Raw genomic sequence first — 112,415 nt, forward strand, 5'->3', positions numbered from 1 at the left:
GTCGTCTTGCCCGAGCCATTGGGACCGAGAAAGCCGTAGATCTTGCCCGGTGGCACCTGCATGTCGAACCCGTCGACAACCCGGGTGCCGCCAAACGACTTGCTCAGCCCGGTCACATCAATGGCGAGCGCTTCGCTCATGGCAGGGGCTCGAGGAAGAGCGGCGTGCCGGGCGGGGGCGGGGTGCTGTCAAAGCGCGCTTCGGCCCGGTAGACGAGGCGGGCCCGCTCGGTATCGGAATAGAGAATGGGCGGCGTGAATTCGGCCTCGGCATCAATCGTCGTGATGGTCGCGACCAATCCCGAGGCGCAGGCGTCACAGCTGACCGCGAGACGCGTACCGACGGGCCGGGCTGCCAGCTCAGGCTCGGGGATGAAGAGGGTGGCGTGCACCGCCCCGTCCGGCAGGAGTTCGTAAACGGGAGCGGTCGGTCCGGCCTGCTCGCCGGCGAAGCGCAGCTGTCGGTGAATGCGGGCCTCAACCGGCGCGGTCACCGTGCGCAGGCCCAGCCGGTAGAGGGCGCCGTCATGCTCGGCCTCGGCTGCCGCGATCTCGGCCTGCAGGGCCCGCAACTGGTCCGAGCGGGCGGGCAGCTGGACGATATTGAGCCGCTGGCGCATCTCATCGACCCGGGCGTCGGCGCTGTTGGCCGCCGCTTGGGCGGTATCGAGCCGGGCCTGGCTGATATGGCCGTCCTCGAACAGGGCCTGGCTTCGATTGCGGGCCTGGTCGGCTTCGCGCTGCGCCGCGAGCGCCTGGCGCAGCAGGTCGCGGGCGGCGGCAATTTCCGGATCGCGGGCTCCGGCGAGGGCATCATCATAGCGTGCCGTCGCGGCCTGGATGCGCGCTTCGATGGCGGCAAGGCTGGCCTGTTCCGCCCGATCATCCTGACGCAGCAGCACGGCACCGAGGCTCACGTGCTCGCCTTCGCGCGCCGATGCTTCCAGGACCAGGCCCGGCTGTTCCGGCCCGACGCGGATGAAGTCTCCCTCGGCATAGCCATGAAGGGTCTGCGTTTCTGGCGCAGAGCAGGCCGCGAGTGCAGCGGCGACGACAAGCACGAGCGCAGGCAGTTTGGCGAAGCGGGTCATGAGGTGAGGGCTCTCGGGGCGGGGGCTCTTTGGGCGGGGGTCTGGGCTTGAGGCCGTTGAGAAGGATGTCGGCGATCGCATCGGCCATCGCCACCGGATCGGTCAGCCGGTCGGCTTCGAAGGCGAAGATCGTGGTCAGCGCCATGTGCGCGATGCCCGGACCGGCCGTCGTCCGCATGAAGGCGTCGGCATCGACATCGCGGAAAACGCCGGCCTCGACACCGCTGGCCAGCAGCGCCCGAAGTGCACGCCGCGCTATGTCGAGCACATGGCTTCGATAGAAGGCGGCCAGGTCGGGAAAGCGTCCGGCCTCCGAGAAGACCAGGCGCGGCGCGGCGTTGATGTCCGGGTCGCCCATGGCGGTGAACAACATGCGCAGCAGGCTGCGAAAGGCGGCCTCCGGGTCCTGCGGCGCGCCGAGTGCGACGAGCTGTTCCGCAGCCCTGGCCAGCTGGCCGGCTGATTGCTCGACCAGCCCGTTCAGCATCGCTTCCTTGGACGGGAAATAGAGATAAACCGCGCCTTTCGACAGCCCGGCTTCGCGGGCAATATCCTCAACACGCGCGGCGGCAAAGCCTTTCGCCGAGAACACGGACAGGGCGGCATCAAGGATTTCATCCGGGCGGGCGTCCGGGCGGCGACGACGTTTCGCGAGCTTTGTCATGCCTTGTTTATAACTGACCGGTCAGTCATTAACAAGGCGTGTTGCAGATCGCCAACCCGGATGATGTAGGTTGGTGCGGCCTGATCCATCGCGGAAGGAGCTCATGATGAGCTATGATATGTTCTACACCGTCCTCAACCTGTCAGTCGTGCCGGCCTGGGCCCTCCTGATCCTGGCGCCTGGCTGGGCGTGGACGCAGCGCCTCGTGCACGGCGCGTTGATCCCGCTGGTCCTGGCGGCAATCTATCTGGGCTTCCTGACGCTGGGGATCGGCTTCGGCCAGTCCGACCCTGAGGCCGGGATGTCCAGTCTTGGCGCGGTGCACGCCCTGTTCTCGCACCCGGTCGGCCTGCTCACCGGCTGGGTCCATTTCCTGGTCTTCGACCTCTTTGTCGGCGCCTGGATCGTACGCGATGCCCGCCGCATCGGCCTGAGCCGCTGGATCGTGACGCCGGCGCTGCTCCTTACCTTCATGTTCGGCCCGGCCGGATTGTTCATCCATCTGCTCGCCCGCAAGGTCAGTGGCAAGGCCGGCTGGTCGCTGGACGAGGCCGCGCCCTGACGGGAGGGAGCGCGTCGGGGAGATGAGGGGGGGGCTTGTTGCCGTCGGCACGTCCGGTTGAACCTGTCCCTCTCCCGCGGAGGGCGAGAATGGGGAGGGGCACCAAGCCCCGCCCGCTTGACCATCCCGCGCATCCCCTCTACCTCGCGAGCCTTCTGTTCACCTGCATGAGAAAGTTGCCCGGGATGTCTGTCTCCGATCTTGCCCAAAACGCGAAAGCCTGGCCGTTCGAACAAGCGCGCCTGCTCAAGAAGCGTCTGGACAAGCTGGGGCGAAAATCCGGGCCGGTCGTGTTCGAGACCGGCTATGGCCCGTCGGGGCTTCCGCACATGGGCACGTTCGGCGAGGTGGTGCGCACCACAATGGTGCTGCGCGCCTTTGATGCGCTGACCGGCGGCGCCTACGAGCCCGAGCTGATCTGTGTCTCCGACGACATGGACGGCATGCGCAAGGTGCCTGACAACCTGCCGCAGCAGGACATGCTGAACCAGCACCTGCAGGAGCCGCTGACCGTGGTGCCCGATCCGTTCGGCACGCATGAAAGTTTCGGCGCCCACATGAATGCCCGCCTGCGCGGTTTTCTTGACGGGTTCGGCTTTACCTACACCTTCCAGTCGGCGACCGAGCTCTACAAGTCCGGCGCCTATGACGCCATGCTCAAGCGGGCCGCCGAGCGCTATGATGACATCATGGCGGTGATGCTGCCGACGCTGGGGGCGGAACGCCAGGCGACCTATTCGCCCTTCCTGCCGATCTCGCCGAAGACGGGCCGGGTCCTCTATGTACCGATGAAGTCGGTCGACGCCCAAGCTGGCACCATCACCTTTGACGATGAAGATGGAAGCGAGACGACGCTGCCGGTCACCGGTGGTCATGTGAAGCTGCAGTGGAAGCCCGATTTCGGCATGCGTTGGGCCGCGCTCGGCGTCGATTTCGAGATGTTCGGCAAGGACCACCAGACCAATGCGCCGATCTATTCGCGTATCTGCAAGATCCTCGGGGCCGAGCCGCCGACGCAATTTGTCTACGAGCTCTTCCTCGACCAGAAGGGCGAGAAAATTTCCAAGTCCAAGGGTAATGGTCTGTCGGTCGAGGACTGGCTGAAATACGCCCCGCCGACGAGCCTCGCCTACTATAATTTCGTCAAGCCGAAGACGGCCAAGCGCCTGTATTTCGACGTCATTCCCAAGGCGGTGGACGAGTATCTCCAGCATCTGGCAGCCTATCACGGCCAGGAGCCCGCCCAGCAGCTGGAGAACCCGGCCTGGCATATCCATGACGGCAACCCTCCGACCGACACCTCGCCGATCTCCTTTGCCTTGATGCTCAACCTCGCCTCGGCCGCCTCGGCCCACAATGCCGAGGTGATGTGGGGCTTTATCGGCCGTTATGTTGACGGCGCCACGCCGCAGAGCCACCCGCTGATCGACCAGCTGGCCGGTTTCGCTGTCCAGTATTTCCAGGACTTCGTGAAGCCGACCAAGTCCTTCCGCGCGCCGACCGACATGGAGCGCGCCGCCATGGAGGACCTGCTGGTTCGCCTCAAGGCGATGGGGCCGGATGAGCGCGACGCCGCGAAAATCCAGGATGAGGTCTTCTCGGCCGGCAAGACCCAGGACTTCGAGAACTTGCGCGACTGGTTCCAGGCCCTCTATGAGGTCCTCCTCGGCCAGTCCCAAGGGCCGCGGTTTGGGTCTTTCGTGGCGATCTATGGAGTGACCGAGACCATAGCCCTGATCGAACAGGGACTCGCCGGCGAACTCGCAAACACCTGATTTCCTGAGATGACCCGCTGGCCGGGTCATCTTTTTACGACCTGATGTCAGAAAAATTTGACATCAGGTCTGTTCGCTCTTACATGTCGGGTTGTCAAAAATACCTAACACGAAGAATGGAGTGCTTAACATGGGTTTTCAGGAGAAAAGCAATATCGCCATGCTGGTCCTGACCGGCGGCGTCTACGCCTGGTATTTCATCAGCTCCGCTGGCGTCCTGTTTGGCGGGAGCGTCAGTCCGGAGGAGGCGCTGGCCCTGACCAATCTCAAAATGCTGGTCACTGTCGGGGCTATCATCATCGCGTCCATCATCGCCCATATCGCCATCGCGATCGCGGCGCCGTCTGACGCCAATGAGGACGCCGACGAGCGCGACAAGCTGGTCGAGATGCGCGGCGACCAGCGCGGCGGTCTGGTGCTGGCCTTGTTTGCCCTTGCGGCGATGGCATCGGCCATGATGGCGCAGCCCTATCATCTGATTGCAAACCTGGTCCTGGCAGGTCTGGTCGCCGGTGAGCTGGTAAAGGGTGTCTCTAAGCTGATCGACTACCGACAGGGCGTATGATCATGGCCAAGCCGACCCCGATTACCAATGAGATCCGCACGCTGCGCTTCCATGCCGGCGAGATGACCCAGGCCGAGCTGGCCCGCCAGGTCGGTGTGACGCGACAGACCATCATCGCGATCGAGCAGGGCAAGTACTCGCCCTCGCTCGAAGTGGCCTTCAAGATCGCCCGGGCCTTCAAGGTCGGCCTGGATGCGGTCTTCCACTATCCCGAGGACTGATCCGTCATTCGGTTGCGAGACGCAGAATTTCGCTGCAATTGTTTGCGTGAAAGCCTGGGTTTAGACGTTGTTTATCCCATATCTCTAACCAAACCTGTGACAACCTGCGCGGAAATGTTGGGGAAGGGCACGAATTGACCAGCTCGTACTGGCACATAGTGACGTTTGCCGGCGGCCTCCTGGTCGCCGGGCTGACTCCGGCGCTCGGCCAGGGCCGGGAGTCGGAGGCCGGTGTGGCGGTGTATGAGCCCGCGGCCTTCCGCGAATTCCTGCCCCGTACCGCGCTCGATATCGTCAATCGCCTGCCGGGGTTCGGGATCAATGGCGGCGACAATGTGCGTGGCCTCTCCGGTGCCCAGGGCAATGTCCTGATCAATGGTCGCCGACCGCCGCGTGGCAGTGGCTCGCTGAGCGCTCGCATTGCCGCGATCCGGGTCGAGGACCTGGTCCGACTGGAGTTGATCGAGGCCGGCGCCCGTGATGTCGACATGCAGGGCTACCCGCTTCTGCTCAACATCGTCACCCGCCAGACTGCCGCGACCCGCGTTGATGGCCGAATTGAGATCGAGCCGCGCGAGGATGGCGGCGAGGAGCAGCAGGGTGAACTGACGGCTTCGCTGACCGGCGGCCGCCTCGAGCTGGAAGCCCGGATCGATCTTTATGACGAGACGCTGACGGACTATGGTGAAATCCGGACTTCCACAGCGGACGATCCCGAGGCGCGCGCCTCGGTGGACGAGATCGACAGCTATACCCGACGGGACTGGCAGGTCCTTGCGACCTATCACGTGGATGAACGCAATGATTTCGAGGTCTCGCTGTCGACCGAGCGGCGTGACAATACCAGCCGCCCGACACCGGACGTTGTGGCCGGGTCGAGCCTCATCGAGACCGGAAGCTCCGAGTCCGTCCAGCGTTTCGGAACGGCGCGCTGGCGCCACGACCTGACCGATGCCGTTCAGTTGATCGGCCTGGCCACGCGTCGGCAGGGCGAGGCGGTTGCCAGCGATACGCTCCGCTCGAACGGCACGTTGAGCGAGTCCGCCTCGATCCGCGAGACGTCCGAGACAGCGGTCCGGGCCGATCTGCGCTGGCGGCCGCGTGACACGCTGACCCTCGAAACCGGCCTGACCTGGGCCAGCAACATGCTGGAAGGCGCCTCCTCGGCCTATATCGATGGCGTCGAGCAGGCTGTCGACGGCGATGATGCGCAGGTTGAGGAGACCCGTTCGGCCGTGCTCGCCTCGGCGACCTGGATCCCGACCTCGCGGATATCGGCCACCCTGGGGGGGCGGATCGAGCACTTCTCCCTGGAGAGCTCCAATCAGGGCGGCGCGTCCCTCAGTCTGACCGACGTGGCGCCCCGCGCCGATCTGAACTGGACGCTGGAGAATGACTGGACGCTGCGCCTGAGCACGGAGCGGGAGGTCGGTCAGCTCAATCTCGACCAGTTCCTCGCCTCCACCGACCTCGACAATTCACTCAGCACAGCCGGGGCAGCCACGCTCGAGCCGCCGCGTGACTGGGTGCACGAAATCACGCTGGAGCGGCGCCTGGGTGAGCGCGATCTTCTGCGCCTGCGCGCCGCGGCACGCCGGGCCGACAATCCGGTCTCCAGCATTCTTGATGAGGACGGCAATGTCCGTCCCGCCAATATCGGACCGGAGCGGATTGAGCGCGCCACCGCAGAATTCGAGCTCGACCTGACCCGCTATGGCATGACCGGTCTCAGAATCGAGGGCTATGCGAGCCGCCGTTGGTCAGGTCGCCTTGATCCGTTGCAGGGTTTCGCCCGCAATACGTCGGGCCACCGTGATTTTGATCTCAGCTTTGGCATCCGCCAGGAATGGGCCGAAGGGCGCTATGTGATCTCGGCCGAGGTCGAGGATCGGGCCCCGGCGACGCACTACGGCCTGACCGCGATCCGCAAGGAAGCCAATGGTGTCAGTCTTTCCCTGGATGGCGAGCTGCGGCACGCGGCCGACTGGCGCTCGGGTGTCGATACGCGCTGGGAAGGCGACCGCAAGGATACGGTCTATGTGTTCGACGGGGTGCGCCGTCCGGGCGAGGGGCCGGTCCTGGTCAATACGCAGGATCGGTCCGAGGGGGTCTATGTGGCGCTCTGGTCAGAGTGGGAAGTGCGTGAGGCAGCCTTCTTTCGGGTCTCCCTTCGCTCGGGACGCGAGCGCACGGGGATCAGCCGAGTCGATACCCCCGAAGGCGTATTTCGCGACGAGCTGAGGCGCCAGGCCGATAATGTCCCCTCCCTCAACCTGCGCCTCCGTTTCCAGCGCTAGCGGCGCCGGATCGTCATCGGCATGTCGGTGTCCGGCTGCAGGGTGATACGCATCACCGGCACCGGGTCGCGCTCGCCGGCGAAATCGAGGCGCAGGCGGCTGGCGAGGCAGGCCATCACGATCACCATCTCCATCATCGCAAAGCGCGCGCCGATGCACACCCGTGGCCCCAGCCCAAAGGGCAGGTAGGCATCTTTCGGAATGCGCCCAGCCGCCTCGCCGAGGAAGCGGTCCGGGCGGAACTCGTCGGGGTGTTCCCAGATGTCGCGCTGGCGATGCAGCAACCAGGTCGAGACCAGGACGTCGGTCCCGCCGGGCACGGGCAGGCCGGTGACCAGATCCCATTCCTTCGAGGTCCGGGCCAGCATCGGGGCGGACGGGTAGAGCCGCAGGCTTTCCTTCAGCACCGCTTCGGTGAAAGGCAGCAGACGCGACCAGTCCGACGGCTCGGCGCCTGCGAGGTCCGCGCCGTCGATCTCGGCCTCGAGACGCGCCAGCGATGCCGGGTCGCGCGACAGGAGGTAAAGCGTCCAGGCCAGTGAGCGTGCCGTGGTCTCATGGCCTGCCGCGAGGAAGGTGAGGAGGTTGTCGATGACCGCGGTGTCGTCCAGCCCGGCACCCAGCAGGAGGTCGAGGAAGTCCGGCGTCCGTCCGGCGGCCTCGGGTGAGGGGGCGGCGCGACGGGCGGCGGCGACATCGCCGACCTGCTGCCGCAAATCCTTGATCACCTTGCGTGACTTGCCCTGACCGATGCGGGGGATCCAACCGGGAAAATGGGCCAGATCGAACAGGTGCGGAACGCCGGATATCTCCAGAAGGTCACAGATGCCTTGGGTGAAGCGGGCCTTGTCGAGTGCGTCATCGCCGGAGAACAGCGTCTCCATCAGCACGTCCAGCGTCAGCTCGACCATCAGGTCGGAGACGCTGATGGTTTCCCCGTCGCGCGCCGCGAGCCGATCGACCGTGGTCTCGCAGACCGACCGGATCTGTGGCGCAAAGCCATTGACCTTGCGCGGCGTGAAGACCGGTGAGACGGCCTTGCGGGCCGTCCTCCAGATATCACCTTCCGCCGTCAGCAGGCCGTCGCGCAGGAAGGGCCGCAGCACGGCCTGGCGGAGCGGGTTCATGCCATAATTGGCGGCGTTGGAGACGAAGCAGTGATGGATCGCGTCCGGATCGTTCAGGATCAGGCTGGACCGACCCAGAAAGCGGAAGGGTGCGAGCCGGATCGAGAAATGATGCTCGCCCCAGATTTCCAGCGGGTTGCGCTGCATGGCCTTGAAATAGGTCCAGTAATCGGACGGCATGAGCTTGCCGACGCCGCTATAGCTGGCATAGGGCGGTTTGGGTGGCGTGAAGGCGGGGGTCATGGAACGATCCTCTGATACCGGCAACCTAGCCTGATTGCGCAAACGGACCAGCGCGCGAAAAGTCGCGGATGACAGCTTGCGCGGCGTGCAGGCTGGTCTAGGTTCGGATCATGCTCAAAACTGCGCGCCTCGCCTTGCTGCTTTCGCTCTCACTGCTCCTGCCGGTGCTCCTGCCGGTCCCGGCCTCTGCCGATCAGGCGGCTGCCGAGGCGGCGTATCGCGAGGGCGCCTGGGAGCTGGCGGCCTATGAAGCGCAAAACCTCGAGACCGCGGACGGCTATGCGTTCGCGGCCGGTGCGCTGCTGGCCAAGCTCATGGTGGATCTGGATACCGAGGACCGTGAAGCGCTGGCCGAGCGGGCGATCGACCTCGCCGAATACGCGCTGCGCCTCGATGAAGACAATCTCGAAGCCCGATTGCGGCTGGCCGGGGCGCTGGGGTTTCGCGGCCGCTACATGAGCGGGTGGCGGGCCTATCTGACGCGTCTCCCGCAACGCGGGCGGACCTTGCTGGAAGAAGTCGTGGCCCGCCAGCCGGACAATGCCTGGGCGCTTGGCATGCTGGGGGCCTGGCATCTTGAGGTGGCCCGCCGCGGCGGTTCCCGTGGTCTCAACGCGCTCGATGCCTCGGTTGAGGCGGGCATGGGCTATTACTCGCAGGCCATTGCCATTGATCCCGACAGCCCGGCACCGCGCTATTTCGAGGCGCTTGGCCTCGCGGCCCTGGACGAGCCGGCTTACCAGTCGCGTATTCGCGAGTTGGTCGAAAGCGCCCGCGCGCTGGAGCCGCGCGACGCGTTTGATGCCGCCATCCTCGCCGAACTGGACGAGTTTGCTACCTATCTCGGCGATCGCCGGGCCGCCTCAAACTGGGCGGATGCCCGTCTCGAGCGTTAGGGCGCTCGTTTGCCTGCAGGCTGGCTTACTGGCTGACCCAGACAATTCGCGCCAGCCAGCCGATCTGGGTCAGGGGCAGGTTGAAATCCGGTTTCGACGGATCAAGCGGCGACAGCCGGACCGACTGAATGGTTTTCTCGGCCAGGGTCCAGGCGCCGCGTGTCCCGTCGCGGCGCTGTACCACGATACGGTCGCCAACCCGTGTTGGCGCCTCATGGGACACAACAAGCCGGTCACCGGGGCGATAAACCGGCAACATGCTGCTGTCCTGGACTGTCAGGGCGAAGGCTTCGCCGGGGGCCAGGCCGGGAAAGGGGATGGCGTCCCAATCCGCGCCGGTCGGATAGCCGGTCGGGTCAAACGGGTCGGCCGCGGCTGTGTCGGCAAGCCCGCGCGAGGGCAGGGCGCCGGTCCGCGGTGTGCCGGAGATCAGGCTGGCAAAGTCATCAAAGTCGAGATGGGCTGCGGCGAGGGCCTTGGCGATGCTCTCCGTCGACGGCCAGCGCGGTTTCTTGCCGTCGGCGGAAACCCGTTTGGAGGGGTTGAAGGTCGTCGAGTCGAGCCCGGCGCGACGGGCCAGTCCGGACGGGCTGGTCTGCGCATGCCGGGCAAGGCGGTCGATCCCGCGCCAGATGTCTTCATGGGTCAGCATGGAGGCGGGACGCTATAGGAAAATTGTCCCATGCGCGAGTCGCGCTTGCCCGAATCCGCCTGTGGGGCTAGGCCCTCCTGATGATCATCAAGACTGCATATCGCCTCGCCACCCCTGAACGCTGGTCGGAGGTCATGGCGGATGGCCGTTTCGCCGGCGATCCCCATGACATCACCGACGGCTTCATCCATCTGTCTGCCATCGATCAGGTCGAGGGCACGCTCATCAAGCACTATAATGATCACCCGCGCCTGCTTCTGGTCGAGATCGATCTGGAGGCGCTGGGGGATACGGTGAAGTGGGAAAAGTCTCGCGGTGGTGCGCTTTTCCCGCATGTCTATGGCGAGATCCCGGCCAGTGCCGTGCGTGGCATGCGCCATGTTCGCCGCAATGAGGACGGCGACTGGGTCCTGCCGGCCGATCTGAGGAGCGGATCATGATCCACGACCTGGCCACGCGACTGCTGCACGGGCTCGATCCCGAGACGGCTCACCGGATGGGGATGAAGGGTCTTAAGGCGGGTCTCGGACCGCGCCAGTTCGGACGCGATCCGGACATCCTGCGAACCCGCCTCGCGGGTCTCGATCTGCCAAACCCGGTCGGGCTTGCCGCCGGCTTCGACAAGAATGCCGAAGCGCCGGACGCCTTGCTCGCCGCCGGTTTCGGCTTTGTCGAGTGCGGCGCGGTGACCCCGCGCGCCCAGGATGGCAAGCCGCGGCCCCGGGTTTTCCGCCTCGACGAGGATCGCGCCATCATCAACCGGATGGGCTTCCCCAACCAGGGGCTGGACCGCTTTCGGGCGCGGCTCGAAAGACGGGCCGGTCGCTCCGGCATTGTCGGGGTCAATCTCGGCGCCAATCTGGATAGCGAAGACCGGGTGGCGGATTATGTCACCTGCCTCGCGTCGCTGCAGGACCTTGCGCAATTCTTCACGGTCAACGTCTCCTCGCCGAACACGCCGGGCCTCCGCACGCTGCAATCCTCAGGAGCACTGGATGAGCTGCTGGCCGCCGTCGCTGCGGTTGGGGCCAAGGCTCCGGTCTTCCTCAAGATCGCGCCCGATATCAGCGATGCCGATGCCGATGTCATGGTCAGTGCCATTACCCGCCATGCCCTGAACGGGATCATCATCGCCAACACCACGATCACCCGCCCCGAAAGCCTGAAGAGCGACAGGATGGGCGAGGCCGGTGGCTTGTCCGGCCCGCCGGTCTTTGCGCGTTCGACCGAGCTGGTCCGGATGGTGCGCAAGGTGGCTGGTCCCGAGCTGGCCATCATCGGGGTCGGCGGCGTCGCCTGCGCCGATACGGCCTATGCCAAGATCCGGGCCGGGGCCAATGCTGTCCAGCTCTACACGGCGATGGTCTATGAGGGGCCGGGCCTGGTGCAGCGGATCAAGGCCGGGCTGGTCGAGCGGCTTCAGGTCGACGGGTTCGCGTCCGTGGCCGAGGCCGTCGGGGTCGAGTGAAGCCGGCGCTCGAGCGCCGGATAGGCACTCATCAGGGCGCCCGCTCTGGCCAGATAGAAGATCACGAAGGCCGCCCAGACGCCGTGATTGGCATAGAGCGGCGACAGGACGGCATCCGCAACCAGATAGACCGCAACCGCCGCGAGGCCGGCATTGCGCAGGATCTTGCCGCTGGTCGTGCCGATGAACACGCCGTCCAGCAGCCAGGCCGGTGCGCCCAGAAGCGGGACCATGGCGCACCAGGGCAAATAGCGGATTGCCGCCGCGCGCGCTTCGGGATCGTCGATCAGGGCGGTCAGGGCCGCCGCGCCGAACCACCAGGTCGCAATCGCGAACAGGCCGCCCGCGAGCAGCATGGGCTCTCCGGTCAGACGGACGCAGCGCCGCAGATCGCGGACCGAACGGCGCCCGAAGGCCCGCCCAGCCTCGGTTTCGGCAATGAAGGCGAAGGCGTCAAGAACGAAGGCCCAGACCGAGATCACCTGCAGGAGGACGTGGTTGCCGGCCAGCGCCGCCGTGCCCTGACGGGCTCCGGCATTGGCGAACCAGGTAAAGCCGACAACCAGGGACCAGGTCCGGATCATCAGGTTCACATTGACCTGGAAGAGCTCGCGGATGGCGGCCGCGTCGAGCAGGCGGGCCCGGTCGAGTACATTGGCGGCCCAGCCGCCCTGGCCGCGCAGGGTATGCGCCATGAAAGCCAGACCAACCAGTAGCGCCAGCCATTCGGCGATGGCGGTGGCAGCGCCGACCCCACCCGGCCCATAACCCAGTCCGAGCACAAACCAGAGGTCGAGACCGATATTGACCAGGCTGAAGGCGACATAGATCGCCAGTGTCGCGGCATTGCGTCCCAATCCGATCAGCCAGCCCGACAGTGCGAAGCTGGCCAGCGCGGCCGGCGCACCCCAGGCGCGGGCCAGGAGATAGTCCGCACCCTTGTCCTCGACCCGGACCTCGCCCTGCAGGACGGCAAAGCCGGCCAGGGCAATCAGGTCGCGGAGCAGGAAGACCAGCAGGCCGAGCGCGGCAGCGATGGCCAGCGCGCGCAGCAGGATGCGCTGGGTTTCGGCGCGGTTGCCGGCGCCATCAGCCTGCGCCGTCAGTCCCGTCGTGCCCATGCGCAGGAAGTAGAAGCTCCAGTAGAAGATGGAGAACAGCGCGCCGCCGAGGGCTACACCGCCCAGGTCGGCCTTGTCTCCGGACAGGCCGAGCACGAAAGTGTCGGCGACGCCGGCCAGCGGTACCGCAGCATTGGCGAAGACGAGGGGCCAGGCGCGCTGGATGACATCGAGCCGGGTCAGGGACGGAGCAGACATGCTCCGCACCTAGCCCGGCCCGGAAAGGCAGGCAACAGCCGCCGTGTCAGCGCGGCTCTACCGGTTCGGCCGCGGCGAGTGTGACAACCGCCGAGCGATGCGCGTCGAGTTGTTCCATCGCGCGTGCTGTGGCGTCCGAGATGCAGGCTTTCAGCATCACCGGGCGCAGGAGGTCGCCCAGCAACTGCTCGCGGCAGACTTCGGTCGCGGCCATCTCGATCCGGGCTCGCAGGTCGTCCAGACGGGCCGGCTCAATGAGGTCGGCGGGCTCGAACCGGATCTCTGCCTGTGTCGCGGCGGCGGTCTGTGCAAAGGCGGTGACCGGTGTGGCAAGCGCCAGAATACCGGCCAGTATGAGGCTTGCCAGGAGGGCGGGGTAAAAGCGTTTCATGGGTAGGCTCCAACATCGTTTTCTTGATTATGCGTTTTCGCATAATCTGAGGAGCCATATTGGGTATGAGTTTTCAGAATCCTAGGTGCGATTATTCCCGGGCCGCCTCTGGCAGCCATTCAAAAATGAATGACCGTCAGGCCTATCGCTCGCAGACGCCGTCCTGGCAGGTCCGTCGGGGGCGCAGCGGGGCAAGCCAGAGGTAGAGCTGGTTGAGCGGGATGCGGATCAGGGCCGGACGGGTCAGGCGGGCCAGCCAGCGCCAGCGCCGCAGCGGCATGCGCTCCCAGATCGCGATGAACGCCGCAACGCCGTCGACGAGACGACCATCGGGAAGCCGTACATGCAGGCTGGCCAGAGCCTTGTCGCGGTCGACATCGGCCGGCAGCTCGCCCGTGCAATCCTGCAGCTGGATCAGGTCCGGCGCCTGGCGGACATAGTGGGCCATCTCCCGCTCGCAGATCGGGCACTGACCGTCATAATAGGCCATAATGGCGTTGGACTGTGTCATAGCCCGTATATGGACCGCTCTACCGGGTCCGACGATGGGGCAGGGCGTCGCAGGCGACCGCATCAGCCCCGCTGCGGCCGCGCTGCTCCTTCCCCTGGAGCGGTTCTTCTCTGGCTGGTGCTCTCGGGTCTGCCATCGAGGTGTATCGCGGCAAGCACCCACGGTGTCAGTGCGGGGCGATGACCACCGCGACGGACCGGCTGTTGGCCTGCGCGTATTGGCGGTTCAACTGGCCCATTGCATCGGCGAAGGTGGCATTGAAGCATTCTTGGCGGACCCGTTGGGCGACCAGGCCGCGCAGACCGTGGGGACGGCAAACACGGTCCGTCACAGTGCGGATGCGATCCTCAACCGCGTCCCAGCCGGCCTGGCTGTCGAGATCATCCATGTGGAAGTGGATGGTCTGGGTCTGCGGGGCCGTGTCGACCGCGACGGCCAGCGGCGTCAGGGCGAGGCTCGTGGCGAGCGCGGCGAGCGTTGATGTCAGCATGGGGCTGTCTCCTTTGGCGTGGCCGGTCACCCCTCTGCGACCCGTCACCACGCCATCGAGACTGCCCGGCACAAGCTGTCCGCGCACTGACGGACGGGCTAAACCTTTGAGAGAAAGCGTTCAGAAACTGTCGCCGATGTAAGCCTCGCGTAAGCGCGGCTCAGCCTTGTGCGACGAACGGGAGCGGAAACGTCACGGACGACACCGTCAGCGTCAGTCCTCGTCTCGCTCGCGTCGCTCCGGTGTAATCAGGAAATGCCCGTGCAGCGTGGCGACCGGCGCATCAATCCGGTTCTGCCAGGCCTCGACCCGGACATTGGCGACGCGTCGGCCGGAGCGTGCGACCACAGCCCGGGCATAAACATCCTGGGCCCGGGCGGGACGCAGATAGTCGATCGCGACATCGATCGGCTTGGGCAGACGCTCGAGCGGCTGGCTGGCGAGCAGGGAGGCCGAGGCGACGATTTCGAGGAAGGCGCCCACGGCCCCGCCGTGCAGGGCGGGGATCAGCGGATTGCCGACCAGATGTTCGTCGAAGGGCAGGACGCCTGTCAGCTCATTGCCCTTGCGCTGCAGCTGGACCCCGAAGCGCGCGACATAGGGCGCCGACATCAGGGTTTCGATCAGGGCCTGGCTCATGAGATCCGCCCCTCGGTGAAAGCGCGGCGGGCACGGTCCTGGGCCGCTTTGGACGCCTTGGTGATCATGAAGGCCGCTTGGGCGATGGCGACCGGGTCATCCGGGTCACCGTCATGGGCTGTCGCGCGGACGAAGGCGACCAGGCCGTGGGATTTCAGGCAGCTGGCCTCTGCGGTGACATCCAGGCCGGGCTTGGCCGGGCGCATATAGTCGATCCGCAGATCCAGCGTGGCCGGTGTGTCCTTGGCGCCGAAACCGGCAAAGGCGGCCATTCCGCAGGCATGGTCGAGAAGGGCCGTGATGACCCCGCCATGCAGCGTCCCGGCTTCCGGGTCGCCGATCAGGCTGTCGTCATAACGCGCACGCATGACGGCATGGCCGGGTGTCAGCGATTGAAGCGACAGGCCCAGTGCGGCGGCATGGGGTGAGCCGGTCACAATCAGCGGGGCAATGGAATCAAGGCGGGACTGGATATCGTCGGTCATGGTGATCCTGGTCAGGGTGGCTGCCTTGATAGGACAGGCCGACGCTGCCCGGAAGGGGGCTTAGCGGCGACCCATGCGCTTGGCGACGACCTGTTCAAGGCCGGTCACCACCGGTTTGCGCAGCGGATTGCCGTCTTCAGCCATCCGCATCAGCTGGGCCAGCGCGGCGCGATGCATCTCCACGACCTCGGCCTCGACCGGTGTGTAGTCGGTGATTGCGGTGATGAAGCGTTGCAGCGAGCGCCCGACCCGGATGGCAAGCGGGTCGCCGGTCAGCTGGGTCTCGTGGCACAAAGCGATAGCGGCGGCCCGGGCGGCCTCCATGGGTGTGGTCAGCCCGGCCTCAACATCGGCCATGCGCTTATAGGCCGGCCCGTACACCCTGCGCTCCCGGCGCCGCCGGTCCGGGCCGTTGAAGCGGGAGGCGCAGATGAAGTCGCGTGGTTGCCGCTCGAGCGAGTTAAGCCGGTCGTAGAGGGTGACCGGCGCGATCGGCGTGACGAGGAATTCGGAGACGCCGGCATCGCGCGCGTTTTCGATCTCGCGGCGCGAGCGGGGTTGTGAGATCAGCACGACCGGGGTGTCGCGGAAGGGTGCGTTCGCGCTTTCCCGGATCTTCCGCACCAGTTTCAGCCGGTCCTCTTCGGGATCGGCATGGGCGTGCCAGTCGGCGATGATGACGCTCGGCTTGCGTTCCGCGATATGGGACAGGGCTGTGACGCCATGCTTCGCGACCATCACGTCACGGGCACCCGCATCGCGCAGCAGGCCAACCAGCAGATTGCGCAGGAAGCCATTCGACTCGAGCAGCAAGGGAATCTCGCCGCGACCGTCAGAGCCCGGTTTGGAAAATGCTTGGGTCATGACCGGGAGATTGCGGGCGCGAGCTTTCATGCTGCAGCACTAGCAAGCCTTCCTTGCGATACGGCAAAGGAAGATGGTTAACAAAATCCGATTGTCAGCAGGTGCGGCGTGTCGGATTGAACCCGCTCAGCGTCCGCGCAGGGCACCTAGCACACGGAAGACGATCCAGATCGGGACCACGAGGATGGCCCCGAGGAGGAAATACTCGACCGCCCAGCCCGCAGAATGGGTGATGAAGTCGATGAACCGGCCCCAGGATTCCGCGATCGTGCCGAAGAAATCGACCCAGAGCCGACGCGGATTGACGTGGAAGGCCGCCAGGATGAAGCCGGCCAGGACGCAGAGCACGGCGACCCGGATCAGGTCGCTCGAGCCGACCCGGACGAGGCGCTGGACGAATGTGCTGCGGTCGGGTGTCCGACCGGCCGATGGTTCACGATCTGTCATTCGTCCAGCTTAGCCCCAATTGCGGCGCAATCGGGGCCGTCAGCCCCGATGCCCGTCGAACTCAGCCCTTGCGGGCAATATTGACGCGGTGCGGGTAGGGAATGGAGATGTCGTTCTGGTCGAACGCCTCTTTCACATTCTTCATCGCGTCGAAGTGGACGCCCCAGTAATCGCCCGTATCGCACCAGGCCCGTGTCACGATGTCGACCGAGGACTCGCCATGGGCGGCAACGGCGGTGAAGACAGCCGGATCGGCATGGACGCGGGCATCAGCGCTGATCGTGTCCTGGATGATCTGCATCGCCTTGCCGATATCGTCGCCATAATCGATCGAAAAGGTGAGATCGACGCGGCGGGTCGGATTGGCGGAGTAATTGGTGATCGTATCGCCCCAGGACTTGCCGTTCGGGATGATGATCTTCTTGTTGTCACCGGTTGCCAGAACGGTGGTGAAGAGCGTGATCTCCTTGACCGCGCCGGAGGTTCCCGCGAGCTCCACCCAGTCGCCGAGTCGGTAGGGGCGGAACAGGATCAGCATGACACCGGCGGCAAGGTTGGACAGCGTTCCCTGCAGCGCCAGGCCGATCGCCAGCGAGGCGGCACCGAGCGTGGCGACAAAGCTGGTCGTCGGAATGCCGAACGTGCCCATCATCGCAATCACGACCATGGCCATGATGCCGTAATAGGCCAGCGATCCGAAGAAGGCGCCGAGCGTGTCGTCCATGCGTTCACTGCTGTGAACGGCTTTCTTGATGCCCTTGCGGACCGAGCCGGCAATGGTCAGACCGATAATGAGAATGATGACGGCCAGGATCACATTCGTGCTGGCGGCGATTCCGGTCTCAACCAGGGTGGCGAGCGTTTCCGGATTCATGAGGTCTTCGGGATTCATGCAGGCCCCCCTTGGGCGTTTTGTCGTGAAAAATCTCCCTAGCACCCTTCTCCGCAAAAGGGGAAGGGGCATTTGGTCGGGGGCCGGACTGGCGGGCAGCACCGGGCCCGGCCCTGCACGGCATCCGTTTCGTCGAGGGTAGCGATCAGCTTGCGGCGGCGACAGCTGCTGCGGAGCCGGCAGCGGCGGCAATAACCGCCGCCTGTGCGGCCAGGATGGCGGCCAGGTCTCGCGCCGCGGCGTGAGGCTGACCGGTGCCGGTCTGGGCCTGGGCGAGGCGCATGGCGAGGCGGGCGGCAACCTGTCCGGAGGGCCGGGGACGAAGGGCCCGCACCGCTTCGAAGCTGGCGACCAGCATGTCAGCGGTCTCGATGCCGCGGCCGCGCGAGGCCAGAACGGCAAGACCGGTCTTGCCGACACCATGGCGCAGCGTGGAACGACCGCGGACGGCTGTGTTCAGGCTGATCCAGGCTGCGGCGAGATCGCGGCTATCGACCGGTTCCAGGCAGATCTCCTGGGCCGCGCCCTCGACATGGTGTCCGGGCACGCCGGCGACCCGCAGGGCCTGCCGAGCGGCATCGAGCTTGCGCCGGGCATCCTCCGGGGTTTCTCCCATGGCGGCAAAGGTGGCCGCGAGGACCTCCTCGCGCGCGGGCACACGGCGCCACCAGGGCAGGGCGATTTCATCCAGAATGTCGAAGAAGTCGTCGACCTGGGCGCTGTCGCCACCGGCGACAACGAGGGCCAGCGCCGCACAGGAGCCGCCATGGCTGAGGCTGCGCGACCCGCGTTCCTGACGGCGCGCGTTGAGGGCGGTCCGCATGGTCAGGAAATGCTCCGAGGTCCGGTTCGACGCGGCGAGGGCCGCGGCGAAGACGAGGCGCATGGCCCGGCCGGGCGAGCGCCAGGCTCCGAGGCCTTCATTCAGGCGGTCGCGAATCTCGAGGCTGCGGGCCGCGAGAATGTCCGGAGTTTCGTCGGCAGAGATGCAGGCCAGGGCCGAAAAGCGGCCGTAGAGGCGCTCACCTTTTCGGGCGCGTTCGCTGAACGCGGCATCAAGCCGTTGAAACCGCTCAATGACGGCGTTGACCATGACCCTGTTTCCCTCGCTAATGGCAACTTCGACCCCTACCTTGGCGAAATCGTGGCCTGACCGGCAGGGGGACACTCAGGGCAGTCATCCCCCCATCGGCTCGCCGTCCTCTCAGCTTGCGTACGGAACCGCGTCATGTCGCCAATCCAGGCTCCGGATCTTCTTCCAGTCCGCTTCGTCGACTGGTTTTCCGGGCGCGGCTGGCAGGCTCGCGACCATCAGCTGGAGATGATTGCGGCGGCGCAGGCCGGCGAGGACGCTCTGCTGATCGCGCCGACCGGGGGTGGCAAGACGCTTGGCGGCTTTCTGCCCAGCCTGATCGATCTGGCAACCTCGACCGAGGGGCAGGGCGCGTCACGCCCGCATGCCCTTCACACGATCTATATCTCGCCGTTGAAAGCGCTCTCGGTCGATGTCGCGCGCAATCTCATGATCCCGGTCGAGCAGATGGGGCTGGACCTGCGCATCGAGACGCGGACCGGTGACACCTCGACCGCCAAGCGCCAGCGTCAGCGGGCCCATCCGCCGGACATCCTGCTGACTACACCGGAACAACTGGCGCTGTTTTGCGCCACGGCCAATGCGGACGCCTTCTTTCGGGATGTCCGGCGCATCATCATCGACGAGGTCCATGCCATCGCACCGCAAAAGCGCGGCAACCTGCTGTCTCTGGACCTCGCGACCATCCGTCAATGGGCGCCGCAGGCGACCCGTGCCGGCCTGTCGGCGACGGTCTCCGATGAAGGCGGGTTGGCACGCTGGCTGGTCGCCCAGCCGACCGGCGGCGATGCTTTCGCCCGGATCATTCGCGGTGAGGCGGGCGCCCGCCCGGACGTGGAAATCCTCGAGCCAAGCGATCGCATCCCCTGGGCCGGGCATTCCGGCCGCCATGCGCTGGGCGATGTCTATGACCGGATCAAGACCGCGAAAATGACGCTGGTCTTCGTCAACACGCGCTCCCAGGCTGAACTGACCTTCCAGGAGTTGTGGGCCCGCAATGCCGACAATCTGCCGATTGCCCTGCACCATGGCTCGCTCTCACCGGAACAACGGCGCAAGGTCGAAAAGGCGATGGCTGAGGGGCGGCTCAAGGCGGTTGTGTGCACCTCGACCCTCGATCTGGGCATTGACTGGGGCGACGTCGATCTGGTCATCCAGATGGGCGCGCCGAAAGGCTCTTCGCGCCTGATCCAGCGGCTGGGTCGTTCCAACCACCGCCTCGATGCGCCCTCGCGGGCCCTGCTCGCGCCGACCAACCGCTTCGAGCACCTGGAATGCCAGGCGGCGCGCGAGGCGGTAGCGGGACATGTGCTGGATGGCGAACCGCTGGCGGCCGGGGCGTTCGACGTGCTGGCCCAGCACATCATGGGGCGGGGCTGTGGCGACGGCTTCCACGCCGACGCCCTGTTCGACGAAATCCGCTCAGCCGCCCCCTATGCCGAGCTCGACCGCGAGACGTTCGACCGCATCCTCGATTTCACCGCGACCGGCGGCTATGCGCTGAACACCTATGGGCGTTTCCGGCGACTGGTGAAGCGCAAGGACGGGCGCTGGTCGGCCCGAACGCCGCAGATCGCCCAGCGCTACAGGATGAATGTCGGCACGATTGTCGAGGCGCCCATGCTCGACGTGGTGGTGTCCTCCCGCGGCCGCGGCGGGCACAGGCTCGGCCAGATCGAGGAATGGTTCGTCGAGCAGCTGGTCCTGGGCGACACCTTCATCTTCGCCGGACAGGTGCTGCGCTTTGTCGGCATCGAGGAGATGGCGGCGCGGGTCACCCGGGCGGCCGACGCCGATCCGAAAGTGCCGTCCTACCAGGGCGGGAAATTCCCGCTCTCCACCTATCTCGCCGAGCGCGTCCGCGACCTCGTGCAGGACCCCGGGCAATGGGATCGGCTGCCCAGCCAGGTCCGCGACTGGTTGAGCCTGCAGCAGCAGCGCTCGCGCCTGCCCGATGCGAACGGGCTCCTGGTCGAGACCTTCCCGCGCTCGGGCCGCTATCATCTCGTTTGCTATCCGTTCGAGGGCCGCCTCGCGCATCAGACGCTCGGCATGTTGCTGACCCGGCGTCTCGAGCGGCTGGGCCTGCGACCGATGGGCTTTGTCGCCAATGAGTACGCGGTCTCGGTCTGGGGCTTGCGCGATCTCTCGGGGGTCGATTTTGACGGCCTCTTCGATGAGGACATGATGGGCGATGACCTCGATGCCTGGCTGGCCGAGAGCCAGCTCATGAAACGCACCTTCCGCAATTGCGCGGTGATCGCCGGGCTGATCGAGCGGCGTTTTCCGGGCATGGAGAAAACCGGTCGCCAGGTCACTTTCTCCACCGACCTCATCTATGACGTGCTGCGCGAGCACGAGCCCGACCATGTCCTGCTGCGGGCGGCCTGGCAGGACGCCGCTGCCGGGCTGCTCGATATCCGCCGTCTCGGCGAGGCACTGGCCCGCGTTCGCGGGCGCGTCACCCATATTGCCCTCGACCGCATCTCGCCGCTGGCCGTGCCGGTGATGCTGGAGATCGGCAAGGAACCGGTCTATGGCGAGGGCCATGACAGCATCCTCGAGGACGCTGCCGAGGACCTGATCGCGGAGGCCGTCCGGCTTGACTGACACGCTCACCGACCATGCGTTCCAGCTCGCGGGTGAGACCGCCATCGCCGATGCGGACGGGGTGCTTGTCCTGCCCGACCAGCGCGCCTTGATCGTCTCGGACCTTCATTTCGAGAAGGGCTCGTCCTTTGGCATCGGGGGGCAGATGCTGCCGCCCTATGACACCCGGACCACGCTGCGCCGTCTGGCGACCGCGCTGTCCCGTCACCGGCCGCGGACGGTGATTGCGCTCGGCGACAGCTTCCACGACCGACACGCCGACAGCCGGATGGACGGAGCCGATGTTGAACGCCTGACCGACCTGGTCGACAGCGTCAACTGCTGGGTCTGGATCGAGGGCAATCACGATCCGGCGCCGCCGCCTCATTTTGGCGGCGAGGTTCGTCAGACGCTGGCGCTCGGGACATTGCTGTTGCGCCACGAGCCGACCGAAGGTCCCGCTCCCGGCGAAATCGCGGGACATCTGCATCCGTGCGCGAAGGTGCGCGGAAAGGGACGCTCGGTTCGCGCTCGCTGCTTTGCAACGGACGGTACGCGCCTGATCATGCCCGCCTTCGGCGCCTATACCGGCGGGCTCAATGTCTGTGATCCGGCATTTGCGCGTTGTTTCGGACAAATCCCCGACGCGCTGGTGATGGGACGGTCGCGGATCTATCCCGTCGCGGCAAGGTCCTGCGTCCCGGACGGCCGTTAGCCGGCGGCGACCGGGTATATTCCCAGCATGGCGAGGGCCGACAGGCCGGCCCCCAGGGTCAGGATGGAGCGGAGGCGGCCATACCAGGCCGGCAGGATCTCGCGGCGGACCGCCAGACTGTCCCAGCGCCAGTGCAGGATCAGTCCGGCAAACACGGTTGCGAAGGCGATCTCCGGCTGTCCGGCCCAGTACAGGAAAGCCGCGCCAAGCCCGACAAGGCTGGGCAGGATCGACAGGACATAGAGTCCGCCACTGCCGGTCCCGTCCGGCGCCAGGCCGCGGCCCCATCGCACGCCGCCAAGAAAGCCCAGAATGATCGCGGCATAGACAGTATAAAGCCCGCCTTCTGCCGCCGGGCTACGACCGGTCAGAGCGGCCTGTACGGTCAGGGCGACCGGAATCCAAAACGGGATCCAGCCGGCAAGACCGAGCCAGAGAGGGGATCGGGGGATGGTGTCGTGCGTGCTCATTCGCCATATCTAGGCGGCAAAGCGTCCTCGAAAAGGGATCAGCGGCGGTTGAAGGCGAGATTGGCGAGATAGCCTGCAATCATGGCGATCAGGACACAGAAGAGTCCGTAGAGCGCGGGCATATTGTTGGCAAATTCGTATACGAAGCGCTCGAGTCCCGCCTTCTCTACCCGCAGGCTGGTTGAGCGGCTGGCGATCGGTCGGCCGTCGCGAAAGAGATAGACTTCTGCCACATAATTGCCGATCGGGGTCAGTGGCGGCAGGGCGATCGTCGCCCGGAACAGGCCGCCATCGAGGATTTCGACACCGCGCTGGGCTTCGGCGAAGACATTGTCTCGCCGCCCGGCGCGCGCGATTGCGTTGAGATAGGCGCTCACTTCGTCCTCACGGATCATCTCGGGGATCGGGTCTTCGGCATCGCCAGCGTCGGATGCCCGGGCATCGGTATCATCGGACGCCAAGGCCCCGCTCAGGACCCAGCTCGGCACCATCGCTGCCGCATTGGCCTGCAGCATGGCATCGAGCCCGACCCCGCTGCGCGCCAGCTCTTCCGGCCCGGAGATCGTATCGAGCGGCAGCGAGGTCGCGATGGCGTAATAGCTTGGCACATCGTCGAATTCCAGCGGGGCGGAATTGACCCAGATGCCGAAATTGCGGGCCTTGCGCATGACCCGGAGATCGCGGCCCGGTCCGCGCAGGACGACCACAATCTCGTCGCGGATGGTCAGGCCGCGGGTGGCGCCGTAAAGCACCAGCTCGGCACCGGCAAAATCCTCGCGGATCTCAACCGTCTCCTGGGTCAGCGCGGCGACAATTCCCGGGGCCTCGGTCGCGATCTGCGGCTGGGTTTGGAGGCTCAGCGCCAGAAGAAGGGCGGTGATCATCTCAGAACCCCTCCCCGGATCCGTGCGGCAGGATGACGAACAGGTCCGCCGGGGTCACGACCAGGTCCCAGGCCATTTTCAGACACACGGCCACGACAAGGGTCGCCAGCAGGGCCCGCAATTCCTCCGCCTTCACATTGCGCCCGACACGGGTCCCGAACTGGGCCCCGATCACCCCACCCACGGTCAGAAGAAGGGCGAGCATGATATCGACGGTATGGTTCTGGGCCGCTTGCAGGAAAGTGGTCAGCGCGGTCACGAAGAGGATCTGGAAGAGCGAGGTCCCGACCACGACATTGGTGGGCATGCGCAGCATGTAGATCATGGCGGGAACCATGATGAAGCCGCCGGCCACACCCATGATGGCGACCAGTGTGCCGACGAAGAAGCCGATGAAGATCGGCGGCAGGACCGAGATATAAAGCCCGGAGGCGGGGAAGCGCATTTTCAGAGGCAGGCGGGAAATCCAGCCGCGGCGGCGGATCGGTCGCTTGGCTGCAGACTTGTCCGGGTTGGCGCTGCGCAGGATGGAGCGCACGCTTTCGATCATCATCAGCCCGCCGACAATGCCGAGAAACCCGACGTAACTCAGGGAGATGATGAGATCGATCTGGCCCAGTCCACGCAGCAGCGCGAACAGCTGGACGCCGGCGATCGACCCGGTCGAGCCACCGATCAGCAGCAGGACCCCCATTTTTAGATCAAGTGTCTTTCGTCGCCAGTGCGGAAAGACGGCAGAGGCCGAGGAGGCGACAATCTGGTTGGCGCCGGTCGACACGGCGACCGCCGGCGGGACGCCGATGAAGATCAGGAGCGGGGTCATCAGGAAGCCACCGCCGACCCCGAACATGCCGGACAGGAAGCCGACACCGAGGCCCAATCCGAGCAAAAGGAAGATGTTGACTGAAATTTCCGCGATCGGGAGGTAGATCTGCACCGCCGATCAACCCGCAGCCGCGCGTTCGAGCCGTTCGACGAGAACAGCATCAACGCGACCGGTGCGGGGGAGGCCCTGGTCGGCTTCAAATTGCATGATCGCGTCGCGGGTACGTCCGCCAATTTCGCCATCAATCGGACCCGGGCCATAGCCGAGGACGGACAGGAAGCCCTGGGCCCGCCTCACCATGGCCGGATCGGTGGTCGCAACTCGCTCCCACGGCAGGTCCGCATAGAGGCCATTGGCTTCGCCATCGAGCGGGCGCGGGGTGAAGCTCGCAGCGGTCGACTGCGCCGCTTCCAGGGCGGCCGGCTCGATCATTTCTGCCAGGGTCGCTGCGCGCTCGGTCGCCGTCGGATCACTGTCGCTGGCGGCGATGGTGAACCAGGCATAGGCGTCGGGCAGGCTCAGCGGAACGCCGTCGCCGGTCTCGTAGAGCAGGGCCAGATTGAACTGGGAATCGCGCAGGCCAAGCAGGGATGCCTCCTGGAACCAGCGTGCCGCGGTTTCCATGTCCTGTGCGACACCGGTTCCATAGTAGTACATCACACCCAGATTGTGCATGGCGCGTCGATGGCCGGCATTGGCGGCCCTCTCGGTCCAGCGGCGGGCATCCTCCAGATTGATCTCGACGCCTTCGCCGGTCTCGAGGAGTTTGCCATAGCGGTACTGGGCGGCCGGGACACCCTGTTCAGCGGCCCGGCGGAGCAGAATGGCGGCGGTCGCGGCGTCGCCGTTTTCCAGGGCGCGCAGGCCGAGCTGATAGCGGGCGACCGGATTGCCGTCAGCGGCGGCGCTTTCGAGCGTCACGGCACGGCTTGCCCCGGACCGCTCGGAGGCGCGCTCTGACGCACGGTCGGACGCTCGCTCACGCGGCGAAGCGCTGGACGGGGCTGCGCCGGTCTCGGCAGGCAGGCTGGTGCCGGTCGAGTCGGCAACCTGGTTGGCCGGTGCGCGGGTCGCGTCTGCCGGCGCCCGGGTCTGGGCCAGCTGCGCGGTGTCGGGCGAGGCCGGTGTTTGCGAAGCTGCGCCACGCGCCACCTCGGCCATGGCTGGCGTCTGCGGCCGCGCGGTCGTCCCGGCACCCGCGGGTGCCGTGGTGGTGCCCGACAGGTCGGCTTCAACCTGGGCAATGAAATTACGCTCGGCCTGGGCGTCGGCAGCGACGCGCTCGCCATCACCCTGCCAGGCTTCCCAGATCAGCAGGGCACCGGCGCCGGACAGCATGACCAGCGCGATCACCGGGAGGGTGTAGAGCAGGCCGCGGCCAAGCTTCGATTGCGGGGCCGGTCGCTGCGCCGCCTCGCTTGTCTGACCGGGCAGGCCGGCCCGGGTCCGCTCGCGCGCGGCGGCCAGGAAGTCGGCATCGGCGGTCGCGCCCATGCGCTGGGGGCGAGCGGGTTGTGCCGGCTGCGGCACCGGACCGCGGGCCTGGGGCTGAGCAGCCGGACGGGGCTGGACTGCGGCGTGCGCCGCCTGGTCACGCAGGATTGGCGAGGCGACCGGTGCAGGCTGTGCGGCGGCAACCGGTTTTGCGGCTGCGGTTTCCGTCAGAAACGGGTCATCGCCATCAATGGCAAAACCGCCGCTCGGAGTCTCGGCTTGGGGCGGCGGCGAGAGCGGCGTGTCGAAATCGATGGCGTCGGCCGCATCCGCCTGAGTGGCAGGTTTGGCGTCGGTCTTCGTCTCAGTCTCGTCCTCAGTCTCGGGCGTGTCGCTGGCCGGTTTGCCGCGCCCTTCAATCGCCTCGAGGCGATCGGCGAGGGCGGACATGGCGCGCTGGACCGGAGACAGGGCCTGCTCGGTCTCGGCGCGCACGGCGCTCATGCGATCCTTGACGCCGGCGAGGGCATCCTCGATGCGCTGGGCGGTGCGTTCCTCGGACTGGCGCAGGCGTTCTTCCAGAGAGTCGTCCCGTCCCGACTGCTCCAGCCGGTCCATCATCTGGGCCATGCGGTCGGTGGCGGTTTCGACCAGGGTGGAGGCGCGCTCCTCCGACTTCACGATGCGATCGCCGAGGGCACGGCCAAGACGGCTGACCTCCTCGCCCATCCGCTTCATCGAGTCTTTCTGTTCCTGCCGCACTTCGTCGAGGCGCCGGTCGAGCTTTTGCTCGGACTGGTTCTCGCGCAGGGCATCGGCAGCGCGACGCTCGCTCTCGGTCAGGCGGCGATCAATCGCGCCGGCGAGCTTGGTGATCTCTTCGCCGAGGCGGGCCATGTTGTCGCCCTGGCGACGTTCGGCGGTATCGATCCGGTCGAGGGCCTTGGCGAGGGCGTCTTCGAGGCGGTCCACGCGGGGCTCGGCCGCGGCCTTGCTGAGGGCCTGGCTGACCTGGTTGCGGGTTTCCGCGATGGTGCGGGCGACGTCATCGGTCAGACGTTCAAAGCGGCGTTCCAGCTCGACCGTATCGGAGGAGTTGCGTGTTTCGAGCTGGCGCAGGCGGTCATCGAGACGGGTGAAGGAGGTTTCCAGCAATCGGGCCGCATCATTGGTGACGCGCTCGCTGCCCTCGATGCGGGCCTTGAGCATTTCTGTCGAGGTCTGAAGACCGGACAGGGTTTCCGCGGTGCGGTCCTCACGCGTCTTGTTGAGCGTGCTGAACTGATCAGCCCGGTTCTCCAGGCGCGCAAGCCGGTCCTCGAGGGTCTCGGCGAGGCGCTTGGTGTCGGTATCGACCTCATGGACGCGAGCAGCGGTGTCATTTTCGTGCTCATAAAGCCGGCGTGCGAGCTTCATGATCGTGGTTTCGACGGCCTTGACGGTCTCGGGCGAGGCGCCGCCGGCACTGCCATTCGTCTCCAGCGACTGGACCCGCTGGCCCAGCGCATCCTGTGACTTCTGAACCCGCTCGAGGCTGGTCCGCGCGCTGTCCAGCTGTGCGTTCGTGCGCTCGGCCGTCTTGGTGATTTTCTCGGCGAGCTGCGTGATCGCCTTGTCGATGCCGCCGAGCGTGCGCGAGGACATCGCCTCGCTGCTGTCGATGCGCTCGGACAGGCGATTGACCATCGCCCGCAGCAGCTTGTCCTCGTCCTCGTTCAGGGAGGGCTGTCCGCCAAAGCCCGGGAAGGCTTCCAGGGCGTCGTCCCAGTGCGGTGAGGCGGGGTCATTGTCTTCGAGAATGACCCGGTTGAGCCAGTCGCCGAGGGTCAGGCCCTCGCGACGCGCAGCCGTCTTGGCTCTCGCCCGGGCGCGGGGATCAATCCCCTTAACGCTCCATGGACCACCCAAAGACGACATGTTGATTCGCTCACTTATTCTAACCTGCGGAACCGTATTCCGTGGTTAATATGGTGTAAACCAAGGGTGGAGACCCAATATGTAGTGTTTCCACATCAATTCTCAGATCAGCACGCAGGAGCGCGAAATCCTGAGTCTGAACAAGGCTCTGACTCGGTTAATGGCGGGTAAAATATGTGGATAAGTCCGCGTGGTGACTCAGTTTTGGCCCGGGGTGTCGGCCGGGTCTTCTTCGGGGTCTTCTTCGTGATCTTCTTCGTGATCTTCATCGGGGACGAAGAAGCAGGGTGCCAGCGATTGCAGTTGCGCGCTCATCGCCATCGCCTCGCGGGAAGGCGGCAGGCTGGCGGCAGCCGGCAGGCTGCGGGCAATGTCGAACAGCAGCCAGGCGGTCTCGACATCGCCCTGGCTCGCGACGAAGCGGCCGCCATGCCAGAAGGCCATGGGGGCATAGGGGTCATCGATGGCGCTGGCGGCGAACAGGGCCGGCAGGTTCATGTCCGCAAAGGCGTCGGGCTGGTTGCTGCGAACCGCGGCCAGGGCCTGGGCGGCGAGCAGGTTCGCAGCCGCCCCTTCCAGGCCTTGGCGATGCAGGTGCTCGCGCAGCGTGGTGATGGCGGCGGGACGATCTGTCTGCATCGCACTGATGGCGGCCATCAGGGCCTCGAAGCCCGGATTGCCGATCCCGGCGGCGGTGATCTGGCTGATCCGCGAGCAGACCGGCGCGCGGGAGTCGCCGCGGCACGGGCCCTGATGGTGCGAGATCTGGTACAGGGCAAGATAGGCGCCGGACGGGTCGGCTCGCCGCTGGGCGGCATTGGCGGCGGCAAGGAAATCGGCCTCCGTCGGGGCGGCTGACGGGCGCGTGGCGGCGTCGAGTCCGGCCTGTAGGAGGCGGCGGATCGCCGGATCGTCGATCTGGTAGCTGTCGGCGCGGGCCGGAGCGAGCCCTTCCGGCCAGGGGAAGGCGGCCTCGTCCTCAAAGCTGCTCAGCCGGGTCCAGGTCTCGCGGCGACCCTCGGGGCTGGACGGGCTGAACACCAGAAAGCTGAAAGCGGCGGGTATGCCCGCCTCATTGTTCAGGGTTGCCAGCGCGTCGGGATGGACGGGAACGGTGTGCTGTAGCCAGCCGCGAAACAGCGCGGCCGGCCGACCGGCGCCGAGGCCGTCATCGGCATGGGTGAAGACCGGGGAGCCGTCCGGCTCGCGGCGCACTTCATTGACGCCGTCTTCGCTCAGCGTCGAGACCAGTCCGGCCTCGGCCAGGCGCACGCCCATGGCGGCCTCGATCCAGAACCGGTCAAAGGCGGTGCCGCCGGGGCCGGTGACCTGATCCAGTGTTCCGTCCCGGGTGTAGAAGGCGAAGGTATTCATCTGCCGGTGGACATGGGAGACGAAGGGTTCGTTGCGCATCACCGGTCCGTCGAGGGCCGGTGTCCGGGTCAGGGTCCGCGACGTGATGAAATCCTGAATGACGGTCTCGGCCTCGCCGGTCTCGGTGACATAGCCGTCGCCGATCACGATCTCGCGTTGTTCGCGAGCCAGCTCGGTGCCGTCGAGGGCCGTGCGCACGATCTGCCAGCGCGTGCGCAGGACCGCCTCGCTCCTATCGCCGCGCAGGGCCAGATAGCTGTCCCGATCCAGATGCGGCCCGACCACGGTATAGGCCTCGGCCGAGGTGTCCGGCGGGCTCTGGTCGGGTGTGGTCTCCGGAATGCCGGGCTGTTCGGCCAGGATGGAGAAGCCCGGATCGGGTTGCCCGGCCTGGGCAAGCGCCAGGGCGGGTGTCGCGGGCAGGAGAAGGGCGAGGGCGGGCAGGGCAAGGTAACGCAACATGGCCGCGACTGTGCCGTGCCTGCGGGGACAATGAAAGGGGGTAAGGCCGGCGAGGCGGTGCTGTCGGGAGAATCCGGATTGTCATATATTTGACGTTGACGTTCGCGTCACTTCGTGAGCACCATTCACCCCATGATCAAGCCTGTCGCTCCCGATGCGGAATTCACCATTCGCGAACTTGCGCACGAGTTCGATATAACGCCGCGCACGCTGCGTTTTTACGAACAGAAGGGGATGATCAACCCGCTACGCCGCGGTGCTTCCCGGGTCTACACGGCCGAGGATCGTGCCCGTGTCGAACTGATTCTGCGCGGCAAGCGGGTCGGTTTCGCGCTCGACGAGATCAAGGAAATCCTCGATCTGCAGGCCATTGACCGGGGCGGCCGCGAGCGGCTGGGTCCGGCCATCAAGCGCTTCGAGCATCGCATTACCGTGCTGCAGCAGCAGCGTGAGGATGTCGAGCGGGCCCTCGCCGAACTGACCGCCGGTCTCGACTGGATGCGCGAGCGTCTGGAGGATCGCACCCCGCCGGACGATGTGCGTCGCCGGGCTCGCGCCTTCGAGGCCCTGGCCGCCGCCCATCTGGAAGACTGGAGCGGCCTGTCGCCGGGTTGATCCCGCGCCGCCGCCCCGACCAAGCCTCAAGACAACAACACGACCAATTCACACCCCGCTCCCCGGAGACCCATCATGACAACCCCGTATCGCGCCCCGGTTCGTGACCAGCGTTTTGTCCTCCACGACGTGCTCAACATCACCCAGTATGCCGATCTGCCCGGCTTTGCCGATGCGGACGCCGACACGATCGACGCCATCCTCGAAGAGGGCGGCAAGTTCTGTGAAGGCGTGCTCGCTCCGCTCTCGAAAGTGGGCGACGAGGAAGGCTGTACACGGGATGCGGACGGCAATGTGAAGACGCCGACCGGCTTCAAGGAAGCCTTCAAGCAGATGTCGGAAGGCGGCTGGACGGCGCTGTCCTCGGACCCGACCTATGGCGGTCAGGGCCTGCCGCACGTGCTCAATCTCGCCTTCAACGAGATGGTCTCGTCCTCGAACATGGCTTTCGGCATGTATCCGGGCCTGACGCTGGGCGCCGCCGCGGCGCTGGCGACCGGGGGCTCGGACGAGCAGAAGGCGCTCTACCTGCCGAAGATGATCTCCTGCCAGTGGGGCGGGACGATGAACCTGACCGAGCCGCATTGCGGCACCGATCTGGGTCTCCTGCGCACCAAGGCCGTGCCGCAGGCCGACGGCTCCTACAAGATCACCGGTCAGAAGATCTGGATCTCCTCCGGCGAACACGACATGGCGGAAAACATCGTCCACCTCGTGCTGGCCCGCATCGAGGGCGCGCCGGAAGGCGTCAAGGGCATCTCGCTCTTCGTGGTCCCCAAGCACATCCCCGACGAGAATGGCGATCCCGGGACGCGCAACTCGCTGAAGTGCGGCGGTCTCGAGCACAAGATGGGCATCCACGGCAATGCTACCTGCGTCATGGACTATGATGAGGCGACCGGCTGGCTCGTCGGTGACGAAAACAAGGGCCTCAAGATCATGTTTATCATGATGAATGAGGCGCGACTGGGTGTCGGCCTGCAGGGCTATGCCCTGGCCGAGGCGGCCTATCAGCAATCGCTCGGCTTTGCCCGCGATCGCCTGCAGGGCCGCTCGCTGACCGGACCGAAGAACCCGGATGGCCCGGCCGATCCGATCATCGTCCATCCGGACGTGCGCCGCATGCTGATGGACCAGAAGTCCTTCGTCGAAGCGTCGCGCTGCTTTGCCCTGTGGACCGCCTTGCAAGGCGATCTCGAGGAAAAGGCGACTGATCCGGCGATGCGCGAAAAGGCCGGCGATTACATGGCGCTGCTGACCCCGGTGGTGAAGGGTTACCTGACCGGCAAGGGCTATGACATGGTCTCGTCGGGCCTGCAGATCCATGGCGGTTCCGGCTTCACCGAGGAGTGGGGCGCATCCCAGCTCCTGCGTGATGCCCGCATCACCCTGATCTATGAAGGCACCAACGGGATCCAGGCGCTCGACCTGGTCGGCCGCAAGCTGGCGATGAACGGCATGCGCCCGATCACCTCCTTCTTCGCCGAGCTCGACGCCTTTGTCGCCGAGGGCGGCAATGACGAGACCCAGCCCTTCATCAATGCGGTCGCCGAGACCAAGGGCAAGCTCAAGACGGCCACCGACTGGCTGATGAACAACGCCCTGAAGAATTTCGATCACGCCGGCGCCGGCAGCCATGACTATCTCAGCCTGATGGGCCTGACCTGCCTGACCTATATGTGGGCCAAGATGGCCAAGGTCGCCTCGGCCAAGATTGCTGCCGGTGACAGTGACCCGATCTACGCCAACAAGCTGGCGACCGGCCGCTACTTCCTGGACCGCTGGGTCCCGGAAGCCGCCATGCACCTGGCCAAGGTCGAGGCCGGTGCGGACTCGATGATGGCGCTGGAAGCGGAGGCCTTCTAGGCGCATGCTGTCTGGCGCAATCGCGCTTGCAATCTGGCGGGACCGCTCCGGCAAAAGAGAGCGGCCCGCCCTCTGATTTGGTTGATAAAGGGCATCCGCACCACTGCGGTCAGGCCCGTCACAAAGAACCGTCTGGGGAGGACGTTTCATGTTCCAGGATCCACTCAACATACCCCGTCCCGATTTCCTCCAGCGTGAGGATGTCCGGATGTTCGAGGACACGGTGCGCGCCTTCATGGCGAAGGAATGCGTGCCCAACGCCGCGAAATGGGAAAAGCAGGGCATGGTCGATCGCGAGATCTGGACCAAGGCCGGCGAGGCCGGAATTCTCTGCCCCTCGGTGCCCGAGGAATATGGCGGGGCCGGCGGCGACTGGGGCCATGAATACGTCTTCCACACCGCCGGGGCCGAGATTGGCGCCGCCGGCTGGGGCGTCGGTCTGCACAACTCCATCATCGCGCCCTACGTCACCCATTACGGCTCGGAAGAGCAGAAAAAATCCATCCTGCCGCGGATGATCTCCGGCGAGCTGATCGGCGCCATCGCCATGTCCGAACCGGGCACCGGCTCGGACCTGCAGAGCGTCAAGACGACGGCGGTCAAGGACGGCAATGGCTATCGCATCAACGGCCAGAAGACCTTCATCACCAATGGCGGCTCGGCCAATTTCATCATCGTGGTCGCCAAGACCGACCCGTCCAAGGGCTTTGATGGCGTCTCATTGCTGATGGTCGAGACCGACAAGGTCGAGGGCTTCCGCCGCGGCCGCCTTCTGGAAAAGGTCGGCATGAAGGCGCAGGATACCGCCGAGCTCTTCTTCGAGGATGTCTGGGTGCCCGCCGATGCGCTGCTCGGCCCGGAAGAAGGCCAGGGCTTCATCCAGCTGATGCAGCAATTGCCCCAGGAACGCCTGCAGATTGCCGTCCAGGGTGTCGGCGCCATGAAGCGCGCCCTGCACGAGACGATCGCCTACACCAAGGACCGCGAGGCTTTCGGTCGCCCGATCCTGAAATTCCAGAACACCCAGTTCAAGCTGGCCGAGTGCAAGACCAAAGCGACCCTGGCGGAAGTCTTCGTCCACCACTGCTCGGAACGCCTGATGAAGGGCGAACTCGACGCCGCCACCGCCTCGATGGCCAAATACTGGGTCTCTGAAGCCCAGAACGAGGTCATGGACGAATGCGTCCAGCTGCATGGCGGCTATGGCTATATGAGCGAATACCCGATCGCGAAGATGTGGACCGACAGCCGCGTCCAGCGGATTTATGGCGGGACGAATGAGATCATGAAGCTGCTGATTGCGCGGACGCTGTAGGGATGGGTGAGGATCCGGCTCGATTGACCCGAGGCGCGCCTGCGAGCCGTTTCGGCACTGCGCTCATGGGTGCCGGTGTGTGGTCGGTTGTCTCAGCCGTCGATGCTCTCGCTCTAGCGGTCGGTGGTCGCATCCATGTGATGCAATTTGAGGCGCAGCAGGAGCAGCGATATCGTGAGTCCCTCACGGTTGATCTGGATAATATGGGCAGCCCGTTGGATGTCATTCCGATGTCGAGGCCGATGTCGGATATAGGCCATACCCAGACGTGGCTCATGGACGGCGTTCAGAGATGGCAGCACGCCAATCCGATTGACTTGCAGACTGCGAGCGTCAGCTTCCTGATTTCAGCATCGCTCCTGCTGACCTTGACCTGGTTTGCGGTTCGGCTGTCTGGCGCCATGCAAACCGCCGGAGCTTTTGTGGCCGGCTTCGCCCTCGTGTCTTTTGTGCCCTGGTTCTTGAACTCCCTCCTCTATCTCAGCTTCACGAGATTCAGCGTCGCATGGGGCTTTCAGTTGGCGCTGCACCTTGCCATGCTCATTGGCGTTTACGCGGCGGCGCGGATGGCGGCGCGCTCGTTGCAGCCACATATTGGGGATGCGTCATGATCGCGCCGTTAGCCAAATTCTTCTGGTCCAACAAGCTGAAGCCGCACGACTGCCGCTGTGAGGTGGCACATGACTGACACCCGCGACAACTCCTTCCGCTCCCTCCTCATCGCCGCTCTCGCGGGCGGTGCGGGCACCGTGCTGGCGGCCCGTCTGGGCTCCGGTGTCTGGTTCGGTGCGAGTTTTGCGCTGGAGAGTTATCCGGCCTGGCTGGGTCTGGCCCTGCCACCGGTGATCGCGACCCTGTTTGCGCTGGGAGTGTCGTTTCTGCTTGGCTCGCGGCTACGCGTATTGGCGGCGTTGGTTGGATATTGGGTGATCGCCACCGCGCCGATCCTGATTTCCATCCCCGCCCATCTCCTGCTCGGCGGGGACAATCCGGACGAGTTCGCGCAATTGCGCCTGGTCTCGCTGGTGCCGATGGCGGCGACACTGGTACCGCCGAGCCTCGGGTTTCTGGTCGCCCTCATTTTCGTTTCCGGGAAACGCACCTGATGTACACGCCGTCGCACTTCAGGATGGAAGACGAGAGCGAGATGCGGGCGCTTATGCGCTCCTATGATTTCGCGCTGCTCTTGATCCCGGGTGAACCGGACCTGGCGGCGACGCACATTCCGATGAAGCTGGCCGATGAGCGACTGGTTTTGATCGGCCATGTCGCCATGGCCAATCCGGCGGCCAAGGCCATCCAGGCCGGCAAGGAGGCCATCGTCGTCTTCACCGGTCCGCACGCCTATATCTCGCCGACCTGGTACGCCAAGCCGAACGAGAATGTGCCGACCTGGAATTACGCCGCCGTGCACGCCTTCGGGACGCTGGTCCCACTCGAGGGTGTCGAGGCCGAACGGGCGCTGTCCTCGCAGATCGCGGATTTCGAGAGCGAGTGGCGGATCACCAATCTGGAAGAGAAGCGCCGCGCCATGCTCGAGCGTGCCATCCAGCCCTTCGAGTTCGAGATCGAACGCCTCGAGGGCAAGGCCAAGCTCTCCCAGAACAAGCCATTGGAGGAGCGTCTGCGCATCGCTCACGCCCTCAATGAACGCGGCGAACACGCCGTCGCCTACCACATGATCGAGGATGAGGGGGAAGAGGATGATTAGTCCCGCCGCCTGTCCTCATCAGAGTATCGAGTCGATAAAGGGAACCAACCCGCCAAGGGAAAGGAACTGACCATGACAGAAGCTTATATCTTCGACGCCACGCGCACGCCGCGCGGCAAGAAAAAGAACGGGGCGCTCAACGAGATCACCGCGCTGCAGCTGGCCACCCAGCAGCTTCAGGCGATCCGTGACCGCAATAATCTCGACACAGCATTGATTGATGACGTGATCATGGGTGTCGTTTCGCCGGTCGGCGAGCAGGGCGCGAACATCTCGCGCTCGGCCGTGATCAATGCCGGCTATGCCGAGACCGTGGCCGGCTACCAGATCAACCGCTTCTGCGCCTCCGGCCTGGAAGCGGTCAATGTCGCGGCCGCCAAGGTGATGTCCGGCGAGGCCGATTTCGCAATCGGCGGCGGCGTGGAAGCCATGTCGCGCGTGCCGATGGGCTCGGACGGTGGCGCCATGGGCGTCGACCCGGAGATCTCCTTCGACCATTACATCGTGCCGCAGGGCGTCTCCGCCGACCTGATCGCCACCAAGTACGGCTTCTCGCGCGATGATGTCGACGCCTACGCCATGGAAAGCCAGAAGCGCGCCGCGCGGGCCTGGGAAGAGGGGCGTTTTGCCAAGTCCGTGGTCGCCGTGAAGGACCAGCTCGGCACCACCATTCTCGACCATGACGAGCACATGCGCCCGGGCACCGACATGCAGGGCCTCGGCTCGCTGAAGTCGGCCTTCAAGGACATGTCGGACTTCGTCGGCTTCGAAGCCGTCGCCACCCAGCGCTATCCGGACGTGGAATACCTCAACTGGGTCCACACCGGCGGCAACTCCTCCGGCATTGTTGACGGCTCCGGCATGGTGCTTGTCGGCTCCAAGGAAGCCGGCGAGCGCGCCGGTCTCAAGCCGCGGGCCCGCATCCGCTCGATGGCCTCGATCGGCTCCGAGCCGACCATCATGCTGACCGGCCCGGTTCCGGTCACCGCCAAGGCCCTCAAGAAGGCCGGCATGGAAGCCTCCGACATCGACCTGTGGGAGCTCAACGAAGCTTTCGCCGCGGTCGTGCTGCGCCTGATGCAGGCCTATAACATCGACCACGACATCATGAATGTGAATGGCGGCTCGATCGCCATGGGTCACCCGCTGGGCGCGACCGGCGCGATGATCCTGGGCACCGTCCTCGACGAGCTGGAGCGCACGGGCAAGCAAACCGCCCTGGCCACCCTCTGCGTCGGCGGCGGCATGGGCACCGCGACGATCATCGAGCGGGTTTAGCCATGAGCGACGACCCGAACGAGAAGCCGCAAGGCGAAGCCAACCTGCTCGCGCTGGGCCTGCCCCTGGGACTGCCGGTCGGCATCGCCCTCGGGTCGAGCCTCGGCGTGGCGATGGATAACTTCGCTTTGGGCCTGTCGATGGGCGTCGCCTTTGCGGTCTCAATGTCGCTCGCCTTCGGCTCTGCCAAGGCGAATGAACTCAAGAAAAAGCAGGGCGCTGCCAACAGTGGCGACGCGTCCGATGAGGAGAAATCCTGATGTCACTTAAAAACTTCACACTCGAAATCGATCAAGACGGCATTGCCCTGGTCACCTTTGACAGCCCGGGCAAGTCGATGAATGTCATCTCGGCCGAGGTCATGGATGACTTCGACGCGCTGACCGACAAGATCATCTCCGACGACGCCATCAAGGGTGTGGTCATCACCTCGGGCAAGGCGGCCTTCTGTGCCGGCGCCGACCTGTCCGAACTGGGCAGCTCCTCGAGCGAACTGGCCAAGCTGCCGGAAGAGGAGATGAAGACGAAGCTGTTCGAGCAATGCTTCCGTCTCAACAAGACCTTCCGCGCGATGGAAACCTGCGGCAAGCCGATTGCGGCCGCGGTCAACGGCCTCGCCCTCGGCGGTGGCTTCGAGATTGCCCTGGCCTGCCATTACCGCGTCATGCCGTCGGACAATCCCTCCGCCAAGCTCGGCCTGCCGGAAGCCATGGTCGGCGTTCTGCCCGGCGGTGGCGGCACTCAGCGCCTGCCGCGCCTTGTCGGTCTGATGAATGCGGCGCCGATCCTGCTGCAGGGCCAGCAGCTTGATGCGGCCACGGCCCAGGCCCAGGGCATTGCCGACGCGGTCGTGCCGATGGCCGAGCTGGTCGCCAAGGCCAAGGAACTGGTCAAGACCGACCCCAAGGGGGCCAAGCAGCCCTGGGATGGCGACAAGTTCAAATTCCCGGGCGGTGGTCCCTACCATCCCGCCGGGGCCCAGATGTTCGGAGCGGCCTCGCCGATGCTGCGCAAGAACACCTATGGCAACTACCCGGCCCAGCGTTACATCCTGTCCTGTGTCTATGAAGGCTCGCAGGTCACGATGGACCAAGCGCTGCGCATTGAAAGCCGGTATTTCACCAAGCTTTTGCTGCGCCCGGAAAGCCGCAACATGATCCGCTCGATCTTCCTGTCCAAGCAGGACCTGGACAAGGGCGGACGTCGTCCGGCCGGCCAGGAAAAGGGCGAGGTCAAGAAGATTGCGGTCATCGGAGCCGGCTTCATGGGGGCCGGTATTGCCACGGTGTCGGCGGTGGCCGGTATCGAGGTCGTGCTGATCGACGCCAACCAGGAAGGCGCCGAGAAGGGCAAGAAGCACGCGACGGACCAGTGGGCCAAACGCGTCGAGCGTGGCCGCATGACCGCCGAGAAGGCCGAGAAGCTGGCCGCCCTGATCACCCCGACCACCGATTACACCCTGATCAAGGATGTCGATCTCGTCGTCGAGGCCGTGTTCGAGAATTCCGAGCTCAAGGCCAAGATCACCAAGCTGGCGGAAGAGCAGATCGGCGAGAGTGCCGTGTTCGGGTCGAACACGTCCTCGATCCCGATCACCGATCTGGCCAAGGCTTCCGCGCGTCCGGACAATTTCATCGGCATCCACTTCTTCTCGCCGGTCGAGAAGATGAATCTGGTCGAGATCATCATGGGCGGTGAGACGGGCGATTATGCCCTGTCGCGCGCGATCGACTTCGTGACCAAGATCAAGAAGACGCCGATCGTCGTCTCCGACACGCGCGGCTTCTACGCCAATCGCTGCGTCATGCGCTATATCGGTGAGGGCATGAACCTCCTCGCCGAAGGCGTGAAGCCAGCCCTGATCGAGAATGCGGCCAAGATGGCCGGCATGCCGGTGGGACCACTCTCCCTGCAGGACGAGGTCGCGCTGGATCTCGGCGTGAAGCTGCTCAAGCAGACCCGCGCCGATCTGGGCGATGCCTACCAGCCGTCCAAGACCGAGCCGATCCTGTTCAAGATGGTCGAGGAATACGAGCGCTTCGGGCGCAAGAATTCCAAGGGCTTCTATGACTATCCGGCCGAGCGTGGCCAGCCCAAGCGCCTGTGGCCGGAGCTGGAGCAGTTCGCTCCGGACGGCAAGTTCGCCGACGAGCAGCCGACGGCGGCCGAGATCAAGGACCGCATCCTCTACGCCCAGGCGCTGGAAGCGGCGCGCTGCATGGAAGAGAAAATCGTCCACGACCCGCGCGAGGCCGATGTCGGCTCCATCCTCGGCTGGGGCTTTGCGCCCTATACCGGCGGCACGCTGTCCTACATCGACACCATCGGCGCCAAGGCCTTCGTGACCCGCGCCAAGGAACTGGAAGCCGCCTATGGCGACCAGTTCAAGGTGCCGGCGCTTCTCGAGGAGATGGCCGAGAAGGGCGAGACCTTCTACGGCCGCTTCGGCGCTCCGGCGGCGGTGGCGGCGGAATAGTCCGCCTCACGCCACACTGAGCGTGCAAGAAACCGGCGCGGCATTGTTCGCGCCGGTTTTTTTGTTGTGTGGAGTGACGCGAGCACACACAATTAATTGGTGGCGCTACGGTGAGATGCAGTGAACCGGTCATGCTGGGAACGGTGCTTGAGCCGGATGTTCAGGGTGCCCACCGGAGAATGGTCGTTGAGACTGGGAGTTCAATTGTGCAACGGCGAGCTACTTCCTTTGGAATCGCTACCGTGCTTGGATTGTTGGTCCTGTGCTCGCCATTTGTTGTGAGCGGGTGGTATTTATTTCCAGCGATATTAAGTGAAGAGCCTTTAAGGTCGACATGCCCGAAATGGGTAGTTGTTATGTGTTTCTCAGTTTTTTATGGTCTGTTTATATATTTAGCATTTTTTTTATTTGCTCTATTTTCTCCAGTTGAAGTGAATTCACGTTTTGTGAAGGTGCCATTTCGGTTGCTGGGGAGGCGAGTGAGTCTAAAGAGTATTTCAAGAATAGAGATGTCTGAACGTGGAGTTCGGTTCGAGGCTAGAAATGCACGAGGTGCCGTGCGGAAATACTTCTTTTCGAAAATTTTATTCGGCGATGCAGTAGCCTCAATCGCGACTGAAATTTCGTCCGTTTCAGGCATAGCGATTTCAAAGTCCGGTTCGCGGTCGCGCAATCGCTGACTGGCAATTTGAATAGAGGTGTGGCCGGGAACAACCAGGAACTCCCACCAATTTTGGCGCACGGCGCAAACCCAATAGGAAAAGCGGGACAGACACTAGAGCATTTTCATCGATCTTAGAGTCGCGAAGGGATTCACTTGGGCCGCGAAGTGTGATTCTTAGGGTGTCATCATTGAGCCGGGAGGTCATGGATGACACGAGCGATGAGCGAGGATTTGCGCTGGCGGGTGGTTCGTCTTGTCGTCGACGAGGGTTTGTCGACGAGCGAGGCGGGGCAGCGCATGTGGGTCGGCAAGTCGACGGTTGGTAGCTGGGTTCGGCTTTTCCGACGAACCGGAGGCGTGTCGCCGCGCAAGAAGGGCAATCCGGGCCGCTCCTGCCTGGATGCGCACGAAGCCTTCATTCTCGGCCTGATCGACGAACGGGCGGACATCACGCTGGCGGAGATGGCGCAGCGTCTCGAGGCGGATCACGGTCTGCGCGTTCAACAAAGCACGCTCTGGTATTTCCTCGATAAACGCGGGCAGACATTTAAAAAAAGACGGGCCACGCGGCCGAACAGGATCGGCCGGACGTCTACGAGCGTCGCGTAGAATGGTTCGAACGCCAGCCGGATCTCGATCCGGAACGCCTCGTCTTCATCGACGAGAGCGGCGTGTCGACCAAGATGGCGCGTCTGTACGGGCGCTCCCCCAAGGGCGAGCGCTGCCGCGCCCCGATCCCGCACGGGCACTGGAAGACGATCACCTTCACCGCCGGGCTGCGTCTGAACGGTGTCGCCGCGCCTGCGTTGGTCGACGGCGCCATGAACGGCGAGACCTTCCTGACCTGGGTTGAAGGCATGCTGGTACGCGAACTTGAGCCCGGCGACATCGTGATCATGGACAATCTGCCTGCCCACAAGGTCGCCGGCGTGCGCGACGCCATCGAGGCCGCCGGCGCCAGCCTGCTCTACCTGCCGCCCTACAGCCCGGACTTCAATCCCATCGAAAAGGCGTTCTCAAAGCTCAAGGCCCTGCTTCGCAAGGCTGCAGCCCGCACCGTCGATGATCTCCACCAGGCCGTCGCCAACGCCATCGACGCCATCACACCGGCTGAGTGCGTCAACTACTTCAAAGCCTGCGGATATGACCCCGATTAAAATGAAAACGCTCTAGGAAAAGCGGGACAGACACAATTTGTAGGAAAAGCGGGACAGACACAATTTGTGCCCTCTATCTCCGCGCCACCTGCGCAAACCCCACCATAAACCGCTTGCGGAGACGGTTTGCTGGCTGACAAGCGATCCATGGACCGCTCCGCGCGCCGCGCCTGAGGGAAAGCTGATCTGCGAGTGACGCGGCCGCACAACATCCACCGTCATCCCCCGGTGACCGCGAAGCGGGCATCCGGGGGACCTCGTCACGGACGTCGATCGGTTGGGTGAGGTCCCCCGGACAATCCGGGGGATGACGGAGGAGGTGGGGGGAGGGCGCTCCATCCTTTTCGTGGAGGTTCATGCGACGCGCCGGACCCCTGTCCCGACACTGCAAGAAACCGCCGCCACACTGTCCACGCCGGTTTTTTCTGACGCCCGCCTGGGCTAATCAGGACGTGAAATCAGGCTGTTGAAAGTTTTCACCAGCTTATCCACGGAAAGTGGAAAGTTTTCCACCAAGTCCGGCGACTTGTCCACGAAATTGCATTTTCCGTGCGTTGCCGGTCCGGGTCTGGCCTGCTTTACTTCAATCGTCGACAGCGACCGAAGTGGTCCGCAAGGACCAGGGATCGCCGGAGAGGATGGCTCGGAGGGGCAGGTTCGCAAGAACCGGTTTCCAACGGGCAGGCAGGAAGATCAGGCTCGCAAGGGTCGGGGCTTCAAGCCAGGTTCCAAGGCAAGGGTCCGCAAGGGCCGGCGCGGAGGGCTCACCGAACCGGAGAGACTGACCCATTCGCAAGGATGGCGACCAGGACGCCAAGATGCCAGCAACGCCTCACGGCGAAGCTGACCCCCGGTCGGAAGACAGGGGACGCTGAAGCGACGGGCTTCACCGCCCGGAACCGACGCAACACGGCCGCCCGCCTCCTCACCCCTTGCCGGGTAAGGGACGGGCGGTTGGTGCGTTTGGGGGTAGCGGTGCTGGCGGGCGCCCTGTTCGACAGGTTTGCGCTTCGTGTCGCGACGATAGTCCATGTCTCAATATCGCTGTCTTGCTGCACGCTTCCATGCAATGCGCGCCGGGGGCCGGTCCCGTCCCGGTCCTGTTTTGCCGCGACTCAACCCAAGCTCCACACTTCAGGGAAAATCGCGCGCCGCGCGAAGGTAAACAATAAATTAATCAAATATGACCTGCGCAAAACCGGCTCGTGGTTGAAAATGCTGGTGACCCGAAGCTGACGGTCAACGCAACAAGGCGAAACGAGATTGATGACCCGAGTCCCTGATCATTGGCGTCTTTCTGACTGGACTGGTCTTGCACGGACTCTGGCCCTGACCTGCTGGTCGGTGGCCGTTCTCATCACCTTGGCCATGGGATGGTCCGCCTGGCGGGCCGTCGACAATGCATCTGACAGTGTTGACCGTGTGGTTGCCCGCCATGAGGCCGGAGTGGTGGCAAAGGCGCGAGATATTTTTGTCTCTCGTCGCTGATATTCGACATCTCGTCGGCTTTGGCTCTCCCCTCGCGTTGACGGTCATAGAGGCTGGAAGCCCGAACGAAGCAGGCTAGGCTCAGGCGGCTAATCCGCGCTTGGAGCCCCGCATGACCTACACCCTGATCGGAACGCCTGTCTCGCTCTACACCGGCAAGGTGCGGGGCTATCTGCGCTGGAAGAATGTGCCGTTCAGCGAGCGCCTGTCGACACGCGAAGTCTTCAAGGCGGACATCCTGCCGCGCGTTGGCTGGTCGGTTATCCCTGTGGTGATCCATCAGGACGGCTCCGGGCCGGGCATCACGCTGCAGGACACGACCGAGATCATCGAGTATGTGGAGGCCAATGAGCCCGGCCCGTCAGTCTATCCGGACACGCCGCGCCAGCGTCTCGCCGCCATGATCCTCGAGCTGTTCGGCGATGAGTGGCTGGTGATCCCGGCCATGCATTATCGCTGGGCCTATAACCGCGACTTCGCGCAGCAGGAATTTGGCGCGACCAGTCATCCGCACCTGCCGCCCGAGGAGCAGTTCGCGGCGGCGGAAAAGGCGGTCGGCTTCTTTTCCGGATCGATCGTCGGTCTCGGGGTCAATCCCGACAGCGTCCCCGCCATCGAAGCGGCTTATGAGGATTTCCTCGCCGTGTTCGAGGCGCATCTGGCCGGGCACACCCACCTGTTCGGATCCCGGCCCTCGATTGCCGACTATGGCCTGCTCGGTCCGCTCTATGCGCATTTGCTGCGCGACCCCAGGTCGGGCGAACTGATGCGCCGCCTCGCGCCGCGTGTTGCGCGCTGGGCCGAGACCTGCCATGCGCCGCAGCATTCGCTGACCGGCGACTTCCTGCCCGACGACCGGATTCCCGAGGGCGTCGCGAAATTGTTGCAGCGTTTTGCTGCGCAGCAATTGCCGGTTCTGCTGGAGACGGCGCAGGCGCTGGGAAGCTGGGCCAAGGACCAGCCCCCCGGGACCGAAGTGCCTCGTATACTGGGGTTCCACAAGGCAGTGATCGGACATGCCGAGACCCGCGTCGAGACCGACCGTGCCGTCATTCCCTTCCCGCTCTGGATGCTGCAGCGGATCATCGACTACCGTAACGGATTGGCTGACGGGGACCGGCGCGCGGTTGATGAAATGCTGCGCAGCATCGGAGCCGGGGCGCTGGTTGATTTCGAGTTGCCGGTGCGGCTCGAGCGGCGGCATTTCAAGATCGCCCTGGCCGGGTAATCCCGCGCCCTGCGTGGTTCTTCAGGACTGAGGTTTCCATAGGAAAGCGTGGTGTTTTGGTATAAATGGCTCGAGGATAAGCTTTCTGTTTCTGGTGGGGAATAAATGGACCGGATCGACGCGCTTCGCCTCTTCTGCTCGGTCGCCGAGCTCGGCAGTTTCACCAAGGCCGCCGACCGCGAGGGCATGACCCCGGGAGCGGCCTCGAAACAGATCACCGCGCTGGAAGAACGCCTGCAGGCGCGCCTGTTTGAACGCACCACGCGCTCGGTCCGTCTGACCGATGCCGGTGAGGCCCTGCTGGACCGGGTCCGGCCCTGGCTGGCGGAATATGACGGGCTGGAGCAGGGCGTCGCTGACGCCCGCTCGGCGCCGGCGGGTGTGCTGCGGGTTGCGGCCCCGGTCGATTTCGGCGCCCGGCGGCTGATGCCCCTGATCACGCAATTCATGACGGACTGGCCCGGCGTCGAGGTTCGCCTGTCGCTGGCCGATCGCATGGTCGATCTGGTCAATGAGGGTTTCGACGTCGGGATCCGCATCGGCAATCTTCCCGATAGCGCGCTGATCGCCAAGCGGCTGGCCCCGGCCAGCATGGCGGTGCTGGCCTCCCCGGACTATCTCGCCCGCGCCGGCACGCCTCGTCATCCGGCTGAACTGGCGCAGCATGAGATCGTGATCGACCGCAACAAGCCGGCGCCACAACTGCTCAAATTCCTCCAGGGTGAGGACGAGGTCGAGGTCCGGGTGAACGGGCGATTGTCGCTGAATGGCGCCATTGCTGCGGTCAGTGCGGCTTCGGCCGGGGTCGGCATTGCCTGCTCGCCGCGCTGGGCCGCCGAGGACGCGCTGGCCGAGGGCCGGGTCGTCGAAATCCTGGCCGACTGGGATACCGAGCACCGCTTCCTGTGGGCGGTCTTTCCCTCTAGTCGCTACCTCGCTCACCGGGTCCGCCTGTTCGTCGACTTCCTCGCCGAGCAATTCCCCGAGCGCATCTGAGGCGATGCCACCGGAGGGCGTGTCCCGTCACAACGGGTGTGCTAGCCTCCGTGTCAGGGAGATTTGGGGGGCCTTGAAACGAATGATCTTGCGCACACTTTTTCTGGGTTTGGCGGCCATGAGCCTGGCGGCCTGTGCCTCGACGACGACGGTGACCGACAGCGCCAATGGCCTCGGCCTCGCAGCCGGCGCCTTCAACTATCCACCATCCGACGGCGCCCGGGTCAGTGCGGCCGGGTATGATTTGACCGGGCACTCCAACTGGGACGGGCAGCTGGTCTATATCGATGTGGACGGCGATGCGCGGGCGCGCCTCGACATGCGCTTCGACGATGGCTTGCAGGTCCAGGCCGAGCTGAACATCGTGATGCCCTATCTTGATGGCGGTCTGCGCCAGTTCCGTGGTTATGACACCGAGGGGCGGCTGGTTGCAGTCGAGCTGCAGGCCGGGCCCTGTGTGGCGCGGGACGGTGACACCCTGATCTATTTTGCCGATCTCGCCATCGGTGACCGGACTGCCAGCGGCTGTGGTCGCGAGACGGGCGGCGAAGTCGACCGCTGGACGAATTACCTGATGGACTATCTGCCGGTCATCGATCTCTGCCTCGCCGAATTCCGTGACCGCACCCAGCACGTCTCCTTTGCCTACACGATGGCCAGTGGCGAGACCGGTGTCCGCATTGTCGACCTCGACACGCGGACCTGGGAGTGTGCGACGCGGGAGAACGGCCGCGTGATCAATTCGATCCGACCGCTCGACGCGGCCGACGGCCTGTATGGCGAGGGCGACCCGATCTTTGTCCGCGGCGAGATGCCGGCCTTCGGCGAGGGCTGTTATGTCTATGAAGCCGTGCGCGAAGCGGACCGGACCCTGATCGGTGCCTTCGGTTTCGATGCATGTGATGCCGGGCCGGTGGCGGCCCGCGATCCGGAGGTCGGCTGACTTAACCGCGTCTTTACGCGGCGCAGCCCAAGGCTTGGCCCATGCGAGCACTCATCCTTGTCATTTTGACCTCGATCGGCCTGACGGCGCCGTCAGCGGCTGACCTCACCGATCTGCGCGCCCGCCTTGATGGTGAGGCCGGGCAGATCTGGATTGCCTTTGACGAACCGCCGACAGCCCTGACCAGCGAAGTCAGCGAGAGCGGTCTGGTGCTGATCCTTGACGGGGTGACGGTCCGCCCGCGCGCCATCAGCCCGGCGTCGGACACCCTGTTGGCGGCGGTCTCGGTTGATCCGCTCCCGCAAGGCGGCATCGTGCGCCTGTTCGCCAGCCGCGCCTGGAGCGGCGCCCGGGCCGAACTGCGTCAGGGCGGTGTCCTGGTCAGCATGACTGTTGGCCCTGCGCCGCAAGTCCACATCGCTGAAGCGGCGCTTGTCGCCGATCATGACGCGCATGCAGCAGACCTGTCCGGGGCGGCGATGGCATCGGCCGATGCCGGCGATGCCGCGGCGTCTGCCCAGGCGCCTGACCCCCTGGCCATGGCCTCAACCGAGCCCGACCCGGTCGAGCCCGCGGCGCTGCCGGCTCAGCGCGCAACGCCCGATTTGTTTGCCCAGGGCAATGACGCCGCGTCCGATGCCTCGTCCGTCATGCCGCCGGGTGTGTGTGTGAACGAGGCCCGGGCGGTTGCCGACAGTCCCTGGGATGATGACATGCTCTATGCTCAGGCCGCCTGTCTCAACGATGCCGGTTATCTCGCGCCCGCGGCGTCGATCTATGAGCAGATGCTGGCCTTCGAGCCGGAGAATTTCCGGGCGACGGTGGCGCTGGCGGAGATCCGCGTCGGGCAGGGCGATAGCGACGCCGCAGCGGAGCTCTACAATCAGGCGACCGCCTATGCCATATCCGACGCCGAAGCCGCTCGTGCGCGGGCTCGCCTGAGAGCCTTGCGCGAGCCCTAGATCACGCGCGACGCACGGGTAATCAGCATGGACAATCTCGAACCCAGGGGCCGGGTCCTCATCATCGCGGGCTCCGACAGCGGTGGAGGGGCCGGTATCCAGGCGGATATCAAGGCGGTGACCGCCATGGGCGGCTATGCGGCGACCGCGGTCACCGCGGTCACCGTGCAGACCACGCTCGGGGTCAGTGCCATCCACCCGGTTCCGCTTGACATCATCAAGGCCCAGATCGAGGCGGTGCTGTCGGATATCGGAGCGGATGTGATCAAGACCGGCATGCTCGGCAATCGTGAGGTGGTCGAGCTGGTCGCGGCCTGTCTGGACGCCTGCGAGCCGCGCATCCCGCTGGTTCTGGATCCGGTCATGGTGGCGACATCGGGTGATGCCCTGGTCGATGCCGGGACCGAGGACGCGATCCGCGACCGGCTCCTGCCGCTGGCCGACCTGGTGACCCCGAACATTCCCGAAGCGGAAAAGCTGACCGGCCTGACCATCGAGGATATCGGCGGGCAGATGGAGGCGGCGCATCAGCTGATGGCGATGGGCGCCCGCGCCGCCCTCGTCAAGGGGGGGCATCTTGAGGGGCCGACCGTGCGCGATATCCTGGTTTCCTCGCGCGGTCTCGAAATGATGGAGCGTCCGCGCCTGCCGGGCCGCAACACGCACGGCACCGGCTGCACGCTGGCATCGGCGATTGCCGGACTTCTGGCCGACGGGGCGGCGCTGCCCGACGCGGTCCGCCGGGCCGGGGATTATCTGCACGAGGCGATCGCCCGCGCACCCGGTTTCGGCGCCGGTCACGGCCCGGTCAATCACGCCTGGGTGATGCGGCCCTAGTCGCGGATGCGGACGGTTTCGATCCGCCCGGTCCGGGCGATTGCCGCCTGGATGTCCGGACGCTCAAGGATCCGGGCGCGGGCTTCCCGCTCCGCGTGATAGCGCACAAAGGCCGGGTCGGTGTAGCGGGGCTCGCGGGGTTGCAGGTCAACCACCAGGGCCTCGGCCTCGCTCGGATCATTGAGCCGTTGCAGGATGTGTGCGGCGGCGTCGTCCTCGCGTCCAAGGCAGATCAGAAGCGTTTCATAGCCCCAGGGGTCGAGCGCGCGGTGTTCTTCGGCAAAGGCCAGCGATGTCGCCAGGATGTCCGGCTCGTCGAGTGCGCTGGCGGCGCAGGCGCGGGCCAGGTGGACCTGCAACCAGCCATACTCCGAGGCCCCGCGCGCTTCCATGTCGGACAGGCGGTCGAGGGCGGCGCGATCCTCTCCGAGGTCCACTTCGAGATGGGCGAGATTGATGTGCTGGCTCACATTCAGCATCCCGTTTTCATTGACGTTGCTGCCCCGTTCCAGCGTTGCCTTGCCAAAGGCGATACGTCCAAGCCCGAGTTCGATACGGGCCCAGCGGTCGAGCATCCAGGCGGCCTGTTCGTCGGCATCCTCGAAGCTTTCGCCCGACCTCATCCGTCGCCAGGTGGTGCTGACGAGGCCGCTGGCCTCCTCGAGCCGGCCCAGCCCTACCAGGTAGGCCATCTGGTCGATGACCGGTTCGAGATGGTTGGGATAGGCGGCGCTGTCGGCGCGGCTGCGCTCCAGCAGGTCGAGCGTTTCTGCCCGCAGATCGGTCAGGCTGTCGAAGTCCGGCTGGCTCCACAGCGGCTCAAACAGGTTCAGCACCCGCAGGCGACGGGCGCTCGCTGCACTGGTCATGTCGGGCAGCAGGGCCATGGCGTCATCCACCAGGCCCCGTTCGACCCGGCTGCGGATGTGGCGATAGGTCAGGCTGTCGAGGTGGGCAAACGGATTGTCGGGCGTGTAATTGGCCGTGATCAGCGCCAGCGCTTCGGCCTCCCTGTCATGCTCGCCGTCAGCATGCAGGAAGTCCGGAATGGACTGCACCTGTGTCAGGCGAAGCGTGTTGCGGGTCTCGCCGAAGCCGCTGTCCAGCTCGCGGTAATAGCGCAGCGCCAGCGAGCCGTCGTCCCGCGATATCGCCGTCTCGAACGCGGGGACCAGGATGTTTCGCCGTTGTGCACCCAGCAGCTCGGCTTCGGCCCAATGCCGCTCCGCAGCTTCGGTGTCGCCATCCGAGGCATAGGCCAGTCCGACCCGGGTGTGCAGATCGGCGCGGTAGCCGGCCGGCATGAAGGAGACGCGGTCATTGGCCAGCAGGGTTTCGCCCGCTGCCTGCGCCGCATCCCAGTCGGCATTCATGAAGGCTGTATCGAAGGCCCGGACCAGCGCCAGGGGATTGACCGGCTCGTCCGCCAGGGCCGGCGTGCCGAAGGTCAGCAGCAGGCTTGTCGCGATCGCCGTGATGCTGGTCTTGATTCTGGATGTCATGCACGCGTCCCCCGTCTCGGCGTCCGATTCAGCCGTCGGTTGCAACAATTTCGCCGCTTGCGGGTCTGCGCAACCCTTGATGGGTTTTGGTGTCAGCCGGCCCTCTGGCCACTGCGCGCCAGCCAGACGCCGGCGAGGATGACGGCGAGCGCCAGAACGGTCATCCAGCCGATCGTCTCGCCGATAACCAGACCGGTCAGCAGGGCCGCGATGGGGGTCAGGTAATTGGCCGTGGCGAGGAAGTTCGGTCCGGCTGTCCGGGCGACCCGCATCAGGATGACCGAGGCTATCGCGGTCGGTCCGAGGGCCAGCCAGGCGGTCGCCATCCAGGCCGTGGGGGCGACATCCTCGACCCGCAGCAAATCCCACAGGCCGAGCGGCAGGGTGAACAGGGCTCCGGTGATCAGCATGCCGGCCCCGGCGATCGAGGGCGGTGTGTCCGGCATCATGCGGGCCTGGATGGCGTTGATCGCATAGCAGATGGCGGCACCGACCACGGCCAGTTGGGCCAGCGTGTCGGCGCCGCCAAGGCTGGCGAGGGCCGAGGGGCCGAGCAGCAGGACAACGCCGGCGAAGCCGACCAGCAGGCCAAGGACCGCGCGCACGGTCATCCGCTCGCCGGGCACAATGACATGTGCCAGACCGACCGTTGCCAGAGGCATGGTCGCTACGAGGATACCGGCAAGGGCGCTGTCGATGGTCTGCTGGGCCCAGCCGACCAGGAAGAAGGGCAGGGCATTGCCGAAAAATCCGAGGCCTGCCATCCACACCCAGCGCGGATCGGCCAGGGGCGGAAGCCGTCGGCCGCGGGCATAGGCCCAGACGGTGAGGATCGAGGCGGCCAGTCCGAGCCTGACGAAGATCAAGGCGCCGGGAGGCAGGGTCTCGACGCCATGCTTGATGAAGGCGAAAGCCGAGCCCCACAAGACGGTCAGCACCAGCAGGGCCAGCCAGTCGCGCGGGCCGATCACATGCCGGGCGGCGGGGTCGGTCACAGCAGGCTTTCCAGGACGCTGGCGAAGCGGTGGAAGTCGGTCTCGTCGTTATAGATGTGCGGCGTGATCCGCAGGCGGTCGCCGCGCTGGGAGACGTAGATCTTGTGCGCCGCCAGGGCGTTGACCAGATCGGCCGGCGCGCCATCCGGCAAGGACAGGCAAAGGTAATGCGCGGCGCGGTCCGGGACATCGGCCCGCAGGCCAAGCGGGGCCAGACGGTCTGCAAGCGCGCGGGTATTGGCGCCCAGCGTCCGGGACAGGGCATCTGCCCCCCAGTCGAGCATGGCGTCGAGGCTGACGCTCGCCGCCGGGACAAGCTGGAAGTTCGAGCGCTCGCCCATGTCAAAGCGGCGGGCACCAGCGGCGTGGGCATCGGCATAGTCGACCAGGCGGGCAAAGTCCTCGGCCTTGTCGCGGACGATCCAGTTCTGCTCGAGCGGTTCGCCGTCCTGATGGTGCGGGGCGACATAGAGGAAACCCATCGCATAGGGGCCGAGCAGCCATTTATAGGCCGCGGCGACCGCGAAGTCGGGCTGGATCGCCTGAAGGTCGAACGGCATCACGCCCAGCGACTGGGTCAGGTCGAGCACCAGGGCCGCGCCCTGACGGCGGGCCGCGTCGCTGATCGCGGCCAGGTCGAGCGCGCCGCCATCGGCCCAGTGGACCTGCGGGCAGGCGACGATCGAGGTGGCCGGCGAGATGGCCGCCAGCATCGCCTCGGTCCAGCTTTGGTCACCGGTTCGGTTGACGGTTCGGATGCGGGCGCCATGCGCGGCGGCGAGATCGCGCCAGACATAGACATTGGAGGGGAATTGTTCGGCAAGGACGAGGATTTCGCTCTTTGCATCCGGCGCCAGATTGCGCGCGGCCGTGGACAGGCCATAGGAGGCGGCGGGCACCAGGGCGACATCGTCGGCTGCCGCACCGAAAAGCCGCGCGGCTTGCGCACGCAGGGCTTCAGGGGCATCGAAAAAGTCAGCCTGGACCTGAACATGCCAGGGCTGCCCCTTGCGGGCATAGCTGTCCTGGCCTGCCGCGACCGCGGCGCTCGGCATCGGACCCATATAGGCTGCGTTGAGATAACAGGTGTCTCGCGGCAGGTCGAACTGGTCGCGCCGGGGCGAAAGGGTGGGCAAGGAAATCATGGCGAAAGCTCTTGCCCCGCGCCGGGGAGGGCGTCAACGTGCACTGCAACATGAGCGCCCGACCCCTTGCGATTCCCGGAGAGAGACTTGGCCGATACGACAACGTCCGACGCGACCCGAACCGATAATTCCAAGCCGGTCCTGCGTCCGGCCGATCCGCGGTTTTCCTGCGGTCCGGTCAAGAAATATCCCGGCTGGTCCTGGGACGCGATTGCCGATGCGCCGCTCTCGCGGACCCACCGGGCCGGGGCACCGGTCGCGCGCATCAAGGAATCCATCGAGCGCACCCACGCGCTCCTTGAGCTGCCCGCGGATTACAAGGTGGCCCTTCTGCCGGGCTCGGACACCGGCGCCATGGAAGCGGCAATGTGGTGCTTGCTCGGCCAGCGCGGCACCGATGTTTTTTCCTGGGACGTGTTCGGCAATCGCTGGACCTATGACGCCCGAGACGAACTCAAGCTGAAGGATTTGCGGGTCTTCAAGACCGAGCCGGGCATCCTGCCGGACGTGGCGCAATATGATCCCGCGCGCGATGCGATCTTCACCCTGAACGGCACCGCCGCCGGCGTCTGGGTGCCCGACCTCGACTGGATTGCGGACGACCGCGAAGGCCTGACCCTGTGCGACGCGACCTCCGCCGCCTTCGCGGTCGGGATCGACTGGTCAAAGATCGATGTGCTGACCTTCTCCTGGCAGAAATGCATGGGCGGCGAAGCCCAGCATGGCATGCTGGTGATGAGCCCACGCGCCATCGAACGCCTCAACACCTGGCGCCCGGACTGGCCGATTCCGGGCTTGTTGCAGCTCCATGCCAACGGCAAGGCCAATATGGGGGTCTATGAAGGCGCGACCTTGAACACACCGTCCCTGATGGCGGTCGAGGATTATCTCGCCGCCCTGAAATGGGCGTCGCGGATTGGCGGTCTGCCGGAGCTGATCCGTCGTCGCGAGGAGAATTTCGCAGCGCTGGACGCCTGGGTGCAAGGGGCCGACTGGGTCGATTACCTGTGCGAGACCCCGGCCCATCGCTCGCCGGTTTCGGTCTGCCTCAAATACACCGACCGAGCCGTGATGGCGGCTGGTGCGGAGGCGCAATGGGAGCTCACGAAGAAAATCTCGTCCCTGCTCGAGCGCGAGAATGCGGCGCTGGACATCTCCATGCACCGCGCCTCGGTGCCCGGTATTCGTATCTGGTGCGGGCCGACGGTCGAGCGTGATGATTTGGCCGCACTCGGGCCGTGGCTTGACTGGGCCTATCGCGAAGCGCTGGACGCGGGCTGAGACACGCTTTATCCGTGCAGGCAATCGTCAAACAAACGGGTCGCTGGGCCCGGGGGACAATCATGAAACATATTCTGACCACCGCCGCCGCCTTCGCCCTGATCACCGGTGCCGGTCTGGCTGAAGACCGTGGCCTGGAATTCCGCTTCGGTGTCACCGCGCATGACCTCGCCGACCATGTCGAGGACGGTCCGAATGTGACCCTCGACCTGCTGTTCGCCTCGCCGGATTTCCTCGACGTGATCTGGTCGCCGCGTCCGTACGTCTATGGCTCGTTCAACACCAACAGCCTGACCAATTTCGGTGCTGCCGGCGTGGCTTGGGATTTTGCCGTCGCCGAGAACCTGAACTTCGAGTTCCGCACCGGCCTGTCCTATAATGACGGCGTCGAGGATATCGACCCGAACTCGCCTCCCGGCGATCCGACCCGTATCCGCCTGGCAACGACACGCTCGCTGATGGGCAATGAAATCCTCTTCCACAACGCCATCGGTCTCGACTACGACCTCAATGAGCGCTGGTCGATCGGCGCCTATTACGAGCACATCTCGCACGGCCAGATCCTCGCCTCGGGCCGCAACCAGGCGCTCGACAATGCGGGCATTCGCCTCGGCTACCGCTTCGGGAACTAACATGAAGCGCCCGCTTTTGCGGGCCCTGGCCGCCCTCGGCCTCGCCGTCGCGCTCGTCCTTGGTGGCGTCGTGGTGTGGCTGGACCAGCAATTCGAGGAGCCGGGTGTGCCCCGGGTCGCGTCGATTGCCGGTGAGCTGGGGGCATCCTCGGTCCTTGCCGTACTTGCCCATCCCGATGACGAGATCTCCGTGACCGGCCTGCTGTTGCGGGCCTCGTCCCGGGACGGCGCCACGGTCCGCTCGATTACCGCGACACGCGGGGAGAACGGGACGCCGCTGCCACAGGTGAGCCGGATCGAGGATCTGGGCACGGTGCGCGAGGCCGAACTGCTCAAGAACGGCTATGCGATCGGCCTGACCGCCCAGGACGTCTGGGACTATCGCGATGGCGGCCTCGCCGACGCGGACTTTGACGTCTATGTCGAGCGCCTGATGGCGCGGATGCGCGAGTGGCAGCCCGAGCTCGTCGTGACCTTCTGGCCGGAGAGCGGGTTTTCCTATCACCCTGACCATCGCACCGCCGGCCGGGCCGCCACAGAAGCGGTTCGCCGCCTGCGGGCCGAAAACCCCGACACAGCGCCGCGCGCGATCGCCTATATCCTCGCCCCGCGCCGGATGATGCAGCGGTTCGGCGGCGAGACCGGCCAGCTCATCGTCGACAACCAGCCCGCGCCGACCCATGTCATGCCGGCCGAGGGCGGCGCCAAGATCCGCGCCTGGCGCATTCACGCCTCCCAGTCCGACTATGTCCGCCACGCCTACGGCTTCCCCGCCTGGTTCGTGCACAGCCTGTACGACAAGGAGCACTACCACGTGGTGGAGTTCTAGCGCGGCAGCCTACTCGCCCCGCGCGGCGGCAGCTTCGGCGGCGCGCGGGTCGTCTGCCTTCGGTACATAGATGCCGACGAAAATCGTCGACCAATTACCGTCCGCGTCGGCCTGGTCGAATTGCTGGGTGACGGTGCCGTCGGCATTCGGCGTCCAGGTGCCCCGCAGCGGGGCGCGGCTATTGGTCTGGACGGTATAGGCCTCGCCGGTCAGGACCATGGCGCCGGTGTCATCGAGGCCGCCGGTATAGTCGATATACCAGCCATTGCTCATCCACACCTGGCGCCATTCGCCGACCAGCGGGTCATGGACATTGAAGCTGTCGCCGGCATTGCCGGAGGCCCCGACCCAGTGCTCGGTGATCAGGCAGCCGCCATTGATGCGCGCGATGACATTATGACCGAGATAGGGGCCGGGCGTTTCGTCGGTGTCCGGGGCGTAGACATTCCAGTCGCCGACCCAGAAGTCGAAGGCGTCCCAAGGCGCGCCGACGCAAGCGTCCGGTGGCGGCGCCTGGGCTTGGGCGAGTGTCGGGCCGAGGCCAAGCAGGCTCAGTGCGGCTGCGGCGAGAACGGATTTTGCAGAAATCATGCTCTGTCCCCTTTGATCGTGCTCCCCAGCACATTTCTGCGCACAAGATTACTCAATCCACGGCATTCCTGCAAACAGGTCTGGCCCAAATAACGGCTTCGTGACAAATAATCGGCCCGCAAACAGGGCTTGCGCGCGTGCCAAGCCTGCAGGCGAGGAGGCTTTCATGGCCAATGTAACCGTGGTGGGTGCCCAGTGGGGCGATGAGGGCAAGGGCAAGCTGGTCGACTGGCTGTCGCACCGCGCCGATGTGGTGGCCCGTTTCCAGGGCGGTCACAATGCCGGCCATACCCTCGTTGTCGGGGAAAATGTCTACAAGCTCTCGCTGCTGCCGTCCGGCGTCGTCCGCGGCAAGCTGTCGGTCATCGGCAATGGGGTGGTGGTTGATCCCTGGGCCTTCGTGGCCGAGGTCGAGCGCATCGCCGAGCAGGGTGTCGTCATTACTCCCGAGGTGGTCAAGATCTCCGAGACCGCGACCCTGATCCTGCCGATCCACCGCGAGCTCGATGCCCTGCGCGAGAACCGGGATGATGGCGAGCCGATTGGCACCACCCGTCGCGGCATCGGCCCGGCCTATGAAGACAAGGTCGGACGCCGTGCGGTTCGGGTCATCGACCTGGCCGATCCGGCCGCCCTCAAGGCGCGCGTCAAGGATATCCTCCACCACCATAATGCGCTGCGCCGTGGCCTCGGCCATGAGGAGTACAGCGTTGATCAGCTGGTCGCCGAGCTGACGGAGATCGCGCCGAAGATCCTGCCCTATGCGGCCCCGGTCTGGCGCGTACTCAAGGACGCCATCAAGTCCGACCAGAAAATCCTGTTCGAAGGCGCCCAGGGTGCGCTGCTCGATGTCGATCACGGCACCTATCCCTTCGTCACCTCGTCGAACACCGTGTCCGGCCAGGCCTCGGCCGGAACTGGCGTCGGTCCGCGCGATATCGGTTATGTCCTCGGCATTGCCAAGGCCTACATGACGCGCGTCGGTGAGGGACCGTTCCCGACCGAGCTGTTCGACGCCGACGGGCAGTCGCTCGGTGAGCGCGGCCGCGAGTTTGGTGTGGTGACCGGGCGCAAGCGTCGCTGCGGCTGGTTCGACGCGGTCATCACCCGCCAGACCCTGCAGGTCGGTGGCGTGCATGGCGTCGCCCTGACCAAGCTCGACGTGCTCGACGGTTTCAAGACGATCAAGGTCTGCGTCGCCTACGAGCTCGATGGCGAGCGCTATGACTACCTGCCCGCCGGCAAGGAAGCCCAGGCCAAGGTGACCCCGGTCTATGAGGAGCTGCAAGGCTGGGAAGGCTCCACCGCCGGCGCCCGCTCCTGGGCCGATCTGCCGGCCGAAGCGGTCAAATATGTCCGTCGTCTGGAAGAGCTGATCGAATGCCCGATCGCCCTGGTCTCGACCTCGCCGGAGCGCGAGGACGTGATCCTGATGCAGGACCCCTTCCGGAGCTGAACCGCCACAATCCCGATCCGGGCTTGCCCTTGGCCCCGGGTCGGGAAATCCTGCACCGTCGATGAGGCGAGGATCCGGGCGTGCTGACCAATCTGATTGTCCTGGCCGTGATCATCCTGGCCGGACTGGTTCTGGCCTCGCACAAGGTCTCCACCAGCCGGAGCTGGCGTGCCACCATCACCCCGCTGGCCTCGATCATCGGCAGTGGTTTCCTCGTCCTCGGGCCAATCCTGCAATCGGCCTATGGCAGCTGGTCGCCGCTGGTGATGGCGGTCCTGTGCCTGGTCGCCTACCTGTTCGGTCACTCGGTCCGAACCAATATCGCCATCCTCGATGGCAAGGGGATGCGCGGGCCGATCCTGCGCGGGCTGGAAACCGCCGGCGGCTGGGCGCTGGCTTTCGCCTACATCATCTCGGTCACCTATTATCTCAACCTGTTCGGCGCCTTCGGGGTCAGCCTGACGCCCGCCGATGATCCGCAATCGGCCCGGCTGCTGACCAGCGCTGTCCTCGTCCTGATCCTCGCCGTTGGCTGGACCCGGGGTTTCGGCGCGCTGGAACATCTCGAGCAGGTCTTCGTCAGCGTCAAGCTGGCCATCATCTTCGGCCTGATCGCCGGGCTGGTCCTGTTCAATGGCGACCGCGCCGCCGGCGGTGCCCTGTCGATCACCGTACCCGGCCAGACCGGCTGGTCGGCCCTCACCCTCGCCTTTGGACTGGTTATCACCATCCAGGGCTTCGAGACCTCGCGCTATCTCGGCGATCGCTATGACGCCGCGATGCGCATCCGTACCATGCGCTGGGCCCAATGGATCGCAACCGGAATCTACGTTGTTTATGTCGGTCTGCTCGCCTTCGCCTTCACGCCGGACGAGCTGCCTTTCGGCGAGACCGCGATTGTTGACCTGATGGGACTGGTGGCGCCGATCCTGCCGCTGCTGCTGGTCGCGGCGGCCCTGAGCGCCCAGTTCTCCGCGGCCATTGCCGATACCGGCGGGGCTGGAGGCCTGTTCGTCGAATTGAGCGGCAAGCGGATATCGGCCCGTCAAGCCTATGCTGCGCTGGTCGGGGTCGGTCTGGTGCTGACCTGGACGGCCGACCTGTTCGAGATCATTGCCTATGCCTCGCGGGCCTTTGCCGCCTACTACGCGATCCAGGCCGCGATCGCCGCGACCGGTCGCTGGCAGGCCGGCAAGCGGGCGAGCGCCGGCCTGCATGCCGGGCTCGCCGTGCTGGGTGTCGCGATGGCGCTGTTTGGAACCGCCGCCGAGGGCTGATCGCTAGCCGGCCGCGCCGACTGCCGGGGACGGCGCTGTCTGACGACGGCCAAGCCGTGACTTGAAGGCGAGGGCCGGTTTCTCGACCAGAACCCGCAAGGCCCATCCGGCTCCGATGGCGAGCGGCAGCATGATCACGGCCAGGGCCGTCGTGCTCAGGGTCGGCAGCAGCGCGAACACCATCATGCCGATCGGCCAGTGCAGGATATAAATGCCGTAAGAAACGTCCTCGACGTCGCGGACGGCCGCCCCGATCCGGCCGGGAATGCGGGCATAACCGAGCCAGAGGTAAGCCGAGGCGAGGGTGATATCGACCATCATCCAGCCCAGCGGCGTCCCGTGCGTAGCCAGCGCCGCCAAGGCCGTCAGGCCGACCAGGGCCGGGCTCAGGCGGACATATTGGCGGCCGGCGTGGAAGGCTGCGCCGACCATGAAGGCCGGAGCGAAACGGGCCAGGGTGCCGATCGTTTCCTCGCCAAGGCCGACATAGCCGAAGGTTTCCACCAGCATGCCGAAGGCGAGGGTGAGGGCGGTCCACAGCAGGACCTGGGCATTGCGGCGATAGAGGCCGACCAGCATCAGCACACCGACGCCGACATAGGCCATCAACTCATAGCGGATCGTCCAGAGCGGGCCATTCATGTTCTCGCCCATCGGCGAGCCTTCGAACACGCCCGGCAGTCCGGCCATCGGGTCGACCTGGCTGATCAGGTCGAGCGGGAAGAGCCAGGTCTGTAGCTGCGACCAGTACTGGCCGGCCGGCAGGCTCGTGAACAAGGGACCAACCACCAGCCAGAGCAGCAGAACCGTGACGATCAGGCCCGGGAAGATGCGGAAGATCCGGGCGCTGGCATAGCGGCCAATGGCCCGCGATTTCATGGCGCTGGCCGTGATCATGTAGCCGGAGAGGATGAAAAAGCCGTCGAGTGCACACTGGACGATGAAGTCGACCGTGGTCGCCCAGACGCCGACATAGGGCAGGCCCAGCGGGATCATCAGGGCATGGCCATAGAGAACCACCAGCGCAAACAGGATGCGCATGGCCGTGAAATTATTGGCCTTCTCCTCGAGATGACCGTGACCGTCGCGAAACAGGAAATGTCCCATGGTCTCGTCCTTTGATGTGCCTGCACGCGATGCAAGTTCCGGTCCGCCGGGCGTGAGCCGGCGCATTAGGGTTAATATATTGAAATTACTGAAATATTGGCCTTCCCAATTGGGCGGGCGTTAAAAGGCGGCTGCGACAGTCCTGCCAGATGTCAATCTGGGAGGGAAAGATGGCCCGAAATCGGACAAATCTGGCGTGGATGGTGGCGCTTGGCTGGGGTCTTGGTGCGGCGCTGATCGGCTGGAGCGAGGCCGAGGCGCAATCGGCGGACTGCCAGCGCTACGACCAGCACCGCGACAGCTATCTGCAGGGTGTGAGCGCCGGCATGGAGCAACAGCTGCGCGCGATGGCGGCGCAACGCCGGGTCCCGGTCCAGACCGCGGCCTTCTACTGGGGCGGCACCCTGCTGGAAGCCGGTGACACCCGTGCCCTGGCACAGTTGACGCTCGCGACCGCTCGCTGGCCCGGACAGGCCGAGCGCGCCGAACGGGCCATGACCCGGATTTCCGACGAGCACCACGGTGATCTCGCCGCCCTGCTGGCCGGGCTGATGCTGTCCGATGGCCGGGCCGTCGATGATCCCTACCGGGCGCGGGCCTACCTGACCGACGCCAGCCGCCGCGGCAATCAGGACGCCACCGCCTTTCTCGGCCTGTTCGACGCTTGCCACGCGCGCCGGGTCGCGCTGAACTGATGTTTCATCCGCCGATCAGCATCCATTCACCCGTGGCTGTGCATCACGGTGAGGATGCAGATGACCGGGGGTGGCATGGGACGGCAGAGAAGACTGGCAAGCGGGGCGGGCCTTGATGTCCGTTTAAGCTGGTATGCGCCGGGCGCGCACATGGACAGTCATGTCCATGACCGCCACCAGGTTTCCTGGTTGCTGGCCGGCGAGTTGCGCGAGCGCAGCGCCGGGCGCGAGTTCGAGCTTGTCGATCTGAGCCGCGGCATCAAGCCGGCGGGCTGTCCGCATGCCAACGTCTATGGCCGCAGCGGAAGCCTCGTTCTCGCCCTCAATATTGATCCTGAGTCCGACCTCTGTGATGCCATCCCCGGTCTGGACGACTGGCGCTGGTCAGCCAGCGACGGCGAGCGGAAAGCCGTGCATGATGTACTCGCTGCCGCGACAATGCTGGCTGATGGAAACCCGGTGACCGATCTTGCCCTCGCCGACCTCGTGGCCGGCACCCACCCTGCACCGGGGCAGACCGGTGATGCGCCGGACCCCTGGCTCTCCCGGGTCCGCGACTGGCTGCATGACGATACTGACGCTCACGACCTCAGCGGGCTTGCCGCGGCGGCAGGCGTTCACCGGGTCCATCTGTCGCGCAGCTTTACCCGCCACTACGGCCTGCCGCCGAGCCTCTACCGCCTGCGCTGCAAGGTCAGCCGTGCGCTTGCCGACCTGGTTGGCGGAGCCAGCCTTGCCGCCGCGGCGCAGACCGGCGGCTTTGCCGATCAGGCACATTTCACCCGCGCGACCCGGCGCCAGACCGGCCTGACACCCAGCCATTTGCGGACCCTGCTCGCCGCCTGACCGGCTTGCTGCCCGGAACCAATGCGATGTTACATCCGTTCAAGACCTGACGGCCCGGCAGCACTAGCCTTGTGACAAATCAAGCCGGACCCACGGCACCCCGACCCGGAGACCCCGAATGCTCAAATCCCTCAGTCTCGCGACCGCCATCGCGCTCGCGCCTTGCCTCGCCATCGGCCCGGCCGTTTTCGCCGAAACGCCGGAGGGCGCGGCGGCCAGCCTCGACGCCTTCCTCAATGAATTCCCTGACCTGGGTCCGGGCTATGCCGTCGTGGTGGTGACTGCGGACGACGTGTTGATGCGGCGGGTGATGGGCGAGCGCCGGGCGGTGTCCGGTGCACCGATGACGACGGACACGCCGATCTATATCGCCTCCCAGACCAAGGCCTATATGGGCCTCCTGGCGGCCCGCCTCGACGCGGAGGGGATCCTGCCGCTGGATAGCGCCATCAGCGATTACTGGCCTGATCTTGTCCTGGCCGAGGGGGTGACGGCCGCCGACTGGACGCTGCGCGACCTGATCACCCATCAGGTTCCGATCGAGAACGGGGCCGTGACCATGCTGGAAGCATATGTCGGCCATGTCGATCCGGCGGACTATCCGCGCCTGATCGAGGCGTACTCATCGCCCCGGGACCCCGGCTTCCGCTACGACAATCTGGGTTACAATATCTACGGCGCCATCCTCGAGACCGCGACCGGCCGGTCCTGGCAGGACTGGCTCGACCTCTATGTCTTCGAGCCGCTGGAGATGGATCGCACTTCGGCCCGGACCTCGGACTTCCCGATCAATGAGCTGTCCTGGGGGCATCACTGGATGGGCGAGGAGGTCGGCTGGTTCGAGATCCGCCCCAAGACCGACGGCATGATGCAGTCGGCCGGCGGTCTGGTGACCTCGGTCGATGACATGGCCACCTGGCTGCAGCTGCAACTGCGCGGCGAGGGACCCGGGGGCAGCGGCATCACGGCGGCGATGGTGGCGGCAGCCCAGACCGGCTATGTCGAGACCCATCAGGAAGATCGCCGCAACGCCGCCGAACTGCCCTGTTCGCAATACGCGCTGGGCTGGAATATCTGTGACTTTGACGGCCATGACTTCTACGTCCATGGCGGCGGCTATACCGGGATCCGCACCCAGATGGCCTTCTCGCCGGACCTTGGTGTCGGCATCGCGGCCTTCTCCAATTCCGACAACATGACCGGCTGGCTGACCAGCCGCACGATCAACATGTATTTCCAGTTTCTCACCGAGAGCGAAACCGCCGAGCGGATGCGCCAGATCCGCATCGAGCAGTATCCGCAACGCATCGAGCGCTATCTCGACGCCCGTCTTGAACAGCGCAATGCGGTAATGGGCGAGCCACGCTGGGGCGGCTGGAGCTGGTCGCCGAGCGCCGATGAGCTGGCCGACTATGCCGGCCGCTGGACCAATGGCGAACCCTATTTCGATGTCGAGCTGCGCCCGGTCGGCCCGGCCCTGATCTTCAACTGGGGCGATATGAGCGGCAATATGGTGCCAGCGGTGACGGACGTGTTCGCCGGCCAGGCCTCCCCCTTCGAAGAGGTCCAGGAATTCCGGTTTGAACGTGATGAAAGCGGTGCGGTCGTGCGCATGATCTGGACGGGGACGGGGACGTTCACGCGGGCCGAGTAGCGGACCGGGTCGCGAGGCAGTTGCCGGGCATCCGCTTTGGGCGCAGGCTGGGCTTGCACCACGAGCGAAGGGTCTGCCCATGTTCGATACTGCGTCCCTGACCGATTTCTGGCTTCGTGTCCTCGGTCTCTATTTTCTCGTCGCCGGGATCGGCGTCTTCCTTCAGCTCGACCGGCTGGTCGGCCTCGTCGCCGAGCTCCGGACGAGCTTTTTGCTGCGTTTCCTGACCGGCATCCTCGCCTTTGCGATGGGCGTCACCATCCTCGCCCTGCGCGGCGGGGCGGGTGGTGCCGAAGCGATGGCGGTTACGCTCATCGGCTGACTCGCCCTGTTCAAGGGGGTCTTCCTGATCCTTGCACCGCCTGGCCTGCTGGCTGTCCATGACCAACTGGTCGGCAATCGCTTGTTGATGCGGATCTGGGCGGTGGCCATTGCGCTGGCCGGGGTGGGCCTGCTCTGGCTGGGCTTTGACAGCTAGCCGTCACACCGGCTGAACGGACGCAGGGGCCGGCCATCCGGCCCGGCGCCGTCGATCACCCAGGGCTGGACGCTGGCCGCGCTGCCAAGACGGACGGGATTGAATCGGGCGTCGATCAGCCGAAGGTCGCCAAACTCGCCCCCCAACTCGTCCCCCGACCCGCTCCCGGCCTCGTTCCCGGCTGCGCCGGCGGCTAGCACCAGCTCGAAACGTCCGGTGAGGAAAGCGCTGGTGACGCCGTCGCGCATCGTTCCCACCGTGTGCGGACGCCCGCCGCCAAAGTGCCAGCGATCATCGCGGGCAGTGAGAATGTAGCCATCTGCCCATCCCGCCAGCGCCAGATCGATCCGCCCGACATTGGCCGAGCGCGGGTGCGGCGGCTCGCCGCCGGGCGCGAGGTGGAGGGTGAAGCGATTGGCGTCGGCCACGTCACAGGCCGCGCGGCCGTCCACGGCGCGCTCGACATACCGGCCGGACTGCGGACCGGTATCGGCCCCGCGGTCGGTGTCTCTATCGGCGGGCATCAAGCCCAGAAGGACAAGGGCGAACGGTATCATCGCGGTCGGACTCCGGTGGCATCAGGCGATAAGACAAGCCGGTCGCGCTTGAACCGGGCCTGAACGGGTCCGCAAAGCGCTTGCCTGGGCGGCTCGAACCGGTGTCATTTCCGGCAGCGGGGCCGGATCGGGACCCGCGGTCGAGGCAGAGGGCTTCCAAGTGGACATCGAACTGACCCAGCGCCTCCAGCCCGAGCTGGATCGTGGCGAGCGTATCCTGTGGAGCGGGCGTCCGGACCCGGTCCGGCTGGGCTGGACGCGCGGTGGCCTGCGCACGCTCTTTACCATCCCCTGGACCCTGTTCGCGATCGTCTGGACCTTGATGGCCCGTGGCATGACGGCCAGTGCCGACGCCGGCATGATGGGCATACTCTTCCCGCTCTGGGGGCTGATGTTCGTGGTGATCGGCCTGGTGATGTTCGGCCTCAGCCTGCGTCGTGTGCTGTCGGCTTTCTCGACGATCTATGCGGTGACCGACAAGCGCGTGATCATCCTGGGCGCCGGCGGGCGGGTCAGCAGCTATGGTCCGGGTGAGCTGGGCTCGTTGACCCGTCTCGGCTCCGGCACACGCGGATCGCTGATCTTTCGCGATGGCGACACGCAATGGATCCGTCGCGCCTATGGGCTCGGCCAGAGCAGCGATGATCGCGCCCTCGTCGGGATCAAGGATCCGCGCGCGATCGAACGCCTCATTCGCGAGCGCCTGCTCAACGGCCAGCGCTGACCGGCTTTGCTTGCCAAATCAGCGCGCCGCGTTCAGGCTGGTCACAACAGTTCCAAGGGGTGCCCCGTTCGCGTTGTGCGCGGGGCTGAGATGTCACCCTTAGGACCGGATCCGGGTCATGCCGGCGTCGGGATGGAGCAGGCTTCGCGCCGCGTGCGCGGGGGCCGCCTTGAGCGCGCGTCGGCGACTGCCACTTTAGCCAGAAGGCGCGCCATCATGAACAAGCCCACCCACCAGTCTGAATTCGAGACGCCCAAGGTCACCACCGGGCCTTTGCCGGGCTCGCGGCGCATCTATACCTCGCCCAAGGCAGACCCGTCGCTGAAAGTGCCGCATCGCGAGATCGACCTTCATCCCACGGCCAATGAGCCGCCGGTGCGCGTCTATGACACCTCGGGCCCCTATTCGGACCCGAACGCCAGCATCACCGTTGAGACCGGCCTGCCGCGCCATCGTCTGGCCTGGTACAAGGACCGCCAGGTCACCGAGTATGAGGGCCGCGCGCTCTCCCCGCTCGATAATGGCGGCGCCACGGGCAAGTATCTCGCCCGCGAATTCCCGGCCACGCACAGGCCGCTGAAGGGCGTGCCGGGTCAGCCGCTGACGCAATACGAATTTGCCCGCGCCGGCATCATCACGCCGGAAATGATCTATGTCGCCGAGCGCGAGAATCTCGGGCGCAAACAGGCCGTCGAGGGCGCCGCCGAACGCCTCGCCGACGGTGAGAGCTTTGGCGCCTCGATCCCCGAACACGTCACCCCCGAATTCGTGCGCGACGAGATCGCCCGCGGCCGCGCCATCATCCCGGCCAATATCAACCACCCGGAACTCGAGCCGATGATCATCGGCCGCAATTTCCTGACCAAGATCAACGCCAATATCGGCAATAGCGCCGTCGCGTCCTCGGTCGAGGAAGAGGTCGACAAGATGGTCTGGTCGATCCGCTGGGGCGGTGACACGGTGATGGACCTCTCGACCGGCAAGAATATCCACAACACCCGCGAATGGATCCTGCGCAACTCGCCCGTCCCGATCGGTACCGTGCCGATCTACCAGGCGCTGGAGAAGGTCAATGGCATTGCCGAGGACCTGACCTGGGAGGTCTTCCGCGACACGCTGATCGAGCAGGCCGAGCAGGGGGTGGACTATTTCACCATCCATGCCGGCGTGCGCCTGGCCTATGTGCCGCTCACCGCCGACCGGGTCACCGGCATCGTCTCGCGCGGCGGCTCGATCATGGCGAAATGGTGCCTGGCCCACCACAAGGAGAGCTTCCTCTACACCCATTTCGAGGAGATCTGTGACATCATGCGCGCCTATGATGTCTCCTTCTCGCTGGGCGACGGCCTGCGCCCCGGCTCCATCGCCGACGCAAACGACCGCGCGCAATTTGCCGAACTGGAGACCCTCGGCGAGCTCACCAAGATCGCCTGGGCCAAGGGCTGCCAGGTGATGATCGAGGGGCCGGGCCATGTCGCCATGCACAAGATCAAGGAGAATATGGACAAGCAGCTGAAGGAGTGCCACGAGGCGCCCTTCTACACGCTGGGCCCGCTCACCACCGATATCGCGCCGGGATACGACCACATCACCAGTGGCATCGGCGCCGCCATGATCGGCTGGTTCGGCTGTGCCATGCTCTGCTATGTCACGCCCAAGGAACATCTGGGCCTGCCCGACCGCGATGACGTCAAGACCGGCGTGATCACCTATAAAATCGCCGCCCATGCGGGTGACCTGGCGAAGGGCCACCCCGCCGCCAAAATCCGCGACGACGCCCTGTCACGCGCCCGGTTCGAATTCCGCTGGGAAGACCAGTTCAACCTCGCCCTCGACCCGGAAACCGCCCGCGATTTCCACGACAAGACCCTTCCGAAAGAAGCCCACAAGGTCGCCCATTTCTGCTCCATGTGCGGACCGAAATTCTGCTCGATGGAGATTACACGCGAGATCCGGGACCGGTTTGGGTCTGCGCGGGCGCCGAATGAGGTCGATGCCGGGATGGCGGAGAAGGCGGCCGAGTTCCGCGAGAAGGGTGGGGAGATTTATTTGTCGGAGGATGGGACGGTTCGGGAGCCCATCGACTGAGGCTCTGCAGAGGGACATGTACCTCCGGTACGTGTCCCATCCAGACCCCGCGTCTCATGCCGCCCCGATCCAGGGCCATTCCCCGGGACACGGACCAGAGGTCCATGTCCCTCAGTCTGCGCGCCGAATTTGGTGGGTGAAGCCGAAGAGCGGATGCAGGCCAAGGCCGAGGCATTCAAGGCGTTAGCCGGCGAAAATTATCTGAGTGAGGAAAGGGAGGCGCGGGAGCCGATTGACTAGGGGAAGGAACCTTCGGCTCTGAAGTATTCCTCGAACCAGTCGAGTTGAGTAGCTTTCACGCAGTAACCCAGATTTATTGGAATTTTAGACTCGGCTATCGGGATATTATTCGTTGGAACCGGTTGAACTTTGATTTCGCCTTTCGCAGTAAACTGGGGACCCGCAAATAAGACGCCAAGCAACTTCACGCGGATCCCACCAAGGCTGGTGTTGCCCGATTTGTCCATGTAACCACTTGTATTAAAAAGTAATACTGGTGATCCGCTGGACCCTGGGAAGCACGCGCAGTCGATAAGAAAAAGCGGCTCGCCATTGAAATCAATGAATGGAGGAGTCGCAGTGCATCCTCGACGAATTATGGGCATGTTGTTCACAGAATCCCATAGGCCGATTGGGTAGCCGATCATCACGATATCTTCTAGGGCTTGGAGTTGGGCGAGGAATTTGTCGTCAGCTAATACCTGTTTTGAAAACGCGATGAAAAAGGGGGTGATACTGTCTTTTTCCAAGAACTTCAGAAGTGGAGCCAACGGCAACACTGCGAGGTCAACGTTGTTTTCTGGGTGTTTAATCCAGAGTTTTTCAAAATCGGGAATTTGGACGGTGTGAAATGTTCCTATTTTTGGGGTGTCGGATTCCTTGTCTCTAACGCAAAGGCTGATTTCGCCGTCGACCGCGCCTTCAATAACGTGTTTGTTGGTGACGATCGCTGGAATGTGGTGCTCATCGGATTCACAAAACCGGAAGAAAAAGCCGGTGCCACTTCCGCTGCCATTCGCACTACGGGTCGTAATTTTGACGGTCGTGTACACAAGCTGATCTGTTGGACTAAGTGTCATTGAGAGCTCCCTTACAGAAGTTCCATAGCGCAAGAAAATTGGACCGACTGTGATTGTGGTCACAATCCGTCCGCAGATAGGGAAGAGCAGGGATACACACACCAATTCCCCGCTTCGCCACACCTCCCCCCATAAACCTCATGCCGAGACCCCGCCGTATTGAAGTCCCGCGGTCAAGGGCGGCGGAGCCGCCGCTTTGCGGTGGTCACCCTTGACCGCGGGACTTCAATACGGCCCCTTGCTGGCAAGGGTTTCATGCCTTCCTCCGCGCCAGGGGCGCGTCGGAATTGGCCGCTGCAGCTTGCTCTCAACCAGCGTTGTTCGGTGATGGCGAAATGCGGGGCTGACTACATCGAAGACGGAACGCGCAAAAGTTTGGGTGCGCCCTGCGCTTTCCCGCTATAATTGCATTTGGGGGGCTCAGTATGACATCTCTTCAGTTGGCTGGATCGCGCTTAAGCGCGCTTGATTCCGGTACTCTTGGTATTCTTTTTTTGGTACTCGGTTCGCTGTCTGTCGTCGCGCTCTGGTATCTTTTACAATCTATTCGGCGAGCCTTCGCGCGCGACAATGGGCGTCAGCGGGTGAAAGTTACAATCGAGCGCGATGAGACGTTGGACGATGAAAAAATTCGCGTTTCTGCCGACCTGGTCGCCCGGGGGCGTTGGATACAAATAGGTGAACCAGCTCGGGTCTGCAGTCTTCGGACGGACCTTGAATTAAACTTCGACGAATTACGGCGGAAGAATAATGCTTCGGAAGCAACGATATTCGTCAATTCCGAGATAGCGGCCAAGCTTGCCGGAAATTTGGGCAATGAGGCTCTGATCGAGTTTCTCAATCCAGCGCCGGTAAACATCTGGAGTCACGTCGTTGCGGCCGGACAAAGTCCGGCTCGGCGCAGTGAGCTGATAATTGGCGTTTGGTTCGTTCTGTTTAGCCTTCTGGCTGAAGCTGTAATCGGCTTGATTTGAGGAGAAGAGTCTTCAATTTTTCGCGGTGCGCGTGAGTGCTGGCCGGCGGGCACGCCCCAGGCGCACCGCCTCTCCCCGACCGGGGAGAGGATTCAAGGGGAGGGGGCGGCCGCGGAGCGGCCTGGGAAAGTTATGTCTGGCGCGGTTGGTGCCGCGTACCCCTCATCCGCCCTTTGGGCACCTTCTGCCCGGTTGGGGAGAAGGCGGGCCTCGCTTTTTGACGGGATACGTCCTTTCGCTTTCTCTCTCTCTCTCCCCCGTCATCCCACGGTGACCGCGTTGCGGGCATCCGGGGGACCTCGGCGTTCCGGGGCGTTGGCTTGGCGGGTTGGTGGAGGCCGGGCGTCTGGCTGGTGAGCTGGGGTCCCCCGGATCGCGGCGATGCCGCGACCGTGGGATGACGGTGATGTTTGTGGAGCTTTCCACACCATGCCGTGGACGGTTTTCAAGCAGGACACGGACCGGAGGTCCATGCCGCTCCAAAAACCGGGGACACACACCCATTTCCAAGCTCTCCACACCTCCCCCGAACACCACATCTCGCCGCCGAAGAGGGCGGACAGAACGGGCGGGGCCGCTTCAGCCCTCCTTAATCCCTGATCGCGCAGGCTGAACCCGATAATGGAAGGGAATAATCATGGCTGACTGGATGAAGACCGTTGTAATCGGACTGGCGCTCGGCGCCATGCCGCTTGGCGCTGCGTCCGCTGATGAGGCGGGTGGTTCGCCGGCCGGACAGCTCTATCAGCTCAAACTGAATTTCGACTTCTGCTCACTCGAGATCCAAATGGACTTGTCCTATGCGTTCAACTGTTCTGATTCGGAGTACAGCGATTACGGGGTGATCCAGCTCGGCACTGTGGCGCCGGTGTTTTTTGGCCTTGGCAACTCCTATCTGTCCAATGAATGCGAAAGCTGGCCGGAGATCGCCGTGGGAGAAACGGCCGATAATATCTGCTGGATCTCGGACGATCTGCGCGACAACTCGACGGCGAAGCGGCTCAGATAAACGCGCTGTTTGTGTTCCCCTGGGGGATTTGGCTTTCCGGGGCGTTCGCTTGGCGGGTTGGTGGAGGCAGGGCGTCTGGCTGGTGGGCTGGGGGCCCCCGGATCGCGGCGATGCCGCGACGGTGGGATGACGGTGATGTTTGTGGAGCTTTCCACACCCTGCCGTGGACGGTTTTCAAGCGGGACACGGACCGGAGGTCCATGCCGCTCGGCCGGGTTGAGGACTCCGCGCCAGGCGCACCGCCTCGCCCCGACCGGGAGGAGGATTCAAGGTGAGGGGCCTCGCATCCCATTTTTCCCGGCGCCAGCGCCGGGGCCACGCGCTCAGGCGACCCGGTCCGGCCGGACCTTTTCGCCCATGATGCCATTGGCGCGGATCGCCTTCTGGCATTCGAAACTGCCGGCCCGGAAGGCGCGGCAGGCTTCGGGGCGGTGGTCGTAGACGCGGCACAGGGCCTGGCCGGTGGTCAGGTCGAGATGGGTGCAATGGCCACAGGAGAAGTCAATGAAGGTGCGGTCGGCCTCTTCAAACAGGCTGTCCGGGGGCAGGGCGTGCGGGCCGACCCGGGCCTGGTCTTCCGGCAAGAGGACGAGATAGCGCGGATGGCGGCTGAAACAGCAGGCTCCGCAGGCGACGCAGTCAAACGCCGTATCGGACATGGATGGTGACGAACCCACCGCGCGAAGACGGCCTCCCGCCCCGGCCCGCAGCGCGCGGGATTTACGCCAGTCGCTGCGGTTTTGCACCTGGAAATTTCGCGGCGGACGAATCCGGTCCGGTTCGGGCGGGACGGGCTTGCCGCCGGTCCCGCTGGTGCGTCGATGCGGCCGGGCGCAGGGTGGCGGCCTGTCACCGGAGTAATCCCATGTCCCCGCTTCTTGCCGCCCTCGTCCTGGCCGTCCAGCCGGCCGCTGAACCCACGCTGCACGACACCATCGTCGCGCTCGACGCCCGGATTTTCGCCGCCTTCAATTCCTGTGACGGCGAGGGGTTCGGCGCCATGGTCGCCGAGGATATCGAATTCTATCACGACGTGGCCGGTCTGGAGCTCAGCCGCGAGGCGCTGATCCAGTCGGTCAACACCTCGATCTGCGGCAATTTCCGGCGCCAGTTGACGCCCGGCTCGATCGAGGTCTGGCCGGTGCCCGGCTATGGCGCGATCGAGACCGGCTGGCATGCCTTCGTCAATTACGGCGCCGATGCGCCGCACGGCCAGGGCCGCTTCCTGCACATCTGGCGTGAGGATGAAGACGGCTGGAAGCTCGCCCGCGTCGTCAGCTATGACCATGGTCCGTTTGACGGGGCCGGTCGCTAGCGGGCGCGGACGGGCGCCGGTTTTCGCCGGTCGATAAAATTCGCCCGATCGGACTGACCGGATTTTAATTCTGCGCGGTTATCCCTGTTGCCGAAACACGAACGACTTCAGGGGATTTCCATGACGACACGGTTCAGCGCAGCGCTTTGCCTCGCGATCGGTCTGGGTCTGGCCGGCGGCTCTGCCGCGCCGACCCTTGCCGATGACGCGGCGACCGGCCCGGCCGGTCAGGTCTATGAGCTGACCTTTGCCAACGTGTCGCCGACCTATGGCGGTGCGATCAAATTCTCCTTCGACGCGAACGGGATGGTCGACAGCTACACCGATAGCGGGATCGGCGGGGCCGACCAGCCCGGCGGGAGCGGCTGGTGGAGCCCGGATGGCGGTGGCGTGTCGATCATGGGTGATCCGACTGATGACGGCTATGATGAGGGCAATGAGATGCCGCCGCGGCCGGACCTGCAATTGCTCGCCGAGGGCGAGAGCAGCGTCACGTGTGATCACTGGCCACAGATAGAGGTCGGCGCCAGTGCCGATCCGTCCAGCCTGTGCTGGATCACCAATCCCCATGTTCTCGGCGTGACGCGGACGCAATAGCGCCGCCCTCGCGAATACAATCATGCTCCCAGGATCGAAGGGCGACGTCCATGAAAACACTGATCATCTCCAGCCTTGCTGTCTGCCTGCTCGCTCCCGCCACTCTGGCGCAGGGCGGCCCGGCCGGTCAGACATTCCAGGCCGTCGCCACGCGCAACACCGACTTTGCCCGCGTGGGTGATACCGCGACGATCCGTTTCGAGTCCGGCGGGCAGGTCACGGTCTCGGGTATCGAGGACGCGATGGGCAGCGATCCCTGGAGCTCGGAGTGGAGTGAAGAGTCGAATGGGGAAATCTATGTCGACGCTGATATCTTCTGGATGGACCCGTGGGGCGAGCGCCCCTACTGCCGCAGCTGGCCGGATTATCCGATCGGCGCCAATATCGAGTCCGTCGGCGGCGATTGGGAAGCGACCGGCGTGTGCTGGCTCGGCCCGGCCGGCGGCTCCCTGGCCTGGGAAATCACCCGCATCGAATAGCGTCTCCCGAGCCGCGCCCGAAAACGCCGAAGACGGAGCCCTGCCATGCCGGCCTGCCTCGAAAACAACCGCGCTGCCAAACGCCATCAAGCCTTGCGTCGCGGCCTCAGCCTGTCGCTTGCCGCAAGTGTCCTGTCCGGCCTTGTCCCGGTCTCCGCCGCGACCGCGCAGGACGGGGCGTTTCCCTCGCCCTCGGGGCAGGTCTATCTGACCCATTACGGAAGTGAAACGGCCTCCAGCCTGACCATCACCTTCGGAGTGGGTGAACGCTCGGGACCGGTGACGATCACCCATGTCGGTTCGCCGACCCCCTTCCCAACCGCGAGCAATCTGAAATTCGGAGAGCTCGGGACGTGGAGCCAGGCCGGGGACGGGTCGGTGACGATCAGCGGCACGCTCTATTTCCTGCCCAATGGCGGTGAGGGGCCGGACAGCGTGACCTGTGCAAGCTGGGAGACCAGCTATGTCGGAGCGGAAGAGACGTGCTGGTTCGACCCGCACGAGATCAGCTACGGCCCGCTCCTGCCGCAATAGCGCGACCCGTCAGCTTGCCCTTGCCGCCGCGCTCACCTGTGCTAGCTTTTCTGCCAACAGCAGCAAGCGAAAGGAGGTGATCCGATGATCAGTGGTTTTAAGGGTTTGGATCTTCGGTTGAAGGCAGTTTTTGGTGAGCTGGCAGCCTAGCGCATCATACACTGTCCTTGTGGTCTCTCCAGGAAGCCCCGGGCGTTGCCGCCCCGGCTGAAGGCCAGATCCAGAATCGCGACAAATGGGAAAACCGTCGGCCTTCGGGCTGGCGGTTTTTTCGTTCGGGGTGATGGTGAGGTGGGTGATGGTGGGGTGACTGACGCCGAGAGGGGCGTTGGAAACCGCCGCAGCCGGGCGTGAGCGCAGCCGGGGCGGGGCAAGGGCCCCGCCAAACCGGGCCGGCGGTCGGGCCGCTTACTTGCGGGTCCGGTCCATCACGCCGCCGACAGAGGTCGGGGCGAGTTCTTTTTCCGGGGCCTTCTTCTCGGCCTTGGGTTTCTTGGTCTCTTTGTTCGAGCGTTTCTGGCCTTTGGCCATGGGGTTCATCCTTGTGAACGTGCCCCGCCAGCGGCCGGGCGACGTCTGATCATACGCCTATCGCGGGCAACAAGACAGCACTCTTCCCGGCGGCGCTCGTGATCACGCACCAGCCGGAAAACCTGGCGGGGCGGACGCCCAACCCACCAAATATTAAGACTGTTTGGCTAGGCAGGATGCCGAAATCTGCGGCCTGTCCGGGCTCGCGGCAAGTCGGGGTGAAGAGCATGGGGTCTCGCGCGCAGGTCGTTCTGGCCGCTTCCATTGTGATGATGGCAATGCTGTCGGGTCGGGCTGTTGCGGACCTGCCGCAACCCTACCAGGCGCTGCTCAGCGAGGCGGCGGATCGTCAGGATGACGATACCCGTTTCCTGGAGACCGCCGACATGGTGTCGGTGCTGGTCGAGGGGGGGCGCGCGACGGTGCACGCCTTCATCCTCTCCGATCTGCCGCATCGGGCCGGGGCCGTCGCCGACTGGCCGTTGCCTGCCCCTGCGCCTACACCGGCACCCGCCACGCCCCCCCGCTGAGACACCGGATACCGCGACCCCTGAAACCCCGCACGAAGAGCACCGCGACCTGGGCGGTGCACCGATCGCATTGAGCGAAGCGCCCGACGGGTCGGGGGGCTGGCTGGCCGGCTCGATCCGGCGGCTGGCCGATGATAGCTGGGCCGGCCATGTCCGGGCCGGTATCCAGCTTGAGCGCGGCAATTCGGAGCTGACCGATTTCACCTTTGCCTTCGAGCTCGATCGCGAGCTTGAGCATGGCTGGCGCATCGACAGCCAGTTCGAATACTTCCTCTCCGAGAGCACCACCCGGACCACGCGGGACAACTGGCTGGTCGAGCTTCGGGCGACGCGGGAGCTGGACAGTGGCATCGGCTATTACGGTGGCGGTTCCTATGAGCGCGACCTTATCGGCATCTATGAGCGTTCGGCTTTCGTGACCGCGGGCGGTATCTGGCACGCGGTCGACGGGCCAAAGTCCAACTGGGTGCTGCGCGCCGGTGCCGGCCAGCGCTTCCGGGAGGACCGACTGACCGCAGAGACGTTGACCGACTGGGTCGCGGAAGGCGGGTCGAGTTTTCACTACCGGATTTCCGATACCGCCAGCTTCGCGTCCGAGACGACCGCCTTCGCGGGCGGCGGCTCCCGGATTGACCAGCGCTTCACCCTGACCAATCGCCTGTTCGGTGACTGGGCCGTACAGACCGGTCTGCGCATCGAGCACGAATTCGAGGAGCGGGCAGGTTTTGACCCGACCGATGTCCGTCTGGACGTGTCCTTGCTCTACGCGTTCGACTGACCGACCACGCCGCTCCGTCGCTTGCCGTGCAGGCGCAAAGATTTACATGCCTGCCTGACTGTGTTTCATCGCGGCCCGAAGCGCCGGGACGTGGCGTGACGTGTGTAGCCAGGAGTCCCCGATGCGCCTTGTTACTCTTTGTCTTGCCCTGACGGGTTTCCTGTTCGGTGCCACCGCGCACGCCGAATTGCCGGCGCCGCTGCGGGCCCTGCTGATCAATGCCGATGCCCACCAGGATGATGCCGGTTTCCGGGAAACCGCCGAGCTGGTCGCGATGACAGCCGAGGGCGGGCGCGCCGATGTCCTCGACGCGCTCGACACGGATCTGCCGCACCGGCTTGTGCTGTTCGCCGATTGGTCGCCGCGCGAAACCGCCATAGCTACCGCCGCTGTCACGCCCGAGCCTGCCCCCGCGCCGGCGCTCGAGCCCGCAACCGCGATGGCTGAGGCCGATACCGGATCGCAGACGCGACTGGGTCGTTTCGCAGGCTTCGTGCAGCCGGACACCTGGTCGGGCCGCATCAGTCTTGGCCTGCAGATTGAAAGCGGAAACACCGACCTCTCTGACTATGCGTTTGCGCTGCACCTCGATCGCGAGCTGGACGGCGGCTGGGGGCTCAATTCCAAGTTCGAGTATTTCTACACCGAGAGTGACAATGCCGTGACCCGTGACAACTGGCTGATCGACGCCCGTGCCGACCGGCAGCTGGTCGACCGCTGGGGCTATTATGTCGGCGGCTCCTATGAGCGTGACAATCTGGGCAGCTATGAAAGCTCGGCCTTCCTGACCGCCGGTGGCACGTTCGAGGTCATCGACAGCGAGGCGATGAACTGGGACCTGCGGGCCGGTGCCGGTGCGCGCTACCGACAGCCCAATGATCCGCTGGTCATGGAAGAGACCGATGCGGTTCTCGAACTCGGCTCGGTCTTCGCTTGGGCGCTGACCGAGACCACGAACTTCACCGCCGAGACGACCGGCTTCATTGGCGGCGGCTCGCGGCTCGAGCAGCGGTTTGCCGTGACGACCTCGATCGCCGGAGCGTGGGCTCTGGAAACCGGCTTGCGCATTCGTCACGAGTTCGAGGAACAGGTCGGCAGCGAGCAGACCGATACGCGTCTCGACATCGCACTGGTGCGCGAATTCTAGGCGCGGGCCCGAGTCATGCCCGGACCGGTTGAAGCGGGCGCGTGTGAAACCGCCCGTTAAGGGCTGATATGCGATACTCTTGCTTTGATACCCGTCAAGGAGTTGTCGCCATGGGCAAGATATCAACGTCCAGCTATCGCCGGGTTTCGGACCATTTCGAGCCGGACCTCGTCGAGGACCCGGCCGAGCAGCGCAAGCGGCGCGGCCATCTCGAGCAGATTGACTACACCGTGTTTGCGGCCAACCAGGCCGTGATGGCCAAGACCATCCATCATGTCGGGATCGAGGACTTCCAGAACCTCGCCCTGTCCGCCTCCAAGGCCCGCTCGGCCTGGGTTGATGCGGCAATGTCGGCGGCCCGCTCGCGCTCGCCCATGTCCGCCGAGGAAGTCGGCCGACTGCAATTGCTGCGGACCGCCTATGAGGAACTCTCCGAGGCCTATGAAGCCATGCGGCGCATGGTCGAGCGCGGCTATCTGCAGTTCCACAAGGGACTGCCGCAGTCAGGTTGAGCGACCCGGCCCGACGGGCAAGGCCTGTTGCGCTGACACGTTGAGAGACCGGGAGCGCTTGCCCGGGTCGCTCTCCCGTTGGGATCTTTCTGCCGTCCCGATTGAACCCTTTCCGGTCTGACCCGCACCTATACAATCAGAGCGGGGTTTGGCCCCGGGTGATGGGAGACGGGATGACCCGCGACCGCAAGCGTGTTCTGGCCGAGTATCTGGTGATTGCCGCCCAATCGGGTGACCGCGGCGCCTTTACCCGGCTGGCCCGGCTCTGGCAGCCCGACTTGCTGCGCCATGCCGCCCGACTTCTCGGCGAGGCGGAGGCGCCCCGCGATGCCGTCCAGGACGCCTGGCTGGATATTGTTCGCGGTCTGCCGCGTCTGCGCGAACCGGTCGCCTTTCCCGCCTGGGCTTTCCGCATCGTGACCCGCAAATGCACCGGCCTGATCCGCTCAAGACAGCTCGTCCGGGCGACAGCGTCGGCGCTGACCGACGAGCCTCATGCCACCAGTGTCGACGGGGCCGGCCTCGCAGAGCAGGCGGCCGATGTGGGTCATGTCCGCGAGGCGATGGCCGCCTTGCCGGACGAGCAGCGCCTCGCTCTGGCGCTCCACTATCAGGACGGACTCACGCTGGCGGAAATTTCCGTCGTCACAGACGTGCCACTCGGCACCGTGAAGACCCGCCTCATGCATGCTCGGCGCAAGCTCGCCGATCAGCTCGATCCGGACCGCAACTGATCCAAGACCGATTTTATGATCCTCAAAGGAGATCGTGATGACACAGAAAACCGAAGACCTTGACCGCCTGATCCTGGAAGCCCTCGACGAGGATGACCGCGCCGTACTCGCCGAAATCGGTGAGGAGCCGGGCTATTTCTCCCAGGCCCTTGGCCTGTTCGGCGGCAAGCTGGGCTGGGTGATGTGGGGAATGTATTTCGTCAACATCCTTGGCGCCGTCGTCGCCGCCTGGGCCGGTTGGCAGATGTTCCAGACCTCGGACCCGGCTGCCGTCATGCGTTGGGGCGTGCTGGTCCTGGCGGCGCTCAATATCGGCATTTTCATGAAAGGCGGCATGGGCGTCCAGCTCCAGCACAACCGGATCCTGCGCGAACTCAAGCGCGTCGAGCTCCAGCTGGCGCGTGGACAGGCGAAGGGCAGCGTGTAGGCGAAGCGACAGCGGCTCCCCGGTCGCCAATCCACGCCTTGCACATCACAGCCGCGTGAGGGGGTTACATTTTGGATGTGGCCTTCCCAAATAGGTGTCGGACGAGGCGCCGGGGGACGTGCAAATGACGCATGTCTCAAGGCACCTCGATGGGATAGGATGCTGGTCATGGCCAATACGCTTTCAATGACGCTCTCGCCCGAACAGGGGCTTTCGAGCTATCTTTCCGAAATCCGTCGTTTTCCGATGCTGGAGAAGGACGAGGAGTTCATGTTGGGCAAGCGCTGGCGTGAGCATCAGGACAGTGGCGCGGCAGAAAAGCTTGTTACCTCCCACCTTCGCCTCGTGGCCAAGATCGCCATGGGCTATCGCGGCTACGGCCTGCCGATCGGGGAAGTGATCTCCGAAGGCAATGTCGGCCTGATGCAGGCGGTCAAGAAATTCGATCCGGACAAGGGCTTCCGCTTGGCGACCTATGCGATGTGGTGGATCCGCGCCTCGATCCAGGAATATATCCTGCGCTCCTGGTCGCTGGTGAAAATGGGAACCACCGCGGCCCAGAAGAAGCTGTTCTTCAACCTGCGCCGGATGAAAAGCCAGATGCAGGCGCTCGATGAAGGTGATCTCAAGCCGGATCAGGTCCAGGCGATTGCCACCAAGCTCGGCGTGACGACGGATGAAGTGACTTCGATGAATGGCCGTCTGTCCGGTCCGGATGCCTCGCTCAACGCGCCGCTGCGCGGAACCGAGGGCGAGGGCCAATGGCAGGACTGGTTGTCAGATGACACGGCCGAGAGCCAGGAAGACGAGCTGGTCGAGAGCGATGAGTTCGACAGCCGCATGCATCTCCTGCAGGCAGCCATGGGCGAGCTCAATGAGCGCGAACAGAATATCCTGCAGGAACGGCGTCTGTCCGAAGACCCGAAAACGCTGGAAGATCTGGCCGGGGAATACGGCGTCAGCCGTGAGCGCATCCGCCAGATCGAGGTGCGGGCCTTTGAAAAGCTCCAGAAGGCGATGAAAAAGATGGCCGCCGAGCAGGGTCTGCTCAACTAGCGCTGGGCCGTCTGGCCAAGGATATGAACAGGAAAACCCGCCCGTCCGGCTCTGGCCGGGCGGGTTTTTTCTGGCCCGGACGGGTGCGTCGGATCAGGGGTGGGATCAGGTAGCGGATCCGGGCCTTGCCCGGGCGAGACCCAGGGCAATCCCGAACTGGCCCAGATAATAGGTGACCCAGACCACCGGACCGGCCCACTCCAGCTGATCGGCGAAGAGGCGTACCGCGAGCACACTATCGGACACCACGAAGAGCAGGGCGCCGATCAGGGCCAGGGTCGGGGAGCGACCGAGAACGGCCAGGATGGCCATGACCAGGATGATTGCATTGTAGACCGAGGCGGCGACCCGCAACTCTCCGAAATAGGGTTGCAGCCAACCCAGCATCACCAGGCCGAAGGCGGCAATCGCCAGCGCGGCGATCCGGCTCATTCCGCCGCGGGGACCGGCCTGCATGCGCCAGCGCGCAAACAGCCAGATATAGACCAGATGACCGAGACCGAAGGCCGCGATGCCAAGCGGCAGAACGCTTTCGTCCAGCGCCAGGAAGACGTCTCCGACCGCGCCCAGGGCGAGGCCCGCCGCGAGAACAGGATGATCCTGTCGCAGCGCATAGATCGCCAGCAGGACAATACCCGCGGCCTTGATGACCACATTCGCGGGGAAGGGCGCCGAGATCCCGAAATCATCAAACAGATAGACCAGGGCAAACAGGGCAGAGGCGGCCAGAATGAGTTGCGAGAGCCGATCACTTGGCCAGGCGTTCTTGATCAGTGTCATCGGTGCTCCCCTCCGTCCCTGTCTGCACGCTAGACTGGCTCGCATGAAGGCGCAAAGGGGACAGGGCAGGACGTTGCGGTGGCGAGGGCTTGTCATCGCTCTGGCCTTGCTCGCCGTGCTGCTCCCGATACCGACACCTTCGGCTCAGGCACAGGGACCGTCCGGTCTCGCGGAGGCCGATCTGGTGCCGGTCCTTGTCGAGGTCGAAGCGATGCTGGCCGAGCGGCCGCATGCCCGTGACGAGGCCTGGCGCACCCTGTCCCAGCCAAGACTGCCGCGGATCGCGCCGGATCCGGGATCTCCCGACCATGCGCGGGTCACCTTCGCCTGGCGTGGCGGACCGGAGACCACCAGTGTCCGGCTCGACAGCGTCATCAACGTGGCGCAGGCCCGGCAGCCGGTGACCGACTACCGCGCCGATTTCACCCTGCCGCTAACCCGTATCGAGGGCTCTGACATCTGGGTGCTGACCCTGTCCGTGCCGCGCGACGTGGCCGCCGTCTATTCCTTCCTGGTCGAGGACGGTGCGGGTCTTCAGCGCTGGTCGGACCCGGCCAACCCGTCCCGGCTCGGCGGTGTCGATGGTGAGTCCCTGTTACGGCTGGACCGGGCGCCAAGCGCCGGCATTCACCGTCCGCTGGCCTTTGATGCGGTTATCGAACCGCAAGGGCTTGAGATTGCCAGCGCAGCGCTCAACCGGTCGGTACAGGTCTCGATCTACCGTTCGCCCGAGGCGGCGGACGACGCCCCGCTCCTGATCCTCTACGACGCTTTCCTGTGGGGCCAGCGGGCCCCGGCCAGCGATCTGCTGGCGCGTCTGGCCGAGCGCGGCGACATCCCGCCGAGCCATCTCGTCCTGATCGATCAACTCGACGGGGCCAGTGCCAACCAGGCCTATGCCGATCAGGCGGTTTTCGTGGCGGAAGAGTTGCTGCCAGCCTTGCGCCGCGAAGCGGGCCTTGCGCCCCGGCGCGAGACAACGCTGCTGGCCGGCGCCTCCCGGCGCGGCCTGTCCGCCACCCTGACGGCGCTGGCTCGTCCGGACCTGATCGGCGGGGTGATTTCCCTGTCCGGCTCGTTCTACTGGGCGCCCGAGGGCGAGGACGCGGAGTGGGCGCGTCGCCAGCTCGATCGGGCACCGGCCAACCCGCCCCGCTTCCATCTCGCCGCCGGGCGGCTGGAAACGGTGCTGACCAGTACCAATCGCGGTCATGTCATGCTGGACACCAATACCGCCATGGCCGAGGCTCTCGCCGCGCAGGGTTATCCGGCGCGGCTGACGGTCTTCCCCGGCGGCCACGACATCGCCGGCTGGCGCAGCGCGCTGGCAGACGGGCTCACTGCCCTGCTCGGAGAGCCGACCCCGGTCGACTAGCCTATTTCGGCGGTTTGCCGCCGGTGGCCGGACGCTCGGCGCCTGTATTGGTGAGGCGACCCGCTGCGAAGTCCTCGAGATAGGGAATCCAGCGCTCTGACCGGGCCGCGATGTAAATCATCGGACCACCCGGATTGGAGCGGAAATTGCTGTCTGTGGCGACGACGAAATACTCATCGCCCTCGCGCACCATGAAGGGCGACCCGCTATCACCCCGCGTGGTGTCGCAATCATGGGCCATGGTGTTGTCGTCCTCGATATCGACCATGTGGCAGCCGATATTGCCCGACAGGTGTGTCCCGGTATCCCAGCTATAGCCGCCTTGATAGAGGTCGGCGGCCATTGCGCCGCGGCGGCCGGCCGTCTCGACCAGACCCCGCACGCCGACATGACCGAGGGTGTCGCCCAGCGGGCGGTCGATGCGCAGCAGCGCCCAATCAGTGCCGTCGAGGGCGTCACCGGAGGAGAAGCGGCGCTCATCCCAGTCGGGGTCGATGAAGTGATCAATGACGCGGGCGGAGAGCGGGCCGCCGGCGCGGTCATAGGCGGTCTCGAAGGTGCCACGCGAGTCGGTGCGGCCATCCTCATTGATGCAATGCGAGGCGGTGACGAGAATGTCGGATCCGATCAGTGTCGCGGTGCAGGCGCCGCCACTGTCGAAGGAGATCTGGCCGACCACCGACCACGGGAAGACCGAGGTGTCGTGGAAGACGCGGTCATCGCGGCCGAAATAATGGTCATTGATTGTCAAGGGACGCTCGCGTCCAAAGCAATCGGCCCGGTCTGTGCGGTCGGGGCAGGTGCCATCGCCAACGCCGGGCTCATTGCAGACGTCATCGAAGGCGGTCTCGCAGCTGTCATTGCGAAAGCGCAGATGGATGATGTCACCGCAATCGGCGAGGTCGGTCGCCTGGGTACAGGCACCGGTCCCGAAGCCCGGCTCGTCACATTCGCCGTCATTGGCCCAGCGACAGGTATTGTCCTCGACGCCTTCGACCAGACGCCAGCAGTCGGAGTAGTCGGTCCCGACCTGGCAGGCTCCGGTGCCGATGCCCGGGTCATCGCACTCGCCGTCATTGGCCCACTGGCAGGTATCATTGCCGGTATACCGGGTCGACGGAGCATTGCCCGCGCCCGGCTTGGGCGGCTTGACGCCAGCCTGGCGCAGCCAGTTGCCGATATCGCGGCTGGTCAGGCGTTCTTCATCCCGCGCGCCGGCGAGGGCGGGCTCATCGGGCGTCGCCGACTGGGCGAAGCTGCTCGAGGACATGACGAGTGCCAGGGCGGCAATCCAGATGTGATGGCGCATGATGATGACGTGTCCCCCGAGCCCGGTCGATGACGGTGGTGTCGCGTTCTGCGCGCACCGTATGCCTGCTTATCTTTCAAGCTTGCGTCGAAGCCAAGTGCTTCCCCAAGCCTCTTGTGTCCGACATCCAACATTCATGTCGATGACTGGAAGCTGAACGGGCCCTTCAAGAACCCCTCAGCTGGCGTGTGGCCCTATGGCGTCATCAACGCACCGGCCGTTTCGCCGGAACGTCCAAGGAGACCCTCATGACCCCCATCAAAGCGCGCATCGGTATTGCCCTGTTGGCTCTCGTCGGCTCTGTGGCCGCAACGGGGGCTGCCAGCGCGGGAACCTGGCATCTCAATGCCGCCGCCTGCCCGGATCTGCGCGAGGACCGGATCGACTCGCGCTATACAGAGAACCGCTATGACCTGCGTGAAGATCGTCGTGACCAGAGCGTCATCGAATGCCCGCCGCGGGCCTGGTCCTATCAGCCGGATCGTCATGAGCGGGATCGCCGTTACCTGACAATTGCGGCCCAGCCAGCGAGCCCGGGCATTGTCTACGTGGCCCGCAATGGCGGTTACTATGTCCGCGGCTATCGCGGTGAGACCCGCTGGATCGATGTTCAGGTCCACTACGCCCGTGATTATCGCGGACGCCGCTTTGGTCCCGAGTTGTATGGCCGCCCCGGCGGTCGGCATGATGATCGTCGCGGACCGTCCCGCGGTCGGGGGCATGGCAGCCGGTACTAGGCCGTTTCTGGTCTCAGCCTCGAAAATCAGGCCCTGATCCGGCCTTCCAGATAGCGCGGCGCGTGGCCATACAAGGTCACGCGCTCGCCTTTTGTGGCCACATCGAGCGCGCCCGGACGGGGGCCGATCTGGCGGGCCGACAAGCGCACCTTGTCCAGACGGTCAGCCCAGTAGGGTGCCAGCGTGCAATGCGCCGACCCGGTCACCGGGTCCTCATCGACACCGGACGCCGGGGCGAAGAAGCGCGAGACGAAATCGGTCCGGTCGCCCGGCGAGGTCAGGATGATATTGGTGTCCAGGGCACGCAGCATACCGTGATCCGGCCGGGCCTCGCGAATGGCGGCTTCGTCCGGCAGCACCCACATCTGATAGTGCGCGCCATGAATGCGGGTCACGTCAAAGACCGCATCCGGGGACGCGCCCAGTCCCAGCGCCTCCTCGAGCGCCGGTGTCGCTTTTGCGGCTGTGTAACCGACGGCGGGAAGGTCCATGGCGTAACCGTCGCCCTTGCTGTCGCGGCTCACAGAGAGGCGACCGGAACGGGTATCGAACTGGGCCGCCCGACCCTTGACCAGCCCCTCTTCCAGAACCACCGCGCCGGCGGCGAAGGTTGCGTGGCCGCACAGGTCGACCTCGATCGCGGGCGTGAACCAGCGCAGATCCCAGACGTCCTCACTCCGCGGTACGAGAAAGGCGGTCTCGGACAGATTGTTGGAATTGGCGATCCCGAGCAGCTCGGAGTCCGAGGCAAAGCTGTCCATCAACACCACGCCGGCCGGATTGCCCGAGTGCGGCCGTTTCGGGTCGGCAAAGCTGTGGATCTCGAAATAGAGAAGGCTGAGGCTCATGGTCGCTCCTGACGGTTACCAGATCTCGCTGACATGGGGCTCGAAATCGAGGGCGAGGTCCGGATTGTCGGCATCAAGGGCGGCAATGGTTTCGACCGTGAAGGGCTGGTCGCCGGCGCGTTCGCGCAGGGCACCGATCACCATGGCCCGCGCCTGCTCGCGCAGCTGCGCGACCTGGCGTGGCAGCTCGCGGCGCCACTGATCGGCTTCGCGGTCCAGCTCCCGGTAATTGTCCGGACGATCGGCGTCGTCGGCAAACCGCCAGCGACCGGTGTCCTGATAGGCGCGGGCGAGGCGGGTGCCTTCTTCCTCCTCGAAAATGTCGATCTCGATCATCATCGCCTGATAAACCAGCGAGCTTTCGACCAGGCCGCCGGTCGCCGGACGGGCATCGGCCCAGCGGGCAAACCAGGCGCGCGCATCCTCGATCGGCGTCGAATAGGCCGAGCCCCACTGATTGCGCTCGTCGCGGTTGAGCAGGGTCTCACTGGCCGGATCGATCACGAAGACGGTTGGCGTGGCGTAGATCGCGGCGACGCCGAAGCGGCGCATGATATCCTGGTTCTGGTCGCGCCAGCCGACATCGATCAAGCGCGTCACATAATGCGCCTCCAGCGTTGCGGCCAGTTCAGGGTCCTCGAAATTATGAGCCAGGCCCTGACTGTCATGGCACCAGTTGGCTCCCAGGACGAGCAGCAGCCGCTTGTTCGCCGCCAGGGCTTCGGCCAGCGCCTCGTCGACGACATCCATGGCCTCGAAATTTTCGTCGAAGGGCGTCGGATGCGCGTCCTCGGCGAGGGCGGGCGTGGTGAGAAGGAGCAGCAGACATCCGAACAGGGCGGCCAGGCGCATGGCGGGGTACCTCGTAACATTGATGGCCCAGTCAAGCATGATCGGGGAGTGGGCGACAGGCAGATGCGCTGCATCCGCCTGTCCGTCGCGCATTCGTGATCCTAGCCGGCGGCGAGCGCGGCCAGCCGGGCGTAGAGGCCGGCATCATTGGCAGCCAGCTCGTCATGCGTGCCCTGTTCGACGATGCGACCGTTCTGGAAAACCAGGATGCGGTCGGCATTGCGGATCGTGGACAGGCGGTGCGCGATCAGGATGGTCGTCCGCCCCTCCATCACCGCTTCCATCGCCGACTGGACATCACGCTCGGTCTCGTTGTCGAGGCTGGAGGTCGCCTCGTCGAGGATGAGGATCGGCGCATCGGTGAGGATGGCCCGGGCGATGGCGACCCGCTGGCGTTCGCCGCCCGAGAGCTTGACCCCGCGCTCGCCAACCAGCGTGTCATAGCCCTTCGGCAGACGCTGGATGAAGGCGTCGGCATGGGCCGCCTTCGCCGCCGCGATGATCTCGTCCCGGGTTGCGCCGGGCGCGCCATAGGCGATGTTCTCGGCAATCGTGCGGTGGAAGAGGGCCGGGTCCTGCGGGACCAGCGCCACATTGCTGCGCAGGCTGTGCTGGGTCACGGCGCGGACGTCCTGTCCGTCAATCAGGACGGCCCCCTCATTCACGTCGTAAAGGCGCTGCACGAGTTTCACGAAGGTCGACTTGCCCGATCCGGTCGGCCCGACCAGCGCGACCGTTTCCCCCGGCTCAATGGAAAGCGAGAAGTCGGTGTAGAGCGGGCGGGTCTGGCCAGCATAGGTGAAGCCGACATCGGCGAACTCGATCGCACCTTGACGACGCTGGAAGTCCGGCGCGTCGCTGCGGTCGTCGACATCGCTCTCCTGCAGGTCGAAGATCGCCAGGTCCTGGATCTCGTCCATGCCGCGCTGGATCTGCTGCACCTGCTCGCCAAAGCGTCGCATATAGCCCGACACGATCATGTAGGCCGTCAGGGCAGCCACCACGTCACCGGCCGAGGCCGCGCCGCGCGACCATTGCCAGACCAGCAGGCCGACCAGGGCGGCCTGCATGCTCAGATCGGTCACGATATTCACCAGCCAGGAATTGACGAAACGCGTCCAGGTCTTCTTGGTCTCGGTCCGCCAGCGCCAGGCGAGGTCATGGAAACGGGCGTCCTCGCGGCCTTCGGCGCCGAAACTTTTCACCGTCGCCGCACCGCCGATCGCATCCGCCAGCGCCCCGCCGATCTCGCTGTCCAGCGCGTTCGAGCGCATGTTTTGCGGGCGGATGTAATAGCGGCTCAGCAGAAGGGACGAGGTGATGAAAACCGCCATCACCACGAAGACCACGGCACCGACCAGCGGCCAGCGCCAGGCCATGACGCCGGCAATGCCCAGCATCACGCCGACCGATGGAGCAACGCCCATGAAGATGTTGATCGTGACCGTGTCATAGGCCCACATGCCGCGCGTGATCTTGCGGACGACCGAACCGGCAAAGGTGTTGGCATGCCAGTCCAGCGAGAAGCGTTGTACGCGCGAGAAGGCATGCGTCGTCAGGTCGGCCATGTTGGCCGATGAGAACGGTACTTCGCAGCGCGAGGCGGCCTGGCGCAGGGCGTAGAACAGCAGCGCGGCGCCGAGATAGGTCAGGAAGGCGAGGCGCGGCGTGCCGTCCTCCGGACCGGCCGCGAGTGTGTCGATCAGCCGTCCTGCGGCGAGCGGGATCAACAGCTCGGCGAGCGTGGCCAGTACCATGAAGACGATCATGCCGGTCAGCAGCAGCGGCCGGCGCCGCCACTGGCGCGTCAGATAGGCTAGCACCTGAAGGTTGGACAGGTCGCGGGCGCGAGGTGTTTCGTCTTGGTCTTGAAAGTCGGACATTTCAGCAGCGGACCCGGGTGCAGCGACGCTGCGGGATCCGTCCTCACATGGAATTTGATCATCTGGGAAACACGGCGTGACGCGGCGATGTCCCGGGGGCGGCGACCGGGTTGCGGTCGAAGCGGGCTCGGGGTCAGGCAGCGCGCCGGCTACCTTGTTTGCCTAGATGATGGTTCGCATGGATCTGCTCACTATTGCCCATGAACGGGAGCCGGTGGGTAGCCCGATGCGGCGGGCAGGGCAAGTTGCCGCAGTGCTGATTTCGCGTTTGAGGCGAGATGTGTGGCGTCGGGGGCACAGGAAGGGGCGCGAAAATCCGGGAGAAATATTCGCGACACTGCGTTTGGAGCGATGTCGCCACTCGCCGTCAGTCTGACGGGATCAGGGTCAACTCTGTTTGGCGCCCGTCGATGAAGCGGATTGTCTCACCATCGAAGAAAGCGTTCTCCTCGGACCTGAAATCAACCCGCTGACCGCCCCATTCCGCGACCTCACTGAACGACGTCAGTTCGATTGACCAGGCTGTGTTGGCGTTGACCGGCCCGGCCCCCCGGTCTGTCGGCGCCTGATTGTCCCAGAACCCGATCGCCGGCCCGGCGCCATGGCCGTGCAAGCCGATGGGATGCGTATAGATGGACGGGTCGAGACCTTCAGCCAGCGCGTCGGCGCGGGTTCGTTCCAGAATGTCATTGCCGCTGAGGCCGGCCTCGTAGTGTGACAGGAGTATATCCTGGACCCGGTTGGTATTCCGAAGGCCGTCGACCAGACCTTCCGGAGCCTGCGTCTCGCCGGGGCGGAGAACATAGGCGAGGTGCTGGGTGTCGGTATTCAGACGCAGATAGGTGATGCCGAAATCGGTCCACAGCAGATCGCCGGGCTGGATGGTTTCATCACCGCTCAGCATGCCCTCGCGGCCCCGCCGCTGGATGCTGACCGATGGATGGAACCAGGGTGCAAGACCCAGCCGCGCAAGCTCGTCACGATACCACCAGACGACATCGTCGGCGGTGGTCTGACCCGGTGTGATCACCTCGCGCGAGAAGGCCCGGGCGATCAGGGCGTGAGCTGTGCGCACGATCGCCGGATAGAGCGCGACCTCGCTCGGGACACGCGTTTCCAACCAGCGCACGGCAAGCGTTTCGCCAGAGACAAGCCTGTCCCGGTAAAGCTCCGGCAGGGCGGCGGTCATGGCCCGGTACTGGCTCAGCGTCATGCCGTCACCAAAGGCGGTCAGGTCGGAGAAATTGATGGCAATACTGGCCGGATCGCGCTCGGCGATGATGTCGGCCACGGCGGCCCACTGGTCAGGCTGAACGTCCGGATCCCACGCGGCTTCGAACAGGCCAGCGAGACCGTAGCGACTGACCGTGAGGCGCTCGACAGGCTGACCCTCGCCCGGATCGAAAAAGACCAGGATCGTGCGGCGTCTCGCGGCCATGCTGCGCGCGTCCAGCATCGAGGCGACCACTGGCTCCTCGAAATACTCACGGGCCATCAAGACCCACATGGCAACGCCTTGCTCGCGCATGATCTGCGGGATCAGCTGGTCGAGGCGGTCCTCCATGACTTGATCGATGAGCGCGGCCCGCTCGCGGAGCGGCAGGACAGGGGGCAGCTCCGGAGAGGACAACTCTGTATCGCGCAGACCCCAATCGCTCTGGTCCCAGGCCGACGGCAAGGTCGTCTGCGCTTGCGCCGGGAGCGAAAATCCAAGGGAAAACAGGATGGCCAGTGCGCTCCGCCATCCCGGTCGACGGGTTTTGATCACGTTCATTCTGTTCTCCCCGGCAGTCATGGCCCGCATCTCAGGCCTCGATCCCCGGCACAATCGCCGCTTCCACTTTCGCCCGGGTTTCCGGATCAATCTCAGCCAGCTTGCGGGCGTCCAGGTCCATCGGGGCGGCGACGCCTTCCATGGTCCACCAGGGCTTTCCCGTTGCGGGTTCGAGCACCCAGTGGACGATATTGCGAACCTTGGGGCCGGCTGATTTGAGGCCGGAGCGGATGGCGAAGCCTTCGCCGGCGCGTGGCCAGCGGTGGACATGGATCATGCATTCCAGCAGGGCCGAGCCGATATTGCCGGCAGGTTCACCGGCATGTATCGCCCATTCTTCCGGAAAGGCGGCGGCAAAATTGGTGACGCTGTCGGAGACCCGGCCGAGCAGGAATTCGGCGCGCAGGGTTCCGAACGCATCCATCTCCTGTGGACCGAAACGGCCACGCCCGATGACCGGCAGCTTCAGCGCGTCTGCAGTGCGCCAGGCGGCATCCAGAGTGCTCGGACCGGCAGCAAGCCCGCGTGGGCGGGCATAGTCGGGTAGCTCGACGGTGAGGGCGTTGACGGTCTCGGCGAAGCGCGCGGGCCAATCGAACGGGGTTGCGCTGTCCGGCGCGGCATGGGCAACCCGGAGCGTCAGGCTTGCCGCCGGTTTGCCGGTGCCGGCATGGCGCATGGTCAGGATGATGTCGGCGGTGGCCGCGTCAAAGCCGAGAAAGCCGCCCTCTATGAAGAGAGGGGCACCCGGGCGGGCTTCGGCGAGGAAGCGCACATGCAGGTCTTGCGGGATCAGTGTGGCAAGGGCGTGCGGGCAATGGATCGGGTTGAGACCGGCGGCCTCGGCCAGATTGGCCAGCGCCTCGCTGGCCCTCGCGAGGTAGAAGCGGACATTGAAATGTCCGAGTTCGTCGCACTCCCAGGCGTTCACGCAGCCACGCCAGAGCTCGATCATCTCGAATGGCTCCTCAGCCGGGGTGGCAGTTGGCGCACTGGCCGAAATGCTCGACCACCGAGCGCTGGATGAAGAAGCCGTCGGGGGCATTGGTCGGCAGGGGCGCGCCGTGGCGCTCTTCGACAGCACCGCAACCGGAACAGATATACAGCTCGGCGGCACCGTCATCATGGGCATGGCTGCAGCCGACGAACGCGTTGAGCGCCTCGACCTTGTGGACGAGGCCGGCGGTCATCAGGAAGTCGAGGGCCCGGTAGACGGTCGGTGGCTTGGCCGAGCCCGGACCCGGCTTGAGGGCTTCGAGCAGGTCATAGGCCTTCACCGGCCCGTCGGCTTCTAGCACAAGTTCGAGCACCCGCCGGCGCACCGGGGTGAGCTTTTCGCCCCGTTCCAGGCAGTGGGCTTCGGCGGCGACGAGCGCCGTGGTCAGGGAATCAATGGTCATCTTGCGAACATTTAATCACGCTTTGCCGCATTTCCCAGAGTTTCGGCATTGATCTCACCGAGATGTTATAATATCACGTCTCCGTTCTGTACTGTTATTACATATCGGGGAAGCCATGATCGCGCGTCTGTCCAGCACCACAGCTCTTGTCGCCCTCCTTGCCGGAACAGGCCTCGGCACCTCGGCCTATGCCCAGGCCAGCGAACATGACGACGATGTGATCGTCGTTACCTCGGCGCCGCTGGGGGTTGGCGCGGATGAAGTTGCCGGCGGTGTGGAAGTCGTTGATCGGCGCCACCTCGAAGACAGTCTCGCCGGTTCTCTGGCCGATACGATCGCCCACGAGCCGGGCGTCTCCACGACCTATTTCGGGCCGGCCGCCAGCCGACCGGTCATTCGTGGCCTCGGCGCTGACCGGGTCCGGGTTCTGGTCAATGGCGTCGGCCTGATCGACGCCTCGACGAATTCACCCGACCATGCCGTAGCCTCCGAGGCGCTTGAGGCGGAAAGCGTGGAGATCCTGCGCGGTCCTGCGGCCATTGCCTATGGCGGCGGTGCCATCGGCGGGGTCGTCAACGTGATTGACGGACGCATTCCCGATGCGCGCGCCGAGGACGGGCTGGAAGGCCGCTTCTATGGCTCGATGACCTCGGTCGATGAAGGCGAGACGGCGGCGGCGCGCGTCCGCTTCAATGCCGGCGAGTTCGTGATCAACCTGGAAGGGCTGATGCGGACGGCCCAGCCCTATGACATTCCGGGTTACGCCGAGTCCGACATCTTACGCCTCTTCGAGGAGGCCGAGGAAGAGCACCATGATGATCATGATGATGACGACCATGACGAAGATCACGAGGAGGAGCATCCCTACGGGACGGTCGAGAATTCCGGCCTCGACTTCTCCTCGGCCTCGGCGGGTATTTCCTGGGTTGGCGAGAACGGCTTCTTCGGCGTCGCGGTCAAGCAATCGAATGCGCTCTACGGCATCCCGGGCGGCCATGATCATGGCGAGCACGAGGACGAGGATCATGATGAGGATCACGACGACGATCACGATCATGAGGAACACGATCATGGCGATGTTCGCATTGATCTCGAGCAGACCCGCTTCGATGTGCGCGGCGAGTGGCGCAATCTGGGTGAGCATATCGACCGCGTGAGATTCTCCTTCGGCACGGGCAGCTATGAGCATGTCGAGCTGGAAGGCGATGAAGTCGGCACCCGTTTCACCAATGATGGCTGGGAGGGCCGCGTCGAGGCGCGCCACGCCCCGATCAATCTGTGGGGCGGGACCTGGGAAGGCGCGGCCGGTCTGCAGGCCTTCAATCGCGATTTCGAGGCGGCCGGCGAGGAAGCCTATGTGCCGCCGTCTGAAACCGCCGACTGGGGCCTCTTCTTTGTCGAGCGCTGGGACTCCGATGACTGGGGTCTGGAGGGCGGTCTGCGGGTTGAGCAGCGCGATCTCGATACGCCGACCGACAGCCGCAGCTTCGATACGTTCAGCGTTTCCGGCTCGGTCTTCGTGCGCCCGGCGCGTGACACCTTCCTCGCGCTGACCCTGTCGTCGGCGGAGCGGGCACCGACCGATGTCGAGCTTTTCGCCGACGGTCCGCATGCCGCCACGCGCTCCTATGAGCAGGGCGATGCGAACCTGGACGTCGAACGCGCGGTCTCCGCTGAACTGACGGCACGGACCGCGTTCGCGGACTGGTCACTGGAAGCCTCGATCTTCCGGGCCGACTATGACGGCTTTATCGCCGCCTATGCCACCGGCGCCGAGGAAGATGGCCTGCCGGCCTTTGCCTACAGCCAGGACGATGTGGTCCTGTCCGGCTTCGAGGGGCGCCTGGAAGGCCCGCTCGGATCGCTTGGCGGCTGGGACTTCGACGGCGAACTGACCGGTGAATATGTCCAGGCAAGCCTCGACGCTGGCGGGGACCTGCCGCGCCTGCCGCCGCTGTCACTGACGGGCGGCGTGACGGCCTCACGCGGTGGTCACGACCTCCATGTTGAAGTCGAATGGGCGGATGTACAGAACGACACGGCGGCCTTCGAGTTCAAGACCCAGTCCTATGTTCTGGTCAACGCCCGCTGGACCTTCGAGCCCTTCGAGGCGCGTGACCTGCGGGTGATCCTGGAAGGCCGCAATCTGACCGACCAGGAAGCGCGTCTGCATACGTCTGTCCTGAAGGACCAGGTGCCGTTGCCGGGCCGGAATTTCCGGGCGGCCCTCGTCCTCGACTTCTAGCCAGCCGGCCGCGACAGCCTGCCGCGCGGCAGGCTGTCGCGCGGCGAAACGCGCACTGCCCTGCGCCAGCGGATGGGTCCAGAAAGTCCCTAGAATTTTTAGGGACGAAAGGATCAATCCCATGAAACGCCTGTATCTCACCGCTGCCCTTGTCGCGCTGGTCGCGGCCGCGCCCGCCTCGGCCGAGAGCGGTGACTGGCTGGTACGCCTGCGCGGCATCAATGTGGCGCCGAATGAATCGGCCGACATCGCCACGATCGGCGGCGACGTTGATATCGACACCTCGATCGTGCCGGAACTGGACATCACCTGGTTCGTGCAGGACCAGTGGGCGCTGGAGCTCATCCTCGGTGTCACGCCACATGACGTGATGGCCGTCGGCACCAGCCTTGGTGATGTCGATCTGGGCGATGTCACCCTGCTGCCGCCAACCCTGACGCTGCAATATCATTTCAATCCGGATGGCCAGGTCCGCCCCTATGTTGGCGCTGGCGTGAACTACACCCACTTCTTTGACGAGAACCTGCCGGCGGGGTCTGCCCTGACCTCCATCGACTATGATGCCAGCTTTGGTCTGGCCGCGCAGGCCGGTGTCGACTTTGCGCTCGATGAGGACTGGTTCGTCAATGTCGACGTCAAATACATCGATATCGACACCGACGTGACCATCAATGGTGCGATTGCCGCTGCCGTGCAGATCGACCCCGTGGTCTTCGGCCTCGGAATCGGACGCCGTTTCTAGAACTGTCCGCTTGAATCAAGGAGAATGCCGGTCCGCGACTGCGACCGGCATTTTTCTTGCGTGGCCGTGCTGGAACAGGTCTGCTCCGGTGCGTTGCCGGGTTTGGCCAGATCGGTTATCCAAAGCGCAACGAACTTAAGGGGTTTTTATCATGGTCGACGCCGCCGCCACCGAGCCGCGCCTTACCGGGACTGTTCCGCTCTACAAGAATGTGGAACCGCTCAATCGTCAAAAGCATGCCGGTTACGGCGTGAACACGGTTTCGCAGCCGTTCAACTTCCTGAAAGACTGGCATTTCGTGCCGGCCATCAGTGCCGAGTTCTCGTTCGCCTGCGGCAGTTATCCGATCATCTTCCTCGGCGAGAAGAAGATGCCGATCCTGGTGATGGGCCTGCGTCAGGGTTCCAATGTCTTCGTCACCGAAGACGGCCAGTTCGACAGCGAACATTACATTCCGGCCTATGTCCGTCGCTACCCCTTCGTCAGCGCGGCCAATCCGAATGACCAGCCGTCGACGGTCTGCGTTGACCTGGATGCGGAGTTTGTGGTCAGCGAGAAGCCGGAGCGTCCCTTCTTCGACGACAAGGGCGAGCCGACCGAATACACCCAGCAAGCGATCGACTTCGTGTCGGCTTTCGAGAACGACGCCCGCACGACCGAGGCTTTCGTCGAGCGCCTGATCGCGATGGACCTGCTGGAAAAGAAAGACGTCAAGGTCTCCAATCCCCAGGATCCGGAAAACCCGGTCACGGTTGCGGAATACTGGGGCGTTTCGGCTGAAAAGTTTGATGCCCTTCCGGCTGAGAAGCTGAAGGAAATGCAAGGCAATGGTGATCTCGGTGCGATCATTTCGCACATGATTTCGCTGCAGCGCTGGGAGCGTATCCTGCGCCGCACGTCGAACGTGGCGAACGCCCAGGCACCTGCCCAAGCCTGATCATCTGCCTGATCCTGTCTGTGAACGGCCGCACCGCTCTGGTGCGGCCGTTTGCATATGCGATCACAGTTGCGACATTGCGGTGCGAGGTCGGTCGACGCTGGCGAAAAAGCGACTATATCCCACCGGTAGACGCCGATCCCGACTGTTTTCCAAGAGGTAATTGAATGCGCGCTCTGAGCGGATTTCTCTCCCTGATCGTCCTGACCGGCCTGGCGGCGCTTGCGCCGGCCTCAGCCCAGTCATCCTGGTCCGCAGGAGAGCCGATTATCGAGGCGGAGCTGCTCTCCGAGCAGTCCGTCGCCGCGCCGGGCGACAGCTTCCATCTTGGCCTTCACCAGATCATGCCAGAGGGCTGGCACACCTATTGGCGCAACCCCGGTGACAATGGTCTGCCGGTCGAAATCGAGTGGGACCTGCCGGCCGGTGTGCAGATCGGTGATGTGGTCTGGCCGACCCCGATCGAGCTGCCGCTCACCGACATGATCATGGATTATGGCTACAAGGATGAGATCGTCCTGCCGATGCCGATCACGGTCGCGGCGGACTATGTCGGCGACACGGTCGAGATCACGGGTGATGCCACCTGGCTGGTCTGCGAAGATATCTGCGTCCCCGAGGAGCGCACCCTGTCCCTGACGCTGCCGGTGGCGGCGAGCGGTGAGCAGGACGAGGCTGGCTACTGGTACATCCGCACAGCGCTGGACAGCGTCCCGCAGCCGGATGACGCAATTGCCGCCTCATACGCGGTTGAGGGGGGCCGGGTGATCCTCGAGCTGAGCGGCCCGGCCTTTGCCGATCCGGCTGCCATTACAGGGCTGCGCTTCTTCCCTTACGAGACCGGGGTCATCCGCAATGCCGGCCTTCAGACGCTGAGGGCGGGTGAGGGCTCGACCCTCGTCTTGCTTGAGCCGGGTTATGCCGCCAATGCGGCGCAAGCGGGCGGGCTTGATGGCGTTGTTGCCTGGGAAAACACCGGTGGCGGTGAGCGCCGCGCCATTGTCGTCGAAGCCGCACCGGGCGGCGGTGGCTATGGACTTGAGCCGCTTGCCGGGGCGCCGTCTCCGGCCTCCGCACCGGTCGGTATCCTCGGCCTGATCCTGCTCGCCTTTGGCGGCGGCCTGATCCTCAACCTGATGCCCTGCGTTTTCCCGGTGCTGTCCATCAAGGTCCTCAAATTCGTCCAGGTCGCCCATTCCGATGCCGGTGCGGTGCGGACCCAGGGTGTGTTCTTCCTGGTCGGGGTTCTGGTCAGCTTTGTCGGTCTGGCCGGTGCCCTCGTTATCCTGCGCGAAGTCGGCCTGCCGGTTGGCTGGGGCTTCCAGCTGCAGGTGCCGATCGTGGTCGCCAGCCTGGCCTTGCTGCTGTTTGCCATCGGGCTGAACCTGCTGGGCGTGTTCGAGGTTGGCACACGGCTGATGGGTCTGGGCTCCGGACTGGCTGACAAGCCGGGCTGGAAAGGCGCTTTCTTCACAGGCGTGCTCGCCGTCGTCGTGGCGGCCCCTTGCGTTGGCCCCCTGGCCGCCGGCGCGCTCGGGCTGGCCCTGACCCAGCCTGTGCCGGTGGTGCTTCTGGTTGCCGGTTCCATGGGTCTTGGCCTGGCGGCACCGTTCGTGATGTTCGCGGTGTTCCCGAGCCTGTTGCGTTTCCTGCCCAAGCCGGGCGGCTGGATGGTCACCTTCAAGCAGTTTCTTGCCTTCCCGATGTTTGCCTCGGTCGTGTGGCTGAGCTGGGTGCTGGCGATCCAGTCCGGTCCGACCGGCCTGCTCTTCCTCGGCGCCGCCATGCTGGCCCTGTCCTTCGCGGTCTGGGCGCACGGCCAGGGCCATCGGATCTGGTCGGTTATCGCCATCATTGCCCTTGCGCTCGGTGTCCTGAGCGTCGTCGCCATCGCGCGGCTTCCCGCAGCCACCGGTGGCCCGGACATGGCGGTCGGTGAAGAGGAATGGTCGCGTGAGCGTGTCGCCGAATTGCAGGCGATGGGGCAGCCGGTCTTCGTCGATGTGACGGCGGCCTGGTGCGTGACCTGCCAGATCAACAAGCTCACCGTGCTCAATACCGACACCGTCAAGGATGCCTTTGACAGTCTGGGTGTTGTCAGCATGCGGGCCGACTGGACCAATCGCAACGAGACGATCGGCGCGCTGATCAGCGAGCACGGCCAGGCGGGTGTTCCGCTCTATCTGATGTATCCGGCCTCGGGCGGCGCGCCGCGCGTCCTGCCGACGGTTCTGACCACGGGTGGTTTCGTCGACCAGCTCGAATGGGCGGCGGCGAACTAGCCCCCTGACAGGGCCGGGCAGCTTGCCGGCAGCTCAACACCGCTGAGATCGGTATCGCTGTCGACGGCGGGAGCGATATTGCTGGCGTCAGACATCAGGGCGGCGAGGTCGGCATAGATATGGGCTTGTTCGGCGGCGGTTTCGGCGGCGTTCAGGGCTTCCAGCCTCGATGTCGCATCGGCCGACATGCCGCGGAAGATACAACGCAGGTCGATGGGGCCACCGGCCTCGTCTATGCGGCGACTCATCAACAGGGCCTCGACGGAAAATTGTTCCAGCTCGAACGATAGCGGATCCTCGATATCGAGCGGGGTCGCGGGGGCTGCCGGGCGCCTGGCGGCTTCCTGCGAGCGGGCCCGGGCGGTCTCGCCAATCGCGGCGGCGAAGGCGGCGAAGTCACTGCCCGGCCCGGCCTGGGCGGCAGCGGGGGCCAGCAGCGTGGCGGCGATCGCGGCGAAGAGGGCGGATTTCATGGCAGGCTCCCGGTCAGTCTCAGCCTGTTCTAGCAGTAACGCCTTGATTTCCGGTGAATCGACCGGCATCTCCCCTTGCGGTGTGCGTGTGCGGGTTCACAGGGCCTGTCTGCTCGTGGAAAACACCGCCTGACATGGGCTTGTCCGCGCCGGCGGAGAGGCCAACCAGATCGGAGATCGTGATGAGCGCCAAGAAACCCTTTCGACCCAAGGCCCGTCGTCCGCGCGGCTTTGAAGACCGCAGCGGCTCTGTCCTGCGGGTCGAGCGCCATCTCGTCGAGACCGCCAGTCGGATCTATGACGACTGGGGTTTCGAACCGCTTCAGACCTCGGCCTTTGAATACGCCGACGCGCTCGGCAAGTTCCTGCCCGACGAGGAGCGTCCCAATGAGGGCGTGTTCGCGCTCGAGGATGATGACGGGCAGTGGCTGTCGCTGCGCTATGATCACACCGCGCCGCTCGCCCGCTTCGTGGCCGAGAACTTCCAGGACCTGAACAAGCCCTACCGGCGCTACCAGGCCGGCGATGTCTGGCGCAATGAAAAGCCGGGCCCGGGCCGCTTCCGGCAGTTTGTCCAGTGCGATGCTGACACGGTCGGTGCCGCCGGTGCCGCAGCGGATGCCGAGATGATCGCGCTCGCTGCCGATGTGATGCGCGCGGTTGGTCTGGCCGATGGCGATTATGTGGTGCGGGTCAATGACCGGCGCATTCTCGACGGTGTGCTGGAAACGATCGGTGCGGCCGACCCGGAGCGCCGCATGCGTGTGCTACGCGCTGCCGACAAGCTGGATCGGCTCGGTCGCGACGGCGTGGCCCTGCTTCTCGGCGGCGGCCGTAAGGACGAGTCGGGCGACTTCACCGAGGGCGCCGGGCTGGATACCGCCGGAATCGATACCGTTCTAGGCTTCCTCGACGCTGGTGGCGGCAGCCGGAGCGATGTCATCGGGCGCCTTGAGCCGCTGATCGGGACCTCCGACACCGGCAAGGCCGGGCTCGCCGCGCTGGCCGAGATCGACGCGGTGCTGACCGCGATCGGGGTCGATGTCGACCGCGCCCTGTTCGACCCGTCCGTGGTGCGCGGCCTTGGCTATTACACCGGGCCCGTCTTCGAAGCCGAGCTGCTGGCCCAGGCCAGCTATGACGACGGCTCGCCGATCCAGTTCGGATCGGTTGGCGGCGGCGGTCGCTATGATGACCTGGTGTCGCGCTTCACCGGCCAGGCTGTGCCGGCGACCGGTTTCTCCTTCGGCGTCAGCCGCTTTGCCGCCGCCCTGTCGGCCCTGGGCCTGACCGGCTCGGTCGAGGAGAAGCCGCTGGTTCTCGTGGTCGCCAGCGAGAAGGATCGTTCGGCGGACTATCTGGCCATGGCCCGCGAGCTGCGCGCGGCCGGTTTCCGGGCCGAGGCCTTTGTCGGCTCCGGCAATATGGGAAAGCAGATGAAATACGCCGATCGTCGCGGTGCCGCGGCGGCCGTCATCGTCGGCTCGAATGAGCGCGAGGAAGGTCTGGTGACGATCAAGGACCTCAAGCTCGGTGCCCGCCTGGCCGCCGATATCAGTGACAACAAGCAGTGGCGCGAGGAGCAGCCGGCGCAGGAAACTGTCGCCCGGACCGACTGGCTCCGCGCGGTCTCGGCGCTGGTCGAGCGCCACCGGGCAGGCTGAAAAAACGAGGCCATGGCGGACCTTGTCCCCAGCTCTCCGGATTATGGGGGTTGACGTAACCGGGTGCCCACGTCAACGTCAGACTCGGAACTGGGCCTGACCGCTTGGTTCTTTGGCGCTTCGGGGAGGAGGCGTCCTTTATCGACCAACCGTTATCTCGGGGCTGGCCATTGCCAGCCCCTTTTTTTTGTCCGGTGGCGGACCGGCCGCTCAAAACCGGAGGCCAGACAAGAAAAGGGCGGCCCGCTTGTGCCGGACCGCCCCGTTTCGCCGCATCAGGCGAGGATCAGTCGTCCTTGTCTTCGGATGTGTATTCGAGGATCACGACGCGCTGGCCATCATCGAGGTCGATTACGCGCCGTCCTTCGGTGCGCTGGATGCGTTCGACGCGGACATTGCGGCGAACGTCGCGGTCATCGGTGCTGCCTTCGAGCCGGCCACCGGAGAGGCGGTCGACCTCGAGCCGGTTCAGCCACTCGACGAGGTCATCGCCGGTCTGCTCTTCACCATCAATCCAGACCCGTTGACGGCCATCGCTGTCCTCGACCCGGATGTCGCGGGCGTCGCTATCGCCGAGCAATTGGTGAAGGCGTTCGGTATCGGCGTGGATCATCGCGGCATGCTCGCGCTCGGCCCGCGCCGCGTCGCGTTCGGCGTGTGCCCGGTCGCGCTCGGCATGAGCCCTGTCCCGTACCCTCTCGCGGGCGATTTCCCGCTCGGCCCGGGCCATCTCACGGGCCGCGTGCTGGATCTCGACGCGCACGCGGCGACGGTCGTCATCGGTCTCAGCGCGGTTGTCGCGCAGCTCGCGGCGAACCTCGTCCATGGCAGCCCGCATCTCGGCTCGCGCGCTTTCGAGTTCTGCGCGAACCTCGGCCTGCTCCTCGGCGCTCAACTCGTCCCAGTCACGCGACTGCAGGACGCGGTCTTCGTCGAGACCTTCCAGCGCGAGCGTCAGCGACTGAAGGACGCCATGGCCAACCCCGTCGATATCAAGCTCGATCGCCATGTCGGCGAGATGGTTTTCCATCTCGGCCAGATGCTGGGCGCGCTCGGCCATGTGGACCTCGAATTCGCGCTCCATGCGGACCCGGCGACCCTCGACGACCCGGACCTCATCACCCTCGATGATCACCACACTATTCGGTGAAACTTCGACTGCATCGCCGTCAATGAGCACCGTCCCGTCGACGATCTCGATCTCCTGGTCATCAATGCGGATGACCGAGCGTTCCCCGTCGCGGTCGATATGGATGGTGCGATCGCCATTGGCGCCGCGAATCTCCACGATCTGGCCGTCATCGCCCATGAACATGGCATCACTGTCGGCCGAGACATGAACCCGGGTCCGGCTGACCCCGTCATCGTCCAGCGCAAAGGCCGCGGCCCCGGTCACGGCGAGCGCGGCACCCGCAAGCAAAAACTTCTTCATCGCATCTATCCCTCTTCGATGTGGCACCACCCTGGCGGCCCGCGCCTTACGGCGTCCCTGTTTGCGGCTAAATTTTTTGTCACGCCCCGTGTGGTTCCGAGCCGATCCGGACCGCTCTCCGACTGTGTCTTTCGGCGCGACAGGCTTGCCAGCCGCCGGAGCGGTGCCCATTCTCGCAGGCTGTACAGTGAGTGACGGAAGCGGATCATGGATCGACGACGCGTCTTGCAATCGGGTATCGCCGCCACACTGGTGGCGGCGACCGGCTCCCGGGTGACTGCCCTGTCCGAGACCGTTGTCGAGCGGCCGCTGGCCGAGCGCGTCGGCGACATGCTGCTGATGGGCTTTATCGGCTCGCATAACGAGACCGAAGGCGCCGACATTATCGACGCCCACCTGGCGGCGAAGCGGATCGGCGGCGTGCTGTTCCTGCGCCACAATGTCCGCTCCCGCGAGGGCGCCGAAGGTTCGGCGGCGCGCTTCCGGGCGACCCGCCCCGACGCCTGGATGGCGATCGACCAGGAGGGCGGGCTGGTCCAGCGCCTGTCGCGCGACCTCGGTTATACCCATATCCCGCGGGCCATGGAGATCGCCGCGGCGCGCTCGCCGCAAGGCGCGGGCGAGCTTTACCGGCTCGGCGCGGCAGAGTTTCACGCCGCCGGTTTCAACATGAATCTGGCCCCCGTCGCCGATCTGCATGACCCCGAGAATGCCGTGATCGGACGTCATGGCCGCGCCTATGGCAGTGACGGCGATACCATTGCCGCCTATGCCGGCGCCTTCATCGACGCCTTCGAGGGCGAGGGTATCGCCTGCGCGATCAAGCATTTCCCCGGCCATGGCCGGTCCCGCGGTGACAGTCATGACGGCTTCGTCGATATCTCCGACACCTGGAGCGAAGCCGAACTGGCGCCCTTCCGCGAGCTGATCGACCAGGGCCGGGGCCATCTGATGATGGGGGGGCATCTGACCAATCGCCAGCTCGATCCGAGCGGCGAACCGGTGACCTTCTCGAAGCCCGTTCTCGACGATCTGCTGCGCGGACAGCTCGGCTTCACCGGCGTGGTGATGACCGATGATCTCGACATGGGCGCGATCCGCAATAATTACAGCCAGCGCGAAGCCGTGCTGCGCTCGATCGAGGCCGGCAATGACATGATCATGCTGTCCAATTCGGCCGCGCCCGACGCCGAACTGCCGCAACGCATTGTCGGCTGGGTCGAGGCCGCCATCGCCGAGGGCCGCCTGACCGAGCACCGCATCAACCAGTCGGTCGCCCGACTGGCTGTGCTGAAGGCGCGGGTCGGGCTGGGCTAGTCCGCCGCGCCGGCCGTCCCGCGGGCGCGTCTTTTCTTTCCCACAGCGTGGGGAGGGGGACCGCGAAGCGGTGCAGGGGTGACGCCGAAGGCGGCATGGGTCCATCCGTGTCAGGGTCCTTCCTCGCTACGCTCGGACCCCATCGACCCGCCGCTGCGCGTCGGCCCACTTCCCCACGTGCGGGGAAGAAACGCGTGGCAGCTCGGTTGTGCACCAACTCCGGGATACCAAAGAAAAGGGCCGCCCCATCGGGACGGCCCTCTCTTTTAGTCGGTCAGGTGACCGGCATGATTACATCATGCCGCCCATGCCACCCATTCCGCCCATGCCGCCCATGTCGGGCATGCCGCCGGCGCTGTCGTCCTTCGGTGCGTCGGCCACGGCAGCTTCCGTGGTGATCAGCAGCGAAGCGACAGAAGCCGCGTCCTGAAGCGCGGTACGGACGACCTTGGCCGGGTCGATGACGCCGAACTCGAGCATGTCGCCATACTCTTCGGTCTGGGCGTTGAAGCCGAAGGTCGGGGAGGCGTTTTCCATCACCTTGCCGACCACGATCGAGCCTTCGACACCGGAGTTGGTGGCTATCTGACGGATCGGGGACTGCAGGGCGCGGGCGATGATCGCGATGCCTTGCGTCTGGTCAGGGTTGTCACCCTTCAGACCGGCCAGCTTGGCTGAGGCCTTCAGGAGGGCAACACCGCCGCCCGGGACAATGCCTTCTTCCACCGCAGCGCGGGTGGCGTTGAGGGCGTCGTCGACGCGGTCCTTCTTTTCTTTCACTTCGATCTCGGTGGCGCCGCCAACCTTGATCACCGCAACACCGCCGGCCAGCTTGGCGAGGCGTTCCTGCAGCTTCTCGCGGTCATACTCCGAGGTGGTTTCCTCGGACTGACGGCGGATCTGGTTCACGCGGGCTTCGATCTGGGCCTTGTCACCCACACCGTCGACGATCGTGGTGTCGTCCTTGGTGATGTTGACGCGCTTGGCCGAGCCGAGCATGTCGAGCGTGACGGTTTCCAGCTTGATGCCGAGGTCTTCGGAGATGACCTGGCCGCCGGTCAGGATGGCGAGGTCTTCCAGCATCGCCTTGCGACGATCGCCGAAGCCCGGGGCCTTGACGGCAGCGATTTTCAGGCCGCCACGCAGCTTGTTGACCACGAGGGTGGCCAGGGCTTCGCCTTCAACGTCTTCCGCGATGATCAGCAGCGGGCGCGAGGATTGGACGACAGCTTCCAGGATCGGCAGCATCGGCTGCAGCGAGGTCAGCTTCTTTTCGAAGAGCAGGATGTAGGGCTCTTCCAGCTCGGCCTGCATCTTGTCGGCGTCAGTGATGAAGTAGGGCGACAGGTAACCGCGGTCGAACTGCATGCCTTCCACGACGTCGAGCTCGGTTTCGAGGGATTTGGCTTCCTCGACCGTGATGACGCCTTCCTTGCCGACCTTGTCCATGGCCTTGGCGATCATGTCGCCGATTTCCTTCTCGCCATTGGCGGAGATGGTGCCGACCTGGGCAACTTCAGCGGAGTCTTTCACCGGGGTGGAGCTGGCCTTGATGTCTTCCATGACGAGGGCAACGGCCTTGTCGATGCCGCGCTTCAGGTCCATCGGGTTCATGCCGGCCGCAACCGACTTCATGCCTTCGCGGACGATGGACTGGGCCAGGACCGTGGCGGTCGTGGTGCCGTCACCGGCGACGTCATTGGTCTTCGAGGCCACTTCGCGCAGCATTTGAGCGCCCATGTTCTCGAACTTGTCGCTGAGCTCGATTTCCTTGGCGACGGAGACGCCGTCCTTGGTGGTGCGCGGTGCGCCGAAGGATTTCTCGATGACCACGTTGCGGCCCTTGGGACCGAGCGTGACCTTGACAGCGTTGGCGAGGATATCGACGCCGCGCAGCATGCGTTCACGCGCGTCGGAGCCGAAAAGTACGTCTTTGGCAGCCATTGGATTATATCCGTTCTTCTAGTTGAGGGTGTTCAGATCGGCGGTGGCGGTTACGCCATCACGCCGAGAATGTCGGACTCTTTCATGATCAGCAGCTCGACACCGTCAACGGTGACTTCGGTGCCGGACCATTTGCCGAAAAGGATGCGATCGCCGGCCTTGACGTCGAGCGGACGCACTGAGCCGTCTTCCTTGATCGCGCCGCCGCCGATTGCGACGACTTCGCCTTCCTGCGGCTTTTCCTTGGCCGTATCCGGGATGATGATCCCGCCCTTGGTCGTGGACTCTTCTTCGACGCGCTTTACCAGCACGCGATCGTGCAGAGGACGAAAAGTCATCTTTGTCTATCTCCAAACAGAGGACTGAAGGTTTCTGGCACTCGGCCAAGGCGATTTAGCACTCACCCTGACCGACTGCTAACAGAGCGGGAGATAAGAGGCAGTGGGGCGGGCGTCAAGAGGTCCGTGATGCGATTTCTGACACGCCCAGCATTCCGCGGCTTCACACCGGGCCCGGGGGCTGAAGCAGCGAAAAGGAAACGGGCCGCCCCGGTCTGGGGCGACCCGTCCTGTTGGCGTCATTCGGCCGGATGATCAGGCCGGATGCGGTCTTGAGTCCAGGCTAGAGGTCGAAGCGGTCGAGTTGCATGACCTTGGTCCAGGCGTCGATGAAATCGGCGACGAAGCGGTCCTCGCCATCACCAAAGGCATAGACTTCGGCCACGGCCCGCAATTCGGCGTTGGAGCCGAAGACGAGGTCGACCTCGGTCGCGGTCCAGGTGACGTCGCCGGTCTGACGATTGACGCCTTCATAGACATATTCCGCATCGGTCGGCTGCCAGCGGGTCGACATGTCGAGCAGGTTGACGAAGAAGTCATTGCTCAACGTGCCCGGACGGTCGGTGAAGACGCCATGGGCGCCGCCGCCCGTATTGGCGTCCAGGGCGCGCAGGCCACCAATCAGCACCGTCATCTCCGGAACCGTCAGCGACAGCAGGTCAGCTCGGTCGACCATGCGTGCGGCCGGCCCGCGGCTATGATCATCGCCGAGATAGTTGCGGAAAGCGTCGGCATGCGGCTCAAGCAGGGCAAAGCTCTCGGTATCGGTCTGCGCGGCGCTGGCATCGGTGCGACCCGGGGCGAAGGGGACGGCGACATCATGCCCGGCCTCGGAGGCGGCCTGCTCGATGGCTGCGGCACCGCCGAGCACGATCAGGTCGGCCAGCGAGATCCGCGTGCCGTCGGTCTGTGCGTCGTTGAAATCGCCCTGGATCTGTTCCAGCGACGCGAGGACTGTCGCGATTTCCTCGGGGTTGTTGACCGCCCAGCTGTTCTGGGGTGCCAGCCGCAGGCGACCGCCATTGGCGCCGCCGCGCATGTCGGTGTCACGGAAGGAGGCGGCGGCCGCCCAGGCCGTGCGCACCAGCTGAGGAACCGTCAGGCCGGAGCCGAGGATGTCGGACTTGAGGCGCTCGATGTCGCCGTCATCGACGAGCGGATGATCAACCGCCGGTACCGGATCCTGCCACAGCAGCTCGACCGCCGGAACATCGGCCCCGAGATAGCGGGCCCGCGGACCCATGTCGCGGTGGGTCAGCTTGAACCAGGCGCGGGCGAAGGCCGCCTCGAACTCTTCCGGATTCTCGAGAAAGCGGGTCGAAATCTCGCGGAAAGCGGGATCTTCGCGCATGGCAAGGTCGGTGGTGAACATGATCGGTGTTTCGAACTCGCCTGGCGTGTGGGCGTCCGGAACGATCATCGCCGCCTCGATGTCGGCAGGGACCCACTGGATGGCGCCGGCCGGGCTGCGTGTCTGCACCCATTCGAAATTGTACAGGTTCTGCAGATACTGGTGGGTCCAGCGCGTTGGGGCCGAGGTCCAGGCGCCTTCGAGGCCGGAGGTGACCGTGTCAGCGCCGTTCCCGGTGCCGCAGGAGTTTTCCCAGCCCAGGCCCTGGGCCTCGACGCCGGCAGCGGCCGGCTCCGGTCCGGTGCATTCATTCGGGTCGTGTGCGCCATGGGCCTTGCCGAAGGTGTGACCGCCGGCGATCAGGGCAACAATCTCCTCGTCATTCATGGCCATGGCGTTGAAGGTCCGGCGAATGTCGGCGGCCGCCAGCAGCGGATCCGGGACACCGTTGGGGCCTTCCGGATTGACATAGATCAGGCCCATCTGGGCTGCCGCGAGCGGGCGCTCGAGGCGCTGACCGTTCTCGTCATAGCGCTGGCTGGCCAGCATGTCCGCTTCTGGGCCCCAATAGACAAGCTCGGCCTGCCAGTCGTCCTCGCGGCCACCGGCGAAACCGAGGGTCTGGAAGCCCATGTCCTCCATCGCGACATTGCCGGCCAGGATCATCAGATCGGCCCAGGAAATGGCTTCGCCATATTGTTGCTTGATCGGCCACAGCAGTCGCCGGGCGCGGTCGAGATTTCCATTGTCCGGCCAGCTGTTGAGCGGTTCGAAACGCTGTTGGCCGCCACCGGCGCCGCCGCGACCATCCCAGGTCCGATAGGTGCCGGCGCTATGCCAGGCCATGCGGATGAAGAAGGGGCCGTAATGCCCGTAATCGGCCGGCCACCAGTCCTGCGAGGTGGTCATCAGCTCCCGGATCTGCACCTTCACGGCATCGAGATCGAGCGACATGAAGGCTTCTGCATAGTCGAAATCCTCCCCGAGCGGGTTCGAGCGGGTGGTTTCGTTCATCCGCAATTGGGTCAGGTCGAGCTGCTCAGGCCACCAGAAGGCGTTGGTTCTCGGGGCATCCGGTGTCGCAGCGGCCGGCATCGCATCGGCTGCCGCGTAGGTCTCGGTCGAAGCCTCTGTGTCGGCGCTCATATCGCTGCCGGTCTCGGGCGACGAACAGGCCGCGAGGATGAGCGATAGCGTTGCCGCGGAGGTAAACAGGAAAGACTTGGTGCGCGTTCTCATAAGGTGGCTCCCCAATGGTGCCGCCCGTCACCGAGTGTCGCGGTGCGCGTGTGGGAATGGAGGTATCCGCATTCCGACGGGGCAGCTGATCATGCTCGGGCAGGGCACCGTAACAGGTCGATCCGGCGCTGAAGGTCTGCCGTCTGAAGATTCAACCTGTACGCGCTGATCGGCCATAAATCCAATCGATATTAATTATGGAAGATATTGATTGGATTGATGCCTCTGACCGCCCGGCGAGCCGGGGACTTTTGGGCAGGGCCGGGGTCAGTCAGCCTGCGTTCATCTGGCAAAACATAAATCGGAGATTGCCATGCCCATCATCTGGTTCGATATGATAGGCTTAGAGTTGCGTTATCGAGAGGGAGCCTCAATGAAACTCCGCACTGCAGTCCTTACCGTCGCGGCGCTGTCCATGGCAGCGTGCACGACCACCGATCCGTACACCGGTGAAACCCGGGCCAACAACACCGGTCGCGGCATCCTCCTGGGCGCCGCGGCAGGCGCGGCGCTGGGATATCTGACCAACACCAATGACAGCGAAGAAGGCCGGACCAATGCCCTGATCGGGGCCGGTATCGGCGCCCTCGCCGGGGGTGCGGTCGGCAATTACATGGACCGCCAGGAAGCCGCCATGCGCGAAGCCCTGTCGGACAGCGGCGTCGGTGTGCGGCGTGAAGGCAATGATCTTCGCCTGATCATGCCGGGTGATGTCACCTTCGCCACCAACTCGGCCGATATCCAGGGTCAGTTCTACGGTATCCTGTCTGATGTCGGCACGGTGCTGAACCGCTACCCGGCGACCTATGTTGATATCGTCGGCCATGCCGACTCCGTGGGTGCAGACGCCTACAATCAGCAGCTCTCCGAGCGCCGGGCCCTTTCGGTGGGCAATTACCTGATCGGCCAGGGTGTCCTGCGCGACCGCTTCTATATCGCCGGGATGGGGGAGCGCTCGCCGATCGCGTCCAACGACACGGCCCAGGGTCGCCAGCAAAACCGTCGCGTTGAAATCCTGATCCGGCCGCATGCTGCGTCCTGATACCAGGGGTTTCTGACTGCGAATGAGAGCGGCCCGCCGGATCGGCGGGCCGCTTTAATTTATGCATCACCTTATAAATCAGCTTGTTAGGCCCCAAAGGGGCGGGTCGGGTTTACCTTCGTTAACCAAACGACAACCGGTGACGACACAGCTTAAGCTTCAAGCACACCTGACGATTCGCTGATTCGAAGGCCGCACATGCCCCGCGTATCCGACATTTTGATCCTGCTGACCTACATCACCGTCGCCGCGGTGGCTGCGATCGGCTTCGAGTTCTTCGGCCTGATGCCGACGCTAAATGCGTGGATGATGGGGGCGATTGTCTTCATCGTCGCCGGCATGGCGCATTCGGCCGCGGCGCGCGGGCAGGAACGACGGGTGCTGGAAACCGAGATCCACGAGCTCAAGGCTGCCAATCTGGCCCTCGCCGAGGAATTCGAAGCCGCCCAGGCGCGCCTTGACGAGATCGCCGACGAGCTGCGTGCGGAATCGGTGGAGCGCGACAATGCGCTGGTGCACGAGGTGAAGGTGCTTGAGGACCTGGTCCGACGCGTCGGTCCCGCCGGCGTGCAGACGCGGCCTGCCGCGCCCGAGGCCGCCAGCACGTCACGGACCGATATCGACACGGTGCGCGAGGCGCTCGCCGCCAACCGCGTCGACCTGTATTTGCAGCCGATCGTTACCCTGCCGCAGCGCCGGACGGCCTATTATGAAAGCTATACCCGCCTGCGCGATGCGACCGGTCGCGTGCTGGCGCCAGCGGCCTTCATGTCGGCTGCCGAGGAAGCCGGCCTGATGGCCGAAGTCGATAATCTCCTCCTGTTCCGCTGCGTGCAGATCGTGCGTCGCCTGACCGGGCAGGACCGCAAGGTCGCGATCTTCTGCAATATCTCGCTCAACTCCCTGGCGGACGAGACCTTCTTCCCGGAATTCCTCGACTTCATCCGTCAAAACAAGAGCCTGTCCAGCTCCCTGATCTTCGAGATCTCCCAGCAGGCCTTCGAGGAACGCGACGCCATCGCCGCCCGCAACATGGCCCGTATGGCTGATTTCGGGTTCCGCTTCTCGATCGACCAGATATCCCATGTCGAGCTTGACCTGTCGGAGATGGAACGGGCCGGCGTTCGCTTTGCCAAGATCGGTGGCCGCCGCCTGCTCGATGCCATCGACAATTACGAGTCGATCGCCGGCTACGAAGCGGGTGCGATTGCCACGGAAGACCTGGCCGGCCTGTTCGGACGTCACGGTATCGAACTGATCGTCGACAAGATCGAGGATGAGGCGACCGTGGTGGAAGTGCTGGAAATGGATGTGGCCTACGGCCAGGGCCATCTCTTTGGCGAGCCGCGCCCTGTGCGCGACGACATGCTGGAGGTTGCCCCGCGCGAGACCGGCGGCAATGTTGCCCGGATGTCGGCCTGACCGGTTCACACCGCGACCCGGCCTGCCGGCCGACACGCCGCATTGACCGGCTGTCACAGGCCTGCTTCAAGCAGGTGATGTTACCCGAACTCGCCACGCTGGGCCCGCTTCGCGACCGCTATGACACGTTGTATTGCGATGTCTGGGGCGTCATTCGAGACGGTACCGACTTGTTGCCCGCAGCCGTCGATGCGCTGATCCGATTCCGCCAGAGCGGGGGACGGGTCTGCCTGGTCTCGAACTCGCCGCGGCGCAGTTCCAGCCTTGCGCACTTTCTCGATCAGATGGGGCTGCCTTCGAGTGCGACCGACGCCATGGTTACCTCGGGCGATGCCATCCATGAGGAATTGCTCAAGCGGACCCCGGGTAAGGCGTTCAATATCGGTCCCGCCAGTGATGGTGCCCTCTATGCCGGGCTCGATCTCGACTTCACCGATATCGAGGCGGCCGACTTCATCACCTGCACCGGTCCGGATGATTACGAGAATGGCCGACCTGAGGATTATGATGCGGTCCTGGCTCGGGCCCTGGAGCGCGGGATCGAGCTGGTTTGCGCCAATCCGGACATCGTCGTCCAGTCGGGCGACCGGCTGATCGTCTGTGCCGGCGCCATCGCGCGTCACTATCGGCAGATGGGTGGCACCAGCATTGTCGCCGGCAAGCCGCACCAGCCGATCTACAGGCTGGCGAAGGCGGCGCTCGAGGCGCAGGGCCACACGGTGGTGCTCGAGCGCGTGCTGGCGATCGGTGATGGTCCGGAGACTGATGTCGAGGGGGCCATGCGGGCGGGTGTCGATTGCCTCTTCATTGCCGACGGCATTCTCGGCGACATGCTCAACGGCGGCCGCCTCGATGTCGAGACAGCCGCCGCTGCGCTGAAGGATTATGGTGTGTCGGCCCGCTATGTCGCGGATCAGCTCACCTGGTAGTTTGTCGGTCGACTAGTCGAACAGGGAGTCGATCGAGTTCTGGTCCAGATCGGAAACCGGGGCCGCGTCGGTAAACATCGCATCGATGTCGTCCTGGCTGGTTTCCGGTCCGCCGATCGCCGGGCCATTGAGCAAGAGCTCGCGGGCCCGCTTTTCCTCGGCGCTCTCTTCGGCCACATGGTCGGCATCGCGAACGCCCATGACTTCGGCGAAGCGTGACACGCGGCTTTCCACGTGGCGCAGGGATGTCACGACCTTCGAGACACGCTGACCGGCGAGATCCTGGAAGCTGCACGCCTCGATGATGGTCATCATGCGGGCTTCGACATTGGCCCGGTAGGCATCATAGTCGGCTTCATCGTCGCAGAGCACGGCTTCCGCCTCGCTCATGATCGTCTCGGTCGCCCGTTCGGTGTCCCCGACGACAGCCTCGAGTTCCTGGCCGGCAGAGGGTATGCGTTCGGTCTTGATGTCGTTCGGCCGCAGGGCGGCGATCTCATCACGGGTCCGCGAGATATAGTCCGCGATATAATTGAATTCCTGGCAGATCGACTGGTCGAGGGAGCTGAAGAACAGCTTCATCGTATCCGTCAGCTGGTGGGCCAGCTTGAGGACTTCCATGATCTGGGCATCCTGCAGGTCGCTCGCTTTCAGAGAGGCGAGGGAGGTGCGGACTTGCGCGGCAACATTGGCGGCGGGCATGGGGCCCTCCTTCCTTTGCAGACTCAAATACGAAAAGGGCGGCTCATCAAACGACTAGAAGTCGCCGAGAACAGCGGCCATTTTCGATTTGAGAGTTCCGGCGTTGAAGGGCTTCACGATGTAGTTGTTTACACCCGCCCGCTTTGCAGCGACCACGTTCTCGGTCTTGGATTCCGCGGTGACCATGATGAAGGGCGTCGCCTTCATGCTCTCGTCAGCGCGAACCTTCTGCAGGAGCTCGTAGCCCGTCATGGGCTCCATGTTCCAGTCTGAGATCACCAGACCGTACTTGTTTTCCTGCATCTTCGCGTAGGCCTCCTGGCCATCCGCGGCATCGTCCACATTTTCGAACCCAATCTGCTTGAGCAGGTTGCGAATAATGCGGATCATGGTTTTGTAGTCGTCCACGACCAGGATCGGCATCGTCATATCGACAGCCATGCTTAGTCTCCATCCACTCGGCGCGTTTACACAAGGACAGCTTGTTCCGCTGTCTTCAGTCATGACCCTAGACATTCGCGGATAAAAATCGGTTAAAGCGGGTAGAAAGATGGAGTCACCCATGTCCGAAGTGCGCGGCATTGCCCTCGATGAATTGGAAATAGGTCGTTCCGCAGAGGCAGTTAGAACTGTCACTGAGGACGATTTGGATATGTTCGCGAAAGTGTCCGGGGACTATAATCCGGTCCACATGGACGAAGAATTCGCCCGCGCAACGCCGTTTCGCGGCCGAATTGCGCACGGCGCTCTGGTTGCATCCTATATTTCCGGCGTGCTCGGAAACCAGCTGCCCGGACCGGGTGCGATCTTTCTCGGCCTGAACATGCGCTTCTTCCATCCGACCCGGATCGGCGACGAAGTGCGCACCCGTGTCGAGGTCAAATCTGTCGACATGAAGTCGCGCAAGGCCGTCATGGACTGCACCTGCTATGTCGGCGACAAGCTGACCATGCAAGCCGAAGCCGAGGTCATGGTTCGCAAGCGTCACCGCAAGACGGCTGACTGATCACGCATGAAGGTTCTGCGAGGCCATAGCGGATTGCCGCAGGATAGCCGCGGGGCTGTCATTGCGCTGGGCAATTTTGACGGTGTCCATATGGGGCATCGTCACGTGATCGCGCTCGCGGCTGGCCTCGCCGGCGAACTGGGCGCTCCCCTGGGGGCGGCCCTGTTTGATCCCCATCCGCGCCGGTTCTTCGCACCGGATGCGCCGGCCTTCCGGTTGATGAGCGAGCGTCGCCGCAATCACATTCTTGAAAGCCTGGGCGTCACGCAGCTGCACGTCCTGCCGTTCTCGATGGTGATGGCGAAGATGACCCCCGCAGCCTTCGTCGCTGATGTGCTTGCCGATGGGCTGGGCATCGCCGGGATTGTCACCGGTGACGACTTCCGCTTCGGCGCGGACCGGGCCGGGGATACGAACGCGCTCGCGCAGTTGTGCGCCGAGCGTGGGATCGCGACCGCCTTCGCCGAACTGCACGGCAATGGCGCCGACAAGGTCTCATCGACCCGGATCCGCAAGGCCATCCATGATGGTGACATGGCCGCGGCCGCGACCCTGCTGGGGACACCCTGGACTGTCGAGGGGCTGGTCCAGCGCGGCGATCAACGCGGTCGCACGATCGGCTTCCCGACCGCCAATCTGACGCTGGGTGATTTCGTCCGTCCCGATTATGGCGTCTATGCCGTCCGGGTCGGGATCGATGGTGAGACCCCGTCGCACGCGGGTGTTGCCAATATCGGCAAGCGCCCGACGGTGGATGGCGCGACCGAGTTGCTCGAGGTCCACCTGCTGGACTGGTCCGGGGATCTTTACGGTCGCACGCTGGAGGTTGAGTTCTTCGATCATCTGCGCTCGGAACGGCGGTTTGACGGGCTCGATGCACTCAAGGCCCAGATCGCGACAGACGCCAATGCCGCCCGGACTGCGCTGAGCCGTCTGTCTGGACCGGCCTGACCGGCTCTGTTAAACGCGGAGCATGGTCTCGATGTCCCTGTTCATACGATCCGCAGCGCCAGCTGCTGCTCTCGCCATCGGGCGAATTACCGGCCCGGGCCGCCGCGTGTGATGTGGGCGGTTCCGGGACATGTCCTGCCTTGAACCCATGACAATAAAAGACCGCAAGGATCCGATCCGATGACGGACACGCCCTCCAAGACTGGTGCGACTGACACAGCTCGCGACTACAAAGACACGCTTTTCCTGCCGACCACCGAATTCCCGATGCGGGCCGGCCTGCCGCAGCGCGAGCCTGAATGGCTCGAGCGCTGGGCCAAGCTCGACATCTACAAGCAGCTCCGTGCCGACAGCAAAGGCCGCAAGCGCTGGGTGCTGCATGACGGGCCGCCCTATGCCAATGGGCACATCCATATCGGCACCGGCATGAACAAGATCCTCAAGGACATGGTCGTCCGCTCGAAGCAGATGGCCGGCTTTGATGCGCCCTACCGTCCGGGCTGGGACTGTCACGGGCTGCCGATCGAGTGGAAGGTCGAGCAGAACTTCCGCGCCAAGGGCCGCAACAAGGACGACATTCCGGTCAAGGAGTTCCGCGCCGAATGCCGCACCTATGCCAGCGAGTGGGTGGGCATCCAGTCGAGTGAGTTCCAGCGCCTGGGCGTCAATGGCGAGTGGGATGATCCGTACACCACAATGGCTTTCGAGGCCGAGTCGGCGATCGTCCGCGAGTTTCTCACCTTCGTTGAGCAGGGCCTGGTCTATTGTGGCTCCGCCCCGGTAATGTGGTCGCCGGTCGAGAAGACCGCACTGGCCGAGGCCGAGGTCGAGTATCACGACAAGGTGTCGACCACGATCTTCGTGCGCTTTCCGATCCGCGGCGTGCGCAAGGACGGGACTGCCATCCCGCGCTCCTGCATCGGCGCCCATGTGGTGATCTGGACCACCACGCCCTGGACCATCCCGGGCAATCGCGCGATCTGTTATTCGCCCGAGATCAGCTACGGCCTCTACAAGGTCACCGGCGTTGATGGCGGCGAGTTCCGGCCCTGGGCGATGCCCGGTGACCTCCTCGTGGTAGCGGACGCGCTGTGGGAAGAGACTGCCAAGGCGGCGATGATCGGGAATTGGGAGCGCGTCGACACGATCGATCCGACCGGTTTCGTGTGCTCGCACCCGCTCGCCGAGCTGGACCGGTACTGGAATTATCCGGTCCCGCTGCTGGCCGGTGAACATGTCACCGACGATGCCGGCACCGGCTTCGTGCACACCGCGCCCAGCCACGGTGCCGAGGACTATGTGGCCTGGATGTCGGCGCCGGAATGGCACGACAAGGACGCCCCGGTCCCGCAGATGGTCGATGAGAACGGTGCCTATTTCCCGCATGTGCCGGTCTTTGCCGGTCTCAACATCATACGTCTGGATGGCAAGAAGCAGGGCCAGGACGGGCCGGCCAACAAGGCTGTGATGGACGAGCTGATCGTGCAGGGCAAACTGCTCGCACGCGGCCGTCTCGAACACTCCTATCCGCACTCCTGGCGCTCCAAGGCGCCGGTCATCTTCCGCAACACGCCACAATGGTTCGTCGCCATCGACCGGCCGATGAAGTCGGGCGGTACGCTGCGCGAGAAGGCCCTGAAGGGGATCACCGAGACCAATTTCACGCCCAAGATCGCCGAGAACCGGATCCGCTCCATGGTCGAGCAGCGTCCCGACTGGCTGATCTCGCGTCAGCGCGCTTGGGGTGTGCCGCTGACCATGTTCGTCGAGAAGGGCAGCACCCGCGTTCTCAATGACCCGAAGGTCAATGAGCGGATCATCGACGCTGTGGCGCAGGACGGGGCCGATGCCTGGTTCGAGCGCTCCAATGCCGACTTCCTCGGCGCCGAGTATGATGCCGACGCCTATGACAAGGTCACCGACATCCTCGATGTCTGGTTCGACAGTGGCTGTACCCACGCCTTCGCGCTGGAGCCGCGCGCTGACCAGAAATGGCCGGCCGACCTCTATCTGGAAGGCTCGGACCAGCACCGTGGCTGGTTCCAGTCCTCGCTTCTGGAAAGTGCCGGGACGCGTGGTCGTGCGCCCTATGACGCCGTCCTGACGCACGGTTTCGTCATGGCGGGCGATGGCCGCAAGATGTCGAAATCACTCGGCAACACGCTTGCGCCGATCGAGATCGGCAAGAAGTACGGGATCGAGATCCTGCGTCTGTGGGCAGCCGCACAGGACTTCACCGACGATCTGCGTATCTCCGAGGAGATCCTGCAGACCTCGGTCGATGCCTATCGCAAGATGCGCAACACGCTGCGCTATCTGCTCGGCGCGCTGCACGGCTATGACGAGACGCTCGAGCATGTCCCGCATGATCGCATGCCCTCGCTCGAGCGCTTCATGCTGCATCGCCTGCACGAGCTCGATATCGTCGTGCGTGAAGGCTATGAGAGCTATGACTTCAAGAAGGTCTATGCGGCGCTGTTCAATTTCTGCGTTGTCGACCTTTCGGCCTTCTATCTCGATATCCGCAAGGACAGCCTCTATTGCGACCGGCCGGACGATAATCGTCGCAAGGCCTGCCGCACGGTGATGCACGAGATCTTCATGCGCCTGACCGCCTGGCTGGCGCCGATCATGCCCTTCACCATGGAGGAGGCCTGGCTGTCACGCTTCCCGTCCGAGACCGACAGCGTGCACCTGCGCACCTTCCCGAAAACGCCGGGCGACTGGCATGACGGGGCGCTGGCCGAGAACTGGCGGACCATCCGCCGTCTGCGCCGGGTGGTGAACGGGGCCCTCGAGGTCGAGCGTCGTGAAAAGCGGATCGGTTCGAGCCTTGAAGCCGCGCCGCATGTCCATGTCACCGACCCGTCCTATCGGGCCGCCCTGGCAGCCGAGACGACGGGTGAGGTCGATGACTTCCTGGCCGAGCTCAGCATCACCAGCCAGGCCCATCTCGTCGATGGTGCGGCCAGTGACACAGCCTT

Annotated in this window: 108 protein-coding genes and 1 riboswitch (2 of these 109 only partly in view); of the genes, 63 read left to right on the top strand and 45 right to left on the bottom strand. The window is 64.8% G+C overall.

Annotated features, from left to right (window positions below; translation table 11 throughout):
- The 3 genes in view from AAA969_RS02495 to AAA969_RS02505 are tightly spaced (each overlapping or abutting the next) and all read right to left on the bottom strand, a layout consistent with a single transcriptional unit that may run on beyond the window.
- A protein-coding gene (locus tag AAA969_RS02495) for an ABC transporter ATP-binding protein (protein WP_338243272.1) crosses the window boundary here: on the bottom strand, window positions 1-140 show its 5' end (the start). 787 nt of this gene lie to the left of the window's left edge; only the first 140 of its 927 coding nucleotides appear in the window; it begins with the start codon at window positions 138-140; its stop codon lies off the left edge, out of view.
- The gene (locus tag AAA969_RS02500; protein ID WP_338243273.1) at window positions 137-916 is read right to left on the bottom strand and encodes an HlyD family secretion protein; all 780 of its coding nucleotides are present in this window, start codon (window positions 914-916) and stop codon (window positions 137-139) included. Before AAA969_RS02500 ends, AAA969_RS02495 begins: the two co-directional genes overlap by 4 nt.
- Window positions 882-1,754, bottom strand: a complete 873-nt coding sequence (locus tag AAA969_RS02505; RefSeq protein WP_338243274.1) for a TetR/AcrR family transcriptional regulator — start codon at window positions 1,752-1,754, stop codon at window positions 882-884. Before AAA969_RS02505 ends, AAA969_RS02500 begins: the two co-directional genes overlap by 35 nt.
- Window positions 1,755-1,860: 106 nt before the next feature.
- Here AAA969_RS02505 and AAA969_RS02510 point away from each other — a divergent pair, with 106 nt between their 5' ends.
- The 5 genes from AAA969_RS02510 (at window position 1,861) to AAA969_RS02530 (ending at window position 7,174) form a co-directional block, all read left to right on the top strand.
- Window positions 1,861-2,316 (top strand): ABA4-like family protein, encoded by a 456-nt coding sequence (locus AAA969_RS02510; protein WP_338243275.1) that lies wholly within the window; start codon window positions 1,861-1,863, stop codon window positions 2,314-2,316.
- Between the two features lie 185 nt (window positions 2,317-2,501).
- Window positions 2,502-4,091: a lysine--tRNA ligase gene (locus tag AAA969_RS02515; protein WP_338243277.1), complete on the top strand. Its 1,590-nt coding sequence runs from the start codon at window positions 2,502-2,504 to the stop codon at window positions 4,089-4,091.
- A 130-nt stretch (window positions 4,092-4,221) separates the two neighbouring features.
- Window positions 4,222-4,656 (top strand): hypothetical protein, encoded by a 435-nt coding sequence (locus AAA969_RS02520; protein ID WP_338243278.1) that lies wholly within the window; start codon window positions 4,222-4,224, stop codon window positions 4,654-4,656.
- A 2-nt stretch (window positions 4,657-4,658) separates the two neighbouring features.
- The gene (locus tag AAA969_RS02525) at window positions 4,659-4,877 is read left to right on the top strand and encodes a helix-turn-helix transcriptional regulator (RefSeq protein ID WP_338243280.1); all 219 of its coding nucleotides are present in this window, start codon (window positions 4,659-4,661) and stop codon (window positions 4,875-4,877) included.
- Between the two features lie 134 nt (window positions 4,878-5,011).
- Window positions 5,012-7,174, top strand: a complete 2,163-nt coding sequence (locus tag AAA969_RS02530) for a TonB-dependent receptor plug domain-containing protein (protein WP_338243282.1) — start codon at window positions 5,012-5,014, stop codon at window positions 7,172-7,174.
- Here the strand turns inward: AAA969_RS02530 and AAA969_RS02535 are convergent.
- The gene (locus AAA969_RS02535; protein ID WP_338243284.1) at window positions 7,171-8,544 is read right to left on the bottom strand and encodes a cytochrome P450; all 1,374 of its coding nucleotides are present in this window, start codon (window positions 8,542-8,544) and stop codon (window positions 7,171-7,173) included. The two genes, AAA969_RS02530 and AAA969_RS02535, sit on opposite strands and share 4 nt — an antisense overlap.
- 110 nt (window positions 8,545-8,654) lie before the next feature.
- On the opposite strand from AAA969_RS02535, the gene AAA969_RS02540 reads away from it, so the two are divergent.
- Window positions 8,655-9,440, top strand: a complete 786-nt coding sequence (locus AAA969_RS02540; RefSeq protein WP_338243287.1) for a hypothetical protein — start codon at window positions 8,655-8,657, stop codon at window positions 9,438-9,440.
- A gap of 25 nt (window positions 9,441-9,465) precedes the next feature.
- Here the strand turns inward: AAA969_RS02540 and AAA969_RS02545 are convergent, their stop codons facing one another.
- On the bottom strand, window positions 9,466-10,092 hold the full coding sequence (locus tag AAA969_RS02545; protein WP_338243289.1) for a S24 family peptidase: 627 nt from the start codon (window positions 10,090-10,092) through the stop codon (window positions 9,466-9,468).
- Window positions 10,093-10,172: 80 nt separating this feature from the next.
- Here AAA969_RS02545 and AAA969_RS02550 point away from each other — a divergent pair, with 80 nt between their 5' ends.
- Together AAA969_RS02550 and AAA969_RS02555 are read left to right on the top strand one after the other, a co-directional pair.
- Window positions 10,173-10,532 carry a DUF952 domain-containing protein gene (locus AAA969_RS02550; protein ID WP_338243292.1) on the top strand — a complete coding sequence of 120 codons (360 nt, stop codon included), beginning with the start codon at window positions 10,173-10,175 and terminating at the stop codon, window positions 10,530-10,532.
- Window positions 10,529-11,560 carry a quinone-dependent dihydroorotate dehydrogenase gene (locus AAA969_RS02555; RefSeq protein WP_338243293.1) on the top strand — a complete coding sequence of 344 codons (1,032 nt, stop codon included), beginning with the start codon at window positions 10,529-10,531 and terminating at the stop codon, window positions 11,558-11,560. Before AAA969_RS02550 ends, AAA969_RS02555 begins: the two co-directional genes overlap by 4 nt.
- Here the strand turns inward: AAA969_RS02555 and AAA969_RS02560 are convergent.
- The 10 genes from AAA969_RS02560 to AAA969_RS02605 all read right to left on the bottom strand — a co-directional run bounded on the left by AAA969_RS02560 (window position 11,512) and on the right by AAA969_RS02605 (window position 18,691).
- On the bottom strand, window positions 11,512-12,879 hold the full coding sequence (locus AAA969_RS02560; protein WP_338243295.1) for an MATE family efflux transporter: 1,368 nt from the start codon (window positions 12,877-12,879) through the stop codon (window positions 11,512-11,514). The genes AAA969_RS02555 and AAA969_RS02560 overlap by 49 nt on opposite strands.
- 46 nt (window positions 12,880-12,925) lie before the next feature.
- Complete coding sequence (locus AAA969_RS02565; protein ID WP_338243297.1) at window positions 12,926-13,270, bottom strand: UrcA family protein; 345 nt, start codon at window positions 13,268-13,270, stop codon at window positions 12,926-12,928.
- Window positions 13,271-13,412: 142 nt separating this feature from the next.
- The gene (locus AAA969_RS02570; RefSeq protein ID WP_338243299.1) at window positions 13,413-13,781 is read right to left on the bottom strand and encodes a thiol-disulfide oxidoreductase DCC family protein; all 369 of its coding nucleotides are present in this window, start codon (window positions 13,779-13,781) and stop codon (window positions 13,413-13,415) included.
- A 166-nt stretch (window positions 13,782-13,947) separates the two neighbouring features.
- A complete protein-coding gene (locus AAA969_RS02575) occupies window positions 13,948-14,271 on the bottom strand; it encodes a UrcA family protein (protein ID WP_338243301.1) in 324 nt (107 codons plus the stop codon).
- 213 nt (window positions 14,272-14,484) lie between these two features.
- A complete protein-coding gene (locus AAA969_RS02580) occupies window positions 14,485-14,910 on the bottom strand; it encodes a PaaI family thioesterase (protein ID WP_338243303.1) in 426 nt (141 codons plus the stop codon).
- A complete protein-coding gene (locus tag AAA969_RS02585; protein WP_338243305.1) occupies window positions 14,907-15,395 on the bottom strand; it encodes a PaaI family thioesterase in 489 nt (162 codons plus the stop codon). The genes AAA969_RS02580 and AAA969_RS02585 overlap by 4 nt, the downstream gene beginning before the upstream one ends.
- A gap of 60 nt (window positions 15,396-15,455) precedes the next feature.
- Window positions 15,456-16,289, bottom strand: coding sequence for a response regulator (locus AAA969_RS02590; protein WP_338243307.1), 834 nt, complete (start codon window positions 16,287-16,289; stop codon window positions 15,456-15,458).
- Window positions 16,290-16,385: 96 nt separating this feature from the next.
- Window positions 16,386-16,706, bottom strand: a complete 321-nt coding sequence (locus AAA969_RS02595) for a DUF6460 domain-containing protein (RefSeq protein ID WP_338243309.1) — start codon at window positions 16,704-16,706, stop codon at window positions 16,386-16,388.
- 61 nt (window positions 16,707-16,767) lie between these two features.
- Entirely contained in the window at window positions 16,768-17,598 is an 831-nt protein-coding gene (locus AAA969_RS02600) for a mechanosensitive ion channel family protein (protein WP_338243311.1), read from the bottom strand.
- A 145-nt stretch (window positions 17,599-17,743) separates the two neighbouring features.
- Window positions 17,744-18,691, bottom strand: coding sequence for a hypothetical protein (locus AAA969_RS02605; RefSeq protein ID WP_338243312.1), 948 nt, complete (start codon window positions 18,689-18,691; stop codon window positions 17,744-17,746).
- 135 nt (window positions 18,692-18,826) lie between these two features.
- On the opposite strand from AAA969_RS02605, the gene AAA969_RS02610 reads away from it, so the two are divergent.
- Both AAA969_RS02610 and pdeM read left to right on the top strand, forming a co-directional pair.
- Complete coding sequence (locus tag AAA969_RS02610) at window positions 18,827-21,301, top strand: ligase-associated DNA damage response DEXH box helicase (RefSeq protein ID WP_338243314.1); 2,475 nt, start codon at window positions 18,827-18,829, stop codon at window positions 21,299-21,301.
- Complete coding sequence (gene pdeM / locus AAA969_RS02615; RefSeq protein WP_338243316.1) at window positions 21,294-21,995, top strand: ligase-associated DNA damage response endonuclease PdeM; 702 nt, start codon at window positions 21,294-21,296, stop codon at window positions 21,993-21,995. The genes AAA969_RS02610 and pdeM overlap by 8 nt, the downstream gene beginning before the upstream one ends.
- On the opposite strand, the gene AAA969_RS02620 is transcribed toward pdeM, so the two are convergent.
- The 5 genes from AAA969_RS02620 to AAA969_RS02640 form a co-directional block, all read right to left on the bottom strand.
- Window positions 21,992-22,465, bottom strand: coding sequence for a DUF3429 domain-containing protein (locus AAA969_RS02620; RefSeq protein WP_338243317.1), 474 nt, complete (start codon window positions 22,463-22,465; stop codon window positions 21,992-21,994). The genes pdeM and AAA969_RS02620 overlap by 4 nt on opposite strands.
- Window positions 22,466-22,503: 38 nt before the next feature.
- The gene (locus AAA969_RS02625; RefSeq protein WP_338243319.1) at window positions 22,504-23,349 is read right to left on the bottom strand and encodes a TIGR02186 family protein; all 846 of its coding nucleotides are present in this window, start codon (window positions 23,347-23,349) and stop codon (window positions 22,504-22,506) included.
- A gap of 1 nt (window position 23,350) precedes the next feature.
- Window positions 23,351-24,286, bottom strand: a complete 936-nt coding sequence (locus tag AAA969_RS02630) for a sulfite exporter TauE/SafE family protein (protein ID WP_338243321.1) — start codon at window positions 24,284-24,286, stop codon at window positions 23,351-23,353.
- Between the two features lie 6 nt (window positions 24,287-24,292).
- On the bottom strand, window positions 24,293-27,526 hold the full coding sequence (locus tag AAA969_RS02635) for a peptidoglycan-binding protein (protein WP_338243323.1): 3,234 nt from the start codon (window positions 27,524-27,526) through the stop codon (window positions 24,293-24,295).
- A 198-nt stretch (window positions 27,527-27,724) separates the two neighbouring features.
- On the bottom strand, window positions 27,725-29,362 hold the full coding sequence (locus AAA969_RS02640; protein WP_338243326.1) for a hypothetical protein: 1,638 nt from the start codon (window positions 29,360-29,362) through the stop codon (window positions 27,725-27,727).
- A gap of 132 nt (window positions 29,363-29,494) precedes the next feature.
- Here AAA969_RS02640 and AAA969_RS02645 point away from each other — a divergent pair, with 132 nt between their 5' ends.
- From AAA969_RS02645 to AAA969_RS02685, 9 genes are all read left to right on the top strand, one after another.
- Window positions 29,495-29,977, top strand: coding sequence for a MerR family transcriptional regulator (locus tag AAA969_RS02645; protein ID WP_338243328.1), 483 nt, complete (start codon window positions 29,495-29,497; stop codon window positions 29,975-29,977).
- Window positions 29,978-30,052: 75 nt separating this feature from the next.
- Window positions 30,053-31,843, top strand: a complete 1,791-nt coding sequence (locus AAA969_RS02650; protein ID WP_338243330.1) for an acyl-CoA dehydrogenase C-terminal domain-containing protein — start codon at window positions 30,053-30,055, stop codon at window positions 31,841-31,843.
- A gap of 148 nt (window positions 31,844-31,991) precedes the next feature.
- Window positions 31,992-33,158, top strand: coding sequence for an acyl-CoA dehydrogenase family protein (locus AAA969_RS02655; RefSeq protein WP_338243332.1), 1,167 nt, complete (start codon window positions 31,992-31,994; stop codon window positions 33,156-33,158).
- 2 nt (window positions 33,159-33,160) lie between these two features.
- Window positions 33,161-33,769, top strand: a complete 609-nt coding sequence (locus AAA969_RS02660; protein ID WP_338243334.1) for a hypothetical protein — start codon at window positions 33,161-33,163, stop codon at window positions 33,767-33,769.
- A gap of 69 nt (window positions 33,770-33,838) precedes the next feature.
- Window positions 33,839-34,264 (top strand): hypothetical protein, encoded by a 426-nt coding sequence (locus AAA969_RS02665; protein ID WP_338243336.1) that lies wholly within the window; start codon window positions 33,839-33,841, stop codon window positions 34,262-34,264.
- Window positions 34,264-34,869 (top strand): FMN-binding negative transcriptional regulator, encoded by a 606-nt coding sequence (locus tag AAA969_RS02670; RefSeq protein WP_338243338.1) that lies wholly within the window; start codon window positions 34,264-34,266, stop codon window positions 34,867-34,869. Before AAA969_RS02665 ends, AAA969_RS02670 begins: the two co-directional genes overlap by 1 nt.
- A gap of 72 nt (window positions 34,870-34,941) precedes the next feature.
- Window positions 34,942-36,147 carry an acetyl-CoA C-acetyltransferase gene (locus tag AAA969_RS02675; RefSeq protein ID WP_338243340.1) on the top strand — a complete coding sequence of 402 codons (1,206 nt, stop codon included), beginning with the start codon at window positions 34,942-34,944 and terminating at the stop codon, window positions 36,145-36,147.
- A gap of 2 nt (window positions 36,148-36,149) precedes the next feature.
- On the top strand, window positions 36,150-36,407 hold the full coding sequence (locus tag AAA969_RS02680) for a hypothetical protein (RefSeq protein ID WP_047160818.1): 258 nt from the start codon (window positions 36,150-36,152) through the stop codon (window positions 36,405-36,407).
- Entirely contained in the window at window positions 36,407-38,623 is a 2,217-nt protein-coding gene (locus tag AAA969_RS02685; protein WP_338243345.1) for a 3-hydroxyacyl-CoA dehydrogenase NAD-binding domain-containing protein, read from the top strand. Before AAA969_RS02680 ends, AAA969_RS02685 begins: the two co-directional genes overlap by 1 nt.
- 373 nt (window positions 38,624-38,996) lie before the next feature.
- On the opposite strand, the gene AAA969_RS02690 is transcribed toward AAA969_RS02685, so the two are convergent.
- Complete coding sequence (locus AAA969_RS02690; RefSeq protein WP_338243348.1) at window positions 38,997-39,365, bottom strand: hypothetical protein; 369 nt, start codon at window positions 39,363-39,365, stop codon at window positions 38,997-38,999.
- Window positions 39,366-39,494: 129 nt separating this feature from the next.
- Between AAA969_RS02690 and AAA969_RS02695 the strand changes: the two genes are divergently transcribed.
- The 6 genes from AAA969_RS02695 (at window position 39,495) to thiD (ending at window position 46,898) form a co-directional block, all read left to right on the top strand.
- Window positions 39,495-40,444, top strand: a protein-coding gene (locus AAA969_RS02695) for an IS630 family transposase (RefSeq protein ID WP_338243350.1) whose coding sequence is annotated in 2 segments (ribosomal slippage) — window positions 39,495-39,837 and window positions 39,837-40,444 — 951 coding nt in all. Because the reading frame shifts where the segments join, the coding sequence is not laid out codon by codon here.
- Between the two features lie 1,600 nt (window positions 40,445-42,044).
- Window positions 42,045-43,160, top strand: coding sequence for a glutathione S-transferase family protein (locus AAA969_RS02700; RefSeq protein WP_338243352.1), 1,116 nt, complete (start codon window positions 42,045-42,047; stop codon window positions 43,158-43,160).
- A 105-nt stretch (window positions 43,161-43,265) separates the two neighbouring features.
- Window positions 43,266-44,156 (top strand): LysR family transcriptional regulator, encoded by an 891-nt coding sequence (locus AAA969_RS02705; protein ID WP_338243354.1) that lies wholly within the window; start codon window positions 43,266-43,268, stop codon window positions 44,154-44,156.
- Between the two features lie 73 nt (window positions 44,157-44,229).
- A complete protein-coding gene (locus tag AAA969_RS02710) occupies window positions 44,230-45,099 on the top strand; it encodes a hypothetical protein (protein ID WP_338243356.1) in 870 nt (289 codons plus the stop codon).
- A 41-nt stretch (window positions 45,100-45,140) separates the two neighbouring features.
- Window positions 45,141-46,061 carry a tetratricopeptide repeat protein gene (locus tag AAA969_RS02715; RefSeq protein ID WP_338243358.1) on the top strand — a complete coding sequence of 307 codons (921 nt, stop codon included), beginning with the start codon at window positions 45,141-45,143 and terminating at the stop codon, window positions 46,059-46,061.
- Window positions 46,062-46,088: 27 nt separating this feature from the next.
- The gene (thiD, locus tag AAA969_RS02720) at window positions 46,089-46,898 is read left to right on the top strand and encodes a bifunctional hydroxymethylpyrimidine kinase/phosphomethylpyrimidine kinase (RefSeq protein WP_338243360.1); all 810 of its coding nucleotides are present in this window, start codon (window positions 46,089-46,091) and stop codon (window positions 46,896-46,898) included.
- Here the strand turns inward: thiD and AAA969_RS02725 are convergent.
- The 3 genes from AAA969_RS02725 to AAA969_RS02735 form a co-directional block, all read right to left on the bottom strand.
- Complete coding sequence (locus AAA969_RS02725; protein ID WP_338243362.1) at window positions 46,895-48,400, bottom strand: hypothetical protein; 1,506 nt, start codon at window positions 48,398-48,400, stop codon at window positions 46,895-46,897. The two genes, thiD and AAA969_RS02725, sit on opposite strands and share 4 nt — an antisense overlap.
- Window positions 48,401-48,492: 92 nt before the next feature.
- A complete protein-coding gene (locus AAA969_RS02730) occupies window positions 48,493-49,395 on the bottom strand; it encodes a DMT family transporter (protein WP_338243364.1) in 903 nt (300 codons plus the stop codon).
- Complete coding sequence (locus AAA969_RS02735) at window positions 49,392-50,540, bottom strand: aminotransferase class V-fold PLP-dependent enzyme (protein WP_338243367.1); 1,149 nt, start codon at window positions 50,538-50,540, stop codon at window positions 49,392-49,394. Before AAA969_RS02735 ends, AAA969_RS02730 begins: the two co-directional genes overlap by 4 nt.
- Before the next feature lie 87 nt (window positions 50,541-50,627).
- On the opposite strand from AAA969_RS02735, the gene AAA969_RS02740 reads away from it, so the two are divergent.
- The 3 genes from AAA969_RS02740 (at window position 50,628) to AAA969_RS02750 (ending at window position 53,282) form a co-directional block, all read left to right on the top strand.
- Window positions 50,628-51,821, top strand: coding sequence for a phosphoserine transaminase (locus tag AAA969_RS02740; RefSeq protein ID WP_338243369.1), 1,194 nt, complete (start codon window positions 50,628-50,630; stop codon window positions 51,819-51,821).
- 62 nt (window positions 51,822-51,883) lie between these two features.
- A complete protein-coding gene (locus AAA969_RS02745; protein WP_338243371.1) occupies window positions 51,884-52,453 on the top strand; it encodes an acyloxyacyl hydrolase in 570 nt (189 codons plus the stop codon).
- A 1-nt stretch (window position 52,454) separates the two neighbouring features.
- Window positions 52,455-53,282: a PIG-L deacetylase family protein gene (locus AAA969_RS02750; protein ID WP_338243373.1), complete on the top strand. Its 828-nt coding sequence runs from the start codon at window positions 52,455-52,457 to the stop codon at window positions 53,280-53,282.
- A gap of 9 nt (window positions 53,283-53,291) precedes the next feature.
- On the opposite strand, the gene AAA969_RS02755 is transcribed toward AAA969_RS02750, so the two are convergent.
- Window positions 53,292-53,873, bottom strand: a complete 582-nt coding sequence (locus AAA969_RS02755; protein WP_338243375.1) for a hypothetical protein — start codon at window positions 53,871-53,873, stop codon at window positions 53,292-53,294.
- 166 nt (window positions 53,874-54,039) lie between these two features.
- On the opposite strand from AAA969_RS02755, the gene AAA969_RS02760 reads away from it, so the two are divergent.
- Together AAA969_RS02760 and AAA969_RS02765 are read left to right on the top strand one after the other, a co-directional pair.
- Complete coding sequence (locus tag AAA969_RS02760) at window positions 54,040-55,329, top strand: adenylosuccinate synthase (protein WP_338243377.1); 1,290 nt, start codon at window positions 54,040-54,042, stop codon at window positions 55,327-55,329.
- Between the two features lie 80 nt (window positions 55,330-55,409).
- A complete protein-coding gene (locus AAA969_RS02765; RefSeq protein WP_338243379.1) occupies window positions 55,410-56,606 on the top strand; it encodes a hypothetical protein in 1,197 nt (398 codons plus the stop codon).
- Window positions 56,607-56,609: 3 nt separating this feature from the next.
- On the opposite strand, the gene AAA969_RS02770 is transcribed toward AAA969_RS02765, so the two are convergent.
- A complete protein-coding gene (locus AAA969_RS02770) occupies window positions 56,610-57,713 on the bottom strand; it encodes an acyltransferase family protein (RefSeq protein WP_338243381.1) in 1,104 nt (367 codons plus the stop codon).
- Between the two features lie 170 nt (window positions 57,714-57,883).
- Between AAA969_RS02770 and AAA969_RS02775 the strand changes: the two genes are divergently transcribed.
- The 4 genes from AAA969_RS02775 to AAA969_RS02790 all read left to right on the top strand — a co-directional run bounded on the left by AAA969_RS02775 (window position 57,884) and on the right by AAA969_RS02790 (window position 61,230).
- Window positions 57,884-58,408, top strand: coding sequence for a hypothetical protein (locus tag AAA969_RS02775; protein ID WP_338243383.1), 525 nt, complete (start codon window positions 57,884-57,886; stop codon window positions 58,406-58,408).
- 150 nt (window positions 58,409-58,558) lie between these two features.
- Window positions 58,559-59,254, top strand: coding sequence for a helix-turn-helix domain-containing protein (locus AAA969_RS02780; protein WP_338243385.1), 696 nt, complete (start codon window positions 58,559-58,561; stop codon window positions 59,252-59,254).
- A 118-nt stretch (window positions 59,255-59,372) separates the two neighbouring features.
- The gene (locus tag AAA969_RS02785; protein ID WP_338243386.1) at window positions 59,373-60,908 is read left to right on the top strand and encodes a serine hydrolase domain-containing protein; all 1,536 of its coding nucleotides are present in this window, start codon (window positions 59,373-59,375) and stop codon (window positions 60,906-60,908) included.
- A gap of 79 nt (window positions 60,909-60,987) precedes the next feature.
- Window positions 60,988-61,230: a hypothetical protein gene (locus AAA969_RS02790; protein ID WP_338243388.1), complete on the top strand. Its 243-nt coding sequence runs from the start codon at window positions 60,988-60,990 to the stop codon at window positions 61,228-61,230.
- A gap of 152 nt (window positions 61,231-61,382) precedes the next feature.
- On the opposite strand, the gene AAA969_RS02795 is transcribed toward AAA969_RS02790, so the two are convergent.
- Window positions 61,383-61,943: a hypothetical protein gene (locus AAA969_RS02795; protein ID WP_338243390.1), complete on the bottom strand. Its 561-nt coding sequence runs from the start codon at window positions 61,941-61,943 to the stop codon at window positions 61,383-61,385.
- Between the two features lie 160 nt (window positions 61,944-62,103).
- Here AAA969_RS02795 and AAA969_RS02800 point away from each other — a divergent pair, with 160 nt between their 5' ends.
- Window positions 62,104-62,667: a hypothetical protein gene (locus tag AAA969_RS02800; protein ID WP_338243392.1), complete on the top strand. Its 564-nt coding sequence runs from the start codon at window positions 62,104-62,106 to the stop codon at window positions 62,665-62,667.
- Between the two features lie 45 nt (window positions 62,668-62,712).
- Window positions 62,713-62,817, top strand: a riboswitch (TPP riboswitch).
- 66 nt (window positions 62,818-62,883) lie between these two features.
- Entirely contained in the window at window positions 62,884-64,755 is a 1,872-nt protein-coding gene (gene thiC, locus AAA969_RS02805; protein WP_338243394.1) for a phosphomethylpyrimidine synthase ThiC, read from the top strand.
- A 236-nt stretch (window positions 64,756-64,991) separates the two neighbouring features.
- Here the strand turns inward: thiC and AAA969_RS02810 are convergent, their stop codons facing one another.
- Entirely contained in the window at window positions 64,992-65,834 is an 843-nt protein-coding gene (locus tag AAA969_RS02810; protein ID WP_338243396.1) for a S1 family peptidase, read from the bottom strand.
- 425 nt (window positions 65,835-66,259) lie between these two features.
- Here AAA969_RS02810 and AAA969_RS02815 point away from each other — a divergent pair, with 425 nt between their 5' ends.
- Window positions 66,260-66,808, top strand: a complete 549-nt coding sequence (locus tag AAA969_RS02815) for a hypothetical protein (protein ID WP_338243398.1) — start codon at window positions 66,260-66,262, stop codon at window positions 66,806-66,808.
- Window positions 66,809-67,445: 637 nt separating this feature from the next.
- Window positions 67,446-67,817 carry a hypothetical protein gene (locus AAA969_RS02820; RefSeq protein WP_338243400.1) on the top strand — a complete coding sequence of 124 codons (372 nt, stop codon included), beginning with the start codon at window positions 67,446-67,448 and terminating at the stop codon, window positions 67,815-67,817.
- Between the two features lie 323 nt (window positions 67,818-68,140).
- On the opposite strand, the gene AAA969_RS02825 is transcribed toward AAA969_RS02820, so the two are convergent.
- Window positions 68,141-68,476 (bottom strand): YkgJ family cysteine cluster protein, encoded by a 336-nt coding sequence (locus AAA969_RS02825; RefSeq protein ID WP_338243402.1) that lies wholly within the window; start codon window positions 68,474-68,476, stop codon window positions 68,141-68,143.
- A 206-nt stretch (window positions 68,477-68,682) separates the two neighbouring features.
- Here AAA969_RS02825 and AAA969_RS02830 point away from each other — a divergent pair, with 206 nt between their 5' ends.
- The 4 genes from AAA969_RS02830 to AAA969_RS02845 all read left to right on the top strand — a co-directional run bounded on the left by AAA969_RS02830 (window position 68,683) and on the right by AAA969_RS02845 (window position 70,742).
- The gene (locus AAA969_RS02830) at window positions 68,683-69,132 is read left to right on the top strand and encodes a nuclear transport factor 2 family protein (RefSeq protein WP_338243404.1); all 450 of its coding nucleotides are present in this window, start codon (window positions 68,683-68,685) and stop codon (window positions 69,130-69,132) included.
- 120 nt (window positions 69,133-69,252) lie between these two features.
- The gene (locus AAA969_RS02835; protein WP_338243405.1) at window positions 69,253-69,729 is read left to right on the top strand and encodes a hypothetical protein; all 477 of its coding nucleotides are present in this window, start codon (window positions 69,253-69,255) and stop codon (window positions 69,727-69,729) included.
- Between the two features lie 50 nt (window positions 69,730-69,779).
- Window positions 69,780-70,208, top strand: a complete 429-nt coding sequence (locus AAA969_RS02840; protein WP_338243407.1) for a hypothetical protein — start codon at window positions 69,780-69,782, stop codon at window positions 70,206-70,208.
- Window positions 70,209-70,253: 45 nt separating this feature from the next.
- Window positions 70,254-70,742, top strand: a complete 489-nt coding sequence (locus tag AAA969_RS02845) for a hypothetical protein (RefSeq protein ID WP_338243409.1) — start codon at window positions 70,254-70,256, stop codon at window positions 70,740-70,742.
- Between the two features lie 408 nt (window positions 70,743-71,150).
- Here AAA969_RS02845 and AAA969_RS02850 read toward each other — a convergent pair whose 3' ends face one another.
- Window positions 71,151-71,273 (bottom strand): hypothetical protein, encoded by a 123-nt coding sequence (locus AAA969_RS02850; protein ID WP_338243411.1) that lies wholly within the window; start codon window positions 71,271-71,273, stop codon window positions 71,151-71,153.
- A gap of 227 nt (window positions 71,274-71,500) precedes the next feature.
- On the opposite strand from AAA969_RS02850, the gene AAA969_RS02855 reads away from it, so the two are divergent.
- From AAA969_RS02855 to rpoH, 7 genes are all read left to right on the top strand, one after another.
- Window positions 71,501-71,803, top strand: a complete 303-nt coding sequence (locus AAA969_RS02855; protein ID WP_338243413.1) for a hypothetical protein — start codon at window positions 71,501-71,503, stop codon at window positions 71,801-71,803.
- Window positions 71,804-71,873: 70 nt separating this feature from the next.
- Window positions 71,874-72,581 carry a DUF481 domain-containing protein gene (locus tag AAA969_RS02860; protein WP_338243415.1) on the top strand — a complete coding sequence of 236 codons (708 nt, stop codon included), beginning with the start codon at window positions 71,874-71,876 and terminating at the stop codon, window positions 72,579-72,581.
- A gap of 121 nt (window positions 72,582-72,702) precedes the next feature.
- Complete coding sequence (locus AAA969_RS02865; protein ID WP_338243417.1) at window positions 72,703-73,728, top strand: DUF481 domain-containing protein; 1,026 nt, start codon at window positions 72,703-72,705, stop codon at window positions 73,726-73,728.
- Between the two features lie 110 nt (window positions 73,729-73,838).
- Complete coding sequence (locus tag AAA969_RS02870; protein WP_338243419.1) at window positions 73,839-74,240, top strand: hypothetical protein; 402 nt, start codon at window positions 73,839-73,841, stop codon at window positions 74,238-74,240.
- 173 nt (window positions 74,241-74,413) lie between these two features.
- Window positions 74,414-74,974, top strand: a complete 561-nt coding sequence (locus AAA969_RS02875; RefSeq protein ID WP_338243421.1) for an RNA polymerase sigma factor — start codon at window positions 74,414-74,416, stop codon at window positions 74,972-74,974.
- A gap of 37 nt (window positions 74,975-75,011) precedes the next feature.
- Window positions 75,012-75,401, top strand: coding sequence for a DUF6768 family protein (locus AAA969_RS02880; protein WP_338243423.1), 390 nt, complete (start codon window positions 75,012-75,014; stop codon window positions 75,399-75,401).
- A 168-nt stretch (window positions 75,402-75,569) separates the two neighbouring features.
- Window positions 75,570-76,457, top strand: a complete 888-nt coding sequence (gene rpoH / locus AAA969_RS02885; protein WP_338243425.1) for an RNA polymerase sigma factor RpoH — start codon at window positions 75,570-75,572, stop codon at window positions 76,455-76,457.
- Window positions 76,458-76,562: 105 nt separating this feature from the next.
- Here rpoH and AAA969_RS02890 read toward each other — a convergent pair whose 3' ends face one another.
- Window positions 76,563-77,237 carry a lysoplasmalogenase gene (locus tag AAA969_RS02890; protein WP_338243427.1) on the bottom strand — a complete coding sequence of 225 codons (675 nt, stop codon included), beginning with the start codon at window positions 77,235-77,237 and terminating at the stop codon, window positions 76,563-76,565.
- A gap of 73 nt (window positions 77,238-77,310) precedes the next feature.
- Here AAA969_RS02890 and AAA969_RS02895 point away from each other — a divergent pair, with 73 nt between their 5' ends.
- Complete coding sequence (locus AAA969_RS02895; RefSeq protein WP_338243429.1) at window positions 77,311-78,612, top strand: alpha/beta hydrolase-fold protein; 1,302 nt, start codon at window positions 77,311-77,313, stop codon at window positions 78,610-78,612.
- 1 nt (window position 78,613) lies between these two features.
- Here AAA969_RS02895 and AAA969_RS02900 read toward each other — a convergent pair whose 3' ends face one another.
- The gene (locus AAA969_RS02900; protein WP_338243431.1) at window positions 78,614-79,921 is read right to left on the bottom strand and encodes a trypsin-like serine peptidase; all 1,308 of its coding nucleotides are present in this window, start codon (window positions 79,919-79,921) and stop codon (window positions 78,614-78,616) included.
- Window positions 79,922-80,169: 248 nt separating this feature from the next.
- On the opposite strand from AAA969_RS02900, the gene AAA969_RS02905 reads away from it, so the two are divergent.
- Complete coding sequence (locus AAA969_RS02905; RefSeq protein ID WP_338243433.1) at window positions 80,170-80,658, top strand: hypothetical protein; 489 nt, start codon at window positions 80,170-80,172, stop codon at window positions 80,656-80,658.
- Between the two features lie 26 nt (window positions 80,659-80,684).
- On the opposite strand, the gene AAA969_RS02910 is transcribed toward AAA969_RS02905, so the two are convergent.
- From AAA969_RS02910 to AAA969_RS02935, 6 genes are all read right to left on the bottom strand, one after another.
- Window positions 80,685-81,506 carry a PhzF family phenazine biosynthesis protein gene (locus AAA969_RS02910; RefSeq protein WP_338243435.1) on the bottom strand — a complete coding sequence of 274 codons (822 nt, stop codon included), beginning with the start codon at window positions 81,504-81,506 and terminating at the stop codon, window positions 80,685-80,687.
- Between the two features lie 15 nt (window positions 81,507-81,521).
- A complete protein-coding gene (locus AAA969_RS02915) occupies window positions 81,522-82,451 on the bottom strand; it encodes a thioredoxin family protein (RefSeq protein WP_338243437.1) in 930 nt (309 codons plus the stop codon).
- Between the two features lie 8 nt (window positions 82,452-82,459).
- Entirely contained in the window at window positions 82,460-84,241 is a 1,782-nt protein-coding gene (locus AAA969_RS02920) for an ABC transporter ATP-binding protein (RefSeq protein ID WP_338243439.1), read from the bottom strand.
- Between the two features lie 367 nt (window positions 84,242-84,608).
- Window positions 84,609-86,015, bottom strand: a complete 1,407-nt coding sequence (locus AAA969_RS02925) for a M24 family metallopeptidase (RefSeq protein WP_338243441.1) — start codon at window positions 86,013-86,015, stop codon at window positions 84,609-84,611.
- Between the two features lie 31 nt (window positions 86,016-86,046).
- A complete protein-coding gene (locus AAA969_RS02930) occupies window positions 86,047-86,970 on the bottom strand; it encodes a thioesterase family protein (RefSeq protein ID WP_338243443.1) in 924 nt (307 codons plus the stop codon).
- 13 nt (window positions 86,971-86,983) lie between these two features.
- Window positions 86,984-87,415: a transcriptional repressor gene (locus tag AAA969_RS02935; RefSeq protein WP_338243445.1), complete on the bottom strand. Its 432-nt coding sequence runs from the start codon at window positions 87,413-87,415 to the stop codon at window positions 86,984-86,986.
- A 115-nt stretch (window positions 87,416-87,530) separates the two neighbouring features.
- Between AAA969_RS02935 and AAA969_RS02940 the strand changes: the two genes are divergently transcribed.
- The 4 genes from AAA969_RS02940 (at window position 87,531) to AAA969_RS02955 (ending at window position 93,621) form a co-directional block, all read left to right on the top strand.
- The gene (locus tag AAA969_RS02940; RefSeq protein ID WP_338243448.1) at window positions 87,531-89,660 is read left to right on the top strand and encodes a TonB-dependent receptor; all 2,130 of its coding nucleotides are present in this window, start codon (window positions 87,531-87,533) and stop codon (window positions 89,658-89,660) included.
- 121 nt (window positions 89,661-89,781) lie between these two features.
- On the top strand, window positions 89,782-90,402 hold the full coding sequence (locus tag AAA969_RS02945; protein WP_338243450.1) for an OmpW/AlkL family protein: 621 nt from the start codon (window positions 89,782-89,784) through the stop codon (window positions 90,400-90,402).
- A gap of 151 nt (window positions 90,403-90,553) precedes the next feature.
- Window positions 90,554-91,339 carry a SapC family protein gene (locus AAA969_RS02950; protein WP_338243452.1) on the top strand — a complete coding sequence of 262 codons (786 nt, stop codon included), beginning with the start codon at window positions 90,554-90,556 and terminating at the stop codon, window positions 91,337-91,339.
- 167 nt (window positions 91,340-91,506) lie between these two features.
- Window positions 91,507-93,621: a protein-disulfide reductase DsbD family protein gene (locus AAA969_RS02955; RefSeq protein ID WP_338243454.1), complete on the top strand. Its 2,115-nt coding sequence runs from the start codon at window positions 91,507-91,509 to the stop codon at window positions 93,619-93,621.
- Here the strand turns inward: AAA969_RS02955 and AAA969_RS02960 are convergent.
- Window positions 93,618-94,094 carry a hypothetical protein gene (locus AAA969_RS02960; RefSeq protein WP_338243456.1) on the bottom strand — a complete coding sequence of 159 codons (477 nt, stop codon included), beginning with the start codon at window positions 94,092-94,094 and terminating at the stop codon, window positions 93,618-93,620. The two genes, AAA969_RS02955 and AAA969_RS02960, sit on opposite strands and share 4 nt — an antisense overlap.
- 182 nt (window positions 94,095-94,276) lie before the next feature.
- Here AAA969_RS02960 and hisS point away from each other — a divergent pair, with 182 nt between their 5' ends.
- Entirely contained in the window at window positions 94,277-95,758 is a 1,482-nt protein-coding gene (hisS, locus tag AAA969_RS02965) for a histidine--tRNA ligase (protein WP_338243458.1), read from the top strand.
- Between the two features lie 286 nt (window positions 95,759-96,044).
- On the opposite strand, the gene AAA969_RS02970 is transcribed toward hisS, so the two are convergent.
- Entirely contained in the window at window positions 96,045-97,190 is a 1,146-nt protein-coding gene (locus AAA969_RS02970; protein WP_338243460.1) for a hypothetical protein, read from the bottom strand.
- A gap of 207 nt (window positions 97,191-97,397) precedes the next feature.
- Here AAA969_RS02970 and AAA969_RS02975 point away from each other — a divergent pair, with 207 nt between their 5' ends.
- Window positions 97,398-98,507: a glycoside hydrolase family 3 protein gene (locus tag AAA969_RS02975; protein WP_338243462.1), complete on the top strand. Its 1,110-nt coding sequence runs from the start codon at window positions 97,398-97,400 to the stop codon at window positions 98,505-98,507.
- A 291-nt stretch (window positions 98,508-98,798) separates the two neighbouring features.
- Here the strand turns inward: AAA969_RS02975 and groL are convergent, their stop codons facing one another.
- The 3 genes from groL to katG form a co-directional block, all read right to left on the bottom strand.
- Window positions 98,799-100,451, bottom strand: a complete 1,653-nt coding sequence (gene groL, locus AAA969_RS02980; RefSeq protein WP_338243464.1) for a chaperonin GroEL — start codon at window positions 100,449-100,451, stop codon at window positions 98,799-98,801.
- Window positions 100,452-100,501: 50 nt separating this feature from the next.
- On the bottom strand, window positions 100,502-100,789 hold the full coding sequence (locus tag AAA969_RS02985) for a co-chaperone GroES (RefSeq protein WP_011642545.1): 288 nt from the start codon (window positions 100,787-100,789) through the stop codon (window positions 100,502-100,504).
- A 283-nt stretch (window positions 100,790-101,072) separates the two neighbouring features.
- Window positions 101,073-103,235: a catalase/peroxidase HPI gene (gene katG, locus AAA969_RS02990; RefSeq protein WP_425325024.1), complete on the bottom strand. Its 2,163-nt coding sequence runs from the start codon at window positions 103,233-103,235 to the stop codon at window positions 101,073-101,075.
- A 517-nt stretch (window positions 103,236-103,752) separates the two neighbouring features.
- Here katG and AAA969_RS02995 point away from each other — a divergent pair.
- The 3 genes from AAA969_RS02995 (at window position 103,753) to AAA969_RS03005 (ending at window position 106,772) form a co-directional block, all read left to right on the top strand.
- Window positions 103,753-104,421, top strand: a complete 669-nt coding sequence (locus AAA969_RS02995; RefSeq protein WP_338243472.1) for an OmpA family protein — start codon at window positions 103,753-103,755, stop codon at window positions 104,419-104,421.
- Between the two features lie 198 nt (window positions 104,422-104,619).
- Window positions 104,620-105,843 (top strand): EAL domain-containing protein, encoded by a 1,224-nt coding sequence (locus tag AAA969_RS03000; RefSeq protein ID WP_338243474.1) that lies wholly within the window; start codon window positions 104,620-104,622, stop codon window positions 105,841-105,843.
- A 77-nt stretch (window positions 105,844-105,920) separates the two neighbouring features.
- Window positions 105,921-106,772: a TIGR01459 family HAD-type hydrolase gene (locus tag AAA969_RS03005; RefSeq protein WP_338243476.1), complete on the top strand. Its 852-nt coding sequence runs from the start codon at window positions 105,921-105,923 to the stop codon at window positions 106,770-106,772.
- Between the two features lie 12 nt (window positions 106,773-106,784).
- Here the strand turns inward: AAA969_RS03005 and AAA969_RS03010 are convergent, their stop codons facing one another.
- Entirely contained in the window at window positions 106,785-107,474 is a 690-nt protein-coding gene (locus tag AAA969_RS03010; RefSeq protein ID WP_338243478.1) for a protein phosphatase CheZ, read from the bottom strand.
- A gap of 54 nt (window positions 107,475-107,528) precedes the next feature.
- On the bottom strand, window positions 107,529-107,915 hold the full coding sequence (locus AAA969_RS03015) for a response regulator (RefSeq protein ID WP_338243480.1): 387 nt from the start codon (window positions 107,913-107,915) through the stop codon (window positions 107,529-107,531).
- 121 nt (window positions 107,916-108,036) lie between these two features.
- On the opposite strand from AAA969_RS03015, the gene AAA969_RS03020 reads away from it, so the two are divergent.
- The 3 genes from AAA969_RS03020 to ileS all read left to right on the top strand — a co-directional run.
- Entirely contained in the window at window positions 108,037-108,480 is a 444-nt protein-coding gene (locus AAA969_RS03020; protein ID WP_338243482.1) for a MaoC family dehydratase, read from the top strand.
- A gap of 6 nt (window positions 108,481-108,486) precedes the next feature.
- Window positions 108,487-109,431 (top strand): bifunctional riboflavin kinase/FAD synthetase, encoded by a 945-nt coding sequence (locus AAA969_RS03025; RefSeq protein ID WP_338243484.1) that lies wholly within the window; start codon window positions 108,487-108,489, stop codon window positions 109,429-109,431.
- Window positions 109,432-109,611: 180 nt separating this feature from the next.
- Window positions 109,612-112,415, top strand: partial view of an isoleucine--tRNA ligase gene (gene ileS, locus AAA969_RS03030; protein ID WP_338243486.1) — the 5' portion only. 169 nt of this gene lie beyond the right edge of the window; 2,804 of the gene's 2,973 nt are visible here — the first part of the coding sequence; its start codon is at window positions 109,612-109,614; the stop codon falls past the right edge of the window.

This window comes from Maricaulis maris, from assembly GCF_036322705.1.
Lineage (GTDB): Bacteria > Pseudomonadota > Alphaproteobacteria > Caulobacterales > Maricaulaceae > Maricaulis > Maricaulis maris_B.

Coding starts and splice junctions, on each gene's coding strand:
- AAA969_RS02505 (WP_338243274.1), bottom strand. CDS start 1,754: ATGACAAAGCTCGCGAAACGTCGTCGCCGCCCGGACGCCCGCCCGGAT.
- AAA969_RS02510 (WP_338243275.1), top strand. CDS start 1,861: ATGAGCTATGATATGTTCTACACCGTCCTCAACCTGTCAGTCGTGCCG.
- AAA969_RS02515 (WP_338243277.1), top strand. CDS start 2,502: ATGTCTGTCTCCGATCTTGCCCAAAACGCGAAAGCCTGGCCGTTCGAA.
- AAA969_RS02520 (WP_338243278.1), top strand. CDS start 4,222: ATGGGTTTTCAGGAGAAAAGCAATATCGCCATGCTGGTCCTGACCGGC.
- AAA969_RS02525 (WP_338243280.1), top strand. CDS start 4,659: ATGGCCAAGCCGACCCCGATTACCAATGAGATCCGCACGCTGCGCTTC.
- AAA969_RS02535 (WP_338243284.1), bottom strand. CDS start 8,544: ATGACCCCCGCCTTCACGCCACCCAAACCGCCCTATGCCAGCTATAGC.
- AAA969_RS02540 (WP_338243287.1), top strand. CDS start 8,655: ATGCTCAAAACTGCGCGCCTCGCCTTGCTGCTTTCGCTCTCACTGCTC.
- AAA969_RS02545 (WP_338243289.1), bottom strand. CDS start 10,092: ATGCTGACCCATGAAGACATCTGGCGCGGGATCGACCGCCTTGCCCGG.
- AAA969_RS02550 (WP_338243292.1), top strand. CDS start 10,173: ATGATCATCAAGACTGCATATCGCCTCGCCACCCCTGAACGCTGGTCG.
- AAA969_RS02555 (WP_338243293.1), top strand. CDS start 10,529: ATGATCCACGACCTGGCCACGCGACTGCTGCACGGGCTCGATCCCGAG.
- AAA969_RS02560 (WP_338243295.1), bottom strand. CDS start 12,879: ATGTCTGCTCCGTCCCTGACCCGGCTCGATGTCATCCAGCGCGCCTGG.
- AAA969_RS02565 (WP_338243297.1), bottom strand. CDS start 13,270: ATGAAACGCTTTTACCCCGCCCTCCTGGCAAGCCTCATACTGGCCGGT.
- AAA969_RS02570 (WP_338243299.1), bottom strand. CDS start 13,781: ATGACACAGTCCAACGCCATTATGGCCTATTATGACGGTCAGTGCCCG.
- AAA969_RS02575 (WP_338243301.1), bottom strand. CDS start 14,271: ATGCTGACATCAACGCTCGCCGCGCTCGCCACGAGCCTCGCCCTGACG.
- AAA969_RS02580 (WP_338243303.1), bottom strand. CDS start 14,910: ATGAGCCAGGCCCTGATCGAAACCCTGATGTCGGCGCCCTATGTCGCG.
- AAA969_RS02585 (WP_338243305.1), bottom strand. CDS start 15,395: ATGACCGACGATATCCAGTCCCGCCTTGATTCCATTGCCCCGCTGATT.
- AAA969_RS02590 (WP_338243307.1), bottom strand. CDS start 16,289: ATGAAAGCTCGCGCCCGCAATCTCCCGGTCATGACCCAAGCATTTTCC.
- AAA969_RS02595 (WP_338243309.1), bottom strand. CDS start 16,706: ATGACAGATCGTGAACCATCGGCCGGTCGGACACCCGACCGCAGCACA.
- AAA969_RS02600 (WP_338243311.1), bottom strand. CDS start 17,598: ATGAATCCCGAAGACCTCATGAATCCGGAAACGCTCGCCACCCTGGTT.
- AAA969_RS02605 (WP_338243312.1), bottom strand. CDS start 18,691: ATGGTCAACGCCGTCATTGAGCGGTTTCAACGGCTTGATGCCGCGTTC.
- AAA969_RS02610 (WP_338243314.1), top strand. CDS start 18,827: ATGTCGCCAATCCAGGCTCCGGATCTTCTTCCAGTCCGCTTCGTCGAC.
- AAA969_RS02620 (WP_338243317.1), bottom strand. CDS start 22,465: ATGAGCACGCACGACACCATCCCCCGATCCCCTCTCTGGCTCGGTCTT.
- AAA969_RS02625 (WP_338243319.1), bottom strand. CDS start 23,349: ATGATCACCGCCCTTCTTCTGGCGCTGAGCCTCCAAACCCAGCCGCAG.
- AAA969_RS02635 (WP_338243323.1), bottom strand. CDS start 27,526: ATGTCGTCTTTGGGTGGTCCATGGAGCGTTAAGGGGATTGATCCCCGC.
- AAA969_RS02640 (WP_338243326.1), bottom strand. CDS start 29,362: ATGTTGCGTTACCTTGCCCTGCCCGCCCTCGCCCTTCTCCTGCCCGCG.
- AAA969_RS02645 (WP_338243328.1), top strand. CDS start 29,495: ATGATCAAGCCTGTCGCTCCCGATGCGGAATTCACCATTCGCGAACTT.
- AAA969_RS02650 (WP_338243330.1), top strand. CDS start 30,053: ATGACAACCCCGTATCGCGCCCCGGTTCGTGACCAGCGTTTTGTCCTC.
- AAA969_RS02655 (WP_338243332.1), top strand. CDS start 31,992: ATGTTCCAGGATCCACTCAACATACCCCGTCCCGATTTCCTCCAGCGT.
- AAA969_RS02660 (WP_338243334.1), top strand. CDS start 33,161: ATGGGTGAGGATCCGGCTCGATTGACCCGAGGCGCGCCTGCGAGCCGT.
- AAA969_RS02665 (WP_338243336.1), top strand. CDS start 33,839: ATGACTGACACCCGCGACAACTCCTTCCGCTCCCTCCTCATCGCCGCT.
- AAA969_RS02670 (WP_338243338.1), top strand. CDS start 34,264: ATGTACACGCCGTCGCACTTCAGGATGGAAGACGAGAGCGAGATGCGG.
- AAA969_RS02675 (WP_338243340.1), top strand. CDS start 34,942: ATGACAGAAGCTTATATCTTCGACGCCACGCGCACGCCGCGCGGCAAG.
- AAA969_RS02680 (WP_047160818.1), top strand. CDS start 36,150: ATGAGCGACGACCCGAACGAGAAGCCGCAAGGCGAAGCCAACCTGCTC.
- AAA969_RS02685 (WP_338243345.1), top strand. CDS start 36,407: ATGTCACTTAAAAACTTCACACTCGAAATCGATCAAGACGGCATTGCC.
- AAA969_RS02700 (WP_338243352.1), top strand. CDS start 42,045: ATGACCTACACCCTGATCGGAACGCCTGTCTCGCTCTACACCGGCAAG.
- AAA969_RS02705 (WP_338243354.1), top strand. CDS start 43,266: ATGGACCGGATCGACGCGCTTCGCCTCTTCTGCTCGGTCGCCGAGCTC.
- AAA969_RS02715 (WP_338243358.1), top strand. CDS start 45,141: ATGCGAGCACTCATCCTTGTCATTTTGACCTCGATCGGCCTGACGGCG.
- thiD (WP_338243360.1), top strand. CDS start 46,089: ATGGACAATCTCGAACCCAGGGGCCGGGTCCTCATCATCGCGGGCTCC.
- AAA969_RS02725 (WP_338243362.1), bottom strand. CDS start 48,400: ATGACATCCAGAATCAAGACCAGCATCACGGCGATCGCGACAAGCCTG.
- AAA969_RS02735 (WP_338243367.1), bottom strand. CDS start 50,540: ATGATTTCCTTGCCCACCCTTTCGCCCCGGCGCGACCAGTTCGACCTG.
- AAA969_RS02745 (WP_338243371.1), top strand. CDS start 51,884: ATGAAACATATTCTGACCACCGCCGCCGCCTTCGCCCTGATCACCGGT.
- AAA969_RS02750 (WP_338243373.1), top strand. CDS start 52,455: ATGAAGCGCCCGCTTTTGCGGGCCCTGGCCGCCCTCGGCCTCGCCGTC.
- AAA969_RS02755 (WP_338243375.1), bottom strand. CDS start 53,873: ATGATTTCTGCAAAATCCGTTCTCGCCGCAGCCGCACTGAGCCTGCTT.
- AAA969_RS02760 (WP_338243377.1), top strand. CDS start 54,040: ATGGCCAATGTAACCGTGGTGGGTGCCCAGTGGGGCGATGAGGGCAAG.
- AAA969_RS02770 (WP_338243381.1), bottom strand. CDS start 57,713: ATGGGACATTTCCTGTTTCGCGACGGTCACGGTCATCTCGAGGAGAAG.
- AAA969_RS02775 (WP_338243383.1), top strand. CDS start 57,884: ATGGCCCGAAATCGGACAAATCTGGCGTGGATGGTGGCGCTTGGCTGG.
- AAA969_RS02780 (WP_338243385.1), top strand. CDS start 58,559: ATGGACAGTCATGTCCATGACCGCCACCAGGTTTCCTGGTTGCTGGCC.
- AAA969_RS02785 (WP_338243386.1), top strand. CDS start 59,373: ATGCTCAAATCCCTCAGTCTCGCGACCGCCATCGCGCTCGCGCCTTGC.
- AAA969_RS02790 (WP_338243388.1), top strand. CDS start 60,988: ATGTTCGATACTGCGTCCCTGACCGATTTCTGGCTTCGTGTCCTCGGT.
- AAA969_RS02795 (WP_338243390.1), bottom strand. CDS start 61,943: ATGATACCGTTCGCCCTTGTCCTTCTGGGCTTGATGCCCGCCGATAGA.
- thiC (WP_338243394.1), top strand. CDS start 62,884: ATGAACAAGCCCACCCACCAGTCTGAATTCGAGACGCCCAAGGTCACC.
- AAA969_RS02810 (WP_338243396.1), bottom strand. CDS start 65,834: ATGACACTTAGTCCAACAGATCAGCTTGTGTACACGACCGTCAAAATT.
- AAA969_RS02815 (WP_338243398.1), top strand. CDS start 66,260: ATGACATCTCTTCAGTTGGCTGGATCGCGCTTAAGCGCGCTTGATTCC.
- AAA969_RS02820 (WP_338243400.1), top strand. CDS start 67,446: ATGGCTGACTGGATGAAGACCGTTGTAATCGGACTGGCGCTCGGCGCC.
- AAA969_RS02825 (WP_338243402.1), bottom strand. CDS start 68,476: ATGTCCGATACGGCGTTTGACTGCGTCGCCTGCGGAGCCTGCTGTTTC.
- AAA969_RS02830 (WP_338243404.1), top strand. CDS start 68,683: ATGTCCCCGCTTCTTGCCGCCCTCGTCCTGGCCGTCCAGCCGGCCGCT.
- AAA969_RS02835 (WP_338243405.1), top strand. CDS start 69,253: ATGACGACACGGTTCAGCGCAGCGCTTTGCCTCGCGATCGGTCTGGGT.
- AAA969_RS02840 (WP_338243407.1), top strand. CDS start 69,780: ATGAAAACACTGATCATCTCCAGCCTTGCTGTCTGCCTGCTCGCTCCC.
- AAA969_RS02845 (WP_338243409.1), top strand. CDS start 70,254: ATGCCGGCCTGCCTCGAAAACAACCGCGCTGCCAAACGCCATCAAGCC.
- AAA969_RS02850 (WP_338243411.1), bottom strand. CDS start 71,273: ATGGCCAAAGGCCAGAAACGCTCGAACAAAGAGACCAAGAAACCCAAG.
- AAA969_RS02855 (WP_338243413.1), top strand. CDS start 71,501: ATGGGGTCTCGCGCGCAGGTCGTTCTGGCCGCTTCCATTGTGATGATG.
- AAA969_RS02865 (WP_338243417.1), top strand. CDS start 72,703: ATGCGCCTTGTTACTCTTTGTCTTGCCCTGACGGGTTTCCTGTTCGGT.
- AAA969_RS02870 (WP_338243419.1), top strand. CDS start 73,839: ATGGGCAAGATATCAACGTCCAGCTATCGCCGGGTTTCGGACCATTTC.
- AAA969_RS02875 (WP_338243421.1), top strand. CDS start 74,414: ATGACCCGCGACCGCAAGCGTGTTCTGGCCGAGTATCTGGTGATTGCC.
- AAA969_RS02880 (WP_338243423.1), top strand. CDS start 75,012: ATGACACAGAAAACCGAAGACCTTGACCGCCTGATCCTGGAAGCCCTC.
- rpoH (WP_338243425.1), top strand. CDS start 75,570: ATGGCCAATACGCTTTCAATGACGCTCTCGCCCGAACAGGGGCTTTCG.
- AAA969_RS02890 (WP_338243427.1), bottom strand. CDS start 77,237: ATGACACTGATCAAGAACGCCTGGCCAAGTGATCGGCTCTCGCAACTC.
- AAA969_RS02900 (WP_338243431.1), bottom strand. CDS start 79,921: ATGCGCCATCACATCTGGATTGCCGCCCTGGCACTCGTCATGTCCTCG.
- AAA969_RS02905 (WP_338243433.1), top strand. CDS start 80,170: ATGACCCCCATCAAAGCGCGCATCGGTATTGCCCTGTTGGCTCTCGTC.
- AAA969_RS02910 (WP_338243435.1), bottom strand. CDS start 81,506: ATGAGCCTCAGCCTTCTCTATTTCGAGATCCACAGCTTTGCCGACCCG.
- AAA969_RS02915 (WP_338243437.1), bottom strand. CDS start 82,451: ATGCGCGACGGACAGGCGGATGCAGCGCATCTGCCTGTCGCCCACTCC.
- AAA969_RS02920 (WP_338243439.1), bottom strand. CDS start 84,241: ATGTCCGACTTTCAAGACCAAGACGAAACACCTCGCGCCCGCGACCTG.
- AAA969_RS02925 (WP_338243441.1), bottom strand. CDS start 86,015: ATGAACGTGATCAAAACCCGTCGACCGGGATGGCGGAGCGCACTGGCC.
- AAA969_RS02930 (WP_338243443.1), bottom strand. CDS start 86,970: ATGATCGAGCTCTGGCGTGGCTGCGTGAACGCCTGGGAGTGCGACGAA.
- AAA969_RS02935 (WP_338243445.1), bottom strand. CDS start 87,415: ATGACCATTGATTCCCTGACCACGGCGCTCGTCGCCGCCGAAGCCCAC.
- AAA969_RS02940 (WP_338243448.1), top strand. CDS start 87,531: ATGATCGCGCGTCTGTCCAGCACCACAGCTCTTGTCGCCCTCCTTGCC.
- AAA969_RS02945 (WP_338243450.1), top strand. CDS start 89,782: ATGAAACGCCTGTATCTCACCGCTGCCCTTGTCGCGCTGGTCGCGGCC.
- AAA969_RS02950 (WP_338243452.1), top strand. CDS start 90,554: ATGGTCGACGCCGCCGCCACCGAGCCGCGCCTTACCGGGACTGTTCCG.
- AAA969_RS02955 (WP_338243454.1), top strand. CDS start 91,507: ATGCGCGCTCTGAGCGGATTTCTCTCCCTGATCGTCCTGACCGGCCTG.
- AAA969_RS02960 (WP_338243456.1), bottom strand. CDS start 94,094: ATGAAATCCGCCCTCTTCGCCGCGATCGCCGCCACGCTGCTGGCCCCC.
- hisS (WP_338243458.1), top strand. CDS start 94,277: ATGAGCGCCAAGAAACCCTTTCGACCCAAGGCCCGTCGTCCGCGCGGC.
- AAA969_RS02970 (WP_338243460.1), bottom strand. CDS start 97,190: ATGAAGAAGTTTTTGCTTGCGGGTGCCGCGCTCGCCGTGACCGGGGCC.
- AAA969_RS02975 (WP_338243462.1), top strand. CDS start 97,398: ATGGATCGACGACGCGTCTTGCAATCGGGTATCGCCGCCACACTGGTG.
- groL (WP_338243464.1), bottom strand. CDS start 100,451: ATGGCTGCCAAAGACGTACTTTTCGGCTCCGACGCGCGTGAACGCATG.
- AAA969_RS02985 (WP_011642545.1), bottom strand. CDS start 100,789: ATGACTTTTCGTCCTCTGCACGATCGCGTGCTGGTAAAGCGCGTCGAA.
- katG (WP_425325024.1), bottom strand. CDS start 103,235: ATGCCGGCCGCTGCGACACCGGATGCCCCGAGAACCAACGCCTTCTGG.
- AAA969_RS02995 (WP_338243472.1), top strand. CDS start 103,753: ATGAAACTCCGCACTGCAGTCCTTACCGTCGCGGCGCTGTCCATGGCA.
- AAA969_RS03000 (WP_338243474.1), top strand. CDS start 104,620: ATGCCCCGCGTATCCGACATTTTGATCCTGCTGACCTACATCACCGTC.
- AAA969_RS03005 (WP_338243476.1), top strand. CDS start 105,921: ATGTTACCCGAACTCGCCACGCTGGGCCCGCTTCGCGACCGCTATGAC.
- AAA969_RS03010 (WP_338243478.1), bottom strand. CDS start 107,474: ATGCCCGCCGCCAATGTTGCCGCGCAAGTCCGCACCTCCCTCGCCTCT.
- AAA969_RS03015 (WP_338243480.1), bottom strand. CDS start 107,915: ATGGCTGTCGATATGACGATGCCGATCCTGGTCGTGGACGACTACAAA.
- AAA969_RS03020 (WP_338243482.1), top strand. CDS start 108,037: ATGTCCGAAGTGCGCGGCATTGCCCTCGATGAATTGGAAATAGGTCGT.
- AAA969_RS03025 (WP_338243484.1), top strand. CDS start 108,487: ATGAAGGTTCTGCGAGGCCATAGCGGATTGCCGCAGGATAGCCGCGGG.